This is a genomic window from Kitasatospora sp. NPDC001175, assembly GCF_053598215.1.
Map to the genome: position 1 here is coordinate 1 of NZ_JBSFJU010000036.1, position 85,168 is coordinate 85,168.

Consider the following 85,168-nt stretch of genomic DNA (forward strand, 5'->3'; position numbering starts at 1 on the left):
AAGAAGTGGTGTTTCAGAGGATTGGCCGCCCCGGGACCGTCCGCGCCGATGCGTGTCCGGTGCTCCCTGCCGAGCGACTAGAGAACACTACCCCTCCCCGCGAGGCGATGCAAACGGCTCGGCCCGATCGGCCGGGAGAAACCGACGAGGGCTACCCGGCCCTTCCCGCACCTCATACCGTGCGGAGTCGGACCGGACAGCCCTCACAGCCGTGCAGCTTCACGGCGGAACAGCCTCAACGCCGTGCAACCTCAGAGATCACCGAGGCCAACGGCCCCGGCTCACGAGTTGGTCGGGAAGCCCAGGTTGATACCTCCGTGCGAGGGGTCCAGCCAGCGCTGGGTCACGGCCTTGCCGCGGGTGAAGAACTGGACGCCGTCGGGACCGTAGGCGTGGGCGTCACCGAAGAGGGACGCCTTCCAGCCGCCGAAGGAGTAGTAGGCGACCGGAACCGGGATCGGCACATTGATGCCGACCATGCCGACCTCCACCTCGTGCTGGAAGCGCCGGGCGGCGCCGCCGTCATTGGTGAAGATCGCGGTGCCGTTGCCGTACGGGTTGGCATTGATCAGCGCCAGGCCCTCCTCGTAGGAGGAGACCCGGACGACCGACAGCACCGGGCCGAAGATCTCGTCGTTGTAGACGGACATGCCGGGCTTGACGTGGTCGAACAGGGTGGGGCCGAGCCAGAAGCCGTCGGTGGTGGGGGTACCGGAGGCGTCCTCGGCGGCGATCAGGTGCTTCCGGCCGTCGACCGCCAGCTCGGCACCGTCGGCGAGGCCGGACTCGACGTACGAGGTGACCTTGTCGCGGTGCTGGCCGGTGACCAGCGGGCCCATCTCGGAGTCGCCGTTGCAGCCGGGGCCGACCTTGAGGGTGGCCATCCGCTGCTTGATCTTCTCGACCAGTTCATCGCCGATCGGGTCGACCGCGACCAGGACCGAGACGGCCATGCAGCGCTCGCCGGCCGCGCCGAAGCCCGCGTTGACGGCGGCGTCGGCGCTCAGGTCGAGATCGGCGTCGGGAAGGACCAGCATGTGGTTCTTGGCGCCGCCGAGGGCCTGGACGCGCTTGCCGTAGCGGGTGCCGGTCTCGTAGACGTAGCGGGCGATGGGGGTGGAGCCCACGAAGCTGACGGCCTTGATGTCGGGGTGCTCCAGCAACCGGTCGACGGCGGCCTTGTCACCGTGCACCACGTTGAAGACGCCGTCCGGCAGGCCGGCCTCCTTCCACAGCTGGGCGAGGAAGTTGGCGGCGGACGGGTCCTTCTCCGAGGGCTTCAGCACGACCGTGTTGCCGGTCGCGATGGCGATCGGGAAGAACCACATCGGCACCATGGCCGGGAAGTTGAACGGCGAGATGATCGCGACCGGGCCGAGCGGCTGGCGGATCGAGTAGACGTCGATGCCGGTGGACGCCTGCTCGGTGAAGCCGCCCTTGGACAACTGCGGGATGCCGCATGCGAATTCGATGACCTCCTGGCCGCGGGCCAGCTCGCCGAGCGCATCCGAGTGCACCTTGCCGTGCTCGGAGACGATGATCGAGGCAAGCTCGTCCTTGCGGGCGTTGAACAGCTCGCGGAAGGCGAAGAGCACCTGGGTGCGCTTGGCAACCGAGGCGTTGCGCCACTCGGCGAAGGCCGAGGCGGCGGCGGCGACCGCCTGGTCGACCTCGGCGATCTCCGCGAAATCCACCTGCCCGGTCACCTGGCCGGTGGCCGGGTCGAAGATGTCACCACGGCGCGGCGCGGCGCCGGCGGTGGCGACGGATGCGCCGTCGATCCAGTGGGTGATGTGCTTGCTCAAGGTCATCCTCCGAAGTCCCCGTGCGGCTCACCTGCCGCCGGGCCCTTGTGCGGCGCCTCCCGACCCGGGCCGGGCGACGGGATTCCGGCGCTACCGCGCTCGATTCCAGTCTGCGGACCGGCGAGGCCGGGCTCAACGAACAGCATGACGGGGATCTGGGATTCAGCCTTACAGATCGTCGAAGGATCGATGTGCTGACGACCGCCTCGATCCGGTACAGCTCGACGGCGGCCTCTGTAGGGCCGGCTCCGGGACGACCGGTTCGGTCAGGACGCCCGAGCGGTCGGGACCCGTCCATGCCGGACGGACACCAGAGATTAGGCAGGCCACGGTTCCCACCCGATTCGCAGCCGGAGCGCACATGTCTCGGGGACGCCTCCCAAAGTGGGATGCGCCCCCGAAACATCACCGGAAACCCTGGCTCCGGAGCATCACCGCAACCTCAGCCCCCGGAACCCTGGCCCCAGGACAGCCCCGGGCCCCGGATCCGGCCAAGCCCTCCCACCGTCAGCTGTCGAAGCCGAGGCCGAGCCGGTCCAGCGTGCGCAGCCAGATGTTGCGCTGCCCGCCGTTGTGGTCGGAGCGGTCCAGTGACCACTTGGTCATCTCGATCCCGGCCCAGCGGACCGGCTCGGGCGGGAAAGGCAGCGGCTTGCTGCGCACCATCTCCAGCTCCGTCCGCTCGGTCGATCGGCCCGCCAGCAGGTCGAGCATCACCTCGGCGCCGAACCGGGTCGCGCCGACCCCGAGCCCGGTGAAGCCGGCCGCGTAGGCGACGCGTCCCTTGTAGGCGGTGTCGAAGAAGGCGGAGAAGCGGCTGCAGGTGTCGATCGCGCCGCCCCAGGCGTGGGTGAACCGGACGCCCTCCAGCTGCGGGAAGGTCTGGAAGAACTGCCTCGACAGGGTGCGGAAGGTCTCCGGCCGCTGGTCGTACTCGGCCCGGACCTGACCGCCGTAGTGGTAGATGGTGTCGTAGCCGCCCCACAGGATCCGGTTGTCGGCGGAGAGCCGGAAGTAGTGGAACTTGTTGGCGCTGTCGCTGAGCCCCTGCCGGTTGGCCCAGCCGATGGCGGCGAGCTGCTCCCCGGTGAGCGGCTCGGTCATCAGCGCGTAGTCGTACACCGGGACGATGTACGGCCGAACCCGCTTCACCAGGGACGGGAAGGCGTTGGTGCCGAGCGCGACCCGGCGGGCGAAGACCCGGCCGTAGGGGGTGCGGACGGCCGTGCCGCTGCCGTACTCCGCAAGGTCGAGGGCCTTGGTCCGCTCGAAGACACGGACGCCCTGGGCGAGGCAGGCCGCCTTGAGGCCCCAGGCAAGCTTGGCCGGGTGGAGCATGGCCACGCCGTTCCTGTCCCAGAGGCCGCCGAGGAAGGTGGGTGAGTCGACCTCGGCGCGCAGTTCGGCGGCGTCGAGGAAGGTCAGCTCGATGCCGTACCGGGAGACGGTATCGACGACCTCGTGCAGTTCCTCCAGCTGGTGCGGCTGGGTAGCGATGTCGATCTCGCCGGTGCGCTCCCACTCGGCGTCGATGTCATAGCGCTTGAGCGTGTCCTCGATGGCCTGGAGGTTGGCCGCGCCCTGGCGCTCCAGCTCGGCGAGTTCACCGGGCCAGCGCGCCAGGCCGTTGCCGAAACCGTGGGTCAGGCTGGCGGCACAGAATCCGCCGTTGCGCCCGGAGGCCGCCCACCCCACTTCGTGGCCCTCGACCAGGACGACGTCCAGTGCGGGGTCGCGCTCCTTGGCGATGAGCGCGGTCCACAGGCCGGAGTAGCCGCCGCCAACCACGAGCAGGTCGCACTTGGTGTCACCGACCAGCGCGGGCAGGGCCTGCGGCCGACCGGGGTCCTCCAGCCAGAAGGGGGTGGGCTGAGCATCACTGAGCGCACGGGCAGAGTCCATGCTGTATCAGCTACTTTCTGATGTTTTGTAGGTGATCAGTAGTGGTGGAAGAGATGGGCCATGGGTCAGTACCGCGCCTTCCGACGGTTGCCGACCCACTGGCCGGCGATCGTCAGCAGCACCGCGGCGATGAACATCGCGGTGCCGATCACGTTGACCTGCACCGGGATACCGCGCTGGGAGGCGCCCCAGACGAACATCGGGAAAGTGACCGTGGTCGGGCCCGAGTTGAACTGGGTGATGATGAAGTCGTCGAAGGAGAGCGCGAAGCTGAGCAGCGCGCCGGCCGCGATACCGGGGGCGGCGAGCGGGAGGGTGACCTTCAGGAACGTCTGGGTCGGGGTGGCGTAGAGGTCCTGGGCGGCCTGTTCCAGCCGCGGATCCATGGACATCACGCGTGCCTTGACCGCCGTCACCACGAAGCTGAGGCAGAACATGATGTGCGCGATCAGGATGGTCAGGAAGCCGAACTGGATGCGCATGTTGAGGAAGAGCGTGCCCAGCGAGGCGGCCATCACCACCTCGGGCATGGCCATCGGCAGGAAGATCAGCGCGGTGGTGGCGGCCCGGCCGCGGAAGCGGTAGCGGGCCAGCGCGAAGGCGACCATGGTGCCGAGCACGGTGGCGCCGATGGTGGCCAGCGTGGCGATCTGCAGGCTCAACGAGAGCGAGCCGCACATGTCGGCGACGTCGCACGGGTGGGTCCAGGCATCGGTGGAGAACTGCGACCACTCGTAGTTGAACTTGCCGACGGGCTTGTTGAACGAGAAGGCGAAGACCACCAGGTTGGGCAGGACCAGGTAGGCGAGGGCGAGGATGCCGGCCAGCACCACCAGGTGCTCTCGGATCCACTTGAAGACGCGGGACATCAGACCAGCTCCTCCGTCCCGGCCTTGCGCATGTAAACCGTGACCATGCCCAGGATCAGGGCCATCAGAATGAAGCTCAGGGCGGCCGCGGTCGGGTAGTCGAGCACGTTCAGGAACTGCTTCTGGATCCCGTTGCCGACCATCTGCTCGCTCGGCGAGCCGAGCAGCTGTGCGTTGATGTAGTCGCCGGAGGCCGGGATGAAGGTGAGCAGCGTGCCCGCCACCACACCGGGCAGCGAGATCGGGAAGGTGACCTTGCGGAAGGTGGTGAAGGGCCGGGCGTAGAGGTCGCCCGCCGCCTCGTGCAGCCGGGGGTCGATCCGCTCCAGTGAGGTGTAGAGCGGCAGGATCATGAACGGCAGGAAGTTGTAGGTCAGACCGCAGACCACGGCGAGCGGGGTGGCCAGCACCCGGTGGCCGGAGGTCAGGCCGACGGCGTCGGTGAGGCTCAGCAGGTGCAGGCTGTTGAGCGTGCTCACCACCGGGCCGCCGTCCGAGAGGATGGTCTTCCAGGCCAGGGTGCGGATCAGGAAGCTGGTGAAGAACGGCGCGATCACCAGGATCAGGATGACGTTCCGCCACCGCCGGTTGGCCTTGAAGGCGATGGTGTACGCCAGCGGGTAGCCGATGGCGAGGCAGAGCACGGTGGCGACGGCCGCGTACGCGAACGAGCGGACGAAGTGCCACTTGTACTCGTTCAGGGCGTCCCAGTAGGTGGCGAAGTGCCAGGTCAGCTTGAAGCCCTGCTCCAGCGAACCGGTCTGCAGCGAGGTGGAGGCCTGGTAGACCATCGGCACCGCGAAGAAGACCACCAGCCAGGCGATGCCGGGGAGCAGCAGCCAGTAGGCGGTGAGCTTGCGGCGCTTTCTCGGCGCGTCGGGGAGGGGGATCACCTGGGGTGGTGCGGCCTCGGTGTGGGTGGTCACGCCGTCTCCTCCCCGGTGCCCGCGTCGATCGCCTGGGAGGCGTCGAGGCCGAAGGAGTGCGCTGGGTTCCAGTGCAGGACGACGGGGGCGCCAGGAGCGATCCGGCCGTCACGCTCCATGTTCTGTTCGAAGACGGCGATCTCCTGGCCGGACTCGGAGCGGACCACGTACTGGGTGGACACACCGATGAAGCTGGAGTCGGCCACCGTGCCGCTGATCCTGTTCCGGCCCTCGGGGACCGTCGCGGAGGCGTGCGCGATGGTGATCTTCTCCGGGCGGACACCCAGGTGGATCCGCGTGGCCTCGGTGGCGCACCGGGACCTGGGCACGGTGAGCCGGACCCCGGCGGCGCTGAGCAGCAGGTCATCGCCGCTGCGGCCGGTGACCTCGGCGGGGATCAGGTTGGACTGGCCGAGGAAGTTGGCCACGAAGGTGGTGGCGGGGTTCTCGTACAGCTCGGCGGGGGCACCGAGCTGCTCCACCCGGCCGCCGTTCATCACCGCGATGGTGTCGGCCATGGTCATGGCCTCCTCCTGGTCGTGGGTGACGTGGACGAAGGTGATGCCGACCTCGGTCTGGATCCGCTTGAGTTCCAGCTGCATCTGCCGGCGCAGCTTGAGGTCGAGGGCACCGAGCGGCTCGTCCAGCAGCAGCACCTGGGGGTGGTTGATCAGCGCGCGGGCGACCGCGACTCGCTGCTGCTGGCCGCCGGAGAGCTGGTGCGGCTTGCGCCTGGCCATCGGACCGAGCTCGACCAGATCGAGCATCTCCTCGACCTGCTTCTTCACGTCCTTCTTCCCGCGGCGACGCAGGCCGAAGGCGACGTTCTCGAAGATGTCGAGGTGCGGGAAGAGCGCGTAGCTCTGGAAGACGGTGTTCACCGGGCGCCTGTAGGGCGGCAGCACGGTGACGTCCTGCCCGCCGATCACGACGGTGCCGGTCGTGGGCTCCTCCAGGCCGGCGATCATCCGCAGCGTGGTGGTCTTGCCGCAGCCGGAGGCACCGAGCAGGGCGAAGAAGGAGCCCTGCGGCACCGTGAGGTCCAGGGGATGGACGGCGGTGAAGTCGCCGTAGGTCTTGCCTATGCCGGTGAGACGGACGTCTCCGCCGGCCGTCGCCGCGTCGCGCAGCTGCTCAGTCATGGTGTCTCTCTGTCAGGTGCCGTACTACAGATGCAGGGGCCGATGTGGGGTCGGACGCCGATCAACTCAGGCGCCGATCAACTTGGAGAACTTGCCCTCGAAGTCCGTCTCCTCCGCCTCGGAGAGGGTACGGAAGACGTGGACCTTGGCGGCCATCTCCGGGGTGGGGACGACCAGCGGGTTCTCGGCGACGTCGGGGGCGAGCCTGGCGAGCTCGTCCTTGATGCCGGCGACCGGGGACACGTAGTTGATGCCTGCCGTGAGTTCGGCTGCGATCTTCTGCTGATAGTAGAAGTCGATCAGGAGTTCGGCGTTCTTCTTGTGCTGAGCCCTGGCGGGGATCAGCATGTTGTCGGTCGAGCCGACGTACCCCTGCTCGGGGATGACGAACTCGATGTCGGGATTGTCCGCCCGGAGCTGGATCAGGTCGCCGCCCCAGGCCAGGCAGGCGGCGATGTCCCCGGAGGACAGCTCTTGACCGTAGTCGTTTCCGGTGAACTTGCGAATCTGCCCGTCGTCCACGCCCTTCTGCAGCCGGGTGATAGCGGCGTCGTAGTCGGCGGTGGTGATCTTCGCCGGGTCCTTTCCCTGGTCCAGCAGCACCATCCCGACCGTGTCGCGCATCTCCGAGAGGAAGGTGACCCGGCCCTTCAGCTCGGGGTCGTCCAGCAGTTGGCCGACACTGCCGACCGGCTTCCCCTTGGTGGCCTTGCGGTTGTACGCGACGACCACCTGAATGCCCGCCCAGGGGTAGGAGTACCGGTTGCCCGGGTCCCAGTCGGGGACGCGGAAACGGTTCTCCACGTTGAGGATCGCGTTGGTGACGTTCGCCGGATCGAGCCGCTGCACCCAGCCGAGCCGGATCAGCCGCCCGGCCATCCAGTCGGTGAGCACCATCAGGTCCCGGCCGGTGTCCTGACCCGCCGCCAGCTGCGGCTTGATCTTGCCGAAGAACTCGACGTTGTCGTTGACGTCCTCGTTGTACCTGACCTTGACACCGGTGGCCGCGGTGAACCCGTCGAGGGTGGGGTGCCGGTCCTTGTTCTTCTCGTCGACGTCGATGTACAGCGGCCAGTTGGAGAAGTTCACCACCTTCTCCGAATCGGAGAGGTCCTTGACGGAGTTGTCGAGGGCCGCCCCGGTTCCACCCTTCGCGGGCGGGATACCGCAGGCCGCGAGGGTCCCGGCGGCGGCCGTGAGGCCCGCGCCACGCAGCAGTGAGCGGCGGGTCAGCGCGGCCCGGCCGTTTGTCAGACTGCGTTCCCACGCCCTGCGGACGGGTTCGGACAGTCCGTCGGCGATCTCGTTGAACTCCATGCGGGGACACCCTCCTGGGGGGAAGAGGCGGGGAGCCGTTGGGGGACGGCTCCCCGGCGGGGTCATCTGTCTCCGAAGACCGTGCGGTGCCAGTCCTTGCGGACCACCGCCGTGGTGTCGTACATGACGTGCTTGACCTGGGTGTACTCGTCCAGTGAGTACTGCGACATGTCCTTGCCGTAGCCGGAGGACTTGTAGCCGCCGTGCGGCATCTCGCTGATGATCGGGATGTGGTCGTTGACCCAGACGCACCCGGCCGCGATCTCCCGGGTGGCGCGCAGCGAGCGGTGCACGTTGCTGGTCCAAGCGGAGGCGGCCAGCCCGTAGGGGGTGTCGTTGGCCAGCCGCAGCCCCTCCTCGTCGCTGTCGAAGGGCAGGACGACCAGCACCGGCCCGAAGATCTCGCCCTGCACCACCTCGCTGTCCTGGGCGGCCCCGGTGATGAGGGTGGGCAGGTAGTACGCGCCGAGCGTCAGGTCCGTACCGTCGTGGCCCTTGGCCGGGGCCCGTCCGCCGGTGACCACGGTCGCGCCGTACCCGCGGGCCCGCTCGACGAAGCCCGCGACCCGGTCCCGGTGGGTGTACGAGACCAGCGGGCCGAGGTCGGTCTGCGGGTTCAGCGGGTCGCCCAGGCGGATCCCGGCGAACAGCTCGGCGACCCCCGCCACGAAGGCCTCGTACAGCGGGCGCTGGACGTAGGCGCGGGTGGCGGCGGTGCAGTCCTGGCCGCTGTTGATCAGCGCACCGGCGACCGCGCCGTGCACCGCGGCCTCGAGATCGGCATCGTCGAAGACCACGAACGGTGCCTTGCCGCCGAGCTCCAGGTGGGTGCGCTTGACGGTGGCGGTGGCCAGTTCGGCCACCCGCCTGCCGACCGCGGTGGAGCCGGTGAAGGAGACCATCGCGACGTCGGGGTGGCGGACCAGCCGCTCGCCGGCACTGCGCCCGGCGCCGGTGACCACGTTGACCACACCGTCCGGGATGCCCGCCTCCGTACACGCCTCGGCGAACATCAGCGAGGTCAGCGGGGTCAGCTCGGCCGGCTTGAGCACGATGGTGTTACCCGCCGCGATCGCCGGGAGGATCTTCCAGGCCGCCATCTGTAGCGGGTAGTTCCACGGAGCGATGGACCCGACCACGCCGATCGCCTCGCGCCGCACGTACGAGGTGTGGTCACCGGAGTACTCCCCCGCGGCCCTGCCCTCCAGGTTGCGTGCCGCTCCGGCGAAGAACGAGGTGTTGTCGATGGTGCCAGGCACGTCGAACTCACTGGAGAGCTTGATCGGCTTGCCGGTCTGCGCGGTCTCCACCCGGGCGAACTCCCCGGCGCGCTCCTCCAGCACGGCCGCCAGCTTCAGCAACGCCTGGGCGCGGGTCCCCGGGGTGGCGCCGGACCACTCGGGCTGTGCGGCCTTCGCGGCGCCGACCGCCGCGTCCACGTCGGAGGCGGACGCGAGCAGGACCTCCCGCACCACACTCCCGTCGGCGGGGTTGACGACCTGGAAAGGCTCCGTCCCGGTGCCCCCGGTCAGGCGGCCCGCGATGTGGTGCGCGCCCGCGCTGAGACTGGTCAGGTCCATCAGGTTCCTCCATGTGCCCGGTGATTCGACGGCCGCGCGCCGGCTGACTGCCCGGTCACCGCGATGGGAGAGCCGCTCGTCCACCGGGATGCGCGATCCTGGCAGGCGCTCCTGGCTTCCACAAGGGATTCCGCTGTCGCCGTCCGGCCGCGCCACGGATTCCGCCGTTGATACCCGGCTTCTCCACAACCGTTCCGCTGACCTTGCCCGCTGGAGTATCCGGGTGACAAGGGTCACTCCGGCAGGCCGCCCCGCAACGGGTTTACAACATGCAAGGCCGACAGAGCGTCTAGTCGATGGATGATTTCCCTGACACTCTGACTCGCTGGAGGCTCGCGATGCTCCCCACCGTCGCCCGCGTACTCGACCTGGACGTTATGCGGCGCGGCCTGCCCGAGGTGGTGGCCGGCGCCGCCCAGCTGGAGCGCCCGGTGCGCTGGGTGCACGTCAGCGAGCTCCCCGACGTGGCCGGCATGCTCCAGGGCGGCGAACTGGTGCTGACCACCGGAATCGCCCTGCCCGAGGACCGGGACGGGCTTGCCAGATACGTCCGGGAGCTGGACGAGGTCGGTGTCGCCGGACTGGTCGTCGAGTTCGGCCGCCGCTACTTCGACAGCCTGCCGCGCGCCCTGGTGCACGCCGCCGATCAGCGTGGACTGCCGCTGATCGTGCTCCGCCGCGAGCTGCGCTTCGTCGCCATCACCGAGGCGGTGCACGCCCTCGTGGTCAACGCCCAGCTGGAGCAGCTGCGCACCTCGGAGGCGGTCCACCAGGTCTTCAACGAGCTGGCCGTGGAAGGCGCCGAGCCGGCCGAGGTGGTCCGCCAGGTGGCCCGGATGGCGGGCCGTCCGGTGGTCCTGGAGAACCTGGCGCACCAGGTGCTGACCCACGATCCGGCCGGCCGTTCGGAGAGCGAGCTGCTGGAGGGCTGGGAGCGCCGCTCGCGCGGGGTCCATCCGCCGGGCCGGACCGGTTACGACCCACGCAGCGGCTGGCTGGTCACCGCCGTAGGCGCGCGCGGCCAGGACTGGGGCCGGCTGGTCCTGGCCGAGGAGCCGGTCCCGCTGCCCGCCGGCACCCCGCACCCGCACGCGATGCTGCTGGAGCGCGGCGCCGCCACTCTGGCACTGAACCGGCTGGTGGTCCGCGACCGGGAGAGCTTGGAGCGGCAGACCCACCGCACCCTTCTCTCCGGCATCCTGACCCACTCGCTGACCGTCTCCGAGGTGGCGCTGCGCGCCCAGGCGCTGGGGGTGCCACTGGAGAGCCGCCGCCTGGTCGGGGTGGTGCTGCGCCAGCGCCGCGAACCGATCCCGGCCGCGCTGGAGGCGCAGGCCCGACTGCGCGACTTCACCGAGCTGGCCGCCGGCGCGATCCGCGCCTGCCGCCTGACCGCCCTGGTCGGCGCGCTGGACGACGAGGGCGTCGGCCTGCTGATCACGCTCGGTTCGCAGCAGGACGAGCACACCGCGCTGGACTCCTTCGCCACCGCGCTGCGCAGGCTGGTGACGGAGAGCTCCAGGGACACCCCGGCGCCCGCGGTCGAGCCGGTGATAGCGGTGGGCTCCTCAGTGGGCTCGGTCCGGGACGCCCGGCGCACCCTGCTGGAGGCCACCCAGGTCGCCGACGCCGCCCTGCACGACGGCGGCCGGACCTCCTCCTACTACCGACTCCCGGACGTCCGGCTGCGCGGGCTGCTCCACCTGCTGCGCGACGACGCCCGCCTGCAGACCTACGTCGAGCGCGAGCTCGGCCCGCTTCTCGCGTACGACGCGGAGCACGGCGGGCAGCTGGTGCAGCTGCTGCGGATCTACCTGGACCAGGGGCGCAACAAGTCGGCCGCAGCCGACGCGGCGCACCTGTCCAGGCCGTCCTTCTACGACCGGCTGCACAAGGTCGAACGGATCCTCGGCGTTGACCTCGACCAGGTCGAGTCCTGCCTCTCCCTGCACGTCGCCCTGCTCGCCCTGGACGCCGTACGGCGCTGAGCGGGCGTCAGACTCCGGCCACCTTGCCCCAGATCTGGTGGAAGCCGGGCCGCTCGTCGGCCTTGACGTCCCGCATGGTGTGCAGCTTGGCCCGGATCTCGTCGGTGGGGAAGATCAGCGGCTCCTCGGCGAGCGCGGCCGTGTCCTGGTCGTCGCTCTGGGCCAGCACCTCGCGCGCGGCCGGGACCGGGCAGATGTACTGCACGAACGCGGCCAGCTTGGCGGCCACCTCGGGCTGGTAGTAGTAGTCGATCAGCTGCTCGGCGTTCTGCTTGTGCTCGGCCTTGTTCGGGATCATCAGACTCTCGGCCCAGAGCTCCGCGCCCTCCTCGGGCACCACGAACTCGATGTCCGGGTTGTCCGCCTTGAGCTGGATCGCGTCCCCCGAGTACGCCTGGCAGGCTATCGCCGCTCCGGAGGCCAGGTCGCTGGTGTAGTCGTTGCCGGTGAACCGGCGGATCTGCTTGCGGTCCACCATCTTCTGCACCAGGTCCATCGCCCGGTGCGCGTCGTCGGCGGTGAACTTGGTGATGTCGGCGCCCTGGGAGAGCATCAGCAGGCCCAGTGCCTCGTCCATCCCGGAGAACAGCGTCACCCGGCCCTTGAGGTCCGGCGCCCACAGGTCGGCGGTGGATTTGATCTCCCGGCCGAGCGCCTTGCGGTTGTAGGCGATCCCCGTGATGCCCGACTGCCACGGCACGCTGCTCTTCCGCCCTGGGTCGAAGGCGGGGTTCCGCAGCTGGGGGTCCAGGTACTTGGCGACGTTCGGCATCCGGTCCCGGTCCATCGTCTGCACCCAGCCGAGGTTGACGTAGCGTCCCGCCATCCAGTCGCTGATCACCATCAGGTCCCGGCCCGGGTCGCCGCCCTGGGCCAGTACCGGGCTGATCTTGCCGAAGAACTCGTCGTTGTCGTTGATGTCCTCGGTGTAGGTGACCTCGATGCCGGTCCGCTTGGTGAACTCGTCCAGGGTGGGACGGTGGCCGGCCTTGTCGACGTCGATGTACTGGGTCCAGTTGGAGAAGGTCAGCGTCTTGTCCCGCTCAGAGCGGTCCGGCACCGAGCGCCGCTCCTGGGGTACGTAGGCGGCAGGGATGCCGCAGCCCGTCAGCGCGGCCGTGCCGAGCAGACCGGTGGCACCGAGGACGGCACGGCGGGACGTGGTTGAGCGCATGGGCGTGCTCCTGGGCAGAGAACGTGAGGGAGGAGGGCGTGGGCAGGGGACGGCCCCGGGCCATGGGGGTGCCCGGGGCCGCGTCGGTGCGGAGCCGTCAGACGGTGTGCGCGTCGGTCAGCGTGAGCGCCTCGTCAAGGATCGCCAGACCGGACCTGGCCTCCTCCTCGGTGATGGTGCAGGGCGGAACCACGTGGAAGCGGTTCATGTTGACGAAGGGCCACAGGCCCTGCTTCTTGCAGGCGGCGGCCAGCTCGGCCATCGGCGCGTTGTCGGCGCCGGTGGCGTTGTACGGCACCAGCGGCTCGCGGGTCTCGCGGTTCCTCACCAGATCGAGCGCCCAGAAGACACCGAGGCCGCGCACCTCGCCGACCGACGGGTGGCGCTCGGCCAGCTCGCGCAGGCCGGGGCCGAGCACATTCTCCCCGATGTGCCTGGCGTTCTCGACAATGCCCTCCTCGGCCATCACCTCGATGGTCGCGACGGCGGAGGCGCAGGCCAGCGGGTGGCCCGAGTAGGTGAGCCCGCCCGGGAAGGGCTGCTCGGCGAAGGTGGCCGCGATCTCGGCGGAGATCGCCACCCCGCCCAGCGGAACGTACCCGGAGTTCACACCCTTGGCGAAGGTCATCAGATCGGGCACCACACCCCAGTGGTCGGCGGCGAACCACTCACCGGTACGGCCGAAGCCCGCCATCACCTCGTCCAGGATGAAGACGATCCCGTACCGGTCGCAGATCTCCCGCACCCCGGCCAGATAGCCGGCCGGCGGAACGAGGATGCCCGCCGTGCCTACCACGGTCTCCAGGATCACCGCGGCCACCGTGCCCGGGCCCTCGAAGGCGATCGTCTGCTCCAGATGGGCCAGCGCGCGCTCGCACTCCTGCGCCTCGTTCTCGGCGTGGAAGTTGGAGCGGTACGGGTACGGGCCCCAGAAGTGCACGATCCCCGAGACACCGGTCTCGTTGGCCCAGCGGCGCGGGTCACCGGTCAGCGTGATCGCGTTGGCGGTGGCGCCGTGGTACGAGCGGTAGGCGGAGAGCACCTTGTGCCGGCCGGTGTGCAGCCGGGCCATCCGGATGGCGTTCTCCACGGCCTCGGCGCCGCCGTTGGTGAAGAAGATCTTGTCGAGGTCGCCCGGGGTGCGCTCGGCGATCAGCCGCGCCGCCTCACTGCGCGACTCCACCGCGAAGCCGGGCGCGATGGTGCAGAGCTTCGCCGCCTGCTCCTGGATCGCGGCGACCACCTTCGGGTGCTGGTGCCCGATGTTGGTGTTCACCAGCTGCGAGGAGAAGTCGAGGTAGCGGTTGCCGTCGTAGTCCCAGAAGTACGAGCCCTCGGCACCGGCCACCGCGAGGGGGTCGATCAGTGCCTGGGCGGACCACGAGTGGAAGACGTGCGCGCGGTCGGCGGCCTTGACGGCCCGCCCGGCGGCAGGGTCAGCGGTGGGGATGCTCATGGGCGTAAGCGTAGGGAATCACTCCCACCGGCCAGCAGATGCATCCTGTCAGGCCCTCCCGCGCTCCACCGACAGCCTGACAGGCCGAAGGCCCGGACCGCGCTGCGCGGTCCGGGCCTTCGGGACGGTTGCTCAGATGGCGGTCATGACGTGCTTGACCCGGGTGTAGTCCTCGAAGCCGTAGGAGGACAGGTCCTTGCCGTAACCGGACTTCTTGAAGCCGCCGTGCGGCATCTCGGCGACCAGCGGGATGTGGGTGTTGATCCAGACGCAGCCGAAGTCCAGCCGGCGGGACATCCGCATGGCGCGCGCATGGTCCTTGGTCCAGACCGAGGAGGCCAGCGCGTACTCCACACCGTTGGCGTAGTCGACGGCCTGGTCCTCGTCGGAGAACTTCTGCACGGTGATGACGGGGCCGAAGACCTCGTTCTGGATGATCTCGTCGTCCTGCTTCAGGCCGGAGACCACGGTCGGGGCGTAGAAGTAGCCCTTGTCGCCGACCCGGTGGCCACCGGCCTCGACCTTGGCGTGGGCGGGCAGTCGCTCGATGAAGCCGGAGACCTGCTTCAGCTGGTTGGCGTTGTTCAGCGGGCCGTACAGCACGTCCTCGTCGTCGACGCCGCCGGTCTTGGTGTCGGCGGCCGCCTTGGCGAGCGCCTCGACGAAGGCGTCGTGGATCGACTCGTGCACCAGCACGCGGGTGGCCGCGGTGCAGTCCTGGCCGGCGTTGAAGAAGCCGGCCACCGAGATGCCCTCGACGGCCTCGGCGATGTCGGCGTCCTCGAAGACCACGACCGGAGCCTTGCCGCCCAGCTCCAGGTGGACGCGCTTGACGTCCTTGGAGGCCGACTCGGCCACCTGGATGCCGGCGCGGACCGAGCCGGTGATGGAGGCCATCGCCGGGGTCCGGTGCTCGACCATCATGCGGCCGGTCTCCCGGTCGCCGCAGATCACGTTGAAGATGCCGGCCGGGAGCTCCAGCTCCTTGAGGATGCCGCCGATGATCTCGGCCAGCAGCACGGTGGAGGCGGGGGTGGTGTCCGAAGGCTTGAGGACCACGGTGTTGCCCGCGGCGATGGCCGGGGCGAACTTCCAGACCGCCATCATCATCGGGTAGTTCCACGGCGCGACCTGGGCGCAGACGCCGACCGGCTCACGGCGGACGATCGAGGTCATCCCGTCCATGTACTCACCGGCCGCCTTGCCCTCGAGCAGGCGGGCGGCACCGGCGAAGAAGCGGATCTGGTCCACCATCGGGCCGATCTCCTCGGAGAGGGTCAGCGCACGCGGCTTGCCGGTGTTGCGGCACTCGGCGTCCACGATCTCCTCGGCGCGCGCCTCGACCGCGTCGGCGATCTTCAGCAGCAGCTTCTGCCGGGTGCTCGGAGTGGCGTCGCGCCAGATCGGGAAGGCCGCGGCCGCCGAGGCCATCGCCGCGTCCACGTCCGCCGCACCGGACAACGGAGACGTCGCGTAGACCTCGCCGGTGCTCGGGTCGACCACGTCCAGCATGCGGCCGTCAGCCGCATCGACGAACTCGCCGTTGATGTAGTTGCGCAGCGTACGAAGGTCGCTCACGGGTATCTCCTCGGTCTGAACCTGCGGCATTGCAGAATCCGGCGCCAGGGTACCTCTGACGCCGAGTGGCCGGGGCCTGAGAGCCGCGTTCCACTTGCAGATGTGCACGCCCACGCGAGCACCCGGCCACACTACCCGCGTACTGCGCTTATCGACAGGCCCCGAGCTGGTGTGCAACGTAATCCGCACCCGTTTTTCGAAATGGCAACGAAATCAGCAGCGCGCAGGCTTGCATGACCGAAGTGGATCAGGCACAGTGGCGACGTGGCCAACCGCGACCGGAACGCCAGCGTTCCCCTCGACGCCGCCTCCAAGGCGATCATCGAGCAGCTCCAGGAGGACGGGCGCCGCCCGTACGCCGCCATCGGCAAGGCCGTCGGCCTGTCCGAGGCGGCCGTGCGGCAGCGGGTCCAGAAGCTGCTCGACCAGGGCGTGATGCAGATCGTCGCCGTGACCGACCCCCTCACCGTCGGATTCACCCGTCAGGCGATGGTCGGGATCACGGTCGAGGGTGACGTGGAGCCCGTGGCCGACGCGCTGGCCGCCCTCGACGAGGTCGACTACGTGGTCTGCACCGCAGGCTCGTTCGACCTACTGGCCGAGCTGGTGTGCGAGGACGACGAACATCTGCTCGAAATGATCAACAAGCGCATCCGCGCGCTTCCCGGCGTGCGGAGCACCGAGAGCTTCGTTTATCTGAAGCTCCGGAAACAGACCTACACCTGGGGCACCCGATGACAGCCGACCCGGCGCAGAAGGACCTTTCCAAGACCGCCTACGACCACCTGTGGATGCACTTCACCCGCATGTCGTCGTACGAGAACTCCCCCGTTCCCACCATCGTTCGCGGTGAGGGCACCTACGTCTGGGACGACAAGGGCAAGAAGTACCTGGACGGGCTCGCCGGCCTGTTCGTCGTCCAGGCCGGCCACGGCCGCGAGGAGCTGGCCGAGGCCGCTGCGAAGCAGGCCAAGGAACTGGCCTTCTTCCCGGTGTGGAGCTACGCCCACCCGAAGGCCGTCGAGCTGGCCGAGCGCCTGGCGAACTACGCGCCCGGCGACCTGAACAAGGTCTTCTTCTCCACCGGTGGCGGCGAGGCCGTCGAGACCGCCTGGAAGCTCGCCAAGCAGTACTTCAAGCTGACCGGCAAGCCGACCAAGTACAAGGTCATCTCGCGCGCCGTCGCCTACCACGGCACCCCGCAGGGTGCCCTGTCCATCACCGGCCTGCCGGGCCTGAAGGCCCCGTTCGAGCCGCTGGTGCCGGGCACCCACAAGGCTCCCAACACCAACATCTACCGCGCCCCCGCCTACCTGCAGGGTGCGGACGGGTCGGTCGACCCGGAGGCGTACGGCCGCTGGTGCGCCGACCAGGTCGAGCAGGCCATCCTGTTCGAGGGCCCGGACACCGTCGCCGCCGTCTTCGTCGAGCCGGTGCAGAACGCCGGCGGCTGCTTCCCGCCGCCGCCCGGGTACTTCCAGCGCCTGCGCGAGATCTGCGACCGCCACGACGTGCTGCTGGTCTCGGACGAGGTCATCTGCGCCTTCGGCCGCCTGGGCACCATGTTCGGCGCCGACAAGTTCGGCTACCAGCCCGACATGATCACCTGCGCCAAGGGCATGACCTCGGGCTACTCCCCGATCGGCGCCACGATCATCTCGGACCGCATCGCCGAACCGTTCTACAAGGGCGAGAACACCTTCCTGCACGGCTACACCTTCGGTGGCCACCCGGTGTCGGCCGCCGTCGCGCTGGCCAACCTCGACATCTTCGAGCGCGAGGGCCTGAACCAGCACGTGCTCGACAACGAGTCGAAGTTCCTGGGCACCCTGAACAAGCTCCGCGACCTGCCGATCGTCGGCGACGTCCGCGGCAACGGGTACTTCTACGGCATCGAGCTCGTGAAGGACAAGGCCACCAAGGAGTCCTTCAACGACGAAGAGATCGAGCGCGTGCTCTACGGCTTCCTGTCGAAGGAACTCTTCAACAACGGCCTGTACTGCCGCGCCGATGACCGCGGCGACCCGGTCATCCAGCTGGCTCCGCCGCTGATCTCGGACCAGTCGACCTTCGACGAGATCGAGCAGATCCTGCGGACCACGCTGACCGACGCCTGGGCGAAGATCTGATCTTCCTGCCGCAACCCTCCGCCGAAGGGCGGCCCCACCGCCGAGTGGGGCCGCCCTTCGGCGCTTTCGGCGGTTCCACGGAAAACAAACCTGCCGGGTTCGGGTGCCTTTGCCCGTGAATGAGCCAGTGTGCCGCAACCGCAACGCGACCTTGTCGTTCTAATCTGACGACTGTCATATCCCCGTCGGCACCAGGATGGACTTCCATGTCAGCGGCCCCGCCCGACAACGACGTGCTCTGGGCCCGAGGGATCGTCAAGTCCCACCACGGCACCCCCGCCCTACGGGGCGTCACCATCGGCGTCCGAACCGGCGAGGTACTCGCCATCACCGGACCGCGCGGCTCCGGCAAGAGCACCCTGCTCGGCTGCCTCTCCGCGCTGCTCCCGGTGGACGACGGCGAGATCTGGTTCAACAGCTCGCCCGTGCACACGCTCACCCGCACCGGCCGGGAACGGCTCCGCCGCGACCGCTTCGGCTTCGTCGGCTCCGAGCCGCACCTGGTACCGGAACTGACCGCCCGGGAGAACGTCGCACTGCCGCTGCTGCTCGCCGGCGCCGGGCACAAGGCCGCCCGCAACTCCGCCGCCGAATGGCTGGAGCGCCTCGACGTCGCCGACTGCGCCGCCCTCCGGCCCGGTGAACTGGTCCAGAGTCAGCGGCAGCGGATCGCCGTCGCCCGTGCCCTGGCCCCGCTGCCCTCGGTGGTCTTCGCCGACGACCCCACCGCGCCGCTGCACCGCGAAGCCAAGGACCAGCTCCTGCGGATACTGGTCACCGCGGCCCGTTCGCACCAGCTCACCCTGGTGCTCGCCACCCACGAGCCGGAGCTGGCCAACGTCGCGGACCGTACCCTCGCGCTGGTCGACGGCCGGCTGGCCGCCCCCGTCGCATCCGTGCCGCGCGGCGTCTCCCCCGTCTCCGCCGGGCGCTGAAAGGGACCTCTCCTTGCTCTACCTCCGCCTGGCCCGGGGCTACCGGCCGGCCGACCTCGGCCGCTGCCTGCTCACCGCGGCCGCCGCCGCGGCAGTGGCCGTCTTCCTGCTGCGCGCCCTCGGCCGCGCACTCGCCGATCCCGCCGGCGCCTCGGTCGAACGGCTGCTGTGGTGCCTCCCGCCGCTCGCCGCCGTCGGCTGGTTCGCCGCCGTCGCCGCCCGCGCGCTGCCCGTCGCGCGTGCCGAACGGATCACCGGCCTGACCGCCGCCGGTGCTGGCCCCACCGCCATCCGCGCCCTGATCGCCGGGGAGACGGCCCTCGTCAGTGCCGTCGGCAGCGGACTCGCACTGCTGGCCTTCCTGGTCCTGCGCAACGACATCGCGGGCCCCTCGCTGGCCCCCGAGGTCGGCCTCGGCAGCCCGCTTCCGGCCGCCGCGCCGGTCACCCTGTTGTTCCTGGTCCCGCTGGTCGCCGGTGCCTCGGCCGCCGCGGCGATCCCGCTCACCGAAACCCTGCCGGGACACAGCGAGGCACCCCACCACACCGGCTTCGCTGGCCCGCGGCTCGCCGTGCCCATCGGACTCGTCCTGATCGGCCTCTCACTCGAGCTGTACGGGCTGCGCCCCGGCGCCGCCCAGGACGGCTGGCCGCTCGGGTTGCCCGCCGGGCTCGGCGCCACGAACTCCGCCGCCCTGATCGGCTGGGCCTTCGCCGCCCTCGGCCTGGCGCTGCTCACCGCTCCACTGCTGGCCTGGGGCGGGCAGCTGCTGGTGCTCGGCCGGCCCACCCCGCTCCGGCTGCTCGCCGGACGCGGGCTGACCGCTGAGGCGCATCGACTCGGCGCACCGCTGGCAGTGCTCGCGCTGAGCCTGGCGACCGGGCTGACGGCCATCCGCTCCTGGGCGCACCGGCCGGGCACCGTCGAGACGGTCCCCGCACTCGAGGCGGCGCTGATCGTCGGCTGCGCGATCATGGCCGTGCTCATCCGGGCGGCCCAGATCCGCGACTCCCGGCAGAACGTGACCGCGGCACTGGTCCAGCTCGGGGCCGCGCCCCGGCTGCTGCTCGGGGCTGCCGTACTACGCACGGCGGCCGCCGGGACCGTTCTGCTGGTCACCGGCGGCCTGACCGCCGCACTGGCGGCAGCCGCGCTGCGCTGAACGCACCTTCAGCGGCGCGGGGAAGCTCGGCCGGCCGTAAGCCCTCGTCCGTGTGAACCCGCCCCGTGCCGCCCGGGAGCGCGACGCGCTGGACGGGCGGCACGGAGCGCTCGCGGCTTCCCCGTGCGCCCCTGGAAGCCGCGTCAGCCGGCGGCGGCCAGCTGGCCGCAGGCCCCGTCGATCTCCTGACCGCGGGTGTCGCGGACGGTGGTCGGCACGCCGTGCGCCTGGAGGCGCCGGACGAACTCGCGCTCGTCCTCGGGGCGGGAGGCCGTCCACTTGGAACCCGGCGTCGGGTTCAGCGGGATCAGGTTGACGTGCACCCGCTGGTTCTTGATCAGGCGACCCAGCAGGTCGGCGCGCCAGGCCTGGTCGTTGATGTCCTTGATCAGCGCGTACTCGATGGAGATCCGACGCCCGGACTTCTCCGCGTAGTTCCACGCCGCGTCGAGGACCTCGGCCACCTTCCAGCGGGTGTTCACCGGGACCAGCTCGTCGCGCAGCTCGTCGTCGGGCGCGTGCAGCGAGAGCGCGAGCCGGCAGCTGAGCCCCTCGTCCGCGAGTCGGTTCATCGCCGGCACGAGGCCGACGGTGGAGACGGTGATACCCCGCTGGGAGAGCCCGAAGCCGTCGGGGGCCGGGTCGGTCAGACGGCGGATCGCCGCCAGCACCCGGTTGTAGTTGGCGAGCGGCTCGCCCATGCCCATGAACACCACGTTGGACAGCCGTGCCTCGCCGCCGGGGATCTCCCCGGCCTTGAGCGCGCGCATGCCCGCCGCGATCTGCTCGACGATCTCGGCGGTGGAGAGGTTGCGGGTCAGGCCGGCCTGGCCGGTGGCGCAGAACGGGCAGTTCATGCCGCAGCCGGCCTGCGAGCTGATGCACATGGTGACCCGGTCCGGGTAGCGCATCAGCACGGACTCGACCAGGGTGCCGTCGAAGAGCTTCCAGAGCGTCTTGCGGGTGGCGTCGTCGTCGCAGGAGACGTGCCGGACCACCGTCATCAGATCGGGCAGCAGCGCCTCGGTGAGCTTGCCGCGCGAGGCTGCGGGGATGTCCGTCCAGGCACCCGGATCGTCGGACAGCCGGCCGAAGTAGTGGTTCGACAGCTGCTTGGCGCGGAACGGCTGCTCGCCCAGCTCGGCGACGGCCTCCTTGCGCTCGGCGGGGCTGAGGTCGGCAAGGTGTCGCGGGGGCTTGGCGCCGCGCGGCGCGACAAACGTCAGTTCTCCGGGCTTAGGCATGGTTCATCCAGTGTCGCAGATCGGCGAAGTGCTCCGGGGAAGCGGTGGCTTCGAACGCGGAAGGCCCGGACGCGCGAAGCGTCCGGGCCTTGTGACCGATCCGGCCGAGGTCAGCTGCCGACGAAGGCCGCCAGCAGCAGCCACACCACCGGTGCGGTCGGCAGCAGCGAGTCGAGCCGGTCCATGATTCCGCCGTGGCCGGGGAGCAGGGTGCCCATGTCCTTGATGCCGAGGTCCCGCTTGATCATGGACTCGGCCAGGTCGCCGAGGGTCGCGGTGACCGCCGCGCAGCCGCCGAGGATCAGACCCTGCCACCACTGGCCGCCGTCAATCACGTACTGCATGATCAGCGCGCCGGCGATCATCGAGAGGCCGACGCCGCCGGCCAGTCCCTCGCGCGTCTTGCCCGGGCTGATGGTAGGCGCCAGCTTGTTCCTGCCGAACTTGTAGCCGACGGCGTAGGCACCGGTGTCGCTGCAGATGGTGACGACCAGGAAGAGCACGATCCGCTGCGGGCCGTCGGCGGCGGCGAGCATCAGGGCCACGAAGGTGGCCAGGAACGGGACGTAGAAGGCGGTGAAGATGCCCGCCGTTATGTCACGCAGGTAGTTCTCCGGCGGCTGGTTCATCCGCCAGATCATGATCGCGAGTCCGGTGAGGGCCAGCGCGGCAGCCGCCCACTGGGCACCGGCCCAGTAGCCCAGCACCGGCATCGCGACCGCCCCCGCCAACAGCGGGTACAGCGGTGTGGCGATGCCCTTGCGCTCGGTCAGCCGGCTGCTGAGCTCCCAGACGCCGACCGCCGCAGCCGCCACCACGACGACCAGGAACAGCACCTTCACGAAGAACAGCGAAGCGACGATGACCGCGCCGAGGCCGACACCGACCCCTATCGCGGCCTGGAGGTTGCGGCCGCCGCGCTGTTTACGGGGCTGCTGGTCGGACTGGGCCAAGGATGTCTCCTGGACAGAGGGCATGATCAGAGTCTGTGCCGCTGGTGGCGCCCCGGTGGCACCGGGGTCTACTTGCAAACGGCCCGTTCGGCGGATGGCACGCCGAACGGGCCTTCAGGTCAACCGGTACGGAGTACGGGGTCACCCGTGACAGGAGCGCCCGGAAGTCTGCCGAGCGCCACCCCGCGAGCCGGAGCCGTCGGGGCGGCGGCCGGATCAGACCTCAAGCAGCTCGGCTTCCTTGTGCTTGAGCAGCTCGTCGATCTGGGCCACGTACCTGGCCGTGGTGTCGTCGAGCTCCTTCTCGGCACGACGGCCCTCGTCCTCGCCGATCTCGCCGTCCTTGACCAGCTTGTCGATGCCGTCCTTGGCCTTGCGCCGGATCGAACGGATGGAGACCTTGGCGTCCTCACCCTTGCCGCGGGCGACCTTGATGTACTCCTTGCGGCGCTCCTCAGTCAGCTGCGGGAACACCACTCGGATGATCGAACCGTCGTTGGACGGGTTGACGCCCAGGTCCGAGTCGCGGATCGCCTGCTCGATGTTGCGCAGGGCGGACTTGTCGAACGGGGTGACGACCGCCATCCGCGGCTCCGGCACGGCGAACGAAGCGAGCTGGTTGATCGGCGTAATGGCGCCGTAGTAGTCCGCGACGATCTTGGCGAACATCGCCGGGTGCGCGCGGCCGGTGCGGATCGCGGCGAAGTCGTCCTTCGCGACCGAAACGGCCTTCTCCATCTTCTCCTCGGCCTCGAGGAGGGTCTCTTCGATCACTGTGTGCTCCCTGTCCGGTTCATCTGCTGTTGTCCCGTACCGGTGCCCCGGACGGCTGTTTGCTGCACGGCCGACTACGGCGCGAGTGGCGGCGGCTCAGGCCTGGCCGGAGTCCTCGCTGATGAGTGTGCCGATCTTCTCACCCTTCACCGCCCGGGCGATATTGCCCTCGGCCAGCAGCTCGAACACCAGGATCGGCAGCCCGTTGTCCTTGCACAGGGTGATCGCGGTCAGGTCCGCGACCTTCAGGTCCCGGGCGATCACCTCGGTGTAGTCGAGCGAGTCGAACTTCACCGCCTCCGGGTTGGTCCGCGGGTCCGAGTCGTAGACGCCGTCCACACCGTTCTTACCCATCAGCAGCACCTCGGCGTGGATCTCCAGCGCACGCTGGACGGCCGTGGTGTCGGTGGAGAAGTACGGCATGCCCATACCGGCACCGAAGATGACCACACGGCCCTTCTCCAGGTGCCGGACGGCGCGCAGCGGCAGGTACGGCTCCGCGACCTGGCCCATGGTGATGGCGGTCTGCACCCGGGTCTCGATGCCTTCCTTGATCAGGAAGTCCTGGAGCGCCAGGCAGTTCATGACGGTGCCGAGCATGCCCATGTAGTCGGAGCGGGCCCGGTCCATGCCGCGGACCTGCAGCTCGGCGCCGCGGAAGAAGTTGCCGCCACCGATCACGACTGCGACCTCGGTACCGGCGCGGACCACCGTGGCGATCTCCCGGGCGATCGCGTGCACGACGTCCGGGTCGACGCCGAGGCCGCCACCGCCGGAAAACGCCTCACCCGACAGCTTGAGCAGAACGCGGCGGCGCGAACCGCCCAGCGCGGTCTCCTGCGTCTCCTGCATGGACTTCTCCTTCTCCACCTACTGGTTCACAGGGCCGGACGTCTCACAGGGCCGAGTGTGCCGTGTGAGGCCGAGACCTGCGCGTACACGCAAGGAGGCCACTGCCGCGGGAACCGGTACGGTGTCCTGCACGGCAATGGCCTCCTCGTCGTTCATGGTGCCGACGCGGCCCGCCCTTCGTCTTCGGCGGCGCTGGATGAGCCCGATCGGCGCGTTCCTGGCCACCCGTCCGGGTGACCGGGCGTTTCCTACCTTAGGCGGGAAGCGCTGGGGAACGTGGCTCAGGCGCCGACGCGGAAGCGGGCGAAGCGCACGAGCTTGACGCCGGCCTCGTCGAGGACCTTGGCGACGGTCTTCTTGTTGTCCTTGGCGAACGCCTGCTCCAGAACGGCGTTCTCCTTGACGAAGCCGGTGACGCGACCCTCGACGATCTTCGGCAGGGCGGCCTCGGGCTTGCCCTCCTCGCGAGCGGTGGCCTCGGCGACGCGGCGCTCGTTGTCCAGGATCTCCGCCGGGATCTCCTCGCGGGACAGGTAGGTCGGAGCGAAGGCGGCGATGTGCTGCGCGACGTCCTTGGCGACCTCGGCGTTCTCCTTGTCGAGCTCGACCAGGACGCCGACCTGCGGCGGCAGGTCCGGGGAGGTGCGGTGCATGTACGCGGCGACGAAGCCCTCGCCCGCGAACTGCGCGAAGCGCTTGAAGACGATCTTCTCGCCCAGGTTGGCGTTGGCCTCGTCCACGAACTGCTGGACGGTCTTGCCGGCCTCGATCTCGCTGGCCAGCGCGGCCTCGAGGTCGGCCGGGGCGGTGGCGGCGACGTGCTTGGCCAGCTGGTCGGCGACCTCGACGAACTTCTCACCCTTGGCGACGAAGTCGGTCTCGCAGTTCAGCTCGACCAGAACGCCGGTGTTGCCACCCTCCAGCACCAGAGCCAGGGCGCCGTTGGAGGCGTCACGGCCCTCGCGCTTGGCGACACCCTTCTGGCCCTTGATGCGCAGGATCTCGACGGCCTTCTCGACGGTGCCCTCGGCCTCGTCCAGAGCCTTCTTGCAGTCCATCATGCCGGCGCCGGTGAGCTCACGGAGCTTCTTGACGTCCGCGGCGGTGTAGTTCGCCATGGTGTGAATCTCTTCTCGCGTCTCGCGTGTCTGCGTGGGGTGGTGCCGGAGGCTGGTGGTTCAGTCCCCGACACGTGGAGAGAGGGGCACCTACCGGTGTCGTACCGGCGGGTGCCCCTCGCCCTTGGTACGTCAGGCCTGCTCGGCCTCGGCGGCCGGCGCCTCGGCGGCCGGCGCCTCGGCGGCGGGGGCCTCCTCGGCGGCCTTCTGGCCCTCGATCAGGTCCTTCTCCCAGGCGGCCAGCGGCTGGTCGGCGCCCGGCTCGGCCTTGGCGTCGCCCTTGGCGACACCGGCGCGAGCCTTCAGGCCCTCGGCCACGGCGTCGGCGATCACGCGGGTCAGCAGGGTGACGGAGCGGATGGCGTCGTCGTTGCCCGGGATCTTGTAGTCGACCTCGTCCGGGTCGCAGTTGGTGTCGAGGATGGCGACGACCGGGATGTTCAGCTTCCGGGCCTCGCCGACCGCGATGTGCTCCTTCTTGGTGTCCACGATCCAGACAGCGCTGGGAACGCGCTGCATGTCGCGGATACCGCCGAGGGTCTTCTCCAGCTTGTCGTACTCGCGCTGGAGGACCAGGAGCTCCTTCTTGGTGAGGCCGGAACCGGCCACATCCGTGAAGTCGATCTCGCTGAGCTCCTTGAGGCGCTGCAGACGCTTGTAGACGGTCGAGAAGTTGGTCAGCATGCCGCCGAGCCAGCGCTGGTTCACGTAGGGCATGCCAACGCGGGTGGCCTGCTCGGCGATGGCCTCCTGGGCCTGCTTCTTGGTGCCGACGAAGAGGACGCTGCCGCCGTGGGCAACGGTCTCCTTGACGAACTCGAAGGCGCGGTCGATGTAGTTCAGCGACTGCAGGAGGTCGATGATGTAGATGCCGTTGCGCTCCGTGAAGATGAAGCGCTTCATCTTCGGGTTCCAACGACGGGTCTGGTGACCGAAGTGGACGCCGCTCTCCAGCAGCTCCCGCATCGTGACGACGGCCATGGCCGTGCTCCTCAGTTGTTGCGCCTGGCTCGTCGGCCCTCGTCGCTGCCGTTGTCGGGCACCGCCGTCGGGAAGCGGCCAGGTCTGGCTCGGTTTGTCCGTGGCGGTCGGGGTGACCGTCACGCCTGACGCCCCGAACGTGCCGAGCCACCCGGCCCTGACGGCCTGAAGGCCGTGGCAGGCTCGGTGGACCGAGCGGCACTCGCACCGGATGTGTCGGGGGCGGTTTCGGCCCGTGCGGACCTTCACCTTCCGACGCAATTCGACCGGTGGCGGGGCGTGCGAAGTCGACCCGGGTGGACCGGGTCGCGTGTGAAGTGTACGGGAAGCGCCGCGCAGCGGGCGACTCCGGCCGATTTGCCGCGGTTGCCGGAGGGCTCGTGGGCGGTCTCGACGCCGACCTTCGAGCGCCGAGCGCCGTCCCGCCGCCCTGCGGACCGTCGGCTGCTCGGTACGTCGGTACGGGCTTGGTGCGGGTGTCCCTGTCTTTTCACCCGCCCGGGTGAGCGAGTTTCCACAGGCGGGGGTTGTCCACAGGAATCGGGGCGGGGGTGGCCAGGTCGGCGGGCCGGCAGCAGCCTCCTGCCATGGCGAACCTCCTTCTCCCTCCTGTGGTGCGCACTGCTGTGGTGCGGGCGCGGACGACGCACCACGCGCGCTCGCGTTCTGCCAGCAGGCTTCCGGGCTTCCGTCCGAGGCTTCCGGGCCTGCCGCGATTCGGCTGCCGAGGCGGCGCCGGGTGGGGCGCCGACACGGCCATGCCACCGCCCACGCCGGACCGGCGCCTGGAGGCGATGCTGCTCACGCTGTTGCTGGCCGCCCTGATGCTGGCCTGTCCGCCGCCCTCCGCCCATGCGGTGGCGGCGTCGGGTGCCGCGCCCGCACTCGGGGCCGGTTCTTGGTCCGCGCTGTCCGCACTCGGCCCCGGCCCCGGCCCTGGTGCCGGCCGTGCGTGGCCGGTCGGCGGACGGTCCGGCCTGTTGCGACGTTTCGACGCGCCACCGGAGCGGTGGGCGGCCGGTCACCGCGGGGTGGACCTCATGGCGCCGGAAGGCGCGACGGTACGAGCCGCCGCACCCGGGGTGGTGTCGTTCTCGGGCATGGTCGCCGGCCGCCCGGTGGTGACGGTGACCCACCCCTCCTCCGGCACACCCCCGCTGCGGACCACCTACCTGCCGGTCACCGGAAGCGTTCCGATCGGTGCCTCGGTGGCGGCAGGAGAGGCCATCGGGACGGTCTCCACGGGGACCGGACACTGCGCAACCGGCTGCCTGCACTGGGGACTGCTCCGCGGGAAGCGCTATCTCGACCCTCTGGCGTTGCTCGGAGGCGGCCAGGCGCGGCTCCTGCCGCTGGACGGCACCTGACGTCGGCCCGAATGACATCAGCCGCGTGACGTCAGCTCGGCCGGCCGGTTACGGACCGAGCCATGGGCCTGGCGGGCGGGCACGGCTCGCGAGAACCTCGACCGGGCCGGCCGCCCGGCGTGGCGGGCACGACTGGAGAGCCCCGGTCGGCCAGGCGTGACTCAGGCGGTCCGGGACGGGGACTCGGCCGTCTTCGCCGGCGCCACCCCGATGACCTTCTTCGCCGTCGCCACCTCGGTGACGAGTCCGTGCAGTGCAAAGGTGACGGCGGCGTCCGAGATGGCCACCGCGTCCTCGACCGGGGCACGTTCGGCCTGCCGGACCGCTGCCTCGACCACGCCCTGCAACAGCGCCGCCGCCAACCGGGGCTGCTCGTGTCCGAGTTCCCGGAGGGCCTGAACGACCAACATGACCAGCTCGGCGTGGGAGGCACGGATGCGCTCTCGGGCCGCCGCGTCCAGTTCGAGCATCGAGATGGCCGTGACCGCGCGGTGCCTCGGGTCACCGGCTAGCGCCAGCTGCCCGCGGACATAGGCCTCGACCCGGGCTTCCGGACCGTCGCAGGCAGTCATGCCCGCCTCGATCTCGGCTGCCCAGAGCGGAAAGTCCACGGCGCAGAGTTCCTCGACCACCGCGGCGCGCGATCCGAAATACTCGTACACCGAGGACCTGGCCAGACCGGTCTTCGACGCGAGGGCCGGGAAGGTGAGGGCGTCCATCCCACCGTCGGTGAGCAGAGACCGGGCAGCGTCGAGAAGGGCTGCGCGCTGCAGCTGACGATGCTCGGCCACTGTGGCTGCTCGGATTTTCGGCACGTTCCTACTGTACGGAGACCGATGACCGCCCGGTACAGCACCACACATCCGGCGGCCGCCGGACGTCCTGGGCGGGCGGGCCCGACAGCCCGCCGATCTCGGCAGTCTGTGCACACCCGCCGGCAAAGAGTCCGTCAGTCGATGTCCAGCCGACAGAGGCCCGCAAGCCGATGCCGGCCGATGGGAGGCCGTCAGCGGATTTCCGTCAGCGGATGTCCGTCAGCTTGGCCCGGAGCTGCAGCACGGACTTGGTGTGGATCTGGCTGACCCTGCTCTCCGTAACACCCAGCACCTGGCCGATCTCGGCGAGGGTGAGGCCCTCGTAGTAGTAGAGCGTCACCACCGTCTTCTCCCGTTCGGGGAGGGTGTTGACCGCCGTGGCCAGCAGGCGGCGCAACTCCCGGTCCTCGGCGATCTCGACGGGGTTGTCCGCGCCGGTGTCCTCGAGGGTGTCCATGAGGCTCAGCCGGTCGCCGCTCTCCCCCACCGGGTGCAGCAGCTCGTCCAGGGCGACGACGTTCGCGAGCGAGAGCTGGCTGAAGATGGCGTGCAGGTCCTCGATCGCGATCCCCATCTCCGCGGCCACCTCCGGCTCGTGCGGGGTGCGGCGCAGCCGGGCCTCCAGGGTGGCGTACGTCCGCTCCACCGCCTTGGCCTTCTGCCGGACCGAGCGCGGGATCCAGTCAAGTGCCCGGAGCTCGTCGATGATGGCGCCGCGGATCCGGCTGATGGCGTAGGTCTCGAACTTGATGGCCCGGTCGACGTCGAACTTCTCGATCGCGTCGATCAGGCCGAAGATCCCCGAGGAGACGAAGTCGGCCTGCTCCACATTGGTGGGGAGACCGACACTGACTCGGCCCGCCACGTACTTCACCAGCGGCGAGTAGTGAAGGATCAGCTGCTCGCGCAGCCTGGCATCCCCTGTCTCCTTGTACGAGCGCCAGAGCGACTCCAGGGCTGTTCGTTCGGCGCTCGCGTGGGCGCCGGCCGCGGAGGCCGGCACGGGTGTGGCAGCCGACCGCGTCGCGGATACAGCGGACGGCGGTACGGCGACGGGCGGCACGGCGGACACCTGCGTGGAGGCGGGCGCGGCACCTGGGGGTACCGCACTGCCGGGACCGCGCCGGGCGGCCGGCGGCCGGGCACCGACCGGGGGCGAGGTCTCCTCCTTGCCACCCGAGGACGGTGGCCGCCCGGCCTGCCGGGTCAGCCCCATCACCCCTGGCGCCTTCGGCTGGTGATCAGCGGTGGGGCGCGCCTCGGCCCCTGGCCCTCCCGAGGACCGGAGGCCACCGACTACCCGATGTCCGGGAATGTGTGTGGGCATGCGTTGGTCTGCGCCGTTCTGCCGAGTCATGTGCTGATAGGAGACACTGCGAGCGTAGCGTGACCGACTCGCTGCAGTGTGCTACCGCCACTCGGTCGTCCCTCGAACCGGTGGCGAGCCCGGCGCGTCGTTCTGCGCTCGCCACCGCTGCGGCGGGTTCACCACCTCCGGGACGATTCGGCCCGGTCGGACCGGGCAGCCGGCAGGTGATCCGGCAGGGCATGGATCTACGCTCCGCCTGGGCTGTCCCGTCGGCACACGGTCCGGCGTGACGCCTTGCGGACCGTCGGGGCCTCGCCCAGGGGCACGCTGCCTGCTGGGCGCCGTGGTGGTGCCCCGCCCGCCGGACCTCGTAGCGGCGCGTCCCCGGGGACGTCCGGTGTCTCAGTGCGTCGCAGGTCGGGTTCTCCTGACGAGCCTCCAATGCGCCCCGAACCGCTCCACGAAACCGAGCGAGCCCAACTCGTAGAGCCGCTGCAGCACTTCGTCCTGCGGCAGCCCCGCCGCGCGCGCCAGACACTCGACGGGCGCACCGTCGGCGGTGGCTGGCACCGCCTCCAACACTCTTGCCACAGCGGGCTCCAGGTGGTCCCTGGGCAGGACGGGCCCGGAACGCTTCGGTGCCAGGTCGTCCCCGATGGCTCCGATCAACTCGCCGACCTCGGCGGCGTCTGTGACCAGTGTGGCGCCGCCGCTGCGGATCAAGGCGTGTACTCCGGCAGAGAGCTCCGAGGTCACCGGGCCGGCCACGCCCATGGTGTGGCGGTTGAGGTCCCGGGCGCGGCGGGCCGTGCTCAAGGCCCCGCTGCGGAGGGCTGCTTCGACCACCACCGTCCCTCGGGTCAGTGCCGCTATCACCCGGTTCCGGAGCACGAACCGGAATCTGTTGGGGTGTTCGCCAGGCGCCAATTCGCTCAGCAGCAGGCCCTGTTCGGCGATCCGTGAGATGAGTTCGGAATTGCCTGGCGGATAGGCCTCGTCCACCCCGCAGGCGAGGACCCCGATGGTGATGCCGCCGACCGCGAGCGCGCCCCGGTGAGCTGCGGCATCGATTCCGTACGCCGCGCCCGAGACGACCACCCAGCCGCGTTCGGCCAGTTGGGCCGCCAGTTCTCCGGCGACGTGCGCTCCATAGGTGGTGCAGGCCCGGGCACCCACCACGGCGACCGAGCGCAGTGCGAGCAGGCGGAGCGAGCCGGTACCTCTGGTCCAGAGCCCGACAGGTCTGTTGTCCCCCAGGTCATCGAGCTGTGAGGGCCACTCGATGTCGCCCGGAATGATGAACCGCCCACCGAGGCTGTGCACCCGCTCCAGATCCGCCTCGGGGTCGAGACCCGGGAGTCTGGCCCGGTATCCGTCGAGTCTGGTGGCGTCCAGATCGAGGTACCCGGGCACCGTGCGCGCACGGATGGCCTCGATGAGGGTGGGCGCGTTGACCTTGGTGAGCCATCGCCCGATCACCGCGTCGCCAGGCTCGATGAGGCGGGCTAGGGCCGCTCGGGCGAGCCGCTCCGATTCCCGTCCTTCGCGACTCGGCGGATTCGAGCCGAGGACGGGCTCGCCCGCCGACCGGTCGGCCGCACTAGCCGGACCGGGGTGGTTGGGCCCTGCCGAGGGGATCAGCGGCGGCTGGACCGACAGGGGGCGGTTCGGTGTCGTGCGTGCTGACGGGGATCGGGGCAAAGGAGCCGTTTCCGGCGCTCCGGGCGGTCTGTCGGATAGTGCCCTACGGGCGGGCGTGGAGCGGGCGGGATTCGAGCGACTGGGCTTCGAGTCGCCGGGAGCGCTGGTGCGGTTCATCTGCACCTCCATGGGGACGGCAGATCGATCATGGGTATGGCAGATCGGCGGGTCTGCTCATCGGCCCCGACTGCTGGTCAGTTCTCGCCGCCCAGGTACAGGTCGGGATCCTGGTAGGCGAGCGGCTTGGGAGTCGTGGCCGGAAGACCGCGTTCGACGCCGGTTCGAAGAACCAGGGCGGTATGGACGTCGATCCTGGTGGGGCGGTCGCGGCCGACCAGATCGGCGACCGTCCAGGCGACCCGGAGGACCCGATCGAGCCCTCGGGCGGTCAGGATGCCGCGCTCCAGTTCCCGCTCGGCATCGATGAGGGCACCGGGCGCCAACTTCCACCGCGTGCGTAGGAAGTGCCCCGGCACCTCGGCGTTGGTACGCCACGGGGTGTCGCTGAGCCGGGCGGCTGCACGGGCACGCGCGTCCAGTACCCGGGCTGCCACCGTGGCGGTGCTCTCGGCCGTTCTGCCGCCGTCCAGCAGCTCCACCCTCGTCACGGGGGCGACCTGGACCTGGAGGTCCACCCGGTCCAGCAGCGGCCCGGAGAGCCTGGCCTGGTAGCGATGGACCATCGCCGGGGTGCATTCGCAGCCCTCGCCCCGCTGGGAGAAGCGGCCGCACGGGCAGGGATTTGCTGCCAGGCAGAGTTGGAATCTGGCCGGCAGTCGCAGTGATCCGGCGGCTCGTGCAATGGTCACCTCGCCGGATTCGAGCGGCTGTCGCAGAGCGTCGAGCACTCTGACGGGGAACTCCGGGGCTTCGTCCAGAAAGAGGACGCCCCGGTGCGCCAGTGAGACCGCGCCGGGCCGGGGCAGACCACTGCCTCCTCCGACGATGGCCGGCATGGTGGTGGAGTGGTGCGGCGCGTAGTAGGGCGGTGTGTCGATCAGCGGCCGGTCGGGCGGCAGCAGCCCGGCGACCGAGTGGATGGCCGTCACCTCCAGTGCCTCGGCCTGGCTGAGCGGCGGCAGCAGCGAGGGAAGTCGCTCAGCGAGCATCGTCTTCCCCGCGCCCGGCGGACCCTTGAGGTAGAGGTGGTGCCCGCCTGCGGCAGCGATCTCCAGGGCACGGCGGGCCTCGTACTGACCCGTGACATCGGTAAGGTCCAGCCTGGCGGCCCCCTCCCGCAGGTGGCCGTGGACCCCGGCTCCGGGGACAATCAGGCCAGCCAGCGACGGATCGCGCCGCCCGGACAGCTGATCCGGCTCCTCGTCCGGTACCGGTGCCTGGGTGAGTACGGCGATCAGTTGGCGCAGGCTGCGGACGCCGAGGACGGAGACCCCTGGGACAAGAGCGGCCTCGGCAGCGGTCGGCTCCGCGACGACGACGTGCTTGTACCCCGCGTCCGCTGCAGCGAGGACGGACGGAAGCACTCCCCGCACCGGACGGACCCGCCCGTCCAGGCCCAGCTCGCCGATGATCAGCAGATCGGCGATGGAGGCCGGCTCCAGCCGCTCGGCCGCTGCCAGGACCGCGCAGGCGACGGCGAGGTCGAAGCCGCTGCCGCTCTTCGGTACGGAGGCCGGGCTGAGTCCTACCGTCAACTTCCGCTGCGGCCAGCTCTCCCCACTGTTGACCACCGCCGCGCGAACACGATCCCGAGCCTCGGTGAGGGCTTTGTCGGGCAGACCGACCAGAGTGAAGGCCGCGAGGCCGGGTTCGAGGTCTGCCTGCACCTCGACCACCACGCCGTCCACCCCGACCAACGCCACCGAACACGTCCGGGCGAAGGCCACCTCACACCGCCCCGCGGTAGTGCTCGACCTGGGCGGCGCCCTTCAGCCGGTTGACCACCGCGATCAGGTCGATCCGGACCCCACCGGGTGGCAGAGGAGCCGGGCTGGCCAGCAGGGCCGCCTGCGCCTCGACCCCGGGCTCGACCGCCGGATCCTCCCCGGCTGCCGTCGCAATGCGGGCGAGGCCGTCGAAGTGGGCCGGCCAGCGTTCGCCGAGCCAACGCTCGGCCAAGTGCCGCAGACGCTCCGCCTTGGTCCGGTCGATGGCTTCACTCGGCTCCTGGAACCCGCGCTCGGAACGGGTCTTGACCTCGCAGACGGCGAGCGTGTCGCCGTCCAGGGCGACGATGTCCAGCTCGCCCTCTGCGCAACGCCAGTTGCGCTCCAGGATTCTCAGGCCGCCCGCGGTGAGCCACCGGGCGGCCACTTCTTCGCCGTAACGGCCGAGTCCGTTGTTGGAACTCTGCACGGCTATCACCTCCATGCCAGGGAGGTTGCCGATCCGGCCGCATTCAGGCCAGAGAGTCCTCAATTCCTGTGGATAACCCTGGGCTGTGGATAACCCAAGTAGCTCACAAGAGTGAATACCGGGCAGAACACTCGACATCGGGCCGGAGCCCGGACCAATGTCAGCTGCCAAACGCCGCATCGTCGGAGGGCAGCTCCAGGTCGCTCTTCGCCAGCTCCTCGATATTCACGTCCTTGAAGGTCAGCACTCTCACCTTGCGGACAAACCGGGCCGGTCGGTACATGTCCCAGACCCAGGCATCCGCCATCGACACCTCGAAGAACACTTCGCCCTGGACCGAGTGCACCTGCAGCTCGTAGTCGTTCGTCAGATAGAAACGTCGCTCGGTCTCGATCACGTACCTGAACAGGCCGACGACGTCCCGGTACTCCCGGTAGAGCTTGAGCTCCATCTCGGTCTCGTACTTTTCGAGATCCTCGGCACTCATTCAGGCGTCCCCTCAACTCGTCTGGTCCACCCCATTGTGGACCACCGAACCCGCCGGGAGAGCCTTACCGGCAGGACTGGCGGGCCGTCCTTCAGCAGGCGGTCGACCAAGTCCGCCAGCGCCGCCGGGTAGACCGTCTCCTCGGTCACCCGCAACTCCGGCACCGTCCACCAGCGCGCGGTCATCAGCTGTGCGTGTTCCTCAGCATCGCACGCGACGGGTCGCCAATCGGTACCCCGGCCTCCGGCTCCGACTCCTGTCTCGCTTCCCGGCCCGCAGTCCCGTCCATCCACCGGTCCACAGCCCTCCCCACTCTCGCGGCCACCGTCCCAGAGGCGGGCCAGGTGGAAGCACTGGTCCTGCTCGTAATGCCGTCCTTGGAAGGAGTAGACAACCGTGTCGTACGCCACCACCGGCCCCAGCTCGACATCCCTCAGCCCGGTCTCCTCCGCGAGCTCCCGCAGTGCCGCATCGCGCGGTTCCTCGCCCGGCTCCAACCCGCCGCCGGGTGTGATCCACCAGCTGACGCCCGGGACAGCCGGGTCCGTGCCGCGGAAGAGCAGGATCCGGCCCTCGCCGTCCAGGAGCAGGACCCGCGCCGCGCGCCGCCGCTCGACCATCCCCGTCACCTCCACACCCTACGGAAGCCGCCCCGCTCGCCCGGGGAGCACCCGAAGGCATCCCGCTCGCCTCGGAAGCACCAGGAGACGCCTCAGCCAGCCGATCGCGCGTTGCCCTGGGGCGTGCCCGGCAAATCGCTCCGGACTTCCCGGCCACCCGGCGTGGACCGGTCCACCGAAGCGCTCATCAACCGCTGCGGCGTCCGAGCCTGCGGGCGAGCGACACGATCCCACCGGCGGCCGAGGCGAGCACGACCACCCCCGCGCCACCGGCCATCGCGTACATCGCCGGGCCGGCCGGCCCCGGCCTGGCGGCCAGCGGCGCGCCGAGTCCGTCGAACGCAACCGTACGCTTGGTCACGGCGAAGCGGGCATAGGGCCAGACCGTCGCCTCGACCCGAGCGGTCACGTCGGTTGCGGGGACGGTCCCGCTCGCGACATCGAGATGTGCTCGCGAGTCCAGCGAGTTCGCCCTGAAGTCCCCGAGCAGGAACAGCCGCCCAACCGGGACGATCGTCTTGAAATCGGCTCCGGGCATCGCCGACGTCTCCACGTACGGTTCGTCGATCGGCTTGCCGTTCACCAGCAGGCGCAGCTTGGAGTCGCAGCACGCCACGGTGTCCCCACCGACCGCCACCACTCGCTTGACCATCGTCTGGTCGCCCCACTGCGGGTCCCGGAAGATCACGATGTCCCCCCGGCCGACGGCTCCGCCGTTCACCGTGCGGGCCAGCACCGTGTCCCCCGAGAGCACCGTAGGGGACATCGAATCGGTCGGGACCCGGTACGGACGGTAGTTGAGTGCGATCACCACGAATCCGCCGATCATCGCGGCGAAGCCGAGGCCGATCACCAGGCCGTGCAGTACCGAGACCAGGCTCCGCCGTTTCACCGCGCCCGTTCTGCCGGCCGCCGCCGACGCCGGAGTCGTGTGCTCCACGACACCGCTCATCGCCACCGCCCCTTCCAGGTCGAATCGCGCCCGACACGAGTGCGCCGCGGCGGGCTCGGAAAAGCCGACAGGCCGTGGCACGTGCGAGCAGATTACTCGCCGGTACCACGGCCCGCGCAAGACCCGACAGCAGACTCGGAACGTCTCAGCGGCGGGACCGCCGAAGCCACCAGACCACCGGCAGCGCGACCCCCGCCCCAGCCACCGGAGGCGTGAACGGCACTGCCGCGGAGGCCAGTCCCTTCTGGTCGAAGGTGCTCGGCACCGGCAGCGTCGCCCAGTCGCTGATCGGCCAGGCAACCACGAAGGCACGGCCGATCACGTTGCCCACCGGTACCGTCCCACCGCCTGGCTGGTCCTGGTGGAACCGGGAGTCCAGCGAGTTCCCCCGGTGATCGCCCATCACCCAGATCCGCCCCACCGGCACCTTCACCGGACCGAACGGCCTGTCACCGCAGGGCGTGTTGCCCGGGAAGATGTACGGCTCGTTCAGCGCGACCCCGTTGACCTTGACCGGCCCAGTGCCCTCGCACTCGACGGTGTCGCCACCAACTGCGATGACCCGCTTGATCAGGTCCTTCTCGTTGGCCGAGGGCATGAGGCCGATGAAGCTGAGCACGTCCTGCACACCCCGGACGAAGGAGTTGCCACTCTGCTGGACGGGCTCGTCGGCCAGCCAGCCGCCCGGGTCCTGGAAGACCACCACATCACCGCGCTCCGGCTCCGCACCGAACCACGGCGTGAGCTTGTCCACCAGAACCCGGTCGCCGATCCGCAGAGTGTTCTCCATCGACCCCGAAGGAATCGAGAACGCCTGGACGAAGAATGTCTTGATCACCAACGCCAGGATCAGCGCGATGCCGACCAGGATGGGCAGTTCCTTCCAGAAGGAACGCTGCTTCGGCGGCTCCGGAGTCTCCTCGGAGTCATCGTCCGATGCGCTCGGCGAACCGTCTCCGCCGTCGCCGCCACCCAGCCTGGCGGCCCCGTCGTCCGGTCCCCCGGTGCCCGACTCACCCGCTTTGGAAGCCGATCCGCCCTCGCCGGGCTCCGGCGGCTGCGCGGACTCGGCGGACCGGACAGTACGACCACCGGCGCCTTCCGGCTCGGGAGCCCCCGAGCGGGCGCCGATCACCAGATCCCCCACAACATCTCCTCCCTGCTGTGCGGACGCCCGCGCGCCCGCGCTCACCAGTGCCGCACAGCGGGCACCACGCTCTGTGACCGACCGTCAACCCGCCTCAGGCCTGCCCAGCACGGGCGTTCCTGACACCGGCACAGCCTCCGGAGGCAACCGGAACGTGCACCGAGCGCTCCAGCACTTCTCTATCACTCCAGGACATCACGCCACCGCTCCCACACGGCAGATCCGGTGATCAACCGGCCGGCCACCCGGGCCGGACCACCGCCCGCCTCGGTCGCGCGAGGAACGGAGCTACGCCCAACACACCCATAACGAGCGGAGGTTCCGCTGGATCCGGGTTGGCCCCGGCCGATTCCGCGGTGCCCGAAGCACGGTCGAAGTCGTGCGGATTGAAGGTCCTCGTAGACGAAGGAAGCGCGGAAAATGAGGTAGGTACGTCAAGTTGGCGCATGCGTCCCATCGGCCACGCGATCACGAAGGCCCGACCGATCACATTGGCCACCGGGACGGTGCCGTCACCGGGCCTGTCCATGTGGAACCTGGAGTCGGCCGAGACATCCCGATGATCACCCATCACCCAGAGCCTTCCGGGCGGGACGGTGACTTTGAACGGCCGGCTCGACGGCGCGTTGCCGGGCGCGACGTAAGGCTCGTCCAGCGGCGTGCCGTTGACGCTGACCCGGCCCTTGGCGTCGCAGCACTCAACCGTGTCCCCGGCAACACCGATCACCCGCTTGATCAGATCCTGCTCGTCCTCGGACGGCAGCAGACCCACGTAGGAGAAGGCCTGTTTCACCCTGCGGAGCACCGGTCCGTCCGAGGAAGGCTTGTGCTCCGACTCCAACCAGCCGCCGGGATCCTTGAAGACAACCACTTCGCCGCGCTGCAGCTGCGCGCCGAACCAGGGAGTGGCCTTGTCCACCAGCACCCGGTCACCGATCTGGATGGTCTGCTCCATCGAGCCGGAAGGGATGACGAAGACCTGTACCAGAAACGTCTTGAGCAGCAACGCGATCACCAATGCGACCACCAGGATCATGGGCAGTTCACGCAACAGGGACCGGCGTCTGCGGCGCTCTGCTCGACGTGCTGTCCGTCGGCGCTCGGCACGCCCTCGGACAACAGCAACCTGCTCTGCCCCGGGGCGAGGAGCTGACTCGGCCGTTGATCCAGGTATCGACTCCGTCGCTGCGAGAGCCGGCGAGCCGGTCGGCGAAACGACCGGCCGACCCCTACCTCTGACCCCCATGGCCACCAGTCCCCTCCACAGCGGTGAACCCGGCAGGGCGCCCCAGTGAAGACCAGCGTCCGATCGGGAAGACCACCCAGTCCGCGCGGCCGATCACCTTGGCCTCGGGAACGAAGCCGCCACCGGGCTCACCGAGGTGGTCCCGCGAGTCCCGGGAGTCACTCCGGTGGTCTCCCATCACCCACAACTTCCCCGCCGGCACCACCACATCAAAGGCCACCTTCGAGGGGGTGTCACCGGGATACAGATACTCCGACTCATTCAACGGCGCGCCGTTGACCTTGATCCTGCCGTCGGAACCGCAGCAGGTGATCCGGTCCCCGCCGATCCCGATCACTCGCTTCACATAGACCGAGTCACTACCGGAGGACAGTCCGAATCCAGCGAGAAAGCGCTGTGTGGCAGACGCTTCGGAGGCGTACGGGAGAAAGGAGCCGATGCCGTCGAAGACCACCACGTCCCCGCGCTGCACGTGCCTGCCGAAGTCGTATGCCAACTGATTCACCAGAAGGCGGTCTCCCGGTCGGAGCGTGCCCTCCATCGACTCGGACGGCACCCCGAAGGGGCGGACGACAAAGAAGTTCAGCAGCAGCAACGTCGCCAGGCAGAGCCCGGCCCCCAGGAGGAACGTCCGTGAGAACCACCGATCCCCACCCGCCGACCGTGCCCCGCTCTCGGAGTGCTCCGCATCGTCCGGCGGCATTTCTGCGTCGGCTACGGCGATGTCCGCGCTCGGTGTGGCAGGGCTCGGGCCGACCGTGGTCCCACCACTACCGGGCCCCGCTCCTTCGCCCGCACCTGGAACGGCTCCGCCTGCCCTGGGTGCGGCTTCATCCGCACCTGGCCTGGCTCCGTCCGCACTTGGCCCGGCTCCTTCAGCACCGGCCCCGGCTCCGCCGATGTCCGCCGTGGCTTCTCCCGAGAGCCGACCTTCGCCGGAAACGACCGCGGACCGCGGCAGCGAGTCCGCACCCGAAGGTGCAGGACTGCCGTCGCGGTCCGCGGGAGGTTCGTGCGTGCTCATCGGGGCTGAGCTTATCCCTAGGGTTCTCAGCCCGGTCCGGGCGTACCCGGCCCTCGGCAGAGCCGAGGGTGAGCGGATCAGCTCTCGCGCTTCTCCTTGACCTTGGCGGCCTTGCCGCGCAGGTCACGCAGGTAGTACAGCTTGGCACGGCGGACCGCACCGCGGGTCACGACCTCGATCTTCTCGACGACCGGGGTGTGAACCGGGAAGGTACGCTCCACGCCGACGTTGAAGCTGACCTTGCGGACGGTGAAGGTCTCGCCGACACCCGAGCCGTGGCGGCGGATGACGATGCCCTGGAAGACCTGGATACGGGAGCGGTTGCCCTCGATAACCCGGACGTGAACCTTCAGGGTGTCACCGGCGCGGAACGCCGGGATGTCGGTACGCAGCGAGGCCGCGTCGACAGCAGCGAGCTTGTTGCTCATGATGCTCTCCATCGCAGGCGCCACGGGCCGCCCACGGAAATTCGTCTCAATGGGGTGTGCTGCGGGCCGCCTCGGTCTTCGACGTTCCCCCCGTGGCGGGGGCGTCGGACCACCGGCCCCTACGAGAGGAGCCCGACGACAGACAACAGTCGCTCATTCTTCCATAGCATCGGCCGCAGACCGAAATCGGCCGAGCTGCTCGTCCCAGACCAGGCCGAGAACACCGAGGGCTTCCCGCTCCTTCTTGTCGAACGCGTCGTACTTCCAACGATCGACGAGGTCGGGCCGGTTGGCCAGAGTACGGGCGAACGCCTGCTCACGGCGCCAGCGTGCGATCTTGCCGTGGTGTCCGCTGAGCAGCACCTCCGGTACGGCCCGTCCACGCCACTCGGCGGGTTTGGTGTAGACCGGACCCTCCAGCAGGTCGGCCATGGCGCCGGGGGCGAACGAGTCGTCCCGGTGCGACTCCGCGTTACCGAGGACGCCGGGCAGCAGTCGGGCGATCGCCTCGACCATGACCAGTACGGCGACCTCGCCGCCGGCCAGCACATAGTCGCCGATCGACGCCTCGACCACGGGCATCCGGGTCGCGGCCTCCTCGATCACCCGACGGTCGATGCCCTCGTAGCGAGCAGGCGCGAAGGCCAACCAGGGCTGCGCTGCCAGTTCCTGGGCCAGCTCCTGGGTGAACGGACGGCCGCTCGGGGTGGGGATCACCAGGGTCGGAACCGCGCCCTCGGGCCCCTGCGAGACCACCGCGTCCAGCGCGGCCCCCCACGGTTCGGCCTTCATCACCATGCCGGGTCCACCACCGTACGGGGTGTCGTCCACGGTGCGGTGGACGTCCGTGGTCCAGCTGCGCAGGTCGTGCAGGTGGACGTCCAGCTGGCCGCGGGCGCGCGCCTTGCCGACCAAGGAGACGTTCAGCGGCTCCAGGTACTCGGGGAAGATCGTGACGACGTCGATCCGCATTTCACTCATGCGTCGGCCTTGCCCTCACTGGCGTCACCTGCGGCGTCGCCCTCGCTGTCGGGACCGGCACCGTCCCCGGCAGATCCCGCGCCGGCATCGCCCTCGGCAGACACTGCGGCGGTACCGCCCTCGACAGGCTCCGTACCGGCGTCGCCCTCCGTCGAGCCGACGGCCACCACCGCCTGCTCGGGGTCGATCAGGCCGGGCGGCGGGTCGATCACGGCGCGCTGGTTCTCCAGGTCGATGGTCGGAACGATCTTCTCCACGAACGGCACCAGCACCTCCGTCCCGTCGACCTTCTTCACGGTCAGGAGGTCCTGGTAGGGCAGGTGGATGATCTCGGTCAGCTCGCCGACCGGGGTGCCGTCCAGCAGGACCACGTCCAGGCCGATCAGCTGGTGGTCGTAGTACTCGTCCTCTTCCTCCGGCAGCTCATCCGGGTCGACCTCCGCGATCAGCAGGGTTCCGCGCAGCGCCTCGGCGCCGTTGCGGTCCTTCACCCCGGCGAAGCGCAGCAGCAGCCGGCCGCTGTGCACCTTGCCGGACTCGACGGTCAACGGCCCCGCCGACGCCGGGTCGGTCAGCAGAACCGCACCGGGGCCGAGTCGGAGCTCCGGCTCGTCGGTGCGGACCTCGACGCTGACGTCCCCCTTGATGCCGTGGGCGCGGCCGATCTTGCCGACGACGAGCTGCACGGTGATCGCTCTCCTGAAGTTGCTGGGCTTGCGCTGCGAAGGATCGAAGGAACGGAAAAACGAAGGAACGAGAACGGAAGGAAAAGCATGGAAGGAACGAAGAAGGCCGGTCGGGACGACGAGCGTCCCGACCGGCCCCAAGCCTGACGGCTGTGCGTCAGCGAATGCTGTCCACGTCGACCAGGTCGACTCGGACGTTGCGACCGCCGAGAGCGCCGACCACGGTGCGCAGAGCGCGCGCGGTCCGGCCGCCCCGGCCGATCACCTTGCCGAGGTCATCGGGGTGCACTCGCACCTCGATGGTGTTACCCCGCCGCAGGTTGCGAGAACGAACCTGCACCTCGTCGGGGTGCTCGACGATGCCCTTCACCAGGTGGTCGAGGGCTTCCTCGATCACGATCAGGCCTCGGTGGAAGCGGCCTCGGCGTCAGCCTCGGCCTTGTCCGACTTCTTGGCCTTCGGGGTGATGGCAACACCGGTGGTGCTGTCCTCGAAGCCGGCAACGGCCTTGGCGAACAGGTGCGAGTAGTCCTCGACCTTCGGCTCGGCGACCTTCAGCGGCGCCGGAGCCGGCAGGCCCTTGAACTTCTGCCAGTCGCCGGTCAGCTTCAGGATGGCGAGCACCGGCTCGGTCGGCTGGGCGCCGACGGACAGCCAGTACTGGGCACGGTCGCTGTCGACCTCGATCTTCGAGGGGTTGTAGGTCGGCTGGTAGATGCCGATCTCCTCGATCGCGCGACCGTCACGCTTGGTGCGCGAGTCGGCAACGACGATGCGGTAGTGCGGGGAGCGAATCTTGCCGAGACGCTTCAGCTTGATCTTGACTGCCACGGGAGTGGATTCTCCTGGTGTTGACGTGGGTGAGCGGCCACTGCCATCGCGTGGGGTTGCGCGGCCAGCCGTTCAAGGGACACGCCAGCCGTAGGAGAGAGGGGTCCTGCCCGGCTGCCGAGTACTCAGCTGTCCATTCTGCCACACCGCGGTCGCCGCCCCGAATCGGGCCCTCCCCCGGACGGCGCACCGGCGGGAACGACGACCGCGCGGAGAACACCGGAGATCCCAGCGAGCCGACAGTCAGTCGCACTCCTCGAACCGACAGGCACCTCGAACAACCGACACCGCCGAGGTTCCGGACACGTCGCCCCGCCGAAGACGGCATCCCGCCCGACACGCCGCCCCATCACCCGACACGCCGCCCCATCAAAAGACGCCACCCGCCGAAGACGCGCCCAGGCGCCGCCAGCACGCACGCCGGCCAAGCACGCACACCGGCCCGGCGGCGCCGGCGACCCGACCGAACCCGCAACGCTTCCCTCAGGCCCCGCCAGGCCCGATCAAACCCCGCCGGCCCCTGACGCCCCCGACGGGAAGAGCCCTCGCCGACACCCCGACGGCAAGAGCCCCCACCCGTACGACGCCCGAGGACTCAGGCGATCCGGAACGGCTGCTGGCACGCCCCGCAGACGATCGACGCCTGGGCGAGCACCGAGGGCACTACCCGGACGTTCCGGCCGCAGCCGCAGACCGCCTTGACCCGGACGCCGCCTCCCGAGGAGCCGTGCCGCGCGGCCGGGCCCCGGAACGTACGCTGCCCGCCCTCGCCGGCCACGGCCAGCTGATGCGCACCGAGAGCACGATCGAGCCGCTCGATGGTCTGGGCGTAGCGCTCCTGGGTCTCCTTGAGCATGGTCACCTGGGAGAAGCCGCTGCTGGCGTGCGGCTCGACCGGGTGGGCCAGCCCGAGCTCGCTGGCGAGCATCAGGAAGCGGCGGTTGTGGTAGCGCCCGGCCCGCGAGGTGTCGCGGATGTCCCGCGCGGCAGCCAGGCCGTGGGCGGCCTCGTGCAGCAGCCGCTCGAAGCCGAGCTGGGTGCCGCAGGCCGAGGAGGACTCGCCGATCAGCGCCTCAGGCGAGGCGAGATCGGGGAGGTCCTGGTGGTATGCCTGGATGTCGCTCCAGGCGGCGGCCAGTTCGGCCGCGAGAACGAGAGGCTGTGTCGTGCTCACGCTATGCCAACGATGGAGTGAGAGCCGATGTTCCGCGAGTTCCCCTTCGCCGGGAATTCCCAGGAAACTCTCAGGAATGCGCATCGCTGCGCGAATTTCGCTGCTTGGATCTGACGCAAGACCAACCCCCTGCAACTGTGGGCCCAACAAGCCTCGCCGGGCTCTTGGATTTGCCTTGGGGCCGGGCCCCGCACGTGTACACGGGCACACCGGCGCCTTCCCAAGGCGGACGGCCCGTGGCAATGTCGGAAATTGACAAGGCCACGGGCCGTATACCGTACCGCTAGTTCCATAGGACCGGCAGTTGACTGGTCAGTAGTCTCAACCGGCAGTCTGCGGGCGGCAGAACAAGCGCCTTCTCCGCACCCGGAGCCAGGACCTGGAACCCGGAACCCGGAACCCGGACCGGAGCCGGAACCGGTTATCGGAACGTCAGTAGGCGCGCGCGACGATCGCGACGTTGCCGTCCTGCTCGTCCGTCAGCGGAACCGAGCCGTCGGCCGCGACGATGCAGCGCACCGAGACGCCCTGCTCGGCCAGCTTGGCCTCACCCTCCGGACCCAGCTCGGCCCAGGACATCCTGCCCCAGCCGGTCGCGGCCGCCTCTACGGCCTCGTCGATGGTTTCGACGTCGACCGTGCGGGCCTCGCGGCGCTCGCGGGACTGACGGAGCAGCAGGGCCTGGTCCTCCTCCAGGATGCCCGGCAGCAGCGCGGCCAGCGCGTCGATGGAGACCGACTCCTTGCCGCCGGGGATGCGGCGGGCGAGCATCGCGGTGCCGTTCTCCAGGTCGCGCGGGCCGACCTCGATGCGTACCGGGACGCCCTTGAGCTCCCAGTCGACGGCGCGGCGGCCGAACGGGGTGTCGGTGCGGTCGTCGACCACCACGCGGACGCCGGCGGCCTCCAGCTGGGCACCGATCTCGCGGACCTTGGCGAGCACCGCGTCATCGCCCTTGATGGCGAGGACCACGGCCTGGACGGCGGCCAGCCGCGGCGGAACCCGCAGGCCGTTGTCGTCGCCGTGGGACATGATCAGACCGCCGACCATACGGGTCGAGACGCCCCAGGAGGTCTGCCAGACGTACTCGCGCTCGGCGCCCTGGAGCTGGTAGGTGGTGTTGAACGCCTTGGCGAAGTTCTGGCCCAGCTCGTGGCTGGTGCCCATCTGCAGGGCCTTGCCGTCGCCCATCATGCCCTCGAGGGTGAGGGTGTTGATGGCACCGGCGAAGCGCTCCTTGGCGGTCTTCCGGCCGAGCACCACGTCGATGCCCAGCACGTTGGTCATGAAGTCGCCGTAGACGTCGGTGTGGATCATCGAGGCGTACGCGTGCGCGTCCTCGTAGGTGGCGTGGGCGGTGTGGCCCTCCTGCCAGAGGAACTCGGTGGTGCGCAGGAAGACGCGCGGGCGCAGCTCCCAACGGACCACGTTGGCCCACTGGTTGATCAGCAGCGGCAGGTCGCGGTGGCTCTGCACCCACTTGGAGAAGTACTCGTTGATGATGGTCTCGGAGGTGGGCCGGACCACGACCGGCTCCTCAAGCTCCTTGCCGCCGCCGTGGGTGACCACGGCCAGCTCGGGGGCGAAGCCCTCGACGTGCTCGGCTTCCTTGGTCAGGTAGTGCTGCGGGATGAACATCGGGAAGTACGCGTTCTGGGCGCCGGCCTTCTTGATCCGGGCGTCCATCTCCTGCTGCATCCGCTCCCACAGGCCGTAGCCGTACGGTCGGATGACCATGGTGCCGCGCACCGGACCGTTGTCGGCCAGCTCGGCCTTGTTGATGAGGTCCTGGTACCAGCGCGGGAAGTCGTCCGCCTGGGGGGTGAGAACGGGTGCCTTTGCCATGGGGCAGATGGTACGGGGATCGGGCGCCTGACCGTGAATCGGTTTCGATCCCACGGGGCAGGGGGCGCACGACCGCGGCGCGCGGATACCCCGTTGCACCCCTCTGGACGCCGGGGCTCGGCCGCTGTTCGCTGGTCTCGGGGGCGGAGCTTTCCGGGGGGTGTCACGAGCAGACCACCAGAGGACCGGATGGGAGGCCGCGATGGCTTCAGCGCAGGTGACGGGTACGACCGCGCAGCGACCCCGCGCCCGCGGAGGGGCGCGTGCACACGGGCGGGCGCGCGACTGGGCGGAGATCCAGGAGCGCATGCTCGTACCGCTCTACCAGGCCGTGTACGAGCGCCTGGAGGTCGGCGCGGCGACCAGTCTGCTCGGTCTCGGCTGCCGGTCGGGGCTGTCCCTGCTGCTGGCGGCGGAGCGAGGTGCCCAGGTGGCCGGCGAGGAGCTGGACACCGAGTTGCGCGAGCTGGCGCAGGGCCGGCGGCTGCGGGTGTCCCATCCCGGGCACCGTGACCGTTCGAGTGGCCCGTTCCCCCGCACGGCCTATTCGCTGGTGACTCTCTTCGAGCTGTGGCAGGCGCCCTTCCTCCGACCGCCCGGCGAGCCGGAGCGATCGGTGGCGCTGGCGGCGCGGCTCGCCCTCACGGGCGGGCAGGTCGTGCTGGCGGGCTGGGGCCCGCCGGAGCGCTGCGAGAGCGCCGTCGTACTGGACGTGGCCCGGCGACGGGCCGCCCCGTCGTCCGGCTGCGACCCGTTCGCACTGAGCACGCCCGGCGCACTGGAGGCGCTGCTGACCGGTGCTGGACTGCGCCCGGCGGGCGGCGGGCGGGTGAACTGCCCGTTCGCGTACCCGGATCTGGAGAGCGCGGTGCGCGGGATGCTCTCAACCGGCGTGTACGAGGCGGCGATCGACGACTCCGGCGCGGCCCTGGTGGAGAAGGAGCTGGAGGAGGCGCTGCATCCCTTCGTCCAGCCGGACGCCTCGGTGCGGATGGCCAACCTGTTCCGGTACGTGGTCGCCGAGAAGGTCCGCTGAGGCTGACGGGGGCCGCCGGCCCGCGCATCCGAGGCCGCCCGGGCGGAGCGGGTGACGTTGCGGGCCCGGCCGCACGGCACGGCGGTGAGCTCGCACGCCGGGGCGGCACCGGTCATCCCCGGTGCCGCCCGGGCGAGTTGGCCGGTATCGCACTGCGGCGGGAGCGGCACGTCCGTGGTGCGGATCCGGAGCACCGGACGGCCGGGACGGTCCGCTCTGGGCGCCGTGCCACCGCTACGACGCGGACAGCGGCTCCCACTCCTCCGCCGTCAGCGCGAAGCGTTCGTGGTCGCGCCAGGCGCCGGCCAGGAAGAGCATCCGGGGCGCGTAGCCCTCGTGCCGGAAGCCGAGGCGCTTGGCCAGCGCGATCGAGCGGTCGTTCTCCGGCTGGACGTTGATCTCCAGCCGGTGCAGCCCGAGACCGCCGGCCTCCTGCGGGGCGAAGCAGCGGTCGATCACCAGCCGCATCCCCTCGCTCATCCGGCCGGTGCCGGCGAACGGGAGGTACGAGTCGTAACCGAGCGCGCCGTTGCAGAACCGGCCCATCACGATGTTGGCCACGTTGCACTTGCCGACCAGGCCGCCGGTGTCCAGGTCCACGATCAGGAAGGTGCGCAGACCGGGCCCCTGACGCTCCAGCAGGTCCACCAGGCCGTCCGGCTCGACCGGGTTCCAGCGACCGACGTGCTCGGCCGAGCGGCGGACCGCCTCGGCGTACGGGGTCACGTCTGCGGGCTTCGGAGCACGGATCATCACTCGCACGCCCTCATCATCCGCCATCCGGACTGTCCCTGGCCAGGCAGCTCCGGGGCGGCTGTGGCAGCTGGTGCCCGCGGTTCCCTGGGCGGGCGGCGCCACGCGCTCCGGCGGCCGTGCGAGGGCGCGGGCCACCAGGCCGGTCCCCCGGCGGCTGCGATGACGTGTTCAGGGGCGCGGGGAACCACTCGGGCGACCGTGCGCCGCGATGGCGGGCCGGTCGCGCGGTTCCCCACGCCCCTGAACGGTCATCCCTTCGCCTCGAAGGGCGGGAAGCCCCCGGAGGACGGAAGGTCAGAGGAGGTCCTTGAACTCCTTGGGGAGCTCGAAGTCAGCCGGTCCCTTGCCCGCGCCGAGGCCGAAGGCACCGCCCTGGTCCGGGGCGTGCTGACCGCCGAGCGCCTTGCGCTGCGCGGCGGCCGCCTCCTCCTGGGCCCGCTTCAGCGGGTTGCCGGAGCGCTTGCGGCCCTTGGCCGCCGGGGCCTTCTTGCCGGACTTCTTGGCGCCGCCACCCATGCCCGGGATGCCCGGCATGCCGGGGAGGCCCTTGCCGGAGGCCATCGCGGACATCATCTTGCGGGCGTCGAAGAAGCGCTCGACCAGGTTGTTGACCTCGCCGACCTGGACACCCGAACCCTTGGCGATACGGGCCCGCCGCGAGCCGTTGATGATCTTCGGGTCAGTGCGCTCGGCCGGCGTCATCGACTTGATGATGGCGCCGACCCGGTTGACGTCCCGGTCGTCGATGTTGTTGATCTGCTCGCGGATCTGGCCCATGCCCGGCAGCATGCCGAGCAGCTTGGAGATCGAGCCCATCTTCTGGACCTGCTCCAGCTGAGCCAGGAAGTCGTCGAGGGTGAAGTCCTTGCCGCCGCCCTGCAGCTTGGCGGCCATCTTCTCGGCCTCGGCCTGCGAGAAGGTCTGCTCGGCCTTCTCGATCAGCGAGAGGACGTCGCCCATGCCCAGGATGCGCGAGGCCATCCGGTCCGGGTGGAAGGCGTCGAAGTCGTCGACCTTCTCACCGTTGGAGGCGAACATGATCTGGCGGCCGGTGACGTGGGCCACCGACAGCGCGGCACCACCGCGGGCGTCGCCGTCCAGCTTGGACAGCACCACACCGGTGAAGTCGACGCCCTCGAGGAAGGCCTGCGCGGTGGTCACCGCGTCCTGGCCGATCATCGCGTCGAGGACGAACAGCACCTCGTCCGGGTTGATCGCGGCGCGGATGTCCGCGGCCTGCTGCATCAGCTCGGCGTCGATACCGAGGCGGCCCGCGGTGTCGACGATGACGATGTCGTGCTGCTTCTGCTTGGCGTACTCGATCGAGTCGCGGGCGACCTTGACCGGGTCGCCGACGCCGTTGCCCGGCTCGGGGCCGTAGAAGGCGACCTGGGCCCGGTCCGCCACCACGCTCAGCTGGGTGACGGCGTTCGGACGCTGGAGGTCGCAGGCGACCAGCAGCGGGGTGTGCTTCTGCTTCTTCAGCCAGTGACCCAGCTTGCCCGCGAGGGTGGTCTTACCGGCACCCTGCAGACCGGCGAGCATGATCACGGTCGGGCCGGTCTTGGCGTACTGGAGCCGGCGGGTCTCGCCACCGAGGATGTTGATGAGCTCCTCGTTGACGATCTTGACGACCTGCTGGGCCGGGTTCAGCGCGCCGGAGACCTCGGCACCCAGCGCGCGGTCCTTGACCTGCTTGATGAAGGCCCGCACCACCGGCAGCGCGACATCCGCCTCGAGCAGGGCGATCCGGATCTCGCGGGCGGTGGCATCGATGTCCGCCTCGCTGAGGCGGCCCTTGCCCCTGAGGTTCTTGAACGTCGCTGCGAGGCGATCGGAGAGAGTGTCGAACACGTCGGTCGCGGGTCCCTTGCGGCATCGGTTACGGGTACTGTCGTCGCCCCCAAGGGTATCCGGCCGCCCCGGAAACGGTCTCCACCCCTTCCGCGGGCTCAGGCCGCGACGCCCTCCAGCACCTGGGTGACCAGGGCGAGATCGGCCTTCGGGATTATGATCACGTGCTGTTCGCCGCCCGCGGTCAGGTCGAGCCGGACGAACTGCCTGAGCACGGCCTTGTGCTCGGACGGCGTCACCGTGAACGGCCCCTCGACCGTGACGGTCTCCCCGGTACGGACATTGCGCCAGCGCGGCGGAACACCATCGGCCAGGTAGAGCCTGCCACCGGCAGTGTGCGCGATCTCCCCGCCCTTGCCGATCTTCAGCATCCGGACGGTGCCGAGCGTGCTGCTGGAGCAGGCCACCTCCAGGGTGGTGCCGGCCTTCAGATCGGCGAGGTCGCGCTCGGTGCTCAGCCGCCGGATCCGGACCGTGTGGAGCAGCACGTCGAGGAACGTTCGGGTGCCGACGGAGCGGCGCGTTCTGGAGGCCATGGGCGGGATTGTGGCACGCGTTCGAAAACGCCGGGTGTCGCGGGGACCAAGCCGTCACGCACCCAGCGCCTCCTGCACCTGGGCCGCCACCTCCCGGGCCCGCTCGGGCGTCAGCGGACGGCCGTCCGAGCAGGTGAGGTAGAAGGCGTCCACCGCGTCCGCGCCGAGCGTGCTGACGTGGGCGGTACGGACCACCACACCGGCCGTGTCCAGCGCCCGGCCGATCCGGTGCAGCAGGCCGGGGGCGTCGTGCGCGCGGACCTCCAGGACGGTGGCGCTGGACGAGCCGCCGGGAGCGACCGTGACCACCGGCGGCGGGGTCTTGATGCCCCGGCGGCGCGGGGCGGCGGCGTCCCGTTCGGCGAGCTTGCGGGCGACGTCCAGCGAACCGTCCAGGGCCCGGCGCAGGTCGGCCCGCAGCCGGTCGGTCTCGGGCAGCTCGCCGTACGCGGCGGCGACCTTCCAACGGATCAGCAGCACCTGGCCGACCCCGACCGGGTCCAGCATCCGCAGCGCCGCCGAGCGGACGGTCAGCCGGTGCAGCGCGAGCACCCCGGCCGCCGTGCTCAGCAGCGCCGGGCGGTCCGGGATGGCCAGGGTCAGCTCGGCGCCCATCGGCTCGGCGGCGAAGGCCTCCGGGTGCGGCTGGGCGAGCAGCGCGAGCGCCGGCTCACCCGTCCGGGCGGCCTCCACCGCCAACCGCTCCTGCTCGACGGTGGGCTCGGCGCCGGAGTCCGGGCCGGGAGCAGGGGCGTCGCCCGCGAGCTGGGCGGCCACCCGGTCCACCAGCCGGTCCACCAGTGACGCGCGCCAGCTGCTCCAGGCCGCGGGCCCGGTGGCGACCGCGTCGGCCTCGGTGAGGGCGTGCAGCAGTTCCAGGTGCGACAGGGTGCCGACCGCCTTGGTCATCAGGTCGATGGTGGCCGGATCGTCCGGGTCCCGGCGCGTGGCGGTGTCGATCAGCGTCAGATGGTGCCGGACCAGCAGGGCCAGCGTCTCGATGTCCGCCTTATCGAAGCCCATCCGGGCCGCCACGTCCCGGACGATCACCTCGCCCGCCTCGCTGTGGTCACCGGGCCAGCCCTTGCCGAGGTCGTGCAGCAGCGCCGCGACCAGAAGCAGATCGGGCCTGGCCACCCGGCGGGTCATCGCGGCCGCCCGGACCGCCGTCTCGACCAGGTGCCGGTCGACCGTCCAGCGGTGTACGGCGTTGCGCTGCGGCCGGCAGCGGACCCGCTCCCAGTCCGGCAGCAGGCGGCCGATCAGCCCCTCCGCCTCCATCGCCTCCCAGACCGGCAGGCAGGACTCCCCCGCGCCGAGCAGGGTGGTCAGCTGCTCCCGGGCCTCGTCCGGCCAGGGCACCGGCAGCGGCCGGCACTCGGCGGCCAGCCGCCGCACGGTGGCGTACCCGACGGGGAGCCCGGCCTGCGCGGCCGCCGCGGCGGCGCGCAGCGGCAGCACCGGGTCCTGCGCCGGGCGGGCGCTCTGGGCGAGCACCACCTCCCCGTCCTGTTCGACCACGCCCTCGGCGAGCGGCCTGCGCTCCACGGCACCGCGCGCCACCGCACCGGTGCCGCGCCCGGCGCCGGTGAACGGGAAGGCCAGCCGGACGGCCCGGCGGCCCCGGCCGCCCCGCGCCGCGAGGACGCGTTCGACCGCCCGCCAGGTGACGTCGCCGGCGTAGGCCACGGTGCGGGCCGCCTCGTACACCTGGCGCAGCAGGGTGTCGGCGTCGAGCACCCCGAGCCGCTCGGCGACCTGGTCCTGGTCGTGCAGGCCGAGCCGCTCGGTGGCCCGGCCGGTGGTCAGGTGCAGTGCGTCCCGGATGTCGGCCAGCCTGGCCGCGGCCGCCTCCAGACCGTCCCTGGGGGCGTCCGCGAGCCAGCTGGCGGCGATCGCGCCCAGCGCGGTCACGTCCCGCAGTCCGCCCCTGGCCTCCTTCAGGTCGGGCTCCAGCAGGAAGGACACCTCGCCGTGCCGATCGGCCCGTTCGCGGCAGAGCCGGCGGAGTTCGGGCAGCCGTTTCGGGGCGGTGGCGCGCCAGTCGGCGAGTACGGCGGCGCGGAGCCCCGCGGTGAGCTCCGGGTCACCGGCCAGGTGGCGGGCGTCGAGCAGGCCGAGCTGTGCCTTGAGGTCCTCGGCGGCGACGGTACGGGCCTCGGTGAGGGTGCGGACCGAGTGGTCGAGCGCGGCGCCGCCGTCCCAGACCGGGTACCAGATGCGCTCGGGCAGGGCCGGGTCGAGCGAGCCCTGGTGCAGCAGCAGGACGTCCAGGTCGCTGCGCGGTGACAGTTCGCCGCGACCGTAGCCGCCGACGGCCACCAGGGCGGTCCCTGACGGGGCGCCGGACGCCTCGTACAGGCCGATGAGCCAGTCGTCGGCCAGGGCGGCGAGGGCGGCGCGGCGTTCGGCGCCGCCGGGGCCCGGCCGGGCGAGCAGCCGGGAGCGGGCGGCGGCGAAGTCGAAGGGGCCGGCCGGGCCCCCGGCGGGAGGGGTGTCAGTGTCGGTGGGTGTCACGTCGGGGTCCCCATCCGTGGTGCGGTGGTTCTGTGCCGAATCGTAGGTGCGGTGCACCGGCGGGGCGCGGGGAGCTGTGCGGGCGCGGGGAACGGCGCGAGCGGCCGGTCACACGGGTGTCCGGCCGATCGCGCGGTCCCCCGCGCCCCTGAGGAGTTGCCCGCGCCCGGCGGCTCACAGGGCGTCGGGGCCCCGTTCGCCGGTGCGGACCCGGACCGCGGTCTCGATCGGGATGCTCCAGACCTTTCCGTCCCCGATCCGGCCGGTGCGGGCGGCCTTGACCAGGACGTCGATCAGCTCGTCGGCGTCCTCGTCGGAGACCAGGACCTCGACCCTGACCTTCGGGACCAGGTCGACGGTGTACTCGGCGCCCCGGTACACCTCGGTGTGCCCGCGCTGGCGGCCGTAGCCGCTGGCCTCGGTGACGGTGAGGCCCTGGACGCCGAAGGCCTGCAGGGCGTTCTTCACCTCGTCCAGTCGGTGGGGCTTGATGACTGCGGTGATGAGCTTCATCGGGCGTCGACCTCGGTCTTCTCGGTGGGCTTCTCAGTGGTCCTGTCGGCGGTCTTCGCGGTCGGGTTCCCGGCGGGCTTCGCGGCGGGCTTCGCGGCGGGCCGCTCGGCCGCCGGGGCGGACAGCGCCCGGGCCAGGCTGGCCCCGACCGCGCTGAAGTCGTAGGCCGACTCGGCGTGTTCGGCCTGGTCGATCCCGGCGACCTCGACCTCCTCGGCGACCCGGAAGCCGATGGTCCGCTGGATCGCCTTGCCGAGCAGCCAGGAGAGCACGAAGGAGTAGACGCCGACCACGGCCACACCCATCGCCTGCTTGCCCAACTGCAGGAACCCGCCGCCGTAGAAGAGGCCCTGGGCAGTCTGCCCGACGTGGCCGGTGGCGAACAGCCCCACCGCGAGCGAGCCGACGATGCCGCCGACCGCGTGCACGCCGACCACGTCCAGCGAATCGTCGAAGCCCAGGCGGTACTTGAGGCCGATCGCGGCGGCGCAGACGGCTCCGGCGATCAGGCCGATCGCGATCGCGCCGAGCAGGGAGACCGAGCCGCAGGCCGGGGTGATGGCGACCAGACCGGCCACCGCTCCGGAGGCTGCGCCCAGCGTGGTGAACGCGCCGTGCTTGATCCGCTCGTAGGCGAGCCAGCCCAGCATCGCGGCGGCGGTGGCGACCTGCGTGTTCAGGAAGGCCATCCCGGCCACGCCGTTGGCGGCCAGCGCGGACCCGGCATTGAAGCCGAACCAGCCGAACCAGAGCAACCCGGAGCCGAGCATCACCAGCGGCAGGCTGTGCGGGCGCATCGGGTCCTTCTTGAACCCGACCCGCTTGCCCAGCACCAGACAGAGCGCAAGGCCCGCGACACCGGCGTTGATGTGCACCGCCGTACCGCCGGCGAAGTCGATCACGCCGCTGCGGTCGCCGAGCCAGCCGCCGTGGCCGTTGTCGAAGAAGAACACCCAGTGCGCGACCGGGAAGTAGACGACCGTTACCCAGAGCGCCACGAACAGCGCCCAGGCGGAGAACTTCGCTCTGTCGGCGATCGCCCCGCTGATCAGTGCCGGAGTGATCACGGCGAACATCAGCTGGAAGGCGGCGAACGCGGTGACCGGGATGGATCCGCTGAGGTCGTTCAGCCCGATGCCGCGCATGCCGAGGAAGTCGAGATTGCCGATCAGGCCGGCGCCGGCGTCGGGGCCGAACGCGAGCGAGTAGCCGTAGAGCACCCAGAGCACGCTGACGATCGCCAGCGAGATGAAGCTCATCGCCAGCATGTTGAGCGTGCTCTTGACCCTGACCATGCCTCCGTAGAAGAAGGCCAGGCCCGGTGTCATCAACATGACCAGGGCCGCACTGATGAACACGAATGCGGTGTCGCCCGCGCTGAAGCCTTCCGGCATCGGCGTCTCCTCTGCTGAAACCGCCCCCGGGATTCCTGTCCCGTGCCACCCGGGGTGTCGGCGATGAAGAGGAGAGTGCCGAAGGCTGGTTTCGGCCGATGCGGCTCGTTGTTTCACCAACGTGACGGCGTTGACGGGAGAGTTACGAGCACGTGAAATGCGGCCGCGTCACCGACAAAGCTGCGCTACCGTTCGCCCTCACACCACCGGCTGCGGCCGACGAATCACCGACCGTGGCGCCCACCGGGCTGCGGGGCGGGGGAGCCCGATCGGATGCATACCTACGGGGGCGTCCACGGTCGGAGCTGGGGGACGGTGCGGAGCCACGCCGTCCTCGGCGGCGATTACACCGAAGTGGTGAATTCCGGAATGTCGTGCACCACCCGCTCGGCCAGCCGGTCGACCGCGTCCAGACCCTTGTAGTTGCGCGAGGCGGCCGCCGCGGTCTTGCGCACTCGGGTGTTCAGCCGCTCGGAGCGCACTGTCCGGGCGATGTCCACGGCCTGCTCGGCCATCACCACGGCCTGCTCGGGTTCGTTCTGCAGCAGGTGGACGCTGGCCATCCCGACCAGGTTGAAGGCGTAGGAGCGGACATGGTCCGCGTCCTGCCGGAACAGGTCCACGGCGCGCTCCATCACCGGCGCCGCCATCGAGGCGTAGAGCGGGCTGCGGGTGGAGTTGTAGGCGAGGTCGCGGAAGGAGTGCGCGTTCTCCGCATTGAGCTCCGCCTCGGAGAAGAACTTCAGCCAGTTCGGGTCGTTGTCACCCGGACGGCAGTCGCTGAAGGTGTCCTCGGCCAGTCGGGCGGCGCGGGCGCAGCGGTTGACCTCGCCGATGGTCGAGTACGCCCGGGCCTCCATCGCGTACAGCAGGGCCTGCTGGCGCGGAGTGGCGGTGTCCCGGCTGCCGTACTGGGCCAGGTGGATCAGCTCCAGGGCGTCCTCGCCGCGGTTGAGGTGGATCATCTGGCGGCTCATGTCGGTGAGGATCAGCGCGCCGAACGGCCGGTCCCCGGCCTCCTTGGCGGCGTGCAGCGCCAGCACGTAGTACTTCTGCGCGCTGGGGTGCATACCGACGTCGTACGACATCCACCCGGCCAGGTGGGCGAGTTCGGCGGTCAGCCGGAACAGCCGCTTGGTGGTGTGCTCGGGGTAGGTCTCCTGCAACAGGTCGGTGACCTCGTGGAGTTGGCCGACCACGGCCTTGCGGCGCAGCCCGCCGCCGTTCTGTGCGTCCCACTGGCGGAACATCACCGTGGTCTGCTCCAGCAGTTGGAGCTCGGGCTCGGAGAGCCGCCCGGTGTAGGGCTCGCCGCCGTTGGCAGCGGCCAGGATCGGGGTGGGAGCGCCGCTCGGACTCGGGCTGAGCCAGCGCTGCATCGGCTCGATCAGCGCGGCACCGGCGGTCAGCGCCAGCGAAGTGCCGAGGAAGCCCCGGCGGTTGAGCATCAGGTCACTGCGCGAGTACTCGCTGATCAGCTGCACCGTCTGGGCGCCGCTCCACGGCAGGTCCACCCCACCGCCGACGGTGCTCACCGGAACCACGGTGCGCAGGCCGAGATCCTCGATCGAGACCACCGAGCCGAAGCGCTCGGAGAACAGCTCCGAGAGGATCTTCGGGATCGGCTCGCGCGGCTGCTCGCCGTCCAGCCAGCGGCGCACCCGCGAGGTGTCGGTGCTGACGTGATGGGCCCCGGTCTGACGTGCCCGGCGGTTGACCTGACGGGCCAGCTCGCCCTTGGACCAGCCACTGCGGCCGAACCAGGACGTCAGCTTCTCGTTCGGTTGCTTCTCTGCCATGGGAACGTCCCATCCCGCCCGGCCCCACAGGGCCCTTTGTCATATGACCCGACCGCCCCAATCGGCGGCACCTGCTCCGCTCCCGCCCGCTGGTGGACGGTCCGCTGCGTTCCGTACGCCGAACGTAACGCCCCTCCGCCATCCGAGGGAGCCGCAACGGGGAATCGCCACCTTTCGCCACCCCTACGAGTGAACTACTCGGCGCCGCACCGCGCTTCACTGGTAGTCGGTCCGGCCGGCCCGCGCCAATCCGCTCGCCGCCCACCCGCTCCACGGTCAACTCGCTTCTACGACATGGGCCTTGCCAGTCATGAAAGAGGACGGAGAAACCCAGTGCGACAACGACGATCCGGCATCCGGCGCTCCGGGGCAAGGCGACTCCTCGCACGGGCGACCCGAATCGGAGCACGACGTCCAGCGCGCGCCGCCGACACACAACGCACTCCACATCGGACAATCGACGCACCGTCACAGTCCCGTAACCACCCGCAATCACAATCTGTTGGGGGAGGCATGGACAACCTCTTCGGCGATCTCCGATTCGGTGCCCGCCGCCGCACTCGGGCCACCGCCTTCCAGGCCGCCGCCGAGTACACCGGCCGCTGGGGATGGACGGTCGCCGTCGGTTCCGGTCGCACCCCGGCTGACGGCGGCTGCGACTGCCGGCAGCCCCACTGCGCGGCGCCCGGCCTGCACACCGCCGTCGGTCCGGAGCACACCGTCAGCCCCCGCCCGGAGGCCGGGCCGCCCGCCGCCGAACTGCGCGCGCTCTGGGCCTCCGACGCGGCCGTACTGCTCCCGGCCGGGCGCTCCTTCGACGTCCTGGACGTCCCCGCGCAGCCCGGTCTGCAGGCCCTGGTCCGGCTGGAGCGGATGGGCACCCAGGTCGGCCCGGTGCTCGCGCTGCCGACCGGGCGGCTGCTCTTCTTCGTCGCGGTGGGCACCGCGCAGCGGCTGCCCGAGCTGCTGTACCGGATGGGGTGGGACGACGCCTCCCTCGACCTGGCCTGCCACGGCGAGGGCAGCTGGATCGCCGCGCCGCCCAGTGTGTTCGGGTCGCTCGGGCCGGTCCGCTGGCTGCGCCGCCCCTCCCGCGACAGCGCCGGCTGCCCCCCGGAGGCCCGCCTCCTGCTCGGCACCCTCGCCTACGCCTGCCACCGCAGCCGCGAGCGCTCCGCCGAACCGGCCTGGCTCGCCTCCTGAGGAGCTGCCGGGTCCCCCGCGTCCCGGCCGGTGCGCGAGAGGGCCCGCCCCTCTGCGGAGCGGACCCTCGATGCGGCGGTGTCGGCGGTGATCAGTCCCCGATCAGGGCGTCCACGAAGGCGCCCGGCTCGAACGGCGCCAGGTCGTCCGCACCCTCGCCGAGCCCGATCAGCTTGACCGGTACGCCCAGCTCGCGCTGGACGGCGACCACGATGCCGCCCTTGGCGGTTCCGTCCAGCTTGGTGAGCACGATGCCGGTGATGTCCACGACCTCGGCGAAGACCCGGGCTTGGACCAGGCCGTTCTGGCCGGTGGTGGCGTCGAGCACCAGCAGCACCTCGTCCACCGGACCGTGCTTCTCCACGACCCGCTTGACCTTGCCCAGCTCGTCCATCAGACCGGTCTTGGTGTGGAGCCGGCCGGCGGTGTCGATCAGGACGGTGTCGGCCTGCTCGGCGATGCCCTCCTTGACCGCGTCGAAGGCGACCGAGGCGGGGTCGCCGCCCTCGGGCCCGCGCACGGTCCGCGCGCCTACCCGCTCGCCCCAGGTCTGCAGCTGGTCGGCGGCGGCGGCACGGAAGGTGTCGGCCGCGCCGAGCACGACCTTGCGGCCGTCCGCGACCAACACCCGGCCCAGCTTGCCCGAGGTGGTGGTCTTGCCGACGCCGTTGACGCCGACCACCAGGACGACGGCCGGGCGGCCGGCCTCGTGCTTGGCGGTCTTCAGCGAACGGTCCGCGTCCACGCCGATCAGCGCGACCAGTTCCTCGCGCAGCAGCCCACGCAGTTCGTCGGGCGTCCGGGTGCCGAGCACCTTGACCCGGGTGCGCAGCTTGTCCACCAGCTCCTGGGTGGGCGCGACGCCCACGTCGGCGGTGAGCAGGGTCTCCTCGATCTCCTCCCAGGTGTCCTCGTCCAGCCGCTCCCGGGAGAGCAGCGTGAGCAGGCCCTTGCCCAGCGAGTTCTGCGAACGGGAGAGCCGGGAGCGCAGCCGGACCAGACGGCCGGCGGTGGGCTCGGGGATCTCGATGGCCGGGGCCGCCTCGGCGGCCTCCGGGAGCTCGACCTCCGCTACGGTCTCGGCCGCCTCGACGGGCTCCACCACCGACGGCGCACCCGGTTCGGCCTCGGGTTCGACCTTCGCCTCGGCCTCGGCTTCGGCTTCGGCTTCGGCCGTCGGTACGGCCTTCGGCTCGGCCGGCTTGGTGATGACGGGCGCCCCGGCCTGGGGAGGCAGCTGCTTCTTCCGTCTGCCGCCGACGACGAGTCCCGCGATCGCGCCGATGGCGATCACGGCGATGACGACGGCAAGGATCACGTATTCCACATAGATCTCCCTTGCTGGCTCCCCCGGCCGGGCGGCCGGGGGGTTCAGTGATCCTTCGGTCGGCAAGGCGCATGGCGCTGCCGCTCCACTGCTGCGCCCCGGCCGGGCCGACGGGGACCTGCCGGGACCTGGCCGCGGTGAGACCACCGCGGCCGAGTGAGAAGCCCCCTCATCGGTGAGGGGGAGGATTCACAACCTTTCCAGTATCCGCGACGGGCCCGTGATACCGGCAGAAGCACCGGTGTCCGGATCGCCGGATCAGTTCGGCGATCCGCCCTCCGCCCACCGGGGTACCGGATCAGTCGGCCGGCTCGCCGGAGGGTCGCCCGGCCTGCAGCCCGTCCTCCGCCCGCCGGGGCGCCGGGGTGCGCCGGCGCTCACGGTGCTCGTCGCGCAGGCGCTGGCTGATCACCTGCGAGATCCCGTCGCCCTTCATCGTCACGCCGTACAGCGCGTCGGCCGACTCCATGGTCAACTTCTGGTGGGTGATCACGATCAGCTGCGAGCTCTCCCGCAGCTCTTCCATGATCGCGATCAGCCGCCGCAGGTTGGTCTCGTCCAGTGCCGCCTCGACCTCGTCCATCACGTAGAACGGGCTCGGCCGCGCCTTGAAGATGGCGACCAGCAGCGCCACCGCGGTCAGTGAGCGCTCACCGCCGGAGAGCAGCGAGAGCCGCTTGACCTTCTTGCCCGGCGGCCTGGCCTCCACCTCCACTCCGGTGGCGAGCATGTTCTCCGGGTCGGTGAGCAGCAACCGTCCCTCCCCGCCGGGGAAGAGCCGGGAGAACACCCCTTCGAACTGGGCCGCGGTGTCCTGGTAGGCCGAGGTGAACAGCTGCTCCACCCTGGCATCCACGTCCCGGACGATGTCCAGCAGATCACGGCGGCTCTTCTTGAGGTCGTCCAACTGCTCGCCCAGGAACCGGTGCCGCTCCTCCAGTGCCGCGAACTCCTCCAGCGCCAGCGGGTTCACCTTGCCGAGCTGCTGGTAGGCCCGCTCGGCCGCCCTGAGCCTGTGCTCCTGCTCGGTCCGGTCGTAGGGCCTGGGCTCACCGGGCTCACCGCCGTCCTCCGGCAGGGCCGGCGGCACCGGCTGGTCCGGCCCGTAGCCGGCGAGCAGTTCACCGCCCTCGATGCCGAACTCCTCCAGCGCCCTGGTCTCCAGCTGCTCGATCCGCAGCCGCTTCTCCGCTCGCAGCACCTCGTCGCGGTGTCCGGCGTCCACCAACCGGTCCAGCTCGGCCTTGAGTTCCCGGCCCTTCTCCCGGCCGGCCCGCAGCTGGCTCTCCCGCTCGGCACGGGCCGCCTCGACCTCCACCCGCTCGGCCTCGGCCCGCACCAGCGCCCCCTCCAGCCACGCCAGCAGCTGCCGGGCCCCGGCGGCGACGGCGGTGGCGACCGCCGCCTCGTGCCGGGCCCGCTCCCGGCGCTCGGCGGCCCGCGCCCTGGCCTCGCGCTCCGCGTGTGCCGCGCGGTCGAGCCGGTCCGCCCGGCCAGCCAGGTTGCGGACCCGCTCCTCGTGCGTACGGAGCGAGAGCCTGGCCTCGAGTTCGGCCTGCCGGGCCGAGACGGCTTCAGCCGCCAGCCGGTCACGCCGGGTGCTGTCCGGCTCGTCCTCACCCGAGGAGGCCGACTCCTCGGCCACGGCCAGGCGTTCGGCCAGTTCCTCGGCCGCCGCCAGCGCCTGGGACAGCCCCTCCTCGGCCGTGGCCACCGCCGCCGCCAGCCGCTCGGCCTCGCCCACCGCCGCCCTGGCCTGCCCGCCGAGCCGTCCGAGCACTCCGGCGGTCCGCGCCTGCTCCTTCTCGGCCTGTCGCCGCCGTACCGACAGCTGCTCGACCTCGCCGGCCAGCGTTCGCCGCCGCTCCTCGGCGGGTGCCAGCAGCTCGTTCAACTCGGCGCAGCGCCGGTCGAGCTCACCGAGCTGCTCGGCCGCCCCGGCGACCGCCGCCCGGGTCTCCAGCAGGCTCGGCGCACCCGCCGAACCACCCTGCGCGAAGCCGGTGCCGAGCAGATCGCCCTCGGTTGTGATCGCGGTCAGCTCCGGCCTCTCCATGACCAGTTGCCGCGCCTCGTCCAGATCCGCGACGATAACCGAGCTGGCCAGCAGCATCTCGACGGCGGCTCGCAGCTCGCTCGGCGCGTCCACCAACTCGGCCGCCCAGCGCGCGCCCTGCGGCAGCTCGCCGTGCCGGTACGGCTCGGCGGCGGGATTCGCGATCAGTAGTGCGGCCCGGCCGGTGTCCCGCGTGCGCAGCAGTCGCAGCGCCTGAGCGGCGGTCTCCAGACCGTCCACCGCGACCGCGTCCGCCGCCGCGCCGAGCGCCGCCGCCAGCGCCGCCTCGCACCCGGGCGTGACCCGCAGCAACTGCGCCACCGGTCCCAGCAGTCCGGCCGGCCGGTCCCCGGCGGCGAGCAGTGCGGCACTGCCGTCCTGGCGGCGAAGGCCCAGCGCCAGCGTCTCGTGCCGCGCGGCCAGCCCGGCCCGTTCGCGCTCGGCCAGGCCCAGGGCCTCGCGTACGGTGGCCAGTTCGCGCTCGGACTCGGCCAGCGCCTCCCCCGCCCGCCGGTGCGCGGCGTCCAGGTCCGCGTCCCCTTCCGCCTGGCCGTCGACCTGCTGCCGGAGCTGCCGGTACTCCTGCTCGGCGGCCTCGGCGCGCAGCAGCGCCGCGTCCCTGGCCTCGGTCAGCCGTCCGATCTCGGCCTGCGCGCCGGCCGCCCGGGAGCGGGCCGCGGCCGCCTGGCCCTGCAGCCGGGCCAGCCCCTCCCGCCGGTCGGCGAGGGCGCGCGCGGCGGCCTTCAACCGCCTTTCCTCCGCCGCGAGTTCACCTTCCAGCTCGGACTTGCGCTCGAGCGCCTCGGCCAGTGCGTACCGCGCCTGCTCCTGCGCCTCGGCGAGTGCGGCCTCCTCCTCGCGGACCCCGGCGGCCTCCCGCTCCAGTTCCTCGGGGTCGCGGCCGCGCCGCTCCTCTCCCGGACCACCGTCCGAGACCGCATGTCGTACCCGCGCCTCGGCCAGCCCGATGGTGCCCCGGGTGCGTTCGGCGAGCGCGGAGAGCCGGTACCAGGTCTGCCGTGCGGCCTCCAGCTGCGGGCCGAGCTGCTCGACCTGCGCCTCCAGTACGGCCTCGCGCTGCTGGGCCCTGACCAGTTCCTGCTCGACGGTGGACCGGCGCAGCCCCAGCGCCAACTCGTCGGCGACCTCGGCCTCGACGGCGCGGCGCAGGGTGAGCAGGTCGTCGGCGAGCAGCCGCAGCCTGGCGTCGCGCAGCTCGGCCTGGATCCCGGCGGCCCGGCGGGCGATCTTCGCCTGTCGGCCCAACGGCCCCAGCTGGCGGCGGAGTTCGGCGACGAGGTCCTGCACCCGGTTGAGGTTGCCCTGCATCGCGTCCAGCTTCCGCAGCGCCTTCTCCTTGCGCTTGCGGTGCTTGAGCACCCCGGCCGCCTCCTCGATGAAGGCCCGTCGGCCCATCGGGTCGGCGTGCAGCACGGAGTCCAACTGCCCCTGCCCGACGATGACGTGCATCTCCCGGCCGATGCCGGAGTCGGAGAGCAGTTCCTGGATGTCCAGCAGCCGGCAGACGCTGCCGTTCAGCGCGTACTCGCTGCCGCCGTTGCGGAACATCGTCCGGGTGATGGTGACTTCGGAATAGTCGATCGGCAGTGCACCGTCGGTGTTGTCGATGGTGAGGCTGACCTCGGCCCGGCCGAGCGGCGCGCGTCCGCCGGCCCCGGCGAAGATGACGTCCTCCATCTTTCCGCCGCGCAGCGACTTCGCCCCCTGCTCCCCCATCACCCAGGAGAGCGCGTCCACCACATTGGACTTGCCGGAGCCGTTCGGGCCGACCACGCAGGTGATGCCCGGTTCGAAGCGCAGGGTGGTGGCCGAGGCGAAGGACTTGAACCCGCGCAGCGTCAGACTCTTCAGGTGCACGCGCCTTCCTCCTGGCCTCGGCAGATGCCCGCCGGCCGACTGTATCCGGCCGGGCACGCACCAAGCCGCCGAACGGCGGTTTGACCACGCCGGAGGAAGGGCAGCCTCCCCTCGACGGAGCGTCCGCACCGGGACGCTCCTCGGGGCATCGGTCCTCGGGTACGACGAAGGGACGCCACCCGGGCGTCCCTCGGAAGCTGCGTCCCATATACGGCAACCTCCGCGTACACGGGAAGCTCAGAGTGCGCAGCAGCGTCGATCGGTGAGGATCGGGTCAGGATCAGGTGAGCGCGGGCTCCCGCTGATCCAGATCGATGCTGCTGAGCAGCGAGTGCTCGTCAGCGACAGCGGTGAGTGCGGCGTTCTCTTCCTGTACCCGGGCCAACTCGGCCTCCAGGTCTTGAACGCGCTGCTGCAGCCGTCGCATCTCGGAGAGCATTCGCGGGTCGGGACCGCCGACGTACCCGAGAAGCGCCTTTGCCATGATGAATGGTCCTCCACGCTGAGTGACCGAACCGAAACGGTTTGGGTCTAGGGGGAAGGGGGGTACGCACCCGTCAGCGCACCGGAAGTGCCGACCGGGCACTGCCGGAATGCCGTCATGAACTGCGCCCATGAAAACATGACCCTGCTGGGAGTACGCAGACTGGTGCGCGGGCTTTCAGCGTCTCACCAAAGACCGTACGGGTCAACACGATCACCGCACGCTACCGCGCGCCTGTCACCTGCATGGCGGGATCGACACACCATGGGGATGGCGGGGCCATCGGGAACAGCGCCACGCGGGACCCGGTGGATCACTGTTCGCTGCGGAGTCAACCACGAGTCTGCCCAGATGGCAACCGCATGACACCGGCAGTTGCCCGCCCGGCGCCCGGTGTGCCTGCTCAGCGCAGTGCGAAGCCGTCGTAACCGTCGCGGCTGGGACCCCAGATCTCGGTGACCCCGGTGACCCGGCCGGGCGTGCCGGGGCCGCGGAGCAGGGCGAGCAGCCGTTCGCAGTCGGGCTGGGAGCCCTCCGCGACCACCTGGACCCGGCCGTCGCCGAGGTTGCTGGTGTACCCGGTCAGACCGATCTCCAGCGCGCGGGCCCTGGTCCACCAGCGGAAACCGACCTCCTGGACCTTTCCCCGGACCCAGATGGTGGCCCGGACCGGCTGGGTGCTGTCATGACCGTGCATGGCAGAGACCTTATCCGGCGCCGCCGCGCGGCCGGGGAGCCCGGGAGGCGGTCGGCGCCCCGGGACGGCAACGGCCCCGGCGGCCTGCCGAGCAGGTCACCGGGGCCGGACGCGGGGAGCGGTCGGTCAGAAGCCGCCGAAGTCGCTGTCACCGCCGCCGTCGAAGCCGCCGTCGAAGCCGCCGAAGTCGGAGGGGTCGAAGTTGGCGCCGCTGTCGTCGCCGGCCTCCAGGCCGCCGTGGCCGTGGCCGTAGCTCTCCGAGCCGGCCGCCCAGGCGGTGTCCGGCCCGGCGATGATCGAGCCGAGCGCGGTACCGACCAGCAGGCCCGGCAGCACCCCGCTGCCGTAGTAGCCGCCCGCCCACGGGCTGTAGGCCGGGCCGGCGTTCCAGTACGGCTGCTGGCCGTACTCGGTCTGCACGGTGCGGATGTCCGGCTCCTGGCCGCTCGTCACCCGGGCGGCGTCCGCGGCGCAGGCCGGTACGGTACGCGGCGCGCCGCCGGTCGGCGCCCAGTAGACGTCCTGGACGGACACCCCGTGGCGCGGGTCGAAGAAGCACGGCGAACGGCGCTCCGGCAGCGGGCGCTTCTCCCGCCGTGCGGCCAGCGTGGCCAGGGCGAACCGGCCGTCCGCCAGCGCCTCGGTGACCTGTGACACGTCGGCGGGCCGCTTGGCCGCGTCCATGGTCTGCTTGGCCCGCTCGTACGCGTCGAGGGCGTGCGAGTAGTCGGCCCGCTGGGCGTCGTCGGCATCGGGCGCGCCGGGGTTGAAGTCGAGGCGGTCGAGTTCCTCGCCGAAGGCGGTGATGTCCTCGTCCACCACGGTGCGCAGCTGGGCCAGCTCGGCGCGCTCCTTCTCCTCCCTGCGCTTCTTCGCCCGGCGGAACAGCAGGAAGACACCGCCGCCCGCGAGCACCAGCAGGGCGAGCGGGATGACGATCGCGGCGGTGCTGATCCCGCCGGAGGACGCCTCCGGCGCGTGGCCCTTGACCTGGCGGACGGCGTGGTCGGCGAAGTCGTTCAGGGCGCCGTTGATGTCACCCGGGTGGGAGCGGACGGCGGCCCCGGCCATGTTCGACACGGTGTTCTTGGAGGCGACGCCCTTGTCCGCGAAGGCCTTGAACTCGTTGCCGCGCCAGATGCCGTAGAGGCCCACCACGCCGACCTCGTCCCGCAGGTCACGGGCGACGGTGCCGGACGGGTACTGCGCGCTGTCGGGGATGACCGCGATGTAGACCGCCTTGCCGGAGTCCCTGAGCTTCTTGCCCAGAGCGGCGGCCTGGTCCTCGGAGAACCGGCTGGTCATCGCCGGATCGACGTAGACCTGACTCTTCTTCAGGGAGGTCGCGGCCTCGTCGATGCCGCCCGCCGCCGAGGCGGAGGGCGCGATCAGCAGGAGCAGCAGCCCGAGCAGGCCCACCAGTAGCGCCGCCGAGCGGGCGGCTGGCCTGGCGGCCGGGGGACGGCGGAGCACAGTTCTCATGTGAGAGAAGGTACCTGGCCGCGCCCGTGTGCCGGGACCGCCCCCGGTCCGATGCCCACCCCCGCCGAGCGGTTCGGTCCCGGCTCCTCCCGACGGGTGACCCGGTGGTCCGGCGGACCAGGCATAGTTGTGCTGATCAGTACTGCCCGGACTGGTCAGCACTGCCAGATCCACTGCCCAGATCCGAATCGGAGCTCCTGGTGATCCTCGGTCTTGTCACCGCCGTCGCGGCGTCCGCCTGCTACGGCACCGGTTCGGTCCTCCAGGCGGTCGGCTCACGCCGCTCGGCCCGTGAGGAGGCGGCAGCCAGCGGCGCCGCCTCCGGCGTCACCGAACACGGCGGGCCGAGCCTCTCCTCCACCGCCAAGGCCGTGGTGACTTGGGAGTTCATCCTCGGCACGGTCCTGGACTTCATAGGCTTCGGCCTCGGCGCGCTGGCCGCCCGGCTGCTGCCGCTCTTCCTGTCCCAGACCATCATCAGCGCCAACCTGGTGATCACCGCCCTGCTGAGCATCAAGCTGCTCGGCCTGCGGCTGAAGGGCCTGGAGTGGGCCTCGATCGGTGTGCTCTGCGGGGCACTGGTGCTGCTGGCCACGGCCGCCGGGCCCGAGGGCGGACACCACGCCCAGATGGCGGTGCACTGGTGGTTGCTCGGCGCGTCGGTGGTGCTCATCGCCGGCGGCAGCCTGACCGTGCGGCGGCTCGGTGCCAGTGGGGCGATCGTGGCCGGTCTGCTCTCCGGGCTCGGTTTCGGCGCCCTGGGGATCGGGGTCCGGCTGCTGAACGGCCTCCAGCCCTTCGACCTGGGTCAGCTGGTCTCGGACCCGGCGCTGTACGTGATCATCATCGGCGGCGTCGGCGGGATGTACCTGCACACCGTGGCGCTGCAGGTCGGGTCGGTCAACGGCGCCACGGCCGCGCTGGTGGTCGGGGAGACGGTCGTGCCGGGCGCGGTCGGTGTGCTCTGGCTGGGCGACTCCTCCCGGGCCGGCTTGGGCTGGCTGGCCGTCGCCGGCTTCGTCCTCGCGGTGATCAGCGCGGTCGGCGTCGCCTACTTCGGCCAGGAGGAGACCGAGGTCCACCCCGCCGCCGAGCCCACGGTTCCCGAACCGGCCCGCTCCTGAGGGCAGCGCCGGGGCGCGGGGGCTGCGCGGTTCCCGCGCCCCTGGCCTTCTAGCGCGGAGCGCGCTGGCAGCGGGGGCAGAAGTAGCTGGAGCGGTTCATCCAGGCGGCGCGGCGGATCGGGGTGCCGCAGCGGCGGCAGGGTTCGCCCTCGCGCCCGTAGGCGTCCAGGTCGCGGGAGAAGTAGCCGCTCTCGCCGTTCACATTGACGTACAGGCTGTCGAAGCTGGTGCCGCCGACCGCGAGGGCGGCGTTCATCACGTCCCGGGCGTGCCGCAGCAGCAGGGCGGCCTGCGGACGGGTGAGCGTCGCGGTGGGCCGCTCGTAGTGCAGCTTGGCGCGCCAGAGCGACTCGTCGGCGTAGATGTTGCCGACACCGCTGATCAGGGTCTGGTCGAGCAGGGCGCGCTTGACCGTGGTGCGCCTGGCCCGCAGCGCGGCGATGAAGGCGTCGTCGTCGAAGCGCGGGTCGAGCGGGTCGCGGGCGATGTGCGCGATGGAGACCGGGGTGCCATCGGGGTCGTCCGGCTCGGTCTCCTCGACGGCGAGGCCGCCGAAGGTGCGCTGGTCGACGAAGCGCAGCTCACGCGCACCGTCGGTGAAGCGGAAGCGGACCCGCAGATGGGTCTCGTCGGGCACCGCCGGGTCCTGGACGAGCAGCTGCCCGCTCATGCCCAGGTGCCCGATCATCGAGAAGCCGGTGCCGAGCGCCCCCGAAGAGGTCAGGGGAAGCCAGAGGTACTTGCCGCGCCGGCGGGCCTCCCCGAAGGTGGCACCGGTCAGCCGGGCGGTGAAGTCGGGCGCGCCGCCCACCTGGCGGCGTATCGCGCGCGGGTGCAGGACCTCCACCTCGGCGACGGTCCGACCGGTGATCCAGCGGGCCAGACCGCGCCGAACCACCTCGACCTCGGGAAGTTCGGGCACTCCTGCGGCCTCAGACCGCGTTGCCGGGCAGCTGGTCGGCGTACTTGGCCTTGATCGCCCGCCAGGCGCTCTCGGCGGCCTTCTGCTCGGCTTCCTTCTTCGAGCGGCCGCTGCCGTGTCCGAAGTCCTCGCCGGCCACCCGGGCGGCGGCATCGAAGGTCTTCTCGTGGTCGGGGCCCGACTCGGTGACGACGTACTCGGGTACACCGATGCCGACGGAGGCGGTGAGCTCCTGGAGGCTGGTCTTCCAGTCCAGTCCGGCGCCGAGCTGAGAGGACTCCTCGATCAGCGGGTCGAACAGCCGGTGGACGAACTCGGTGGCCGAGTCCAGGCCCTTGTCCAGGTAGATGGCGCCGATCACTGCCTCGACGGTGTCGGCGAGGATCGACGACTTGTCGCGGCCGCCGGTGCCCTCCTCGCCCTTGCCGAGCCGGATGAAGGCACCGAGGTCCAGGCCGCGGCCGACCTCGGCGAGCGCGCGGGAGTTGACCACCGCGGCACGGAGCTTGGCGAGCGTGCCCTCGGCGACCTCCGGGTGGAGGTTGTAGAGGGTGTCGGTCACCACCAGGCCCAGCACCGAGTCGCCGAGGAACTCCAGGCGTTCGTTGGTGGGCAGACCACCGTTCTCGTACGCGTACGAGCGGTGGGTCAGGGCACGTACCAGAAGGGCGCGCTCAAGTGGGTACCCGAGGCGCCCTTCCAGGACGTCGTATTCGGTCGAAGCCGGCCCGCCGGCCTTGCTCCCGTTGGAAGCCGACTTGCGGGAAGAGTTGCTTTCCGACATCGATCCGTACACCCGCCGATCAGACCGAGAGGACCTGGCGACGGTTGTACGTGCCGCAGCTCGGGCACGCGATGTGCGCCAGCTTCGGCTCGTGGCAGCGGTCGCACGCGACGAGCGCGGGGGCGACAGCCTTCCACTGCGAACGGCGGTGGCGCGTGTTGCTGCGCGACATCTTCCGCTTCGGAACAGCCACGGCTACTTCTCCTGGTTCTCGGCGAGACCCTCACGGGTGTCGCTGTTCTTGTTCTCGTCACCCTCGTCGCCGGGGGCGGCGGAGAGTCCCTGCAGAGCCGCCCACCTCGGGTCGACGGCCTCGTGATGGTGGTCCGGGTCGTCGCTCAGGCGTGCCCCGCACTCGGGGCACAGACCCAGGCAGTCTTCCTGGCACACCGGCTGCAACGGCAGTGCGAGCACCACCGCGTCACGCAGCACCGGCTGGAGGTCGAAGAAGTCGCCCTCCAGGCGGTAAGTCTCTTCCTCCGAGTCCTCGTCGAGGTCCTCGGCACCGGCGGTCCGGGCACGATGACGCTCGTCGGACTCCGGGTAGTAGTACAGCTCCTGGAAGCCGACCTCGAGGTCGTCCTCGACGGGCTCCAGGCAGCGTACGCACTCGCCCTCGACGTGGGCCTCGGCGGTGCCGGTCACCAGCACGCCCTCGACCACCGACTCCAGGCGGAGTTCCAGCTTGAGCTCGCTCTTCTCCGGGACACCGATCACATCGGCGATACCCAGGCCCACGGGGGCCTCCAGGACGCGGGAGACCTGGCGCATCGAGCCCGCACGGCGGCCAAGCTCATGCGTGTCGAACACGAGCGGGTCGCGGTGGTCGAGGCGGTTCAAGGTTCCCTGGCTTCCTGGTGGCGACACACATCGCTGCGTGGCGCGTAACGGGTTCGTTCGATGTGCGGCACCGCGCTGTGAGCTACGAGCGAGCAGCCGGACGATCCGGCGCTGAACAGGCCGGAGTGGTCAGACTACCGGACACTCGGGCCTGGCCCAACTTCGGGTGGCCGCTAGCGGCCGCCGAGCTCCCTCAACCGGGTCATGTCGATCATGCTGGTGTCGAAGAAGCTGGTCTCGTCCAGGCCCGCCTGCTGCTGGGGCGGCTGTGCGTGCGGGGCCTGCTGGGGCTGCTGCGGGTAGCCGTAGGCGTCGTAGCCCTGCTCCTGGTACACCGGCTGCTGCCCGTACACCTGCGGGACGCCGTACGGGTCGTGCAGCGCGGGCTCCTGCGCCGGATAGGCCGGCTGCTGCGGGTAGCCGTAGGGGTTGCCGTACGGGTCCGTCTGCGGCTGGCCGGCCGGGTCGAAGCCGCCGGCGTAGACCTCGCCGTACTGGTCGGCGGGCGGGGTGAAGTGGCTGTCGAAGCCCTCCCCGCCCGCGCCCCCCTGGCCGGTCTGCCAACCGGCCGCGGCCGGGGCCTGCTCGGGCCAGCTCTGCTGCTGCGGCACCTCCTCGCGGTACCAGGGCTGCTCCTCGCCGTCCCCGGCGAAGCCGGCGGCGACCGCCTCGGCCCGGTCCTTGAGCTGCTGGGCCTCGTCGGCGGCGGCCAGGTAGGCGGCCAGCTCGTCGATCGGCTTCTTGCCGAGGAGCTTGTCGCGGCCCTTGCCGACCGCCTCCAGGGTGGCGCCGAGCACGGCCTCCAGGGTGGCGAGCTTCACATCGACGTACTCGTCCACCTCGGGGCTCGGGGTGCCGCGCGGGCGGAACTCGTCGCCGTCGCCCTCGGCCCCGTCGAAGGCCTCGCCGCGCAGCTTCGCCCGGCCGCGGCCGACCGAGCCCAGCGTCTTGGTGAGCACGACCTCGAAGTTGGCCAGCTTGCCGTCGACGTAGTCGTCGGCCTCGGTGCGCTTGGCGTCGATCTCGGCACGGGCCTCGGCGAGGATCCGGTCGGCCTCGGCCTGGGCCCGGCGGACCACCTCGGTGTCCGAGATCAGCGAACCGCGCTCGTCGTGAGCACCGCGGATGATCTCGTCCGCCTGGGCCTGCGCCTCGGCCACCACCTGCTCGTGGTCGGCCATCACCGACTTGGCCTGGGCTAGTTCGGAGGGGAGGGCTTCCCTCAGCTCCTGGAGCAGGCCCACCAGCTCGGCCCGGTTCACCACGCAGGACGCCGACATGGGCATCGAGCGGGCGTTCTCCACCGCCGCGACGATCGCGTCGAGTCTGTTCTGCACGTCCACGGGCGCTTCTGTCTTTCCGTGTGCCGCCGGGCTGTGGCGGAGGCAGGCCCGGACGGCGCGGCTTCGCCACCGGGCAGTGGAGTACTGACTGTACGTCCACTCACCCCGCAGCTCACAACGGCCGTGGCCTTCGGGCCATCCCGGCGGTGGACGTACGACGTGACCGGCCGGCAGAAACGCCCGGCCGGCGCGGCGCTACGCCTGGGCCTTCTGCTCGGCGATCCGCACGAGCAGCTGACGGTGCACCGGCTCCGGCAGCAGGTGCGAGACGTCGCCGCCGTACGCGGCGACCTCCTTGACCAGGCTGGAGGAGAGGAAGCTGTACGTCGGCGAGGTCGGCACGAAGAGCGTCTCCACGCCGGTGAGGCCGTGGTTCATCTGGGCCATCTGCAGTTCGTAGTCGAAGTCGCTGACCGCACGCAGGCCCTTGATGATCGCCGGGATCCCGCGCTCCCGGCAGTAGTCCACCAGCAGCCCCTGGTGCGACTCGACCACGACGTTCCCGCACTGGGCGGTGGTCTCCTCGATCAGCGCGATGCGCTCGTCGACGCTGAACATGCCCTTTTTGTTCGGGTTGATCGCCACCACGACGTGGACGACGTCGTAGAGCTTCGACGCACGCTCGATGATGTCGAGGTGGCCGTTGGTGATCGGGTCGAACGATCCCGGGCAGACGGCGCGGCGCATGGCGTGGACTCCCTTGTGGGGTGCGGTGCTACGAGTCTTGATCAACCCCGGCAGCGGCGCGACCGTACCAGAGGGTGCCCTCGCCGTACCGGCGTGAGCGCAGCACTTCGAAGCCCTCGGGCCAGCCGAACTCTCCGCCCCTGGTGCTGCGTTCCACGGTGACGATTGCACCGTCCGCGATCCAGCCTCCGACGAGGAGTGTGATCAGCATCTCCCGCACCTCGTCGTCGGTGACCGCGTACGGCGGGTCGAGGAAGACCAGGTCGTACGGGGCCGCGGGAGCCGGGCCGGCGAGCACCCGCTCGGCGCGGTCGGCGCGGAGCTCGGCACCCGGAAGGGCGACGGTGCGGATGTTGGCGCGGATGGTGCGGGCCGCGCTCGCGTCCGACTCGACCAGCAGGGTGTGCTCGGCACCGCGGGACAGCGCCTCCAGGCCGACCGCTCCCGAACCGCCGAACAGGTCCAGCATCCGGGCGCCGTGGATCGTCCCGCGCAGGGACTCCAGGGTGGAGAACATCGCCTCCCGCGCCTTGTCAGAGGTCGGGCGGGTGTTGCGGCCGGGCGGCACGGCCAGGCGCCGGCCGCCGGCCACGCCGGCGATCACGCGGGTCATGAGCTGCAGGGTCCTTTCGTGGGTCAGCCACCACGCTATACGGGCCGCTCGCCCGGGCGCCCACTCGCCGGGCAGCCCGGCGGCGCCCCACGGCGCCGCCGGGCCGTGGGCTACTCGGCCGCCGAGACCGCCCCGAGCAGGGCCGGGGAGGCGTAGCGGGACCAGGACAGGCAGCCGTCGGGCGGGCAGTGGTCGGGGCGGCGCGGGTCGTGACCGAGCTCACGCAGCTTGGTGCGGACGGAGTCGGGCGTACGGCCGAAGCGGGCGGCGATCCGGGCGATGGTCTCGCTCTCGTGGAAGCGGCGGACCAGCTCCTCCTCGTGCTGCGGCACCCACGGGGCGCCGTGGCCGGGGTACAGCTCGCGCAGCACGTCACGGTCGGGGATGGGCTCGGAGACCTCGGCGACGATCGCCAGCGCCCGCAGCGCGCGGTTCAGCGCGATCCGGAGGTTGGCGACGTCCTCGACGGGGAGGCGGAGCTTGCCGGAGGCGAGCGGGCTGGCGGCGGCACCCTCGCGCCAGCCGGTCAGGGTCAGGGTGACTTCGCGGTCGTCCTCACTGGCGAGCTCGATCCGGAAGATCTTGTCGCCGAGCGGGAGCTCGTTGAGATGACGGAATGCCATGGCAGGACCCCCAAGTGTCGTGCCAGGTACGCACCTTGAGGTGCGCCCTGAACACCTTCATTCTCTCGTGGGGCACTGACAATCGAGGGTGCCCGGCCGGGCCGGGCCCCCGGGTGCGGGAGCCGCCGCGGGCGGGCCGTCAGCCCTTCTCCAGGTACTCGGCGCGCTCCTCGTCCAGCAGGCTCTCCAGGGCCGTCCGCAGCTCGGGGTGGCCGGCCAGGGCCGGGTCCTCCGCGACCAGTGCGGCGGCCTCCGCGCGGGCGGTGGCGATGATCTCCTCGTCGTCCAGCACGGAGAGCACCTTCAGCGAGGACTTCACCCCGGACTGGGCCTGCCCGAGCACATCGCCCTCGCGGCGCTGCTCCAGGTCGATCCGGGAGAGCTCGAAGCCGTCCAGGGTGCCGGCCACCGCGTCCAGCCGGGCCCGGGCCGCGCTGCCCGCGGGCATGTCGCTGACCAGCAGGCAGAGGCCGGGGGCGCTGCCGCGGCCCACCCGGCCGCGCAGTTGGTGGAGCTGGGAGACGCCGAAGCGGTCGGCGTCCATGATGACCATGACCGTGGAGTTGGGCACGTTGACGCCGACCTCGATCACGGTGGTGGCGACCAGGACGTCCACCTCGCCCGCCGCGAAACGCTTCATCACGTCGTCCTTGGCCTCCGGCGCCAGCCGCCCGTGCAGGATCTCCACCCGCAGCCCGGCCAGCGGACCCTTGGTGAGCGTCTCGGCGGTCTCCACCACGGAGAGCGGCGGCCTGCGGTCGTCGCTCGCGGCACCCAGGTCCTCCGGGTCGTCCGGCAGGGACTTGGCCCGCTTCTTCTTCGGTTCGTCCGGCTCGTCGCCGATCCGCGGGCAGACCACGTACGCCTGGTGGCCCTTGGCCACCTCCTCGCGGACCCGCTCCCAGGCCCGGGCGAGGAAGCTGGGCTTCTCGACCGCCGGCACCACATGGCTGGAGATCGGCGAACGCCCGGCCGGGAGCTGGTCGAGGACGGAGGTCTCCAGGTCACCGAAGACCGTCATGGCGACGGTGCGCGGGATCGGGGTGGCCGTCATGACCAGCAGGTGCGGGGGTTGTTCGCCCTTGTTGCGCAGCGCGTCCCGCTGCTCGACGCCGAAGCGGTGCTGCTCGTCCACCACGACCAGGCCGAGGTCCTGGAACTGGACCTTGTCCTCGATCAGGGCGTGGGTGCCGATGGTCACCCCGGCGTCGCCGCAGGCCATGTCGAGCATCGCCTGCCGCCGGGCCGGCACACCCATCGAGCCGGTGAGCAGCACGACCTTCGTCCCGAGTTCGGAGCCGCCGAGCATGCCGCCCTCGGCCAGATCGCCCATCATCTCCGCGATCGAGCGGTGGTGCTGCTGGGCGAGCACCTCGGTCGGCGCCAGCAGCACCGCCTGGCCGCCCGCGTCGACCACGGTGAGCATGGCCCGCAGTGCGACCAGCGTCTTGCCGGAGCCGACCTCGCCCTGGAGCAGGCGGTGCATCGGATGGGCGGAGGCGAGGTCGGCGGCGATCTCGGCGGAGACCTTCTGCTGGCCGTCGGTGAGGGTGAAGGGCAGCCGGGCGTCGAAGGCGGCCAGCAGACCGCCGGGACGGGCCTGTCGGGGGACGGCCGGAAGTGCCGCGTCGGCGGCCCGGCGCTGGGCCAGGGCGACCTGGAGGACGAACGCCTCGTCCCAGCGCAGGCGGCTCTGGGCGCGCTCGCGCTCGGCGTGGTTGCGCGGGCGGTGGATGAGCTCGAGCGCCTCGGGCAGCGGGATCAGCCGGTGCTTCTCCCGGAGCTCGGCGGGCAGCGGCTCACCGACGTCGCCGAGGTGCTTGGCGAGGGCGGTCTCGATGCAGATGGACAGCTTCCAGCTGGGCATCTGGGCGCTGGCCGGGTAGACCGGGATCAGCCGGCCGGCGAACTGCCGGGCGGCCGACGAGTCCGCCTCCTCGTCCAGCAACTGGTAGTCGGGCGAGGCTAGTTGGCGGGTTCGGTTGAACAGGCCGACCTTGCCGGCGAACAGGCCCTGGGCGCCCGGGCGCAGCTCCTTCTGCCGCCAGCCCTGGTTGAAGAAGACCAGCGAGAGCCGGCTGCGGCCGTCGGTGACGATCACCTCCAGGCGGTCGCCCTTGCGCGCCTTGAAAGGGATCAGCGTCACCTTCTCGATCCGGGCGAGCACCGTGACGTGCTCGTCCACCTCCAGCTCGTCCAGGCTGGTGAGCTGACCGCGCTCGACGTAGCGGCGCGGGTAGTGGTGCAGCAGGTCGCCGACCGTGCGCAGCTTGAGGCTGTCGGCCAGCACCTTCGCGGTGCGGTCGCCGACCAGCTTGGTCAGTGGTTCATCGAGAGCGCCCATCGCACCCTGTGTACACCACGGCTGCGACAGACCGGGTCACTCCACCCCGATCAGCAACGGCGCGGCCTCCTGCCCGCCCTCGAAGACCACGGTGTCGACCTCGGGCCGCTGCTTGCGCGCGAGTGCCACCAACTCCTCGGCCAGTCCCGTCGGTACGCCCTCGCCGAGCACCAGGGTGACCAGTTCGCCGCCGGCCGCGAGCATCCGGGAGAGCACCACCGCACCGGTCTCGGCGAGGCCGGTGCCGATCACCGCGACGTCGCCGTCGATCAGGCCGAGGACGTCCCCGGCCTGGCAGACCCCGGCCATGGTCCAGGACTCGCCCTCGGCGATCGCGAGTTCGGCGTAGCGGGTGGCTCCTGCGGCGGAGGTCATGGCGACCACGTCCTCGTCGAAGCGTCGGGCGCTCTCGTGCACGGCGAGCGCGGCCAGCCCCTGGACCGGCGAGCGGGTGGGCAGGACGGCGATCCGCACGCCCTCCTCGCGGAGCTGGTCGGCGGCGGCTCCGGCGGCGGCTCGCAGTTCGGGGTCGTTGAGCAGCAGCACGACCTCGCGGGCGGCGCAGCGGCGGACGGCCTCGGCGAGCTCGGCGCTGGCGGGCGGCCGGTCCGGATCGGCCAGCAGGACGGCGGATCCGGCCTGCTCGCAGAGTTCGGCCAGACCGGTGCCGGAGACCACGCTGAGCACGGCGCGGCCCTCGGGCGCGGTCCTGGCCCGCTTCCCCGCGCGGGCGGCGGCCTCGGCGAAGTGCGTGATCCGGATCCGGTGCGGCCGTCCGGCCTCGAGGGCGGCCTCGACGGCGGCTCCGGCATCGTCCACGTGCACGTGGACGCTCCACAGGCCGTCGCCGCCGCCGACCACCAGGGAGTCGCCGAGGGTGCCGAGCCTGGCGCGGAGTGCCGGGAGGGTGTCGTCGGGGGCGTCCAGCAGGTAGATCACCTCGAAGGCGGGGTGGCCGGGACCGGCCGGGCGCTCGTGCCCCTCGCAGCTCTCCGCGAGTCCGGTGGCGCCGAGGCCCTGCCGGAGGGCGACCGGGCCCATCGGGGTCTGTCCGGCGACGGCGTCGGCGAGGGCGCCGAGGACGGCGACCAGGCCGCGGCCGCCGGCGTCCACCACTCCGGCCTCGGCCAGTACGTCCAGTTGCTCGGGGGTGTGCATCAGCGCGGTCCGGGCGGCGCGGTAGGCGGTGTCGGCGGTCTCCGCCAGGCCGCCGGCGGTCCCCGCGGCGGCCCTGGCGGCCTCGGCGGCGACCGTGAGCAGGGTTCCCTCGACCGGCTCGGCGACGGCCTGGTAGGCGGCCTCGGCGGCCCGCTGGAGGGCCTGGCGCAGCAGCGCGGGGTCACCGCCCCGGGCGAGTACCTCGGCCATGCCGCGCAGCAGCTGGGCGAGGATCACACCGGAGTTGCCGCGGGCGCCGACCAGCGCGCCCCTGGCCATCGCCGCGGCGGCGGCGGCCAGGTCCGGCTCGCCGGCGTGCTCGGCGAAGCAGCGCTCGACGGCGGCGGCCGCGGCCTCGACGGTCAGGTACAGGTTGGTGCCGGTGTCGCCGTCGGGAACGGGGTAGACGTTGAGCGCGTCGATCTCCTCGCGGGCCTGACCGAGGGCGGTCAGGGCGAGCCGGCTCCAGGTGCGGACGGTCGGGGCGTCGAGCGTGTCCAGCACCAGCTCTCCTCCGGGTGAACGCCACGGGAACGCGACTGAACGCGGTGGCGAGGGGCGATACCCGCAGGTTATCGGTGGCCGTCGGCGGGCCGCGCGCAGGGCGAGCACCGCCGGGCACCACCGAGCGGGCGCGTCACGCCCCCGAGCGGCGCGGACGGGCGGACGGCGCGGGCGGCGGGAACGATCACCGGCCGGGGCGTGGTAGTTTCGTTTAACCGGACGCGGCGTTGTATGCTCTTCCGGTTGCCTGGAACAACCCGGGCTCACCCCTTGAACCGATCCGGTCCACGTGAGTGGCCCGGGAGGCTCAGCCGGGGTTTTCGAACGTAAATGATCTGAAGTCTTGGAGTGACTCCTGTGGCTGCCAACTGCGACGTCTGCGGCAAGGGGCCGGGCTTCGGCAACAGCATCTCCCACTCGCACCGCCGTACCTCCCGTCGTTGGAACCCCAACATCCAGACGGTGCGCGCTGTGATTGGGCGGACGCCGAAGCGGCTCAACGTCTGCACCTCGTGCATCAAGGCCGGTAAGGTCTCGCGCTGACGCGCAGACCGGTAAGCCGGTCCTCCGGACAGCCGATCCACCCTCGGGTGGGTCGGCTATCTGCTTTGTCCCGACGCCCAGGACCTGTCCGGCGTCTCGCCCTCGCGGCGCCGGGACGGACGTTCCGCCTTGACCGTACGGCCCGGGGTTCCCGCCCCGGGCCGTACGCGTCCCTGGGTCAGCGCCAGCGCCAGCCGTGGTCGACCGGGCCGATGCCGGCGCCGAGCGGGAAGCCCCGCCGGATCGCGCCGGTGACGTACGCCTTGGCCGCACCGACCGCCTCGGGCATCGCCAGGCCCTTGGCGAGCTCGGCGGCGACGGCGCTGGCCAGGGTGCAGCCGGTGCCGTGGGTATGCCGGTTGTCATAGCGCTCGGCGCGGTACCAGTGCTCCTCGCCGGGACCGCCGTAGAGCAGGTCCGCGGCCTCGCCCGCCAGATGTCCGCCCTTGACCAGGACCCAGCGCGGGCCGAGGTCGTGCAGCGCCCTGGCCGCGTCCAGCATGTCCTCCTCCCGCTCCACCGTGATGCCGGTGAGCTGCGCCACCTCGTGCAGGTTGGGCGTGGCGAGGGTGGCGACCGGCAGCAGCCGCTCCCGTACGGTGGCGACCGCCTCGGCTGCGAGCAGCGCGTCGCCGTGCTTGGAGACGCCGACCGGGTCCACCACCACCGGCGCCGGCACACCGGCGAGCAGCTCGGACACGGTCTCGACCAGTTCGACGGAGGCCAGCATGCCGGTCTTCACGGCCTGCACGCCGATGTCGTCCACCACGCTGCGGAACTGGGCGCGGACGGCTTCGGCGGGCAGCTCCCAGTAGCCCTGCACACCGACCGAGTTCTGCGCGGTGACGGCGGTGATCACGCTCATGCCGTGCACCCCGAGCGCGAGCATGGTCTTGAGGTCGGCCTGGATGCCGGCACCGCCACCGGAGTCGGAGCCGGCGACGGTGAGGACGCGCGGGGGTACCGCGACGGGAGGTGCTGACTGGCTGCTCATGTCGCCAACCTACCGGGCGCCGGGCGGCGTCCGGCCAGCCGTCCCGGCCCGGCCCGAGGATCAGAGCACCGCCTCCGACTCCAGCCAGCGGTCCTCGGGCACGGTCTTCAGCTTGACCACGGCGTCCACGATCGGCACCAGCCTGATCTCGGTGCCGCGCAGCGCGGTGAAGTGCCCGAAGGCACCCTGGTGGACGGCCTCCACGGCGTGCCAGCCGAAGCGGGAGGCGAGCACCCGGTCCCGGGCGGTGGGGGTGCCGCCGCGCTGGGTGTGACCGAGGATGACCGGGCGGGCCTCCTTGCCGAGCAGGTCCTCCAGCTCGTGCGCGAGCCGGTTGCCGATCCCGCCGAAGGTCTGGTGGCCGTACTGGTCGACCTCGCCGTGGTCGAAGCGGAGCGTGCCCGGCGCCGGCTTGGCGCCCTCGGCGACCGCGATGATGGCGAACTTCTTGTGCCGGTCGAAGCGCTCCTCGACCATCCGGGCCACCGCCTCGATGTCGAACGGCTTCTCGGGGATGAGGATGCCGTGCGCGCCACCCGCCATCCCGGCGGTCAGGGTGATCCAACCGGTGTGACGTCCCATCAACTCGACCACCATCACCCGCTGGTGGGACTCGGCGGTGGTCTTCAGCCGGTCGATCGCCTCGGTCGCGACGTGAACGGCCGTGTCGAAGCCGAAGGTCACGTCGGTGGCCTCGATGTCGTTGTCGATGGTCTTCGGGACGCCGACCACGGGCAGCCCGGCCTCGGAGAACATCCTGGCGGCGGTCAGCGTGCCCTCGCCGCCGATCGCGATCAGGGCGTCGATACCGAGGTTCCGGGCCAGCGTACGGGCGTTCTCCACGGCCCAGTTGATCCGGTCGCGCCGCACCCGGGCCGAGCCCAGGATGGTGCCGCCGAGGGTGAGCAGCCCCGTGACGTCGTCGTGCGAGACCGGGCGGGCGCGGCCCTCGATCAGCCCGAGGAAGCCGTCCTCGATGCCGATGATCTCGTCGCCGTGGACATCGGTGCCCCGGTGCACCACCGAGCGGATCACCGCGTTGAGGCCGGGGCAGTCGCCTCCGCTGGTCAGGACGCCGATTCGCATGGTGGGTGCGCTCTCCCGCTCCAGGGGCGGCACCGCCCCGGGTCGATGGATCCGTACGGGCCGGACAGACCGGACAAACCCGGCCAGGACCGACAGCGCAAGCCTACGCGCCGAACCCCTCCCGGACCGGATCCCCGCGCCAGTACCACCCCCAGGGGGAAACTCCGGTGACGGGACGGCCTCCCGGGGCTGCGCAAGCCGTACGCTGCGCCCACCGTGAACCCGCCCGGCTTCGAGCACGGTTCCCGCACCCTCGGACAGCGCCGGCGCGGATGGGCTCAACACCTCGGCCCGAACGCGCGGTTGGCCTCCTCCCGGAGTCGCCCGCCGCCGGCGCCGGCGCCCGTACGGGCGCTCCCGCCGGTACGAACGCCCGCCCCACGCCCCGCGGTTGCCCGCTAATGGGCCGCGAAGTGGTCCCAGCCGCCGACGCGGTCCCAGGGAGCCCCGTCCACGGTGACCTGGCCGCCGCGGGCGGCGCCGGCGATCCGGACCACAGTGCCCACCACCCGCCAGCGGGCGGGCAGCTGGACGGTGGCCGGGAAGGTGGCCGCGATCGCGTGGTCCTCGCCGCCGGAGAGCACCCATACCAGCGGGTCCACCCCGACCGCCTGGCCGATGTCGGCCATCTGCGCGGGGATGTCGAAGTCGGCCGCGCGCAGGTCGATGTCGACGCCGCTGGCCTTGGCGACATGGCCGAGGTCGGCCACCAGGCCGTCGCTGACGTCGACCATCGAGGTCGCGCCGAGGTCCGCACCGGCCGGGCCCGCGTGGTACGGCGGTTCGGGCCGCCGGTGCGCCTCCACGAAGGCGCGCGGGGAGCGGAACCCGCGCTGCAGTACGGTCAGTCCGGCCGCCGACCAGCCGAGCCAACCGGTCACCGCGACCACGTCGCCGACCTGCGCGCCCGAGCGCTTCACCGGGGCCCGGCCCTGCAGGTCGCCCAGCGCGGTGATCGCCAGGGTGATGGCGTCGCCGCCGACCACGTCGCCGCCGACCACGGCCGCCCCGGCCACCTGGCACTCGTCGCGGAGCCCGTCCATCAGCTCGGTGGCCCAGGTGATGGGCAGGTCGGCGGGGGTCACCAGGCCCAGCAGCAGCGCGGTCGGGACGGCGCCCATCGCGGCGATGTCCGCCAGGTTCTGGGCGGCGGACTTGCGGCCCACGTCATAGGCGGTGGACCAGTCCCGGCGGAAGTGCCGTCCCTCGATCAACACGTCGCTGGTGGCCACCACCCGGCCGTCCGGCGCCTTGACCACGGCGGCGTCGTCCCCGGGGCCGAGTTCGACGGCCGGAGTCAGCGGCAGCCGGGCGGTCAGCTCCCGGATGAGTCCGAACTCGCCCAGCTCGCCCACGGTCCCCTGCATCTGCCGTCCTCTCCACTGATGCCTGAAGCAACTGATGACTGAAGCACCTCAGGGACCCGGATCCGCTCCGGGCTCCCGCCCGGCCGCGTCCCGTACCCGTCCGTCCCCGCCCGCGCTCGTTCCGCACTCCCCCGCGCGCAGCGTACGCCCTCGGACCCTGCCGAAGTCTCCCCTCCCGGCCCCGCTGCGCGGTAGCGTGGTGATCCAGACTGCCGGTCAGCCCACCCCCGCCTGGAGGTCTCCCGTGGTACAGGCATACATCCTGATCCAGACCGAGGTGGGCAAGGCCACCGCGGTGGCCCAGGCCATCTCCGAGATCACCGGAGTGGTGCAGGCCGAGGACGTCACCGGCCCCTACGACGTCATCGTCCGTGCCGAGGCCCAGACGGTGGACGATCTCGGGCGCCTCGTGGTGGCCAGGATCCAGCAGGTCGAGGGGATCACCCGTACGCTCACCTGCCCGGTGGTCCATCTGTAGGCCCGGTTACCATCGGCGGATGCCCCGATTCCCCGGTCCGAGCGCCCGCCTGATGTCGCTGCCCGCCCCGCTGCGCTGGGCTGCACCGCCGGTCGCGCTGCTGGGCGGGATCGCACTGCTGCTCGTCGACTGGAGCACCCCGCCGAACGTCACCCCGCCCACGCCGGCACCGGCCGTGGCGAAGATCTGCGCCGCGCTGGACAAGGCGCTGCCCGACACCGTGCTGGGGCACAAGCGGCAGGACCCGAAGCCCGACTCCCCGTACACGGCCGCCTGGAACAGCTCACCGCACACCGTGCTGAAGTGCGGCATCGACCGTCCCGGCTACCTCGACGACGACCCCACGGCCTCCGCGCCCGAGGTGAACGACGTGCAGTTCGGCATGGCGCCGGACGGCCACGGCGGCTACCGCTTCGTCACCACGCTGCGCAAGGCGTACGTCGAGATCACCGTGCCGCAGGGCGCTTACTCGAACTACATCGACCCGCTCAGCTCGCTCACCGACGCGATCAAGTCCACGGTCCCGGACGGCCTGTAACCCTCCGGGACCGGGCGAGCGGGCTCCGACCCGACGACTCAGCGCAGGCCGGTGGAGCGGCGCAGCGCCGCCTGGAGCAGCCGGTCGATCAGCTCCGCGTAACCCACGCCGCTGGCCTCCCACATCTTCGGGTAGGCCGAGATGGGGGTGAAGCCGGGCATGGTGTTGATCTCGTTGACCACCCAGCGGCCATCGGTGAGCAGGAAGAAGTCCACCCGGGCCAGCCCCTCGCAGCCGAGCGCCTCGAAGGCGGCGACGGCCTGGCGGCGGATCTCGGCGGTCTCGTCCTCGGTCAGCTTCGCCGGGATCTGCACCTCGGAGGAGTCGATGTACTTGGCGTCGAAGTCGTAGAACTCGTAGTCGCCGCCGACCAGGATCTCGGCCGGGACGCTGGCCCGCGGGCCGTCCTCGAACTCCAGCACGGCGCACTCGATCTCGCGGCCCTCGAGCCCGGCCTCGACGATCACCTTGGGGTCGTGCCGGCGGGCCTCCTCGATCGCGGCGTCCAGGTCGGCGAGGTCCTTGACCTTGCTGATGCCCACGCTGGAACCGGCCCGGCAGGGCTTCACGAAGAGCGGCAGACCGAGCTCGGCGATCCGCTCGCGCGCCGCCGCGCGGCCCGCCTCGGACTCCCACTCGCGCGACTTGACCACCGTGTAGGCGCCGACGCCGATGCCGTGCGACTGGAGGATCCGCTTGGTGAACTCCTTGTCCATGCCCACCGCGCTGGCCAGCACACCGGAGCCGACGTACGGGACGCCGGAGAGCTCCAGCATGCCCTGGAGGGTGCCGTCCTCGCCCCAGGGGCCGTGCAGCAGCGGCAGGACCACGTCGACCTCGCCGAGGGCCTTGGGCGCCTCGGTGGAGGTCGCCAGGACCACCTCCCGGCTGTCCGGGCTGACCGGCAGGGTGACCTGACCGTCGCCGGACTCGGCGATCTGGGACACGGCCGGCAGCTTGCCGTCGGTGATCGCCATCCGGGCCGGCTCGTCGCTGACCAGGGCCCAGCGGCCCTCGTGCGTGATGCCGATCGGCAGCACCTCGTACTTGGTGCGGTCGATGGCCTTGAGCACGCTGCCGGCCGTGGAGACCGAGATGGCGTGCTCGGAGCTGCGACCGCCGAAGACGATCGCGACGCGCGGCTTGGCGCCCGAAGCGCCCGGGTTCGGGGAGTGCTGTTCGATGCTCATATCGCGCTTGAGACTACCGTGCGAGCGGTTTCGGGAAAGTCACGCCGACTACTCGAATCGGGCATTGTCCGTTTTCGGCATACTTCAGCCGCTTTCGCGAATCGGGCCGCCCAGCCCCGCCGTCCGGCCGCTACCGCCGCTCCGGCTTCGCGGAGCGGGCCATCAGTCCGGCGAGCACCTCTTGGGTGGGCCGACCGTGGTGCACCACGTCCACCACGGCCTCGACGATCGGCATCTCGACGTGGTTGCGCCGGGCCAGATCGAGCACCGACTCGCAGGACTTGACGCCCTCGGCGGTCTGCTTGGTGGCGGCGATGGTCTCCTCGACCGTCATGCCGCGGCCGAGGTTGGTGCCGAAGGTGTGGTTGCGGGAGAGCGGCGAGGAGCAGGTGGCGACCAGGTCGCCCATCCCGGCCAGCCCCGAGAAGGTGAGCGGGTCGGCGCCGAGGGCGAGGCCGAGGCGGGTGGTCTCGGCCAGTCCACGGGTCATCAGGGTGGCCTTGCTGTTGTCGCCCAGGCCCATCCCGTCGGCCATGCCGACCGCCAGCGCGATCACGTTCTTGACCGCGCCGCCGAGTTCGCAGCCGACCACGTCGGTGTTGGTGTAGGCGCGGAAGTACGGGGTGTGGCAAGCGGCTTGGAGGCGCTTGGCGACCTCCTCGTCGGTGCAGGCGACCACACAGGCGGCCGGCTGCCGGTTGGCGATCTCCTTCGCCAGGTTGGGTCCGCTGACCACCGCGACCCGCTCCGGGCCGACCCCGGCGACCTCCTGGACGACCTCGCTCATCCGCTTGGCGGTGCCGAGTTCGATGCCCTTCATCAGGCTCACCAGGACCGTCCGCGGACCGATCAACGGCGCCCAGGCGGCGAGGTTCTGACGGAGCGTCTGGGACGGGATCGCCAGCACGGCGAAGTCCGCACCGGCCAGCGCCTCGGCGGGGTCGGTGGTGGCGTGGACGCTGTCCGGCAGCCGCACCCCGGGCAGGTAGTCGGGGTTCTCGTGGGTCCGCTCGATGGTGTCCACCAGCTCCTGGCGGCGGCCCCAGAGGGTCACCTCGCAGCCGGCGTCGGCCAGGATCATCGCGAACGGGGTACCCCAGGAGCCGGTTCCGAAGACGGCGCAGCGGGTCACTTGGAACTCTCCTCGGGGGTGGTGCCTTCGTCCTGCCCGCCACTCGCCCGCTCGCGCTTGGCGGCGGCGGCCGCGGCGCGCTCCCGGGCGGCCGTGCGCATGTCGTAGCGCTCGGCCGGCGGCTGTTCGCCGCGGATGTCGGCGAGCACGGCGGTGATCGCCGCCATGATGTCGTCGGTGGCCTCACGGAGCACCTTGGCGGTGAGCTCCTGGCCCTGGTACTTGCTCAGGTCCACCGGCGGGCCGGCCGCAACGGTCACCTTGTGCCGGGGGAAGAGGTGGTACTTGCCCCTTCCGCCCCGGCCGTACGGCGGGATGATCTCGTGCGCGCCCCAGTGCGCCACCGGGATGACCGGCGCGCCGGTCATCAGCGCGACCCGGGCCGCCCCGCTCTTGCCGGTCATCGGCCACAGGTCGGGGTCACGGGTGAGGGTGCCCTCGGGGTAGAACTGCACGCACTGGCCCGCGTTGACGGCGTCGATCGCGGCGCGGAACGCCTCGGCGGCGTCGGTGGACTCGCGGAACACCGGGATCTGGCCGGTCTTGCGCAGCATGAACCCGATGAACGGCACCGAGAAGAGCGAAGACTTGCCCAGTATCCGGGGCGGGCGGCCGCTGTTGTACTGCCAGTGCGCGTACACCACCGGGTCGATGATCGAGTTGTGGTTCACCACCGCGATGAACCCGCCCTCCTCGGGCAGGTGTTCCCAGCCGCGCCACTCGGGCTTCACCAGTGCGGTCGTCACCGGCTTCACGAGCACGGCCGCGAAGCGGTACCAGAACCCGTAGTCGGCGTTGCCGAATCTGGCGTACGAGCGGCGGGCCACCCCAGCTCCTCCTCGATCAAGTGCGGCACTCCGAGGTGCCGCAGTCCGTTCCCGGTGCCCGGGCCCCGGGCGCGGATCAGTCTCGCCCGTCGCCTCACCGGCTGTCGAGGAGCCTTCCCCCGCGGCCCGCAGCAAGTGACCAATCGCACGTCAACCTACGCGGTACCCGCCTGGCCAGGGCTTCGGCACCGACGCCACAATGACGCCGATGACCCAGGACACGGTACGCCCCGTCGAGCCGGTTCCGCCTGCTGCCCGCCCCGGCTGGTCGTTGGTGCTGCCGGTGAAACCGCTCGCGATGGCCAAGAGCCGGCTCGGCGCCTTCGCCGGCGAACGGCGCGCGGCGCTCGCGCTGGCCTTCGCGCTGGACACCGTGACGGCCGCGCTGGCCTGCCAGGACGTGGCCCGAGTCCTGGTGGTCACCCGGGACCCGTTGGCCGGGCCCGAGTTGGCGCGACTCGGCGCGCTGGTCCTCGACGACGAACCCGGCGGCGGCCTCAACCCGGCCCTCGCGCACGGCGCGGCACACGCCCGCCGGATCGCGCCGCACTCCCCCGTCGCCGCGCTCTCCGCCGACCTCCCGGCGCTGCGGCCCGCCGAACTCGCCCGGGTGCTGGCCGCCGTGCCGGCCACCGGGCGGGCCTTCCTGGCGGACGCGCCCGGCATCGGCACCACACTGCTCGCCTGCGCCGCGGACTCCGCCCTGCGACCGGAGTTCGGCGGGGCGAGCCGGGAGCGCCACGCGGCCGGCGGCGCGTACGAGATCACCCTGCCCGACGTCCCCTCGGTCCGCCGCGACGTGGACACCGGCGACGACCTCGTCGCCGCCCGCAGCCTGGGCCTCGGCCCCCGCAGCACCTCCGCCTCCGCCGTGCTGTTCACCCCGAGCGGGCGGTGCCGCTGACCGGCCTCTCCCGGGCGCGCGGTATGCACGAAGAGCCCGTCCCCCGCCGCACTCCGGGCCCTTGAGGGCCGCACAGCGCACCGAGGTGGGGGACCTGTCGCACCCCCGGCGGCGCCCCCGGCCACCCGCGCATCAACTCGCCGATATGCTGCGGGTATGCAGGCCACCGCGTTCACCTTCGACCCCGACACGCACGCGGGTTCCGTGCTGCTCGACGACGGCACCCCGGTGCCGTTCGACGCGGCGGCCTTCGACGCCGGCGGCCTGCGCCTGCTGCGGCCCGGCCAGCGGGTGCGGATCCGTACCGAGGGCAGCGGCGAGAGCCTCCGGGTTGTCTTCGTGACCCTGCAGACCTTCCCCGACCCGGCCGAGGGGCAGGACTAGCCCCGAGCCGGCACCCCCGTACGGCGCGCGAGCGTCCAGCCGGCGCGAATCCGAGCGCCAACTCTCCGTAGCTTCCCGGGAATGCCGCCACCCGCTCCCAACGCACCGGGCCCGTGGAAATACCGGTGCGCCTCGTACCGCGTCCACCCCGGCGACAGCCCCCCTGAGCACCTTTCCCGGAACGCTCTGGCGCGCCCGGGAACCGGCTGAAGACGGCGGGCGGATCGATGCACCGTGACAACCGTCCGAGCACCGGTTTCCCTGCTGCTCACGCCTTCCACCCGGCACCGGACGGCCGGTCCCTGAACGTGGAAGAGCCGTGGCGGCTCGCTCCGGGATCTCCCCGGTAGCGAGCCCTCCACCGGCGAGCCCTACACGCACTCGCGCCGGTGGATGCGCGACGACCCCCTGTTCAACGAGGGCGCAGGGGAGGAGGC

The 85,168-nt window shown here is 71.1% G+C and carries 76 protein-coding genes; 14 read left to right on the forward strand and 62 right to left on the reverse strand.

The genetic code is table 11. From position 1 onward, the window contains the following. Positions 1-281 precede the first annotated feature (281 nt). The 7 genes from ACWDAK_RS24140 to ACWDAK_RS24170 form a co-directional block, all read right to left on the reverse strand. Positions 282-1,811: a CoA-acylating methylmalonate-semialdehyde dehydrogenase gene (locus ACWDAK_RS24140; RefSeq protein ID WP_344639790.1), complete on the reverse strand. Its 1,530-nt coding sequence runs from the start codon at positions 1,809-1,811 to the stop codon at positions 282-284. Positions 1,812-2,312: 501 nt separating this feature from the next. After that, the gene (locus tag ACWDAK_RS24145; protein WP_344639791.1) at positions 2,313-3,707 is read right to left on the reverse strand and encodes an NAD(P)/FAD-dependent oxidoreductase; all 1,395 of its coding nucleotides are present in this window, start codon (positions 3,705-3,707) and stop codon (positions 2,313-2,315) included. Between the two features lie 65 nt (positions 3,708-3,772). Next, positions 3,773-4,576, reverse strand: a complete 804-nt coding sequence (locus ACWDAK_RS24150) for an ABC transporter permease (protein WP_427394454.1) — start codon at positions 4,574-4,576, stop codon at positions 3,773-3,775. After that, on the reverse strand, positions 4,576-5,502 hold the full coding sequence (locus tag ACWDAK_RS24155; protein WP_425557817.1) for an ABC transporter permease: 927 nt from the start codon (positions 5,500-5,502) through the stop codon (positions 4,576-4,578). The genes ACWDAK_RS24150 and ACWDAK_RS24155 overlap by 1 nt, the downstream gene beginning before the upstream one ends. Beyond that, positions 5,499-6,644, reverse strand: a complete 1,146-nt coding sequence (locus ACWDAK_RS24160) for an ABC transporter ATP-binding protein (protein ID WP_344639793.1) — start codon at positions 6,642-6,644, stop codon at positions 5,499-5,501. Before ACWDAK_RS24160 ends, ACWDAK_RS24155 begins: the two co-directional genes overlap by 4 nt. A gap of 66 nt (positions 6,645-6,710) precedes the next feature. After that, the gene (locus ACWDAK_RS24165) at positions 6,711-7,961 is read right to left on the reverse strand and encodes a polyamine ABC transporter substrate-binding protein (RefSeq protein WP_344639794.1); all 1,251 of its coding nucleotides are present in this window, start codon (positions 7,959-7,961) and stop codon (positions 6,711-6,713) included. Positions 7,962-8,023: 62 nt separating this feature from the next. Beyond that, positions 8,024-9,541 (reverse strand): gamma-aminobutyraldehyde dehydrogenase, encoded by a 1,518-nt coding sequence (locus ACWDAK_RS24170; protein WP_427394453.1) that lies wholly within the window; start codon positions 9,539-9,541, stop codon positions 8,024-8,026. Positions 9,542-9,879: 338 nt separating this feature from the next. Here ACWDAK_RS24170 and ACWDAK_RS24175 point away from each other — a divergent pair, with 338 nt between their 5' ends. After that, positions 9,880-11,529: a PucR family transcriptional regulator gene (locus ACWDAK_RS24175; RefSeq protein WP_344639796.1), complete on the forward strand. Its 1,650-nt coding sequence runs from the start codon at positions 9,880-9,882 to the stop codon at positions 11,527-11,529. A 7-nt stretch (positions 11,530-11,536) separates the two neighbouring features. Here ACWDAK_RS24175 and ACWDAK_RS24180 read toward each other — a convergent pair whose 3' ends face one another. From ACWDAK_RS24180 to ACWDAK_RS24190, 3 genes are all read right to left on the reverse strand, one after another. Next, positions 11,537-12,703 (reverse strand): polyamine ABC transporter substrate-binding protein, encoded by a 1,167-nt coding sequence (locus tag ACWDAK_RS24180; RefSeq protein ID WP_344639797.1) that lies wholly within the window; start codon positions 12,701-12,703, stop codon positions 11,537-11,539. Positions 12,704-12,800: 97 nt separating this feature from the next. Further along, positions 12,801-14,159, reverse strand: coding sequence for an aspartate aminotransferase family protein (locus ACWDAK_RS24185; RefSeq protein WP_344639798.1), 1,359 nt, complete (start codon positions 14,157-14,159; stop codon positions 12,801-12,803). A 132-nt stretch (positions 14,160-14,291) separates the two neighbouring features. Beyond that, positions 14,292-15,737, reverse strand: a complete 1,446-nt coding sequence (locus ACWDAK_RS24190) for a gamma-aminobutyraldehyde dehydrogenase (RefSeq protein WP_425557818.1) — start codon at positions 15,735-15,737, stop codon at positions 14,292-14,294. A gap of 264 nt (positions 15,738-16,001) precedes the next feature. Here ACWDAK_RS24190 and ACWDAK_RS24195 point away from each other — a divergent pair, with 264 nt between their 5' ends. The 4 genes from ACWDAK_RS24195 to ACWDAK_RS24210 all read left to right on the forward strand — a co-directional run bounded on the left by ACWDAK_RS24195 (position 16,002) and on the right by ACWDAK_RS24210 (position 19,963). Beyond that, the gene (locus ACWDAK_RS24195; protein WP_045301249.1) at positions 16,002-16,475 is read left to right on the forward strand and encodes an Lrp/AsnC family transcriptional regulator; all 474 of its coding nucleotides are present in this window, start codon (positions 16,002-16,004) and stop codon (positions 16,473-16,475) included. Next, positions 16,472-17,866, forward strand: a complete 1,395-nt coding sequence (locus tag ACWDAK_RS24200) for an aspartate aminotransferase family protein (protein ID WP_427394452.1) — start codon at positions 16,472-16,474, stop codon at positions 17,864-17,866. The genes ACWDAK_RS24195 and ACWDAK_RS24200 overlap by 4 nt, the downstream gene beginning before the upstream one ends. A 206-nt stretch (positions 17,867-18,072) precedes the next feature. Continuing rightward, the gene (locus ACWDAK_RS24205; RefSeq protein ID WP_427394451.1) at positions 18,073-18,801 is read left to right on the forward strand and encodes an ABC transporter ATP-binding protein; all 729 of its coding nucleotides are present in this window, start codon (positions 18,073-18,075) and stop codon (positions 18,799-18,801) included. 13 nt (positions 18,802-18,814) lie between these two features. After that, positions 18,815-19,963 carry a hypothetical protein gene (locus ACWDAK_RS24210; RefSeq protein WP_344639802.1) on the forward strand — a complete coding sequence of 383 codons (1,149 nt, stop codon included), beginning with the start codon at positions 18,815-18,817 and terminating at the stop codon, positions 19,961-19,963. A 143-nt stretch (positions 19,964-20,106) separates the two neighbouring features. Here the strand turns inward: ACWDAK_RS24210 and rlmN are convergent, their stop codons facing one another. From rlmN to rpsB, 6 genes are all read right to left on the reverse strand, one after another. Continuing rightward, the gene (gene rlmN / locus ACWDAK_RS24215) at positions 20,107-21,207 is read right to left on the reverse strand and encodes a 23S rRNA (adenine(2503)-C(2))-methyltransferase RlmN (RefSeq protein WP_344639803.1); all 1,101 of its coding nucleotides are present in this window, start codon (positions 21,205-21,207) and stop codon (positions 20,107-20,109) included. 110 nt (positions 21,208-21,317) lie between these two features. After that, positions 21,318-22,184, reverse strand: a complete 867-nt coding sequence (locus ACWDAK_RS24220; RefSeq protein WP_344639804.1) for a phosphatidate cytidylyltransferase — start codon at positions 22,182-22,184, stop codon at positions 21,318-21,320. Between the two features lie 192 nt (positions 22,185-22,376). Further along, the gene (frr, locus tag ACWDAK_RS24225; protein ID WP_344639805.1) at positions 22,377-22,934 is read right to left on the reverse strand and encodes a ribosome recycling factor; all 558 of its coding nucleotides are present in this window, start codon (positions 22,932-22,934) and stop codon (positions 22,377-22,379) included. Between the two features lie 96 nt (positions 22,935-23,030). After that, a complete protein-coding gene (pyrH, locus tag ACWDAK_RS24230; RefSeq protein WP_344639806.1) occupies positions 23,031-23,786 on the reverse strand; it encodes a UMP kinase in 756 nt (251 codons plus the stop codon). 281 nt (positions 23,787-24,067) lie between these two features. Further along, positions 24,068-24,904 carry a translation elongation factor Ts gene (gene tsf, locus ACWDAK_RS24235; protein WP_344639807.1) on the reverse strand — a complete coding sequence of 279 codons (837 nt, stop codon included), beginning with the start codon at positions 24,902-24,904 and terminating at the stop codon, positions 24,068-24,070. 132 nt (positions 24,905-25,036) lie between these two features. Continuing rightward, positions 25,037-25,885, reverse strand: a complete 849-nt coding sequence (gene rpsB, locus ACWDAK_RS24240; protein ID WP_427394450.1) for a 30S ribosomal protein S2 — start codon at positions 25,883-25,885, stop codon at positions 25,037-25,039. 758 nt (positions 25,886-26,643) lie between these two features. Here rpsB and ACWDAK_RS24245 point away from each other — a divergent pair. Continuing rightward, positions 26,644-27,252 (forward strand): M23 family metallopeptidase, encoded by a 609-nt coding sequence (locus ACWDAK_RS24245; protein ID WP_344639809.1) that lies wholly within the window; start codon positions 26,644-26,646, stop codon positions 27,250-27,252. A gap of 161 nt (positions 27,253-27,413) precedes the next feature. Here the strand turns inward: ACWDAK_RS24245 and ACWDAK_RS24250 are convergent, their stop codons facing one another. From ACWDAK_RS24250 to proS, 18 genes are all read right to left on the reverse strand, one after another. Beyond that, positions 27,414-28,043, reverse strand: a complete 630-nt coding sequence (locus ACWDAK_RS24250) for a TetR/AcrR family transcriptional regulator (RefSeq protein ID WP_344639810.1) — start codon at positions 28,041-28,043, stop codon at positions 27,414-27,416. Between the two features lie 229 nt (positions 28,044-28,272). After that, entirely contained in the window at positions 28,273-29,283 is a 1,011-nt protein-coding gene (gene whiG, locus ACWDAK_RS24255; RefSeq protein ID WP_344639811.1) for an RNA polymerase sigma factor WhiG, read from the reverse strand. Positions 29,284-29,778: 495 nt separating this feature from the next. Further along, positions 29,779-31,035, reverse strand: coding sequence for a DNA-processing protein DprA (gene dprA / locus ACWDAK_RS24260; protein ID WP_344639868.1), 1,257 nt, complete (start codon positions 31,033-31,035; stop codon positions 29,779-29,781). Between the two features lie 236 nt (positions 31,036-31,271). Further along, complete coding sequence (locus tag ACWDAK_RS24265) at positions 31,272-32,924, reverse strand: YifB family Mg chelatase-like AAA ATPase (RefSeq protein ID WP_427394449.1); 1,653 nt, start codon at positions 32,922-32,924, stop codon at positions 31,272-31,274. A gap of 1 nt (position 32,925) precedes the next feature. Then, positions 32,926-33,408: a YraN family protein gene (locus ACWDAK_RS24270; RefSeq protein WP_344639813.1), complete on the reverse strand. Its 483-nt coding sequence runs from the start codon at positions 33,406-33,408 to the stop codon at positions 32,926-32,928. A gap of 145 nt (positions 33,409-33,553) precedes the next feature. After that, positions 33,554-33,880, reverse strand: a complete 327-nt coding sequence (locus tag ACWDAK_RS24275) for a DUF2469 domain-containing protein (protein WP_344639814.1) — start codon at positions 33,878-33,880, stop codon at positions 33,554-33,556. After that, the gene (locus tag ACWDAK_RS24280) at positions 33,877-34,500 is read right to left on the reverse strand and encodes an NUDIX hydrolase (RefSeq protein WP_344639869.1); all 624 of its coding nucleotides are present in this window, start codon (positions 34,498-34,500) and stop codon (positions 33,877-33,879) included. Before ACWDAK_RS24280 ends, ACWDAK_RS24275 begins: the two co-directional genes overlap by 4 nt. A 187-nt stretch (positions 34,501-34,687) precedes the next feature. Beyond that, a complete protein-coding gene (lepB, locus tag ACWDAK_RS24285; RefSeq protein ID WP_427394448.1) occupies positions 34,688-35,452 on the reverse strand; it encodes a signal peptidase I in 765 nt (254 codons plus the stop codon). A 145-nt stretch (positions 35,453-35,597) separates the two neighbouring features. Then, positions 35,598-36,599: a signal peptidase I gene (gene lepB / locus ACWDAK_RS24290; protein WP_427394447.1), complete on the reverse strand. Its 1,002-nt coding sequence runs from the start codon at positions 36,597-36,599 to the stop codon at positions 35,598-35,600. A gap of 229 nt (positions 36,600-36,828) precedes the next feature. Then, entirely contained in the window at positions 36,829-37,845 is a 1,017-nt protein-coding gene (lepB, locus tag ACWDAK_RS24295) for a signal peptidase I (protein WP_449806500.1), read from the reverse strand. Beyond that, a complete protein-coding gene (gene lepB / locus ACWDAK_RS24300; RefSeq protein WP_344639818.1) occupies positions 37,829-38,548 on the reverse strand; it encodes a signal peptidase I in 720 nt (239 codons plus the stop codon). Before lepB (ACWDAK_RS24300) ends, lepB (ACWDAK_RS24295) begins: the two co-directional genes overlap by 17 nt. A 398-nt stretch (positions 38,549-38,946) precedes the next feature. Beyond that, positions 38,947-39,297: a 50S ribosomal protein L19 gene (rplS, locus tag ACWDAK_RS24305; RefSeq protein ID WP_344639819.1), complete on the reverse strand. Its 351-nt coding sequence runs from the start codon at positions 39,295-39,297 to the stop codon at positions 38,947-38,949. A 153-nt stretch (positions 39,298-39,450) separates the two neighbouring features. After that, positions 39,451-40,269: a tRNA (guanosine(37)-N1)-methyltransferase TrmD gene (trmD, locus tag ACWDAK_RS24310; protein WP_344639870.1), complete on the reverse strand. Its 819-nt coding sequence runs from the start codon at positions 40,267-40,269 to the stop codon at positions 39,451-39,453. A 5-nt stretch (positions 40,270-40,274) separates the two neighbouring features. Further along, on the reverse strand, positions 40,275-40,964 hold the full coding sequence (gene rimM / locus ACWDAK_RS24315) for a ribosome maturation factor RimM (RefSeq protein WP_344639820.1): 690 nt from the start codon (positions 40,962-40,964) through the stop codon (positions 40,275-40,277). A 157-nt stretch (positions 40,965-41,121) separates the two neighbouring features. Next, positions 41,122-41,361: an RNA-binding protein gene (locus tag ACWDAK_RS24320; protein ID WP_030275689.1), complete on the reverse strand. Its 240-nt coding sequence runs from the start codon at positions 41,359-41,361 to the stop codon at positions 41,122-41,124. Positions 41,362-41,363: 2 nt separating this feature from the next. Beyond that, complete coding sequence (gene rpsP, locus ACWDAK_RS24325) at positions 41,364-41,795, reverse strand: 30S ribosomal protein S16 (protein ID WP_344639821.1); 432 nt, start codon at positions 41,793-41,795, stop codon at positions 41,364-41,366. Between the two features lie 595 nt (positions 41,796-42,390). After that, a complete protein-coding gene (locus ACWDAK_RS24330) occupies positions 42,391-42,969 on the reverse strand; it encodes a hypothetical protein (protein ID WP_344639822.1) in 579 nt (192 codons plus the stop codon). A gap of 432 nt (positions 42,970-43,401) precedes the next feature. Continuing rightward, a complete protein-coding gene (proS, locus tag ACWDAK_RS24335) occupies positions 43,402-44,814 on the reverse strand; it encodes a proline--tRNA ligase (protein ID WP_427394446.1) in 1,413 nt (470 codons plus the stop codon). A gap of 202 nt (positions 44,815-45,016) precedes the next feature. On the opposite strand from proS, the gene ACWDAK_RS24340 reads away from it, so the two are divergent. After that, positions 45,017-45,850: a class I SAM-dependent methyltransferase gene (locus ACWDAK_RS24340; protein ID WP_344639824.1), complete on the forward strand. Its 834-nt coding sequence runs from the start codon at positions 45,017-45,019 to the stop codon at positions 45,848-45,850. Positions 45,851-46,084: 234 nt separating this feature from the next. Here ACWDAK_RS24340 and ACWDAK_RS24345 read toward each other — a convergent pair whose 3' ends face one another. The 7 genes from ACWDAK_RS24345 to nsdA form a co-directional block, all read right to left on the reverse strand. Next, positions 46,085-46,630 (reverse strand): GNAT family N-acetyltransferase, encoded by a 546-nt coding sequence (locus ACWDAK_RS24345; RefSeq protein ID WP_344639825.1) that lies wholly within the window; start codon positions 46,628-46,630, stop codon positions 46,085-46,087. Between the two features lie 270 nt (positions 46,631-46,900). Then, positions 46,901-48,460 carry a signal recognition particle protein gene (gene ffh, locus ACWDAK_RS24350; protein WP_344639826.1) on the reverse strand — a complete coding sequence of 520 codons (1,560 nt, stop codon included), beginning with the start codon at positions 48,458-48,460 and terminating at the stop codon, positions 46,901-46,903. A 98-nt stretch (positions 48,461-48,558) separates the two neighbouring features. Continuing rightward, the gene (locus ACWDAK_RS24355) at positions 48,559-48,996 is read right to left on the reverse strand and encodes a hypothetical protein (RefSeq protein ID WP_427394445.1); all 438 of its coding nucleotides are present in this window, start codon (positions 48,994-48,996) and stop codon (positions 48,559-48,561) included. Positions 48,997-49,050: 54 nt separating this feature from the next. After that, positions 49,051-51,513, reverse strand: coding sequence for a [protein-PII] uridylyltransferase (locus ACWDAK_RS24360; protein ID WP_344639828.1), 2,463 nt, complete (start codon positions 51,511-51,513; stop codon positions 49,051-49,053). 174 nt (positions 51,514-51,687) lie between these two features. Beyond that, a complete protein-coding gene (locus ACWDAK_RS24365; protein WP_344639829.1) occupies positions 51,688-52,026 on the reverse strand; it encodes a P-II family nitrogen regulator in 339 nt (112 codons plus the stop codon). Beyond that, positions 52,023-53,420 carry an ammonium transporter gene (locus tag ACWDAK_RS24370; RefSeq protein WP_344639830.1) on the reverse strand — a complete coding sequence of 466 codons (1,398 nt, stop codon included), beginning with the start codon at positions 53,418-53,420 and terminating at the stop codon, positions 52,023-52,025. The genes ACWDAK_RS24365 and ACWDAK_RS24370 overlap by 4 nt, the downstream gene beginning before the upstream one ends. Positions 53,421-53,764: 344 nt before the next feature. Beyond that, positions 53,765-55,219 (reverse strand): transcriptional repressor NsdA, encoded by a 1,455-nt coding sequence (gene nsdA / locus ACWDAK_RS24375; RefSeq protein WP_344639831.1) that lies wholly within the window; start codon positions 55,217-55,219, stop codon positions 53,765-53,767. Between the two features lie 513 nt (positions 55,220-55,732). Here nsdA and ACWDAK_RS24380 point away from each other — a divergent pair. After that, complete coding sequence (locus ACWDAK_RS24380; RefSeq protein ID WP_344639832.1) at positions 55,733-56,422, forward strand: bifunctional DNA primase/polymerase; 690 nt, start codon at positions 55,733-55,735, stop codon at positions 56,420-56,422. 91 nt (positions 56,423-56,513) lie between these two features. Here ACWDAK_RS24380 and ftsY read toward each other — a convergent pair whose 3' ends face one another. From ftsY to ACWDAK_RS24405, 5 genes are all read right to left on the reverse strand, one after another. After that, the gene (gene ftsY, locus ACWDAK_RS24385; RefSeq protein WP_427394444.1) at positions 56,514-57,749 is read right to left on the reverse strand and encodes a signal recognition particle-docking protein FtsY; all 1,236 of its coding nucleotides are present in this window, start codon (positions 57,747-57,749) and stop codon (positions 56,514-56,516) included. 298 nt (positions 57,750-58,047) lie between these two features. Then, complete coding sequence (gene smc, locus ACWDAK_RS24390; RefSeq protein WP_427394443.1) at positions 58,048-61,683, reverse strand: chromosome segregation protein SMC; 3,636 nt, start codon at positions 61,681-61,683, stop codon at positions 58,048-58,050. A gap of 280 nt (positions 61,684-61,963) precedes the next feature. Continuing rightward, complete coding sequence (locus ACWDAK_RS24395; protein ID WP_344639835.1) at positions 61,964-62,167, reverse strand: hypothetical protein; 204 nt, start codon at positions 62,165-62,167, stop codon at positions 61,964-61,966. A gap of 403 nt (positions 62,168-62,570) precedes the next feature. Beyond that, entirely contained in the window at positions 62,571-62,864 is a 294-nt protein-coding gene (locus ACWDAK_RS24400) for an acylphosphatase (RefSeq protein WP_344639836.1), read from the reverse strand. 126 nt (positions 62,865-62,990) lie between these two features. Further along, positions 62,991-64,346 carry a hypothetical protein gene (locus ACWDAK_RS24405; RefSeq protein WP_344639837.1) on the reverse strand — a complete coding sequence of 452 codons (1,356 nt, stop codon included), beginning with the start codon at positions 64,344-64,346 and terminating at the stop codon, positions 62,991-62,993. A gap of 200 nt (positions 64,347-64,546) precedes the next feature. Between ACWDAK_RS24405 and ACWDAK_RS24410 the strand changes: the two genes are divergently transcribed. Beyond that, on the forward strand, positions 64,547-65,470 hold the full coding sequence (locus tag ACWDAK_RS24410) for a DMT family protein (protein WP_344639838.1): 924 nt from the start codon (positions 64,547-64,549) through the stop codon (positions 65,468-65,470). A gap of 49 nt (positions 65,471-65,519) precedes the next feature. On the opposite strand, the gene mutM is transcribed toward ACWDAK_RS24410, so the two are convergent. The 10 genes from mutM to ACWDAK_RS24460 all read right to left on the reverse strand — a co-directional run bounded on the left by mutM (position 65,520) and on the right by ACWDAK_RS24460 (position 75,288). Continuing rightward, on the reverse strand, positions 65,520-66,392 hold the full coding sequence (gene mutM / locus ACWDAK_RS24415; protein WP_344639839.1) for a bifunctional DNA-formamidopyrimidine glycosylase/DNA-(apurinic or apyrimidinic site) lyase: 873 nt from the start codon (positions 66,390-66,392) through the stop codon (positions 65,520-65,522). Between the two features lie 10 nt (positions 66,393-66,402). Further along, positions 66,403-67,176 carry a ribonuclease III gene (rnc, locus tag ACWDAK_RS24420; RefSeq protein WP_344639840.1) on the reverse strand — a complete coding sequence of 258 codons (774 nt, stop codon included), beginning with the start codon at positions 67,174-67,176 and terminating at the stop codon, positions 66,403-66,405. A gap of 19 nt (positions 67,177-67,195) precedes the next feature. Then, positions 67,196-67,369, reverse strand: a complete 174-nt coding sequence (rpmF, locus tag ACWDAK_RS24425; RefSeq protein ID WP_344639841.1) for a 50S ribosomal protein L32 — start codon at positions 67,367-67,369, stop codon at positions 67,196-67,198. Positions 67,370-67,371: 2 nt separating this feature from the next. After that, positions 67,372-68,016: a YceD family protein gene (locus ACWDAK_RS24430; RefSeq protein WP_427394442.1), complete on the reverse strand. Its 645-nt coding sequence runs from the start codon at positions 68,014-68,016 to the stop codon at positions 67,372-67,374. Between the two features lie 173 nt (positions 68,017-68,189). Beyond that, entirely contained in the window at positions 68,190-69,359 is a 1,170-nt protein-coding gene (locus ACWDAK_RS24435) for an ATP synthase F0 subunit B (protein WP_344639843.1), read from the reverse strand. Between the two features lie 195 nt (positions 69,360-69,554). Next, a complete protein-coding gene (gene coaD / locus ACWDAK_RS24440; protein WP_344639844.1) occupies positions 69,555-70,046 on the reverse strand; it encodes a pantetheine-phosphate adenylyltransferase in 492 nt (163 codons plus the stop codon). Between the two features lie 28 nt (positions 70,047-70,074). Then, a complete protein-coding gene (gene rsmD, locus ACWDAK_RS24445; RefSeq protein WP_344639845.1) occupies positions 70,075-70,659 on the reverse strand; it encodes a 16S rRNA (guanine(966)-N(2))-methyltransferase RsmD in 585 nt (194 codons plus the stop codon). A 110-nt stretch (positions 70,660-70,769) separates the two neighbouring features. Next, entirely contained in the window at positions 70,770-71,282 is a 513-nt protein-coding gene (locus ACWDAK_RS24450; RefSeq protein ID WP_344639846.1) for a hypothetical protein, read from the reverse strand. Between the two features lie 139 nt (positions 71,283-71,421). Next, a complete protein-coding gene (gene recG, locus ACWDAK_RS24455; RefSeq protein WP_344639847.1) occupies positions 71,422-73,626 on the reverse strand; it encodes an ATP-dependent DNA helicase RecG in 2,205 nt (734 codons plus the stop codon). A 36-nt stretch (positions 73,627-73,662) separates the two neighbouring features. After that, entirely contained in the window at positions 73,663-75,288 is a 1,626-nt protein-coding gene (locus tag ACWDAK_RS24460) for a DAK2 domain-containing protein (RefSeq protein ID WP_427394441.1), read from the reverse strand. Between the two features lie 357 nt (positions 75,289-75,645). Here ACWDAK_RS24460 and rpmB point away from each other — a divergent pair, with 357 nt between their 5' ends. Continuing rightward, on the forward strand, positions 75,646-75,831 hold the full coding sequence (gene rpmB, locus ACWDAK_RS24465) for a 50S ribosomal protein L28 (protein ID WP_344639849.1): 186 nt from the start codon (positions 75,646-75,648) through the stop codon (positions 75,829-75,831). A gap of 178 nt (positions 75,832-76,009) precedes the next feature. Here rpmB and thiD read toward each other — a convergent pair whose 3' ends face one another. The 3 genes from thiD to ACWDAK_RS24480 all read right to left on the reverse strand — a co-directional run bounded on the left by thiD (position 76,010) and on the right by ACWDAK_RS24480 (position 79,278). Further along, positions 76,010-76,825 carry a bifunctional hydroxymethylpyrimidine kinase/phosphomethylpyrimidine kinase gene (gene thiD, locus ACWDAK_RS24470; protein WP_344639850.1) on the reverse strand — a complete coding sequence of 272 codons (816 nt, stop codon included), beginning with the start codon at positions 76,823-76,825 and terminating at the stop codon, positions 76,010-76,012. A gap of 60 nt (positions 76,826-76,885) precedes the next feature. Continuing rightward, positions 76,886-77,911, reverse strand: coding sequence for a 6-phosphofructokinase (locus ACWDAK_RS24475; RefSeq protein ID WP_344639851.1), 1,026 nt, complete (start codon positions 77,909-77,911; stop codon positions 76,886-76,888). Between the two features lie 398 nt (positions 77,912-78,309). Next, on the reverse strand, positions 78,310-79,278 hold the full coding sequence (locus tag ACWDAK_RS24480) for a thiamine-phosphate kinase (protein WP_344639852.1): 969 nt from the start codon (positions 79,276-79,278) through the stop codon (positions 78,310-78,312). A 244-nt stretch (positions 79,279-79,522) separates the two neighbouring features. Here ACWDAK_RS24480 and ACWDAK_RS24485 point away from each other — a divergent pair, with 244 nt between their 5' ends. Together ACWDAK_RS24485 and ACWDAK_RS24490 are read left to right on the forward strand one after the other, a co-directional pair. Then, positions 79,523-79,756: an Lrp/AsnC family transcriptional regulator gene (locus ACWDAK_RS24485; RefSeq protein WP_344639853.1), complete on the forward strand. Its 234-nt coding sequence runs from the start codon at positions 79,523-79,525 to the stop codon at positions 79,754-79,756. Positions 79,757-79,775: 19 nt separating this feature from the next. Further along, on the forward strand, positions 79,776-80,294 hold the full coding sequence (locus ACWDAK_RS24490; protein WP_344639854.1) for a DUF3515 domain-containing protein: 519 nt from the start codon (positions 79,776-79,778) through the stop codon (positions 80,292-80,294). Positions 80,295-80,332: 38 nt separating this feature from the next. Here ACWDAK_RS24490 and ACWDAK_RS24495 read toward each other — a convergent pair whose 3' ends face one another. The 3 genes from ACWDAK_RS24495 to ACWDAK_RS24505 form a co-directional block, all read right to left on the reverse strand. Further along, positions 80,333-81,484, reverse strand: coding sequence for a D-alanine--D-alanine ligase family protein (locus ACWDAK_RS24495; RefSeq protein WP_344639855.1), 1,152 nt, complete (start codon positions 81,482-81,484; stop codon positions 80,333-80,335). Between the two features lie 130 nt (positions 81,485-81,614). Continuing rightward, positions 81,615-82,616: an NAD(P)H-dependent glycerol-3-phosphate dehydrogenase gene (locus ACWDAK_RS24500; RefSeq protein WP_344639856.1), complete on the reverse strand. Its 1,002-nt coding sequence runs from the start codon at positions 82,614-82,616 to the stop codon at positions 81,615-81,617. Next, positions 82,613-83,443, reverse strand: coding sequence for a lysophospholipid acyltransferase family protein (locus ACWDAK_RS24505; RefSeq protein WP_344639857.1), 831 nt, complete (start codon positions 83,441-83,443; stop codon positions 82,613-82,615). The genes ACWDAK_RS24500 and ACWDAK_RS24505 overlap by 4 nt, the downstream gene beginning before the upstream one ends. Before the next feature lie 208 nt (positions 83,444-83,651). On the opposite strand from ACWDAK_RS24505, the gene cofC reads away from it, so the two are divergent. Both cofC and ACWDAK_RS24515 read left to right on the forward strand, forming a co-directional pair. After that, the gene (gene cofC, locus ACWDAK_RS24510) at positions 83,652-84,347 is read left to right on the forward strand and encodes a 2-phospho-L-lactate guanylyltransferase (RefSeq protein ID WP_427394440.1); all 696 of its coding nucleotides are present in this window, start codon (positions 83,652-83,654) and stop codon (positions 84,345-84,347) included. Positions 84,348-84,503: 156 nt separating this feature from the next. Then, positions 84,504-84,731, forward strand: a complete 228-nt coding sequence (locus ACWDAK_RS24515; RefSeq protein ID WP_344639859.1) for a hypothetical protein — start codon at positions 84,504-84,506, stop codon at positions 84,729-84,731. Positions 84,732-85,168: the final 437 nt, after the last annotated feature.

Excerpts from the sequence above, each read along its gene's own strand:
- ACWDAK_RS24160 (WP_344639793.1), bottom strand. The coding sequence starts at position 6,644 with ATGACTGAGCAGCTGCGCGACGCGGCGACGGCCGGCGGAGACGTCCGT.
- whiG (WP_344639811.1), bottom strand. The coding sequence starts at position 29,283 with ATGGGGCTGACCCGGCAGGCCGGGCGGCCACCGTCCTCGGGTGGCAAG.
- ACWDAK_RS24400 (WP_344639836.1), bottom strand. The coding sequence starts at position 62,864 with ATGCACGGTCATGACAGCACCCAGCCGGTCCGGGCCACCATCTGGGTC.
- ACWDAK_RS24200 (WP_427394452.1), top strand. The coding sequence starts at position 16,472 with ATGACAGCCGACCCGGCGCAGAAGGACCTTTCCAAGACCGCCTACGAC.
- pyrH (WP_344639806.1), bottom strand. The coding sequence starts at position 23,786 with ATGCAGGAGACGCAGGAGACCGCGCTGGGCGGTTCGCGCCGCCGCGTT.
- ACWDAK_RS24140 (WP_344639790.1), bottom strand. The coding sequence starts at position 1,811 with ATGACCTTGAGCAAGCACATCACCCACTGGATCGACGGCGCATCCGTC.
- lepB (WP_427394448.1), bottom strand. The coding sequence starts at position 35,452 with ATGAGCGGTGTCGTGGAGCACACGACTCCGGCGTCGGCGGCGGCCGGC.
- ACWDAK_RS24150 (WP_427394454.1), bottom strand. The coding sequence starts at position 4,576 with ATGTCCCGCGTCTTCAAGTGGATCCGAGAGCACCTGGTGGTGCTGGCC.
- ACWDAK_RS24480 (WP_344639852.1), bottom strand. The coding sequence starts at position 79,278 with ATGCAGGGGACCGTGGGCGAGCTGGGCGAGTTCGGACTCATCCGGGAG.
- coaD (WP_344639844.1), bottom strand. The coding sequence starts at position 70,046 with ATGCGCCGCGCCGTCTGCCCGGGATCGTTCGACCCGATCACCAACGGC.
- ACWDAK_RS24355 (WP_427394445.1), bottom strand. The coding sequence starts at position 48,996 with ATGGCCTCCAGAACGCGCCGCTCCGTCGGCACCCGAACGTTCCTCGAC.
- ACWDAK_RS24165 (WP_344639794.1), bottom strand. The coding sequence starts at position 7,961 with ATGGAGTTCAACGAGATCGCCGACGGACTGTCCGAACCCGTCCGCAGG.
- trmD (WP_344639870.1), bottom strand. The coding sequence starts at position 40,269 with ATGCGGATCGACGTCGTCACGATCTTCCCCGAGTACCTGGAGCCGCTG.
- ACWDAK_RS24370 (WP_344639830.1), bottom strand. The coding sequence starts at position 53,420 with ATGCCGGAAGGCTTCAGCGCGGGCGACACCGCATTCGTGTTCATCAGT.
- tsf (WP_344639807.1), bottom strand. The coding sequence starts at position 24,904 with ATGGCGAACTACACCGCCGCGGACGTCAAGAAGCTCCGTGAGCTCACC.
- recG (WP_344639847.1), bottom strand. The coding sequence starts at position 73,626 with ATGGGCGCTCTCGATGAACCACTGACCAAGCTGGTCGGCGACCGCACC.
- ACWDAK_RS24180 (WP_344639797.1), bottom strand. The coding sequence starts at position 12,703 with ATGCGCTCAACCACGTCCCGCCGTGCCGTCCTCGGTGCCACCGGTCTG.
- ACWDAK_RS24280 (WP_344639869.1), bottom strand. The coding sequence starts at position 34,500 with ATGGTCGAGCGGCGGCGCGCGGCGCGGGTCCTGCTCCTGGACGGCGAG.
- ACWDAK_RS24220 (WP_344639804.1), bottom strand. The coding sequence starts at position 22,184 with ATGCCCTCTGTCCAGGAGACATCCTTGGCCCAGTCCGACCAGCAGCCC.
- cofC (WP_427394440.1), top strand. The coding sequence starts at position 83,652 with ATGACCCAGGACACGGTACGCCCCGTCGAGCCGGTTCCGCCTGCTGCC.
- lepB (WP_344639818.1), bottom strand. The coding sequence starts at position 38,548 with ATGCCGCCGGACGATGCGGAGCACTCCGAGAGCGGGGCACGGTCGGCG.
- rplS (WP_344639819.1), bottom strand. The coding sequence starts at position 39,297 with ATGAGCAACAAGCTCGCTGCTGTCGACGCGGCCTCGCTGCGTACCGAC.
- thiD (WP_344639850.1), bottom strand. The coding sequence starts at position 76,825 with ATGAGCAGCCAGTCAGCACCTCCCGTCGCGGTACCCCCGCGCGTCCTC.
- proS (WP_427394446.1), bottom strand. The coding sequence starts at position 44,814 with ATGGCAAAGGCACCCGTTCTCACCCCCCAGGCGGACGACTTCCCGCGC.
- ACWDAK_RS24170 (WP_427394453.1), bottom strand. The coding sequence starts at position 9,541 with ATGGACCTGACCAGTCTCAGCGCGGGCGCGCACCACATCGCGGGCCGC.
- ACWDAK_RS24270 (WP_344639813.1), bottom strand. The coding sequence starts at position 33,408 with ATGGAGGTGATAGCCGTGCAGAGTTCCAACAACGGACTCGGCCGTTAC.
- ACWDAK_RS24495 (WP_344639855.1), bottom strand. The coding sequence starts at position 81,484 with ATGAGCATCGAACAGCACTCCCCGAACCCGGGCGCTTCGGGCGCCAAG.
- ACWDAK_RS24185 (WP_344639798.1), bottom strand. The coding sequence starts at position 14,159 with ATGAGCATCCCCACCGCTGACCCTGCCGCCGGGCGGGCCGTCAAGGCC.
- ACWDAK_RS24365 (WP_344639829.1), bottom strand. The coding sequence starts at position 52,026 with ATGAAGCTCATCACCGCAGTCATCAAGCCCCACCGACTGGACGAGGTG.
- ACWDAK_RS24275 (WP_344639814.1), bottom strand. The coding sequence starts at position 33,880 with ATGAGTGCCGAGGATCTCGAAAAGTACGAGACCGAGATGGAGCTCAAG.
- ACWDAK_RS24515 (WP_344639859.1), top strand. The coding sequence starts at position 84,504 with ATGCAGGCCACCGCGTTCACCTTCGACCCCGACACGCACGCGGGTTCC.
- rlmN (WP_344639803.1), bottom strand. The coding sequence starts at position 21,207 with ATGCCTAAGCCCGGAGAACTGACGTTTGTCGCGCCGCGCGGCGCCAAG.
- ACWDAK_RS24340 (WP_344639824.1), top strand. The coding sequence starts at position 45,017 with ATGGCTTCAGCGCAGGTGACGGGTACGACCGCGCAGCGACCCCGCGCC.
- ACWDAK_RS24475 (WP_344639851.1), bottom strand. The coding sequence starts at position 77,911 with ATGCGAATCGGCGTCCTGACCAGCGGAGGCGACTGCCCCGGCCTCAAC.
- ACWDAK_RS24490 (WP_344639854.1), top strand. The coding sequence starts at position 79,776 with ATGCCCCGATTCCCCGGTCCGAGCGCCCGCCTGATGTCGCTGCCCGCC.
- ACWDAK_RS24245 (WP_344639809.1), top strand. The coding sequence starts at position 26,644 with ATGCCACCGCCCACGCCGGACCGGCGCCTGGAGGCGATGCTGCTCACG.
- ACWDAK_RS24380 (WP_344639832.1), top strand. The coding sequence starts at position 55,733 with ATGGACAACCTCTTCGGCGATCTCCGATTCGGTGCCCGCCGCCGCACT.
- ACWDAK_RS24175 (WP_344639796.1), top strand. The coding sequence starts at position 9,880 with ATGCTCCCCACCGTCGCCCGCGTACTCGACCTGGACGTTATGCGGCGC.
- nsdA (WP_344639831.1), bottom strand. The coding sequence starts at position 55,219 with ATGGCAGAGAAGCAACCGAACGAGAAGCTGACGTCCTGGTTCGGCCGC.
- ACWDAK_RS24395 (WP_344639835.1), bottom strand. The coding sequence starts at position 62,167 with ATGGCAAAGGCGCTTCTCGGGTACGTCGGCGGTCCCGACCCGCGAATG.
- ACWDAK_RS24205 (WP_427394451.1), top strand. The coding sequence starts at position 18,073 with ATGTCAGCGGCCCCGCCCGACAACGACGTGCTCTGGGCCCGAGGGATC.
- ACWDAK_RS24345 (WP_344639825.1), bottom strand. The coding sequence starts at position 46,630 with ATGGCGGATGATGAGGGCGTGCGAGTGATGATCCGTGCTCCGAAGCCC.
- rnc (WP_344639840.1), bottom strand. The coding sequence starts at position 67,176 with ATGTCGGAAAGCAACTCTTCCCGCAAGTCGGCTTCCAACGGGAGCAAG.
- ACWDAK_RS24405 (WP_344639837.1), bottom strand. The coding sequence starts at position 64,346 with ATGAGAACTGTGCTCCGCCGTCCCCCGGCCGCCAGGCCAGCCGCCCGC.
- ACWDAK_RS24450 (WP_344639846.1), bottom strand. The coding sequence starts at position 71,282 with ATGGCATTCCGTCATCTCAACGAGCTCCCGCTCGGCGACAAGATCTTC.
- lepB (WP_449806500.1), bottom strand. The coding sequence starts at position 37,845 with ATGGGGGTCAGAGGTAGGGGTCGGCCGGTCGTTTCGCCGACCGGCTCG.
- rpsB (WP_427394450.1), bottom strand. The coding sequence starts at position 25,885 with ATGGCCGTCGTCACGATGCGGGAGCTGCTGGAGAGCGGCGTCCACTTC.
- rsmD (WP_344639845.1), bottom strand. The coding sequence starts at position 70,659 with ATGACCCGCGTGATCGCCGGCGTGGCCGGCGGCCGGCGCCTGGCCGTG.
- ACWDAK_RS24145 (WP_344639791.1), bottom strand. The coding sequence starts at position 3,707 with ATGGACTCTGCCCGTGCGCTCAGTGATGCTCAGCCCACCCCCTTCTGG.